The sequence below is a fragment of the Leucobacter insecticola genome, assembly GCF_011382965.1.
In the GTDB taxonomy this organism is placed as follows: Bacteria; Actinomycetota; Actinomycetes; order Actinomycetales; family Microbacteriaceae; genus Leucobacter; species Leucobacter insecticola.
Genome location: NZ_CP049934.1, coordinates 401,710 through 515,469, shown reverse-complemented (window position 1 = coordinate 515,469; position 113,760 = coordinate 401,710). Strand labels below are relative to the sequence as shown.

The following is a 113,760-nucleotide window of genomic DNA, read 5'->3' as shown; positions in this document are numbered from 1 at the left end:
CCTTGAAGACGAAGACGGTCGTCACGTGGAACCCGGAGCGACCACCAAGCACATCATCTTGTCTCTCAGCGGTGAATCCATCGACATTCCATATGTTAGGGAGGAAGGCTCGAGCCCGGTGAACTTGGCGTTCTCGAGCAAAGACTGGATCCCAGTGAAGATTCACGACTTCGCGAAATTACTGTACGACCTGTCGCGCAATGGCGAGCGTGAATGGTCCGAACGAGACACCCTTCTCATCCACTCCGCCGTTCACCGCGCGTATGAGTTCGACAGTAATACGGAAGCTCTCGACTCTTACCAGTGGCTCAGGGAGGCCGAGTAGTGCACCCAGCTCTCGTTGCTTGTCTTCGAGTGCTATGGGAACGCCCCTGAGTCCCGCAAGCCATTTCGACGACCCTTCAAAGTCGAGACGCAAGGCATGGTGCGAGGTTGGTGAGCACCAGGACGAAGCTTGTGGCTCTCGGTGGTAAGGATGTGCGCCGAGGAAAGCTTCAGGCGGAGGGCCTGGAAGGGTTCGGAGCTTAACCAGGAAAACTGCTTTGGGGGGTTCCGCGGATCTCTTAAGGGACAAGGGCTCTGGGATTCAAAAAAGCACTCCACGAAATGCGGTCTATGAAATTGAGCAGTTGAGGTTTGTGATTTGGCTCTTGAGTCCAGATCAGGGGGTTGTTCCGGACTCATTCTGCTGTCTGAGAATGTCGGGTGTTGGCGAGGCCTGACGATTCCTTGAACAGTCTTTGGGGAGTGCAGATGACGATTTCGAATGCTGGAAAACGGCGGTACTCTCTAGAGCATGGTCGACATACGTGAGTTCTCACTGCAAGACACTGAGAGCTATGCGCTCAGTCTTCTGCGCGCCGCTGAGCGGGTATCGGCAGGAGACTTAGAAGCCGCGAAGCTCGCCCTTTCCCCAGTTGCGATGGCAATCTGGGTGGGTCATCTCTCGAGTACCTCGATGGCGGTCACTAGAAGCGAAGAGACGATTTCTCGGACCACCAGGGAGAGTATCCGCGCACGAGTGTTCATGCGTGACAACCACATTTGTACCGCCTGCGGTGGAAGGTCTGTCCCTCGATGTGTATTGGTGGCAATGCATGACCTTTTCCCCGCCGAGATTCCCTATCACCCGAACTATAAGCGTGGTTTCACTCACCCCGTGTTCTGGTTCCTCGCCTCTGAAGCGGATCACGTTGTTCCGCATAGTCTGGGCGGGGCTTTCTCGGTTGATAACCTCACCACGTTGCACGCGGCGTGTAACACTCAGAAGTCGAATAGGGCGACGTCCGTTGCAGCGGTGAGGGGAAGTGCTGGTTGGGATGGTCTTTTGGCTCACTACCCAGCAATGGTTGCTGCTGGTGCTGGCGCAAAGCGTGTTGCCTACCACCGCGCGTGGATCAGACGATTTGGGTTGACTCAGCCGCTTCGGGACTGAGCTCATCTGGCAACCCGGATTGGATGCTCGAGCGTCGTCTCACGCGGAGATTGGGGGCGATAACGGCGAACGCGTCGCCGCGCATGACTACAGGTGAGGCCATGGAAAAATCTGGAGCTTAACCTGGAAAATCGAATTCAGAGGCTCCGGGAATCCCTGCGGCAGAAGGCACGTGGGATTTTCCGACACTCCCTTTCTGCCGATAGGCCGAGAGCGGGGCTCAGTCGCGAAAGCGCGATCCCACCAAAGCGCACTCTCGTGGCTGAACCGCCTGCTCGCTGTTGGGGAACCCGATTTGAGGTACCGGTCAAGCCGCCGCTCCACTCGACGCACCATCGATCCAAATGTCGCGTGCCGTCTTGGAATCGTTCACTGAGATTCCGTGCGCGCTCGGGGTCGCAGCGATACTGTTGAGGGGTGATGGTCGAGCGCACGGCGCGGTGAAGGTAGGACGTGATCGATGTTGAGCGCCTAAGCCTGACTCACGCCACCCGACCGCTGTACCGATGGAAGGACCGACCATGCTCCGACGCACTACTCTGCTGACGGCCACACTGCTTGCGGGCGCACTCGCATTCACGGGTTGCGCCGCGGAGGATCCGCTTGATGCGAATGGCGGCGACTCGAAGGCCGGCGACACGATTGTCATTGGTTCGCAGGATTATTATTCGAATGAAATCATCGCCGAAGTGTACGCGCAGGCGCTCGAAGCTGACGGCTTCTCAGTCGAACGTGAATTCCGGATCGGGCAGCGCGAGGTGTATTTGCCTGAGATTGAGGCTGGGGCGATTGACCTCTTCCCCGAGTACACCGGCAATCTGCTGCAGTACTGGGAGCCTGAAACGCAGGCCCGCACTTCAGGCGATGTCTACGACGCGTTGACGGCGGCAACGCCCAAGGGTCTGCGGGTGCTGAAGCAGTCGCCAGCGACCGATCAGGATAGCTATACAGTGACGCAGGCGTTCGCTGGTGAGTGGAATCTTTCGACGGTTGAGGATCTTGCTCGGGTCACGGTGCCGTTGACGCTTGGCGGGAACTCGGAGGCTGAGACCAGGCCGTATGGTCCGGCGGGCCTCGCAAAGGTCTACGGAATCGAGGGTGTCACCTTCACTCCGATCGAGGACAGCGGCGGGCCGCTCACCGTGAAGGCGCTGCAGGATGACGACATTCAGCTGGCGATCATTTACACCGCTGATCCGACGCTGAGCGAGAATAAGCTCGTCTCACTCGAGGATACGAAGGGCGTCTTTCTCGCCTCTCACGTTGTGCCTCTCGCGAGCGATCGTGTGGACGCTGGCGCGGCGGCCGTGATTGACAAGGTAAGCGCCGCGATGACGCCGGCGGACCTGCTCGAGATGAACGCGCGCAGCGTGAATGAGCAGCTGCCGGCCGCTGACATCGCGCGCGACTGGCTCGCGGCGAAGAAACTCGGTTGAGTTGGGGGTCGGAGCGGGTTCTGGCTGGACCCGACCCGGCGACCCGGGGATGAGGGGCACAACTCCCGGTGCATTGGATCCCGCAGCTACGGGGCGCCATCCTTGACAAGTTGAAGCTGACCTATTTCCTCGCCTGCCTTATTTACGACGTGGAGTGTTGTCCCGTCAACGGTGACGCTGCGCACGCCGCGCAACCAATCATCGACGCCCTGACAGGCTTTGCGTGTCGAGGCGAACTCCTGCAGCACAATCTCTTCATTGGTGACCACATAGTCCGTTGAGATGCCATTGCAGCCGTCGCTTCCGGAAACACGACCGTCCGCCGAGAAACTGAGAAACGGCGAGCCTTTCTCCGCAGATTCCCACGTTCCAATGATTTCTTGCTTCAGCATCGGTGTTTCCCCCTGGGCTGTCGGTGTTTGGGAATTCAGAGCGCACCCCGTAAACGTGATCACCGCTGTCACTGTCATCACGCAGGCAAACGTAATGGTCCGCCACCGCGCTGTCGTTCCGGGTGTCCCAGATAATTGCCGCATATCCAGAGCCTAAGGTGGCGAAGCCGATTCGCCAAGGAGCTGGGCAGCTAAGCAGCTAGGAAACTCGTTTGATTTTGATATGTGAAATATTGCCCATACTGTGAAATTGGCGTCTTTGCCAGTTTGGTCGTTCAGTAAGCATCTTCGCAACAGCTTCCGCAGGTTTCTGAACTCGGGAAACGCCACTCCATATGCTCAAACGACGCAGGGACTACATATAGTGCAAGAATTACGCCCACTGGCGCTGTGCGCAGCGCTCACTCTCGGATTCGGCAGCCTGGTGCTGGCGGGTCCCGCGAACGCTGAGGCTCCGCAGACACGGCCAGCACAGCAGACAGATTCATCGCAGGACGAGGTCCAGCAAGAGGTTCTTGACGCGATCTCGGGGTTCGCGGCCTCGACCGGCACCGAGCCAATGGCTGGTGGAGTCAGCTCGGGCGAGGGTGTCGTCATTCTTGTCGATAAGGCCGAAAAAACCGACGAGGTCATCAAGTATGCGGACGCCGTCGCGGATGGGCAGGTCGAAGGCGTACGCCAGGTCGCCTTCGCCGAGAAGGCTCAGGCGTTCGCTGCAACAGACGTTGTGGGTGGTGCCGGCTACATTGCGGAGGATGGCGGAATGATCTACTCCTGCTCCGTCGGTTTCTCCGCGTGGAGCAGCAGCGGCGCTCCGGCATTGATCAGTGCCGGCCACTGCACACATGATGGTGCCCTTACGACCACGGCGCTCAGCAAGCCGTCGACGGAGCCCGCGGTCGGTGGGCCCGGCTACGAGAGCAATGGCACCGGGGTACTCGGCGAATTCGCGTTTTCCCAGCACGGCGGACCGGGAAACTCCAACGGAGCCGAGAACGACCCGAGTTCCACCGACATATCGGTAATCAACGTCACGAACCCCGGTGTGTCAATCTACCCGGCGGTCACCGACTGGTCGGGTGCGCCGAGCGACAACCTCGCCGCCAGCACGCTCCCGGTGCGCAGCGTTGCCAATCCGGTTTCCGGGGCCGTTGCAATGTCCGGCCGGACCACAGGCTTTCGCCAGGGCAAGACACTGACCACGCTTCAGGATGTGCAGGGCAACCCCACTCAGGTCGAGGTCCTCGACGGTTACTGGAAGATTGACGGTCGCTGGGTACATGGCTTCTTGTCGAACGCAGAATCTAATCCGGGGGACTCCGGTGGTGCCGTGATTCAGGGTGATAAGGCGGTCGGCATCGTGAGTGGGGGTCCCGCGAGCGGAGAGTACACTTGGTCAACCCGCCTGAAGGATGCGCTCCCTTACACCGGCGGTTACGAGATTGCGCTGGACATCGCGAAGCCCGCAGTAACAGCTCCGGCGAATAACGGACACGTGCAGCCGGGCACCGCAATCACCGGCACCGCACCCGCGAACGCGGCATCAGTGACGTACACCGTCAACGGCGGCGCTGCGCAGACCGCCCCGGTGAGTGGTGGCACATTCTCGGTCGCAGCCCCGACCGATCGAGGCAACTACAGCTACACATTTGCCGCGACGAACGGGCATAGCCGGTCACAGACGGTCAGCCACGCTCTCGTTGTCGACATGGCAATGCCGACCATTGCTGCGGTTGATACCGACAAGTCACAGATCACCCTGAGCGGCACGGGCATCCCGACCGCGGAGGTCACCGTGACCGTTGATGGCGAGGTCGTTGGCACGGCCACCGTTGGCGCTGGCGGCGACTGGACCCTTGACGTGGAACTGGAGATCGGCGAGCACGCCGTGAGCGCAACTCAGGAGTTCCAGGGGGAGACCTCTCCCGCGGGCACCTCTGTCGCCACGGTGCGTCCGGTCTCCCCGGCCATTACGTCGCTCACCGACGGAGACAGCTTTGCAGCAGAGAAGGCGCCGAGCGCCATCTCGGGCACGGGTATTGACGGCGCGACGGTGAACGTTTCTGTGACGGGGATCACGCGTGCAGCAACGACGTATACGGCAGTTGTCACCAACGGCAAGTGGACCGTTGAACTCGGTGGTGCGCTCCAGGCTGCCAATTACGCGGTTTCCGCAACCCAGACCGTCAATGCGGTGGCTTCGAGGGAAGCAGCCGTGCGCTTTGTCGTCCTGGGTGCAGATTATCTCCCTGCACCGCTCCCCAATGGGGGCGCCACTGACCCCAACGCACTGGCCACCACTGGTAGCCAGCTGCCGCTTGGCGTAGCAACCATCGCGATGCTGCTCGTTGCAGGTGGAGCAGCGGCGCTCGTTGCTCGCCGCAGGGCTGCGAACCGGGCGTAGCGCTGCCGGGTCTTCCTGACCCGGGTTGTGCGAGATCGTACACCAATAGCAGGGCCTCGATCTCGTTTGGGATCGGGGCCCTGCTGCGTATATCGGCCGTGCGCGTTCCGTCTGGCCTTCGGCTTCCACCCGCGCAGTGATAGTTTTCTAGTGGCTGGGGACGCGTCACGCGTGTTGACCTGGCCGCTATTTCCCTATCTGGAGGAACGATATACATGTCCAAGTACCGGGTGCAGAATCCTGCCACGGGCGAGGTTCTCGAGACGTTCGAGGCCGCAACCGATGCGCAGATCGAAGAGGTGCTTGCGAGCGCCGATGCCGTGTACCGAGAGTGGCGGGAGCGGAGCGTGCAGGAGCGCGCCGCTGTCGTGAAGCGGGTCGCCGAGATCTTTTACGAGCGCAAAGAGGAGCTTGCGCGCCTGATCGCGGTGGAGATGGGCAAGTCCATCGCCGAGTCGATCGACGAGGTTGAGTTTGCGGCCTCGATCATTGAGTACTACGCGGTGCACGGGCCCAGCCTGATCACCGATTACGAGATCCCGTCGACGATCCCGGGCAAGGCGTACATCGAGCACCTGCCCGTGGGCGCGCTGCTCGGCGTGATGCCGTGGAATTTCCCCTATTATCAGGTGGCTCGCTTCGCGGCCCCGAACCTGGTGCTGGGGAACACGATCCTGCTCAAGCACGCAGACATCTGCGCGCGTTCGGCACTCACGATCCAGGAGATCATGGAGGAGGCCGGCGTTCCCGTTGGCGGCTACCAGAACGTGTTCGCCTCGCATGATCAGATCGCGACGATCATCGCGGATCCGCGGGTGCAGGGTGTCTCGCTGACCGGCTCTGAGCGGGCGGGCGCAATCATTGGTGCGCAGGCTGGCACACACCTGAAGAAGTGTGTGCTAGAGCTGGGCGGGATCGACCCCATGGTGGTGCTCGACTCCGACAACGTTGCCGATGTTGCGAAGGCGGCCTGGGATTTCCGCGTCTACAACGTCGGCCAGGTGTGCAACTCGAACAAGCGTCTCATCGTGATGGACGATATCTACGATGAGTTTGTGGCGGAGCTTGTGAAGCTGGCCGAGGGGCTCGTGCCCGGCGACCAGCTGAACCTTGCCGATGGTGAGTACGTGCCGCTGTCCTCTCGTGCCGCGGCAGAAACCGTGCACGCGCAGGTGCAGAAGGCTGTTTCCGAGGGGGCGACGATCCTCGCCGGCGGTGTGCTCTCTGAGGGTCCGAGTGCGTACTACGCGCCGACGGTGCTCACCAACGTGCCGCGCGATTCCGAGTCCTACGGCACCGAGATCTTCGGGCCCGTGGCGACCGTGTACCGGGTGTCGAGCGAGCAGGAAGCGCTCGAGCTTGCCAATGATTGTGCGTTTGGTTTGGGCGGTTCGGTGTTCTCGGCCGACGAAGCTCGTGCGACCCGTGTGGCTTCGCGGCTTGAGGTGGGCATGTCTCACGTCAACATCATCGCTGCGGAGGCCGCGGAGATTCCGTTTGGTGGCGTGAAGCAGTCGGGCTTTGGTCGCGAGATGGGTCCGGTCGGGATCGGGGAGTTCGCGAACAAGCGGCTCTTCTTCGTCGCGGCGTAGGTCTCGATTCAGGATCGGCCGGGCCCCGGATCACCAGGGGCTCGGCCGATAGTCCTTCAAGAAGCAGCGATAGCGGGCCTCACGAACCAACAAGCCGGTTGGATACGAGGCGGTTCAGGGAAACCGATTGTTCTGCTGCATCGATCGCGAGCTGTCGGTGAGCCTCCGGAGGGATACGCACCATGAACTTGCCCGAGTACTCGCGATCCGCGATTGCCGCAGGCAAAGCCTCGCCGGTCTTCTTCATATCTTCGAGAACCTCAGAGACCAGCGCTCTAATGCCCTTCAATGCCTCGAGCTGATTATCTGCGGCCCATGAGAGCGATCTAAACTCTGCCACGGTCCCGATGTATGATTCATCATCACCGGACCAGCGCACCCGGTAGGTGTAGTGATCGGCATTCATTTTTTCTCCCCTTTCAGCCTGTCGATTGCGGCGAGCACCTGGCCAACTTGATAGGGTTTCGCCTTCCCCTTGTCATCTTGAATATTCACGCGAGGATCTCCCGCCCACGGCATCCGATATACGCGATGCGAAGTCCCTCGTTGGCGTGGTTCGCCGAAATGCTCATCACACACTTTCGCGAGATCAGAGAAGCGCACGCCTTTTGGGTTCTTCCGCATCTGCTCGATGATTTGCTCAACTCTGACCACAACACAAGAGTATCACTATTGATACTAAAAAGGGATGGATATCACCAGGGGCTCGGCCGATAGTCCTTCAGGAAGCAACCGTACAGATCCTCGCCCGCTTCGCCGCGCACGATCGGGTCGTACACGCGGGCGGCACCATCGACGAGGTCGAGCGGTGCGTGAAAGCCCTCTTCGGCGAGCCGCACCTTTGTGAAGTGCGGACGCTCATCGGTGATCCAACCGGTATCGACCGCGGTCATCAGGATCCGGTCGGTCTCAAACATCTCTTCGGCGCTGGTCCGGGTGAGCATATTCAGCGCCGCCTTCGCCATGTTCGTGTGCGGGTGGCCGGGGCCCTTGTACCGGCGCCCAAACTGCCCCTCCATCGCCGAGACATTCACCACATACGTGCGCCCGGCCTCCGCGGCGGCCATCGAAGCGCGCAGGCGGCTGATGAGCAGGAACGGCGCGGTGGTGTTGCACAGCTGCACCTCGAGCATCTCCAGCGGATCGACCTCCTGCACGTGCTGCACCCAGCTGTTGACGTGAGCAACATCGGGAACCAATCCTCCCGCGTCGATCGCGGTGCCGTCCGCGTGCTTGTCGAGAGACGACGAACCCGCGGTCATCGCGAGAGTACTGAGTTCGCTCGCGTTCAGGCTCTGGGCCAGCCCCGCCGCGATGGTGCCCGCGAGGGTAGTCGGCGCGGATCCCGTGCCGCCAGTGCCGCCTGAAGCTTCGATCGACGCTTCGAGCGCGCGCGGATGCAGCAGTGCTGACTGTCCGAGGATCTCGATCTCCGGCAGCGGCCCGTTGGGGAGCGGCGCAGACTCGGCGTCTGCGAGCAGCGAGTACGAGCCGGGGGAGCGGCGCACGGTTTGCGCGGCGTTGTTGATGAGGATGTCGAGGGGGCCGCGGGCGGCGACGGAGTCTGCGAGCGCAATCACCTGGGCCGGATCACGCAGGTCAATCCCGACGATGCGGAGGCGGTGCAACCAGTCTGCTGCATCGGGCAGCGAGGCGAAGCGGCGGGCGGCATCGCGGGGAAAGCGGGTGGTGATGGTCGTGTGTGCCCCGTCGCGGAGGAGTCGGAGGGCGATGTGCATCCCGATCTTCGCTCGGCCACCGGTCAGAAGCGCGCGTTTCCCGGTGAGGTCCGTGCTCGCGTTGCGTTTGTGGTGGCTGAATTTCGCGCATGCGGGGCACAGCTGGTGGTAAAACGCATCCACCAGTGTGTAGGGCTGCTTGCAGATGTAGCAGTTGCGGGGCTTGATGAGCTCCCCGGCGATCGGGGCATCGGTGCTGGTGCTGAGCGGGATTCCCCGGGTTTCATCATCGATGCGATCCGGCGCGCCGGTTGCCGTTGCGGCGATGACGGCGCGATCGGCGGCAGCGACAGCGTTGCGATTATCCTGACGACGCTTGAGCTTCACCGCCTTGAACATCGCCGAGGTTGCTCTGCGTACCGCGAGAAAATCGGGGTGATCCGCGGGCAGTGCGTACACGGATTCGATGACGCGCAGGGCGAGGGCGAGATCCTCGGGATCGATGCTGGCGGATTCCTGCGGGGTGGGGTCGGTCACTGACTCAATGTTACGGCAGTGCTTGCTCGACCGGCTGCGCTACTGTCGTGCCGCAATAAACAGGCTCGTCGCGTGCGCCGCAGTTTCTGCCAGGAGCTCGAGACATTCCCGCTGGAGTTCAGCGAGAGACCGGGGGCCGGGCGCGATCGAAAATGCGGCTGTGATCCCCGCTTCCCGCGCTTCGTGGGCGGAGATCCCGAGGGATCCGGCAACCACGATCACGGGGGTGCCGGGTTCAGCGTCGGCGCGGATCCGCGAAACGACCTTTCCGTCGAACGACTGCGCATCGAGACGGCCCTCCCCGGTGATGATGAGGTCCGCTCCGGCGAGTGCATCACGGAGACCGATCGACTCGCTCACCAGCTCGGATCCGGGCACCAGTTCGGCGTTGAAGAGCGCAACGAGGCCGAGCGCGAGACCGCCCGCGGCACCGAGACCCGGGAGCGCCTGAAGCACAGTGGGATCCTGCTGGGCCGCGTGAGCGAGCACCTCCGCGAACCGTGCCAGGCCCGCATCTATCCGCTCCACCGCTGCCGCATCCGCCCCCTTTTGCGGCCCGAACACGGCGGCGGCACCCCGCGGCCCGGTCAGCGGGTTATCGACGTCGCAGGCGACGCGAATAGCGATGGCGCGCAGCCGCGAGTCGATCCCGGTCAGGTCGATCCGCGCGAGGCGTGTGAGGTCGCGAGCACCGGCGCGAATCTGCACGCCAGCATTATCGAGCAGTCTCGCGCCGAGCTCGCGGAGCATCCCAGCACCGCCGTCGCTGGTCGCTGAGCCGCCGAGGCACAGCAGTATCTCCGTTGCCCCGGTATCAAGAGCCGCGCGGATCAAGCGCCCTACCCCACCGGAGTCCGCGTCGAGGGGCTGCAATGGCTGGTCCGAAACGGCCGGCAACCCGTTCGCGTCGGCCGTCTCGATGATCGCGATTCGCGCGGCTGAGTCTGACGTCGACGCCTGCTGCCGTGCCAACCCGGAACCAATGCGCCCGCGGCGTGGCCGCCCAAGCGCGTCGGTGGTGGGCACCTCGATGACTTCGCCCTGCCATGCAGAGACGAGTGTGGCGAGCGTACCTTCGCCGCCGTCGGCCATGGGAATCTCGCGGATCGCTGCTCGTTCGCCGATTACTAGCCGCACGCCTTCTGCGAGCGCGCTCGCCGCCTCTGCGGAGGTGCAACTCCCTTTGAACGAGTCGGGTGCGACGGCGACGATGGTGACATCCTGGGTCATGCCGTAAGGCTACGTGATCCTGCGGCGTCGCGTTGCTCCACGTGAAACATTCTCGGGGAGAGCCTGACCAAGCCCGCTACACTCGCACCGTAGAGAAAGGCAGACATGAGCGTACTCGACACCCTCGGCATGGTCGGCGAGATCCTGTCGTGGATCGGCCTGGGGATCGGTGCGCCGCTGCTGCTTATTGCGTTGCTGGTGCGCGCGGGTGATGGTCGGTGGCTGCCGGTTGAGGCGGTCATTGTGACGCAGGGTGACGGTGTGCTGGTGCGCTGGGTCGCCGCGGGTGAGCTGCGCGAGCGGCCGCTCACGGAACCCGAGTATGCAGACCTCGCACACGCGGAAGGATCACTTCCCGCCTTCGTGAGCGAGAAGCGGCCGACCAAACTGCGGTTTGAAGCGCGGCGACCCGTCGTGCACGAGTTGTACGTGGTCGGTCTGACGCTCGCCATCATCGGTGCGGCCAGCCTGGGGTTGTCGTTTGTGCCGATGTTTGTCGGCTGAGGAACCCCTCACTGGCGGGCCGTTTCACCGAGCCTGCTTCCCACGTTCGAGCCTGCGGTTCCTGACGGCAAGTTCGACGGTGAAAGGCAGGGTCAGCGAATGGAAGCTAACTCTCAGGAAAGATCTGCCCGATCGGTTCACGCTTTTCCTGCTGGAAGCGATCTTCTGTGCGGCCTCTCGCCCAATACCCGGAGAGCGACAGCCGCTGCCGGGGGAGCTGCCACTCACCGTTCACGAGTCGGCGCAGAACCTTCATGGACTCGCGCTCGCCGTGCGCGAAGATCTGCACATCGTCGATGGGCTTGCCCCATTCCCGCACCCGGTTGGCGAGCGTCTCAGTGCGGTGTTCGGGATCGACGATCCACTCCACCCGCACTCCGAGTGGCGCAGGCATGGGCGGGATCGCCGCTTCCGATTCCACCTCGATGAACACCGAAACGTTCGCGCCCACGTTGAGTGACTCGAGAGCTGCTGAGATCGCGGGAACAGCGGAGAGATCACCGACGAACAGGTAGCGATCCGCCGCCGGGTCCGGGCGAAAGCCACCGCCGGGTCCGCGCATCACAATCGGCTCACCCGCGCGTGCTGATTCGGCCCAGGGGCCCGCGAGCCCCTCCGCGCCATGCACAACGAAGTCGACGTCGATCGTGCGTGCCGCGTGATCCACGGAACGAACGGTGTAGGTGCGGGTGACGGGGTGCGACTCGGGCGCGGGCGTCGTGAAACCGAGCTTGATGTACTTATCGGTCTCTGGACGATCCTCAAACAGGGCAAATCCTTCGCCGCCAAAAGTCACGCGCACGAGACTCGGTGAGAGCCACTGCTGCGCGATCACTTCCAGCGTGAAGGTGGGCTTTGGCTTTCTCACGGAGGGCTGGGGGGCGGAGGTCATCCCTCCACGGTAGCCGCTTTGTTGCGCCGCGGTAAGGGGCAAAGGGCAGGCGGGGCATCGGAGGTCGAATCTGCAATGAAGTGTCATCTTCGCATTGACGCGCGCAGAAATATCTACAGTGGTACGTATCGCGTCGATCCGGATGGTTCCGGTAACGGTTCATGACCGAAGAGTAGCGGGTTCGAATCCCGCCGTCGCGTCGGATAGGAGATCCCGTGCTGAAGCAGACTTCGGCGTGGGATCCCCGACCTCACCCCGCACGACAACACATCGGAGCCGCAACCATGCAACGAAACGCGCACACCGCAGTGCTGAGTGATCCCGCACGGGAGAGCACCCCAGAATCTCGTCTTGTTCGCCCGGCTCCCGTGCTGTTCGATGAGCGCGAGTACCGCGACGCGGTGGGCGCGTTCGCTTCCGGGGTAACCGTGATCACCACGCAGGGCCCGGCCGGCCCAGTGGGATTCACCTGCCAGTCGTTTTACAGTGTCTCCATTGATCCGCCGCTCGTGTCTTTTTCGATCGCGCGCACCTCGCAGAGTCTGCGGTCATTGCGGGCGCATCGCAACGTTGTCATCAATTTCCTCGGCTCTCAGCAGCGGGAGCTGAGCGGGCAGTTCGCGAGATCCGGAACCGACAAATGGCAAGGAGTCTCGTGGCACCCGTCCGAGTGCAACGGCGCACCCACGCTGGACGGCGTCATTGGATGGGTGGCGGGTGAGATTGAGCGCGAGATTGAGGCGGGGGATCACCTCATCTTCCTCGTGCGGGTGGACGGGCTGTCGACCAATCCCGCGCACGATCCGCTCGTGTTTTACCGTGGCAGGTATCGCGACATCGACTGCTAGTGTCGCGTGCGCTCCCGACCCCGAGTCGGTTCAGCTTGGCACAGTGCTGCCGCGCGAACACCCTGCGCAACCGACCCATCCGGGCACGCACCGGGCCACCATGCCGGTGAATACACTGGTGCAGTTACTCCTGAGGTGAAGCCGGAGGCGGATCCGGCAGCGGATCCCGCGTGCCGCCGCGTTGCGCGCAAGCCCCCGCGAGCACCACACACACGATGCCGACGATCTGGAACAGGTCGGGCACCTGCCGCAGCACGATGAGCCCAAGCACCACCCCAACGGCGGGCTCGACCGCCATCAGGGTGCCGAACGCGGTGTGGGTCATGCGCTTGAGCGCGAGCATTTCGAGCCCGAAAGGCAGCACGGGTGCGAGGAGCGCGAGGCCAGCCGCGATGAGCAGCAAGCGCCAGTCGAGCGTCCCGATGAGCTGCGGTACCCCCACAAATGCGTAGATGATGGCCGCGATCGGCAGGGTGAGCGAGAGCCCACTTACCCCAGAGAAGCGATCCCCCACCTTCTGCGTGAACAGCATATAGGCCCCCAGCCGACACCCGCGAGCAGCGCGAAGCCCACGCCCACGAGGTCAATCTCGCCGTGCCAGGGCTCCGTCATCAGCACTACTCCCACAAACGCGAGCGCGGGCCAGATCAGCATGCGCCGGGTGCCGCTGCGGATCGAGGCGACGGTGAGGGGGCCTAAGAACTCGATGGCGACGGCGGTGCCGAGCGGGATCCGCTCCAGCGCCGAGAGGAACGAAAGGGTCATGAGGCCGGTGGCGGCACCGAGGCCCAGAACCGCAGGAATGTCGCTGCGGCGCATGAGTCGAAGCGGCGGGCGCGCGATGACCAAGAACACGACGGCACCCAGGCTGATGCGCAGCCACGCAATACCGGTCGCTCCGAGCTCCGCGATAAGACCCACTGACAGCGCGCTGCTGAGTTGGATGAACAGCATCGCTGTCACCGCGAGCGACCATGGAGGGGCAGCGGAGATGCGGCGGCGGATCATGACCTACCCAGCGTCTGGCGCGGCGGTATCAGGCCCGCGCCTGCTTTGGTTTCCATGTCCATCAGAGGATCCTAGTGCAAAGTCTGCGCGGAAGAAACTCACCAGAGAGGGCGACTCCGCGCGGCCAGAGCGGGGGCTTAACCGGAACGTTACAAAAGCTTAAGAGGTGTCGTGTGCCGCTGGAACGTGGGAAAGCGCGGACCTGATCCAGCCCCTGTATTGAACGGGGTAGAGACTCTGTACAGGTTCGCCGAACATCGGGCACTACACTCAAACCAAGGTTTCCAACCAAGAAACACCGTCGTAATTTGGAGGATCGATGAAGATTCAATACGCGCTTCCCGCGCTTGCTGCTGCTGCCCTGCTCACCCTCACCGGGTGCGTCACCAACACGGAAGGTCCGGATCGCGAGTCGACCGACACCTCCGGCATCAAGGTTGACGAGGCCGCTGCCGCGCTGTTGCCCGCAGACATCAAGGAATCCGGCGTACTCATTATCGGTACCGACGCATCGTACCCGCCAAACGAATACAAGGATTCCTCCGGCAAAATCGTGGGCTGGGGCGTAGACCTAGCAAATGCGGTGAGCGCGCGCCTCGGCCTCGAACCGAAGTGGGAACAAGCGGGCTTCGACTCGATTATCCCCAGCATCCAGGGCGGCAAGATGAACATGGGATCCTCGTCGTTCACCGATAACGCCGAGCGTCAGAAGACCGTCGACTTCGTCAACTTCTACGAGGCGGGCGTGCTCTGGGCTGCCCCGATCGGCAAGCCCGTTGATCCGGACAATGCGTGTGGCTTCAAGGTGGCTGTGCAGGCCGGCACTTTCCAGCACACCGACGAACTGCCCGCGAAGTCGGAGGCCTGCGTCGCTGCCGGTAAAGCTGCCATCGAGATCTTGCCGTTTGATGGTCAGGCAGAAGCAACTAACGCGGTTGTGCTCGGTCAGGCCGATGCATTCTCGGCAGATTCGCCCGTCACGCTTGACGCGATTAACGCTCAGAAGGACAAGATTGAGGCGTCGGGTGAGTCCTTCGACACAGCGCCCTACGGTTACGCGCTGCCGAAGAATTCGGATCTCACAAAGGCCGTACAGGCTGCCCTGCAGTCGCTCATGGACGACGGCACGTACATGGAGATCCTGACCAAGGCCGGCGTTGAGGATGGGGCGGTCCAGAAAGCCACCATCAACGCGGGCAAGTAACCGCGGTCGCAAGGGATCACTCCAATGTCAGACCGATCAGACGGGTCCGCGGGGGAAGCTCCGCGGACCCAGCCGTTCTATGAGTCCGAGCCTATTGTCGCCGTCAAACTGAAGCATCCGGGGCGAATTGTCCTTGCCATTGTGCTGGTGCTGCTGGCAGCGGCCTTCATTTGGGACGCCGCCAATCGCGAAGCCTTCAACTGGCCCGAGGTCGGCAAGTATCTATTTGATACTCGCATCGTCGCCGCGGCCGGCTACACGCTGCTGCTGACCGTCTATTCGATGATCATCGCGATCATTCTTGGAGTCACGCTCGCGATCATGCGACTGTCACCGAATCCGATCGTGAAGGCAGTTGCCTGGGTCTACCTCTGGATATTCCGCGGCACTCCGGTCTACGTGCAGCTGACCTTCTGGGGCCTGTTCGCGGTGATCTATCCGACGCTCGGGATCGGTTTGCCATTCCTGCCTCCGATCCTTGAGTTTGAGACCAAGGCAATCATGACGGCGTTCACGCTCGCGATTATTGGGCTCGCGCTCAATGAGGCCGCCTACATGGCTGAGATCGTGCGCGCCGGGTTGCTGTCGGTCGATAGCGGTCAAGATGAGGCCGCTATCGCACTTGGCCTCGGCTGGTGGCACACCATGTCCCGAGTGGTGTTGCCGCAGGCAATGCGCGTGATCATTCCACCCACCGGCAACGAGGTTATCTCGATGCTGAAAACCACCTCGCTCGTGACCGCCGTGCCGTTCACGCTCGAGCTGTTCACGAAACAGCGCGACATTGCCGCCGTGACCTACAATCCGGTTCCCATGCTGCTGGTGGTGTCGATCTGGTATCTCGTCGTGACGTCGATCCTGATGGTCGGCCAGTTCTACCTTGAGCGTCACTTCGCTAAGGGGGTCGGGCAGCGGCCCGACGTCATGAAACCGACCGTGGAGACGGCGGCGATCACGTTGCCGGGCGAGGACAACGAGCCCCCACTGCCCCCGGTGGGACAGCACGGCGGAAGCGGAGGAGTGTAGACATGAACGTATCCAGTGCTCCTATGGTGCTCGCTGAGGGCGTCTCAAAGTCATTCGGCAACAATCTCGTGCTGAAGTCGATCTCGCTTGAGGTGAAGCGCGGTGAGGTGCTGTGCCTTGTTGGACCTTCTGGCTCAGGCAAGTCGACGTTCCTGCGCTGCATCAATCACCTTGAGGCTGTCACAGCCGGGCGACTCTCGGTTGACGGTGAGATCGTCGGATACCAGCAGAAGGGCGACAAGCTCTACGAGATGCGCCCGCGCGACGCTGCGAAACAGCGTCGCGATATCGGGATGGTGTTTCAGCGCTTCAACCTCTTCCCGCACATGACCGCGCTTGAAAACGTGATGCTTGCGCCGACGCTTTTGCGCAAGGGGACAAGGCGATCCTGAAGTCGCGCGCGCTTGATCTGCTCGCTCGGGTGGGGCTCGCCGATCGCTGGGACTACTACCCGGCACACCTCTCGGGAGGGCAGCAGCAGCGCGTGGCGATTGCGCGCGCGCTCGCGATGGAGCCGAAGCTGATGCTCTTTGACGAGCCAACCTCAGCACTTGATCCCGAACTGGTGGGCGAGGTGCTCGACGTGATGAAGGGGCTCGCCGAGAGCGGCATGACGATGATCGTCGTCACCCACGAGATGGGCTTCGCGCGCGAGGTCGCCGACAAGCTCGTGTTCATGGACGGCGGCGTCGTCGTGGAGGAGGGCGATCCTGCGGAGGTTCTCTCGAACCCGCAGCGCGAGCGCACCAAAGCGTTCCTCTCGAAGGTGCTGTAAGGCGTTCCGCGGGGCTTCTCGGTTGTCCCGCTCACCTCGAGTGCCCACCATCCCCGCGAGTGCCTACGTTAGCGACATGCGGAAATGGTGGGCACTCGCCGGAGAGGTGGGCGCTCACCGGATGGCCGGGGTTACGAATTGACCCCAAGATCCTTTTTGATCTTCGTGGTGGAGACGCCCTCGGTGCGGTCGAGGTAGATGACCTCGCAGTAGTCGCGGAGCACCTCGAAGCGCGGATCGCCCTCCCAGTCGCCACCCATCACGACGGCGTCGATTTCGTACTTTTGCACGTCCCGAATCTTCTGATCCCAGTCCTGCTCGGGGATTACCAGATCCACGTAGCGCACGGCTTCGAGCATATTCTTGCGAGTATCGAAGTCGTGATAGGTCTTCTTGCCTTTGCCCGCATTGAACTCCTCCGTGGAGGCGGCGACCACGAGGTAGTCTCCGAGATCCCGAGCGCGCTTGAGGAGGCGGATGTGCCCCCAGTGCAGCAAGTCAAAGGTGCCGTAGGTCAAGATACGCTTCATTCCTCCAGTGTACGGTCGACGGCAACCCTGTTGCTTTGCAGCAGAGGCGCGTAGGCTGGCCCGAAAGTCAGACAGGCGAGTCGAGGGGGATACGATGGATCAGCACACACACCGCACACACCTTCCAGATCACGATTCGGATCCGGCGCAGACACCCGGTGACGGTTGGGTGGCTGAGGGCGGAGCATCACACCTGGGTCCTGCTACGCATACGCAAGCGGGTAGGCCCGAAGAGGAAGGCTCCGACGAGGACGCGGAGATATCAGAGCCGCATGAGACGCGGCACTAGCCAAGCAGCAGCATGATGCCCGCGACCGCGGAAACTGCGGCGACGAGTAGGGCGAGGCTGATCAGGACCGCGTGGACGGTGAGAAACCTGGTCGCGCGGCCCTGCTCGTCGCGTGCGCGCGGATCGTTGGCCACTCGCGTCCAGAATCTTGGCCATACGACCACGTTGAAAAACGCATTGAGCAGCAGCATGATTCCAGCGAAAACGGCCATGCTCCCAAGCTTATGCGGTGATGGCGCGGCGGCGCAGTCACTAGGCTTGCGACCATGAGTGACTACCGACAGATCGTGCGCAAATGGGTGAAACCCGAAGACCTGAATCAACACGGGGCGCTGTTCGGCGGGCGCTTGCTGCAGTGGGTTGATGAAGACGCTGCGATCCTCGCCGTGGTGCAGCTCGGTACGACGAGCGTGGTGACCCGGTACATGTCTGAGATCAACTTCAAGGGAAGTGCGGAACGGGGTGACCTTCTCGAACTCGATTTTCGTGTGAGTAGCTTCGGACGCACCTCACTAACGCTCAGCTGCCGGGTCGACAATGCGGTGACGGGGCAGGAGATCCTGACCCTGGATCGTATTGTGTTTGTGGCGGTCGACGATGCGGGCGAGGCGGTGCCGCACGGCGAGACCGAGGCGACGCCTGGCACCGAGCGGTTGCGTCAATAGCGGCTCAGTGCGTTGTGAAAGTCACTCTGCCGCGGGCGCCATGTCGTAGGTGACCCAGGGTGTCTGCTGTGCGCGCCGGTCGTAGAGACTCCGCGCCGTCGTGTTGTCTTCGGCAGTGATCCAGCGCACCAGCGAAGCGCCCTCATCGCGCGCGATCTCAGCGAGCCGCTGCAGAATCGCAGAAGCCGCGCCTGTCCCGCGTGCCTCGGGCAAGGTGAACAGGTCGTCGAGGTAGAGGCCGCGTCCGCCGTCGATCGGCCGAGCGAAGCCGCGGAAGTGCCCGAGGCCCACGAGCTGCCCGTCGAGCGAGGCGACCAGTGCTCGGGTCCCGTGCGCCGGATCCATCAGCCAGCCCCAGACCGTGTCGTAGACCGAGGGGTCGTGCGGCCTTGCGTAGAAGTCGCGGTAGCCGCGGTAGAGCACCGCCCACGCCTCCCGATCCTCTGCGGCGACGGCGCGAACGGTGACAGCGCTCACGATAGCTTTTCCACCTCAACGAACACGATGGGGGAGGCAGAGGTGCGATTCTCAACCCGGTGCTCGGATCCGCCGGGTCGGGTATAGCTCTGCCCCGCAACCAGCTCGGCAACGATCTCGTCGCCTGCTCCCGTGGTGACGTGCATGGTGTCCGTGACCATCGGCACCACCACGTACTCGTGCTCGTGCAGGTGCATGGGGATCACCCCGCCCGGATCGATCGTCCACTCCGTAACGCGGAAGTGCTCGTTCTCCAACTGGACTCTGCTGCGGGAACCTGTGCTCATGATCCTCCTATGGTCGAGTGGTCTCAGCTTAGGTGATTTCGCCAGAGTTAGCGGTGGCGAAGTTCAGGGGCGCGTCCGATTATCTCGGGATGCAGGGCGAGGATGACGTTTGCGAGGGAGAACGGTGAGGTGAGAGATTCTCCGAAGGCCTCCTCGATACGGGTGAGGCGGTACCGGATTGTGTTCGGGTGCACAAACATGACTTCAGCGGTGCGGGTGACGTTCTGCTCTGCTGCCAAGTAGGTGATCAGCGTGTCGAGGAGCTGAGCTGATGCAAGCGGCTTGAGGGTGCGTACGATGCGCTCCCGCAGCTGGCGGGCGTCGACGTGTGAGAGTAGCCAGGTGGAGAGGTCGATTCGATCAATGAGCACGGCTCCGATGTTTTCAGGAGTTTCGGCTGCGCGGGCCCACTGCCGGGCAATGCCGAGCGCGGTTTCAGCCTCTCGGACGCTGTCAGGGACAGCGGAGAGCGCGGAAGAAGGGGCCGAAACACCTATAAGAAAGTCGTGTGCTGTAACCGCAAGCCACTGTGCGCTCGCTTCGGAGTCTGGAATCAAGGCTGCGATCGTTGCAGGGGAATCCATGTCGGCTCTTCGGAGCATTGTGAGGAAGGGCAGGCCCTCAGATCTGGCGCGCCCGATTAGCAGGGAGAGATGGGCTTCGGTCGCGGAACCGTCGCTTAGTGGTGCGATTTCGAGGGCACGAATCGGTGCGTACGCGGGAAAGCGGAACTGTGCCAACTGGTTCCAGAAGCGATGCTCACGCGCCGGCACCACACCGTCGTGGAGGGCCGCGATGAGCTGTTCGTTGTCTCGACGATCTCGCCGAGTCGCACCGTACTGGATGCCGTGGACAGCTCCGAGCAGGCGCTCTGAAGTATCGAGCAGTAGCTCGCCGATCTGGTCGAGGGTGTCGACAGTGCGACTGGCGATGGCGATGACGTGCACGCCATCGCGGAGCGCCACGCGTCGGGTTCGCACATGCCAGCGGCCAATCTCGGTATTGAGGTCGCGTCGATTTGTTGCCGCGACTTCGTTCCAGATGAGCTGTGTCGGTGCTTCGCCGGTGCTTGAGACAACTGAACCCTCGAAGTCATAAATCACCGCGGTCCCACGGCAGAGGGTACTTATGCGGGAGGCGAGAGCGCGGACTGGGTCAATTGCGGAGATGGCCGAGATGAGGGTGTTCGTGATATCGAGAGCGGTGTGCAGGCGGCCAATCTCGTCGAGGGGCTCTTCGGAGGTCAACGTATCCGCTCCCTAGCAATATTGTGTGAACAGGAGGTTTATTGGCCTAATTCTCTTAGCGTTTTAGAAATATTACAAACAGTCTCTCGGAAAGCTTGGTATTTTCTAGTGACCTTGGGCGCAGAGCAAACAAAGGTTAGAGGCATCCGGAACTCAACGAGGAAATCCAGGAGGAGCCCATGAGCAGTGTTCGTGTCGCGGTAGACGTAGGCGGGACATTCACCGACGTCTGTATTTTTGACGACGAGACCAAACAAATGCGCGTCACGAAGGTGCCGTCCACGCCGAGTGATCCGATGATCGCCGTGATGAACGGGGTAGAGCGCGGCAACATTGATCTCAATGAGGTGTCACTTTTCTCCCACGGCACAACAGTCGCGACAAACGCATTGATCACTCGGAACTTTCCGGTTGCGGCGCTGGTCACCACCCGCGGTTTTCGTGATGTGCTTGAAATCCGCGACGGCACCAAGGACGACTTGTGGGATGCGTATAATGATGTTTCGGCGCCCTACATCCGGCGTCGCGACCGTTTCGAGGTGACCGAGCGCATCGATTTCAGCGGTAACACGGTACAGCCACTCGATGAAGAGGAGGCCCGTTCTCTGGCAGAACTGCTGAAGCGCCGGGGAGTTATGACCATTGCGGTCTGCTTTATGAATTCATACGCAAATCCCTCGCACGAGACAAGAATGCGCGAGATTCTGGAGGAAGTCATTCCAGACGCGACTGTGTCGACGTCGGCTGAGATCCTGCCTGAGATTTTTGAGTACCCGCGCTTTAACACCGCAGTCGCGAACGCGGTGCTTGCGCCGCTGGTTTCCGGCTATGTAAACCGGCTGGCTGGGCGTTTGCGGGAGGGTGGTTACGAGGGGATTTGTTGCTGCTGCATTCGGGCGGCGGCTCCATGACGCCCCGCCTCGTCGAGAAATTTCCGGTGCGCCTGGCGGCCTCAGGGATCGCGGCTGGCGCAATCTCAGCGAAACACATCGCGCAACAGTGTGGCTACGAAAACGCCGTTAGCCTCGACATGGGTGGTACGTCCACTGACATTTCCCTTGTCGCTGGGGGAGAGCTTCGCGTTTCGCAGGAGTGGCAGGTCGAGTACGGACATCCGATCATTTTCCCCTCGATTGAGGTGCTCACGATCGGAGCAGGCGGCGGCTCCCTCGCTCACATTGACATTGCGGGATCGCTGCGAAATGGTCCTCAGTCGGCCGGGGCAGATCCGGGGCCAGCCTGTTATGAGACCGGAGGCGATCAGCCGACCAACACGGATGCGAACGTGGTGCTTGGGCGACTCGGAACCTCCCTAGCCGGCGGCGTGAAACAGCTGAACAGCGCACTGGCCGAGTCGGCGATACGGCGCGTAGTTGCGGAGCCGCTCGGTATGGGCCTGGAAGAGGCCGCGCATGCGGTGGTCGCGGTCGCAAACGCAAACATGGCTGATGCGGTGAGATTGGTTTCGATTCGCCGTGGCTACGACCCCCGCGATTTTGCCCTGCTCGCATTTGGTGGAGCGGGAGCCCTGCACGGTGCCGATGTTGCGCGCGAGCTCGGGATCCCAACAGTTGTCGTGCCCCCGAGCCCTGGCGTGACTTCGGCCATGGGATGTCTGCTCGTCGACATTCAGCACGACTTCGCACAGATGCACACCGGCTTGGCTTCTGCTGCGGATGAGGAAGGCATTGAGCAGGCCTTCGTTTCACTTGAGAGTGAGGCAGCGGCGCGACTTCGGCACGAGGGGGTTGCCGACGAGAACGCGGTTCTGCAGCGCAAGATTTCGATGCGTTATCAGGGTCAATGGCGGTCGCTTCAGGTGCCCATGGGATCGGGACCGGGCGCACTTGAGCAGGCCGTTCGTACCTTCCACGAGGAGTACGAGCGTGAGTTCGCATTCCGCCAGGATGATGCGCCCGTAGAGGTATACCAATTGCATCTCGCAGCGGTCGGGAAAATCCCCAAACCCTCGTTCCGGCCCGCTTCGGTCGTAGCTCAGGCACCCGGCACTCCAGCCGAGCGTCGTCCCGTGTTCTTCGGTGAGGACGGGTGGCTTGAGACCCCCGTGTATGACCGAAGCGAACTTGCTGCTGGCACCGCTTTCGTGGGGCCGGCGATTATCAACCAACTCGATTCCACTACTGTTGTGCCCCCGCACACCCGAGCTGAAATCGACGAATGGCTCAACATTCGCATTCACCTTGAGGAGATCAACCGATGAGTGATAAAGCCAAAGTAGCCACGGGAACTGCTCGCCAGACGGCGCTTGACCCAGTGACATTCGAGGTTTTGAAGAACGCATTCGCCACGAGCGTCGACCTAATGAGTGAGCAGATCCTGCGTACCTGCTACTCGTTTGTCATCTACTCTCGTGATTTCTCGTCAGCGCTCTGCGATGCAAATGGCAACACCGTTATGCAGGGCTCAGGCGACATCGCGGTTCACGTTGGAACACTTCATTTCCAGGCAAAAGCCGTGATCGAGGAGTTCCCCGACGATATACACCCCGGTGACGTTTTCGCGATCAATGATCCGTACCGTGGTGGTACACATTTCAACGATGTTTCATTTGTGCGGCCGATCTTCTCAGAGGGGCGTATCATCGCGTTTGCCCAGAATAAGGGGCACTGGGCGGATATCGGTGGCAAGGTTCCAGGTTCGTTTGACGTATCTGCAGCGGAGCATTTTGGTGAAGGCCTGCGGATCACCCCTATCCGAGTATGGTCAAAGGGAAAGTTCTTGCATGATGTCGCCCAGCTACTCGTCGCAAATACCCGTGCTCCTGAACAGGCGATGGGGGACTTGCATGCCCAGTCAGAGGCAACAGCTGTTTGTGAGCGCGAGGTACTGCGGCTGGTAGACCGTTACGGCACCAGCACGGTCGAGATGGCGATGCAGGAGACTCAGGACTATGTCGAGCGCACGGTTCGCAGACGACTTGCGGAGTTGCCTCAGGGCCGGTGGGAAACCGTCGACTACATGGATGTTGATCCTGGTAAGTCCGAGGGCCTCGTTCCCATCAAGATCGTGATGACGCTTGACGGGGAAGGAATCCATTACAACCTTGTGGGCAGCGCTGAGGTTGTCGACACCTTTTTGAACTCAGGTTACGGCACGACCTTTTCGGCGATCTACGCGGGCACCAAGACCTTTTTCCCAGATGTGCCGCTGAATTCAGGGTTCTACGCGGCAGTCACCGCTGATATTGGCCCCGAAGGTACAGTGGTGAATGCGGGTTGGCCCTTTGCGGTGACCGGATTCTGCTCTGGTCCCTACGAGAAGTTGATGAACGGAATTTTCGAAATCTGGTCGCAGATCATGCCGGAGCGCGCCATGGCGTGTGCCTTTAACCTCGAGTATCTGCTCGTTGGCGGACGTGATGCCCGCCGTGAAGAGAACCCATACTTCATGTGGTACGACTGGATGGCCGGTGGGTGGGGTGGCCGCTCCTCCAAAGACGGCTCGAACTCGACGGCGCCTGTGTTTGGCGTGGGACTCGCAGTGCAGGCGTGCGAAGGTCAAGAACGTCTCACTCCGGTGATCACTACCATGCACCAAATCGGCACCGATTCGGGGGGCCCGGGCCGATTCCGCGGAGGTTGCGGCGTGGAAAAGGGAGGCACTCTCACCGACGCCGAGGCATCTGTAATGAGCTATTGCTGCGATCGTGCTCGTTCGATCACCTGGGGTATCGAGGGTGGTCTGCCATCGATACCACACGGTGTCTGGCTAAATCGTGACACTGAAAATGAACGCTTCCTTGGGTCCATCTTCTCTTCAGTCCCCGTAGAACCCGGAGACACCTTCTACCGGCCATCTGCTGGAGGCGGTGGGTTCGGTGATCCACTAGATCGCACACCCGAGGAAGTGCTCGAAGACGTGATCGATGAGTATGTCTCAGTGGAACGGGCGGCAGAAGATTACGGCGTGGTGATCTTCGTGATCGATCGTGAGCTGGATCAGTATGAGATCGCGCGTGAAGCCACGGCCGAGAAACGCGCTTGGATACGAGAGAATCGCGCGTCATGGTTGGAGACTGACCCAGGTAGTGTCGCTGAGCGTTATCGCTCGGGGGAACTCGGCCTGCTTGATGTGATCCGTCGACACGGCGTCATTCTCGATTGGGGTACGGGCGAGCTCTTTGACGAGACGACTCGGCAGCATCGTGAACAAATGTCCCGCCGTTCTGCGGCGCACTGGGCAGCATAGGCAAAGAAGCAATCTGCTCGGACTGACTGGGGCGCGACCGCAATGCGCTCAGGCCCCCTTATTCCAATTGTGCATATGACCTAAATATTCCTTCTCATTCCGGCGTTCGCACAGCGCGGTAGCGACGCTCGGCTCACGACAATGAGATGGCGAGGCGAATTCCTTGGCGCGGAAGCCGAGGTTCGCCCGGGGTGGACACCGGGCGCCCTTTTGACATCAAAGCAGCTGGACACCAATGGAGGTAAGAACAGTGGGTCTCAATTTAACCGGGAGCAACACGGACGTCGAGGCAACTGACGCTCTGGCTCGCAAGGGTGATGATCAAGACCAGATGAGCCGTGGCAAGCTCACGATGGCCTGGTACGGTACCGCAAGCGCATTTTTCTTCGTCTACATTGGTGCCGCGATGGCCGTCGCTTACGGCACTGTAAACGCGATCATCGGTATCGTGTTGACGATCATTGTCTATGGCCTGATCAACACGGTGTTGTCGCGCTACGCGATCAACAACCGCACCACGGTAGCGCAGTTTTCCCGCACCATCCTTGGCAACGCGGGATCAGCAATCGCGATGATCATTTTCGCGCTGATCGCGATCTACTATGCGGTCTTCGAGGGATCGATCGTGGCCTACGCCTTCATGACCGCGTTTGGCGGTGAAATGTGGATGTGGAGTCTCATCGTGGTGGTCTACTCGACACCGTTGATCCTGGGCGGGGTGCGCCGTTTCCTGGACAAGATCAACGGCCTGCTCATGCCGGTGTACTTCTTCGGACTGGTTGCCGCGGTGATCTGGGCGGGTGTGCAGTACGGCTTCAGCGATACCTGGCTGACGCAGACACCGGATCTTCCCGTGCCGGTGGCGATGGGTGGGCCCGGCTGGCTTGCGACGTTCGCCGGCTACATGGGCGTGTGGATCATGATGATGTTCACGATGGATTTCGCTTCCCTCGGTAAGCGCAAGGACATCAAGTACCACCAGAGGGTTACCTTTGGGCCACTGTTCTACACGCTCGCCTACGGCTTCTCCGCATTCGTCGGCATCTTCCTCACCTTCACCATTCCGGGTATCGATGCCTCTGAAACCGGGCTTGCGGGCGGGCTCGTCAGCCTGATGGGGGTGTTCGGTCTGATCGTGGTCATCGCCACGCAGACCCGCATCAACACCGCGAACTACTACTTGGGTGCCGCGAATCTTCGTGCCTTCGGTGAGAAAGTCTTCCGCCTCAAGATGCCGAACGTCGTCTGGGTGATCCTCTCCTCTGTCATCATCTACCTCTTCATGCTGCTCCCGGTGGTGCAGTACATCCTTATTGCGCTCGCGTGGCAGGGGGTGCTGGTGACCGCGTGGGTGGCGATCGCGCTGACGCACATTCTGCTCGGTCGCTGGCGCAACGAGGAGCATGCGGCGATCGATGACCAGCACTACAAGGCCTTCAATGGCAACGGCCTCGCCGCGTGGATCGTGGCCACCGTTATCGGAATCGTCATGCTGCAGCTCGGATCAGTGAACCCGGATCTCGCCGGAGTCGGGGCGACCTGGGGGCCGATCCTGACCGCGATATCCGCCGCCCTCGTCTACGGTGTGCTCTGGAAAACGAATCCGGTGAGCCGCACGGGGCTCATCAAGGTGGTGGGGGTGTAGCGGGCAGCCGGATCCAGCGCCCCGAATGGCGAGCGCGCGGTTCAGTGTTGAGAGTGCGTCTCGGAACCGCACTCTCAACACTGAACCGCATCTTCGGCGCTGAACCTGGGGTCTGACGGCCTAGTACGGCTCAAGCTCCACCAGCCGCAACGCCATCAAGCAGGTGGCGCGACCGTCGAGGGTGTCGAGTGAGATACCGAGGAGCTCCTCGATACGGCGCAGCCGGTAGCTCAGCGAGTTGCGGTGGATGAAGAGTTCCTCGCAGGTGCGCGAGGGCTGGGCGTCGTTGCGCAGCCACGTGCGCAGCGTGGGGAGCAACTCGGTGGTGCGCTGCTCGTCGTGCTCGACGAGGGGGCAAGAAACCGTTCCGCGGATTCGCGGGCACCCCGACCAGCTGCCGCGGCAACCACCGCACTCAGGCCGAGCACCGGAGCGAGCACCGGGCGCTTCACGTGGTGCACAAGGTCGAGCGCGTGGACGAGCGCAATGCGGAGTTCGTCGATGGTGTGGGTGGGGCCACGCAGCACCAGGGGGAGTTCCGGGTGGACGGCGAGCAGTCCATCCATGGCCTCGGCGAAGGCCTCGCGCGGAAACTGCACCAGCGCAATGAGCTGGTTGTCGAGTTCGGCGATACGCACATCGTGAAATCTGTCGTGCAGTGCGACGCGTAGTTTCCACGCGGCGGCTGCGTGGTCGCCACTGATGTCAGCGACGAGCAGTGTGGTCTCGGCGCGGCGGCTGAGACCAAGCTCGTGGAAGGCGTTTGCGACGTCACTGCGGGTGGATTCTGACCACCCGACGCAGCGGTTCACGAAGCGCAGCATGTCTTGATGACTGCTGGCATCGACCGCGACCGAGCGGTTGAGCTGCAGCGCGAGAATCGACGTGACGGGTGCCAGCAACGCTTCATACTCGCTCGAAAGTCCGTACAAGCGCACGGCCAGTTGACACGGATTGCTGAGGCCCATGGGCAGTGGCACGGTCAAGACATCGAGCTGCTCGGCGTAGTTCGCGCCGGTGCGCCAGGTCACGGCCTCCGGGTACTGCGCGATCAGGGAGCCAAACGCGTCGTAGACCGCAATCGGAGACTTCAGCGCCGCGTAAATGGCCGCAAGCAGGGTGGAGACCTCGGCGCCCTGACTGGCGAGACGGGCGCACTCGTCGGCGAGCGACCAGCCGAGATCCAGCCTGGCGATGTGTTCGGCCTGCAGCATGTTTTCAACGTGCTGATCGATTTTTAGCAGCGGCACCGTCGTAGGAACCTCGAGGAGGGGAAGATCGTGGGAGGTGCACGCCGTGACCAGGCCCTTGGGGAGTGTGGTGTGCGCGGTGCCGACGGCAAAAGCGAGTGCCGCAACGGGCACCCGAGTGAGCCGTTCCACGTAGCCATCCCAGATGCTCTGTTCGGTGAAGTTCATGCCGATCCCCGATGTCAAGAGCAACACGTTGGCATCGAGAAACGGGGTCGGATCGAGGTGCTCCGTGGGTGCGCAACGAGCGATCTCCTGACCGAGTCGTTTCGGGCCGGAGGGGGTCTCCAGGCGTAGCTGGAGCGAGTGCTCCGTCAGGAGGTCCGCCACTCTCATCTCTCACTCCTCGGTCATCTGCACAAACCCAGATTCAAATTTCTTGCATCTGCATAATAACCTTGCTCGGTGACTCAGCGTACCTTAGACGACATGACTGCACAGCGTCGTGACAATATTTCAGTGAATTCAGATATGGGGGAAGCCTTCGGGCTCCACACCTTCGGCAACGATCCGGCGCTCATGCCCGTGATCGACGTGGCGAACGTTGCCTGTGGCTTCCACGCCGGCGATCCCGGAGTGATGGACACCACCGTTGCCCTCGCGAAAGCGCACGGCGTACGCGTCGGCGCACACCCGGGGCTCCCCGACCTTGTCGGATTTGGGCGGCGGGAGATGAAGCTCTCCCCGGACGAGGTGGAGCAGCTCATCCGCTACCAGGTGGGTGCGCTCACCGGGTTCCTGCGCAAGCACGATGTGCCGTTGAACCACATCAAGCCGCACGGCTCGCTCTACGGTATGCTCGCCCGCGACGAGGAATTGATGCTCGGCGCGGTCAAGGTCGCGCGTGACTACAACGTGCCCGTGTTTGGCCTCGCCGGCACCGCGCATCAGCGAGTTGCGGAACGCGAGGGCGTCGAGTTTGTCGGCGAACTCTATGTTGATCTTGACTACAACGCCGAGGGCGGACTGATTATCCTCCGTCAGCCCCACGAGACCGATCCCGCCGCCGCCGCAGAACGCGCTCGCCGAGCGATTGAGACCGGCACGATTCTCTCCATCGACGGTGGTGAACTCGCGATCGACTTTGGCAGCATTTGTGTGCACTCTGATACGCCCAACTCGGCCGCCGTCGCCACCGCAGTGCGCGCGGCGCTGAGCGCCTGAGCCGCACATTACCCACATCTATCTCTACACACATCCAACGAAGGAAGCATCAACTATGAGCACACAGATCATCGCACCGGTCCCGGGTATCTTTTACCGCCGTCCCGCGCCCGACAAAGCACCGTTTGTTGAGACTGGCGACGCGGTCGAGGCAGGGCAGACCATCGGGGTCATCGAGATCATGAAGCAGTTCACCGAGGTCCGCAGCGAATCTGCGGGTGTGCTCGAGTCATTTGCGGTGGAAGACATGGGGATGGTCGGCCCCGGCGACGCCATCGCAACGATCAACTAACGCCTCTGAATTAACCAAAGGACGCTGACGTGAAGAAACTACTGATCGCCAACCGTGGCGAGATTGCGGTGCGCATTATTCGCACGGCAAGGGAAATGGGGATCGCAACGGTCGCGGTGGTGAGTGAGGCCGACCGCGATTCCAATGCAGCGCGCTACGCCGACGAGTCCGTGGTCATCGGCCCCGCTCCGGCAGGTCTGAGCTATCTCAACCACGAGGCAGTTCTCGCCGCTGCGGCACAGACCGGTGCGGACGCGATCCACCCGGGCTACGGGTTTCTGTCGGAGAACGCCGACTTCGCGCGAAAGGTGCAGTTGGCCGGCCTCATTTGGGTGGGACCGGATCCCGATGCGATCGACCTCATGGGGGACAAATCGCGCGCACGCCAGGCCGCGATTGCGGCGGGAGTTCCGGTGCTTGCCGGTACCCGGGGGCACTCGACACCACCGGCGATATCGAGGCGGTTGCCGCCGAGATCGGGTATCCCCTGGTGGTCAAGGCCTCCGCAGGCGGCGGCGGCAGAGGGATTCGCCGCATCAACTCAGCCGATGAACTGCGCAGCACCGTTGAGGTTGCACAGGCCGAGGCGCTCGCCGCCTTCAACTCGAGTGACGTGTATTTCGAGCGCTTTGTGACGCGTGCCCGCCACGTCGAGGTGCAGGTGTTTGGCGATGGAGAGACGTGGGTGCACCTCGGTGACCGCGACTGCTCGCTGCAGCGGCGCCAGCAGAAGGTGATTGAGGAAGCTCCGGCGCCCGGGCTTCCGGATGCGCTCCGCGAGCAGATGCGGCAGACCTCCGTTGAGCTGGCGCGGCACTCCAAGTACATCGGTGCAGGCACGGTCGAGTTCCTCTACGATCCCGATCGCGAGGAGATCGCGTTCATCGAGATGAACACGCGCTTGCAGGTCGAGCACCCGATCAGCGAGGCCATCACCGGAATCGATCTTGTGCGCGAGCAACTGCGTATCGCGTCGGGAGAGAAGCTCGGGTACACCCAAGCCGACATTCGTTTTCACGGTCACGCGTTTGAGTTCCGGATCAACGCCGAAGATCCCGAGAACAACTTCATGCCGAGCCCGGGGCGCATCGACACTCTCGAACTCGCGGGCGGCCCAGGTGTGCGCGTTGACTTCGGGTTCAGCGTGGGTCAGACGGTGATGCCGTTCTACGATTCGCTGTTGGGCAAGCTCATCGTGTGGGATGTCGATCGTGAGCGGGCGCTTGCCCGCGCGGAGCGGGCGCTGGAAGAAACCGACATCGAGGGCATCAAGACGACGGTGCCGCTGATGCGTCGCCTCATTACACTCGACGATTTTGCCGCAGCGAAACACCACACGACCTATCTCGAATCCGTGCCCGAACTCTCTGGAGCGCTCGTATGACACTGACAGAACACGCGCGGTATAGCTGGGGTGGCGACGAGTTCCTGGTTGTCGAGATCGCCCCCGACATGTCACTCGAGGCGAACTTCGTAGCAAATTCGATCGCGGTCGGGCTTGAGGATCGCGCGCTTCCCGGCATCATCGATATCTGCCCCGCGAACGCCTCGCTCCTGGTGCGATTCAACCCGGATGAGCTCGCGCACGATGAGCTTGAGCGCACCGTGCGTGAGCTCGAAACCGAGGTGAAGAAAGCCGCGGTGCAAGAGCTTGACACGCGCATCATCGAGGTGCCGGTCTGGTACAACGATCCCTACACCAGCGAAACGGAGCAGCGCTTCCGTGAGGGGTACCATCAGCGGCCCGAGGGATCGGATCTTGACTACAGCGCCGAGGTGAATGGGCTTGCCAACGCGGAAGAATTCATCCGTCGTCACCACGAAACACCCTGGCTTGTTTCGATGGTCGGGTTCGTTGCGGGGTTGCCCTTCCTGTTCCAGTTGACACCTCGTGAGCGGCAGCTGGAGGTACCCAAATACCTCAGCCCACGGACCGATACTCCGCCGCTGACCGTCGGTATTGGGGGCTGCTTCACCGCCCACTACTCGGTTCGTGGCGCGGGCGGTTACCAGATGCTCGGCATTGCGCCCGCGCCGATCTTCGATCCTGGGCAGACCCTCGCCGACTTCAGCGATTTCATGGTGCTCTTCCGCACCGGCGACATCGTCAAGTACCGCCCGGTCGACGAAGCTGAATATCGCAAGATCCAGGCCGAAGTGGAGCAGGGGACCTACCGCTACAAGCAGGCACCCGTGCGCTTCAGCCTCGCGGAGGCGCTCGCCGATCCCGATTCCTACAACCGCTCACTCTTGGAGGCACTCAATGGCTGACTTGCTTCGCGCTCTCGAGGTGCTGAACCCGGGGCTCGCGACCACGGTGCAGGATCAGGGCCGCTTCGGGTACTACCGTTTCGGCATTCCGCAGGGCGGCGTGATGGATCAGTACGCCGCGGCACTCGGGAACCGACTTGTCGGGAACACCGCCGCCGAAGCCGTGCTCGAGTGCACGTACCTCGGGCCGCAGTTGCGGGCCTCCGCTGACACGGTCATCGCTGTCACCGGTGCCCCGGTTGAGGTGCGGGTGAACGGCACCGCCGTCGCGCAGAACGCACGGTTCAGTCTTGCTGCGGGCGACGAACTCTCGTTCGGTGTGATCCAGGGCGGTACGAAGTTCTTTATCGCCGTTGCCGGTGGCATCGACGTGCCGGAGGTCCTGGGGTCACGTTCGACCTACCCGATTGGCAAACTGGGCGGATTTGAGGGGCGCGCGGTGCAGGCTGGCGACGTGCTCCCGGTCGGCGAACCGCAGGCGTCGACGCTGCCGCAGCTCGACAGCGTCCCGGCGGAACTGCTGCCGAGTTACGATCGTGAGCTCGTTGTTCGGATCATGGTGGGCCTCTACGATCACAAGCTCACCGATGAGGGTCTGCGGAATCTGACCGAGGCCGAGTGGACGTTGACCCCCGTGGCGGACCGCATGGGGTTGCGCTTTGATGGGCCTGGCGCCGCCTGGAGACAGGAAGAACAGCCGTTTGGTGCCGGGCAGGATCCGTCCAACATCACCGATGCGGGCTATCCGGTCGGATCGATTCAGATTCCGGGCGGCACCCAACCCATCGTCCTGCACTGTGACGCCGTATCTGGTGGCGGATACGCCCAGGCCGCAACGGTGATCAGCGCGGACATGGACCTGTTTGCCCGCATGGCCCCGGGGCCAAAGTGCGCTTTGTGCCGGTGACGATGGACGAGGCGCTCGCGGCTCGTGCTGAGCGACGAGCGCGGTTCGCGCAGATCTGGTCCTAAAGGGTACTGACGCCTGATCTCCCCGGGGTGTGGTCTTCTCAGGATGGTCCAGAAGATCACATCTCGGGAACGGCGAGTTCAGGACTGTAGTACATCTCCCGCTGATCCGGGAGGATGGAGACAGGGCCGCGGCGTTAGGGCCGTGGCACGGTTCGAAGGAGCTCCAGATGTCATCTCCAGAAACTGTTTTCATGCAACGGGCGAGCGACGGGGTGCGCACCGCGATCGGTGTCGGTGGCCTGATCGCCGTGGTGCTCGGCCTCCTCATCATCTTTTTCCCCCTGAAATCGGGCGAAGTCATGATGCAGATCGTGGCCGCCGTCATGGCCGCGTACGCCCTGGTGATCGGCGCCGTTTACATCGGATCGTCGATATTTGGCCGCACCCTTGGCGGTTGGGTGCGCACGGGCCACGTCCTTCTCGGTCTGCTCTATGTCATCGGTGGCGTGATCATGATGGTCAACCTCGGCGCCACCGCCCTGGTGCTCGCCGGGTTCCTCTCGGTGATCGTCGGCCTGCTGTGGCTCTTCGAGGGAGCGCTTGCGTTCTCGATGCTGAAACAGAGCGCGAGCAAAGCCTGGACGGTGATCTACGCCGTCATCAGCATCATTGCCGGCGCGGTGCTCATCATGTCACCGTTTATGGGGGCGGTCACGCTGTGGCTGCTGCTCGGGATCTCAATGGTGGTGCTCGGTGCTGTGCAGGTGATCCGGGCGCTCCTCGTGAAGCCAGAGGTGTAGACGCTGTGGCGCGGCCCGATCATCCGGGCTGCGCCGTCAGCGCATTTGCTCGAGTGTCTCGGCGGTGATCGGATCCGTGCCTGCGGCGAGAGCAATGTACTTTCGCAGGATCACGAGCGCGGCCGAGGCCTTGTCGAACTCCGCGGCAACAAAGCGATCCGAGCCGATGAGCGCAAGTGCCTCGCTCGCGATCATCACCGCGCCCTTCAGCTTTTCCCGCTGGTTCGCTGGGACTGCTGCCCGTAGCTCATCCATCGAAGTGAAGAGGGGCAACACCAGCTGCCCCTTCGTGGAACGGATCGTGCGTACCCGCGGCCCGCGCTTCGGCGAGGTGCCAGTGACGTCGACGACGAGATACCCGTCACGCAGCGCGGTCAGAAATGCCGCGAGATGCTCGTAATCGGGGGTGTCCTGCAGGGCCTTCAGCGCAGCCTGCACGTTGTCGTTCGCGTAGTCCGCGTGTACACCCTCTGGAATCTGCGCCTCAGCCATACGTCTAGCCTATTGTGCGGCGGTGCCGGGGGCTTCCTGCTCGCGTTCGCCGAGTCCGCGCGCGGCAAGCGCTTCGCCGGTCAGCTGCGCGTGGGCAACGGTGCGAATGACCAGCGGCACGACGAGCGCCCGGGGATTTCGCTCCACGCCACGCGCCCGAGCGGCGTCGCGAGTCTGGCGTGCGATCCCCAGAATGCTCGGGATCGCGGTGATCACGATGGAGAAAGCCAGGGCAACACGCTCTGGATCCACACCCCACCGCGCATAGGGCCGCAGCAGCCACGTGATCGTATCGACCATGTCCTCGAGCGCGGTGCTCGCGGTGACGGCGCTCGCCGCCAGGATCAGCGCAAAGAGCCGGCCCACAATCTCTAAGCCGCGCGTGACCCCGGCGATTAAGGCCTCGGGCGGGAGGACCCAAAACTCTGCGCGATCGAGGTCGGCGGAGTGTGCTCCGGCAGCTGCGGTCAGCGCGAACAGCGGGATCGCGATGAGCAGGAATCCGCGCGTTGCCCGCCACAGTTCTCGCCCGCGCAGGCCCGCGAGTAGGGCGAGCGCGGCGGCGATCCCGAGCGATATGGCCGAGGTGAGTAGGCTGGAGAACCACACCACCGCGACCGCAAAGACAAACAGGCCGAGCAGCTTCGCGCCCGGGCGTAGCCGGTGGAGGGGCCGGGTCGCGAGATGCGGCTGCCGAGCGGGTTCGGGAGCGTCATGCGCGTGCCCGATAGTGTGCAATCGCTGTCGCGGGGTCACCGTCATACACCACACGCCCTCCCTCGACCAGCAGGGTGCGATCGGCGCGAGCAGCGAGATCCAGGTCGTGCGTGACGACGATCACCTGCTGCGGCAGCGACATCAGCAGCTCGCCGATCATGCGGGAGTTTCGCAGGTCGAGCAGGGTGGTGGGTTCGTCTGCGACGAGGATCGCGGGGTCGCTCGCGAGTACGGCGGCGATCGCGAGCAGTTGCTTTTGGCCGCCGGACAGGCTGTGCACGCTGTGCTCGGCGAGGCGAGCGATCCCGAAGCGCTCGAGGGCGCTGATGGCGGCCCGGTGCCGGTCGAATTTGTCGCGGTGCTGTCGGCGCAGTGACAGCGCGACGTCTTCGACAGCGGTCGGCATGATGAACTGGGCTGCGGGATCCGTGAACACGAAGCCGACGCTGCGGCGCACAGCGGCCCCGTCACGGACGGTGTCAAGGGGCGTGGTGTCATTCGCCAAGACCGTCACCCGTCCGCTGCTGGGTTCGATGAGTCCGTTGAGCAGGCGCGCCAGCGTCGATTTGCCCGAGCCGTTGCCGCCGATGACGGAGATGCGCGGCTCGCTCAGGCTGAGCGATGTGGGGTGCAGGATTGTGGCTTCACCGGCTTCTGCCGACACGGTCACCGCGGCGTCAAGCAGTGTGATCATGCGCCGACAACCTGTGCGTTTCGGCGGCGGGGGAGGAGTCCTGGAAAGGCGCGGTGCACGGCAGTGGCGACCGTGGCGACGAGCAGCGACTTGACGATGTCGCCGGGGTAGAAGGCGAGGTCTGTGGCGAAGGCGGCACCGAGCGGCAGCTCCGCGCGCCAGGCGATGCCGAGGGGGCCGAGCGTGTGAATGAACACCAGGTTTGCTGCGAACACCGCGGCAAAAATCAGCGGAATGCTGCGTGTGACGCGGCGGCGGGGCAGGCGCTCAACCAGGAATCCGGCGAGCCCCGCCGCGAGCGGGAAGGCGACGAGGTAGCCGACGGTCGGGCCCGCGAAGGGGGCGAGGCCCGCACTGCCGCCAGAAAAGACCGGGAGCCCGGCGGCACCCACCGCGAGGTAGAGCAGCGCGGCCAAGAAACCGCGGCGCGCACCGAGCAGCGCGCCGCCGAGACTCACCGCGAACGTCTGGAGTGTGATGGGCACGGGCCCGATGGGGATGCCGGGAATGACCGCGCACACGGCGATCAGCGCGGCAAACGTCGCGACCAGCGCGAGGTCGGTGGTGGCACTGCGGTCGCGGTGCGTGGTGGTCACAGTGTCTCTCCTAGGGTGATGCCGGATCCGCTGGTTGAGCAAATGGAGCGAGCGATGTGCTGAGCGAGGCGCCAGCCGAGTCGAAGTATCGAATCCCGCACCTGAACAGTGTTCTGGTGAACGGTGTTCAGGTTAGCGCTAAGCTGGGGCAATGCGCAACAGCCGGAACGATGTCGTCTCTGCGGCCCTGCGCGTACTCGAGGCACAGGGGCTGGAGAACTGCTCGATGCGGCGAGTGGCGGCCGAGCTTGATGTGCAGCCGAGCGCGCTGTACCATCACGTTCCGAACAAGCAGACGCTTCTGGCGCTGATGGCCGACGAGATTGTCGCGGAAGTCGCGCCGGTGGTTGCTGTGCGTGGTGTCCCCGACACGGCGGCGGTGATCCCGAATCCCGGTGCCGCCCGCGAGCTGTGTCACCGTTTGCGAAATGCGATGCTTGCCGTGCGTGACGGCGCCGACGTGGTGGCCACCGCTGCTGCTTTTCGGCTCGGGCGCTCTGCGGTCGAGGACCGTCTCGCGGAACTTGTCGGTGCTGATGGTGCCCGCACGCTCCTGCTGTACACCTTTGCGCAGGCGCAGGCCACCCAAATGCAGCGCCAGGCTGAGGCATTTGGGGCGCTGCTCGCCCAGCACGGCACCGCTCCCGGTGACCCCGCGGGGGTGGGGGATCCCGAGCCGGTTGACCTCGATGAATCGTTCGGTCGTGGTCTCGACATCGTGCTGGCCGGCCTGGGTCCTGTCAGTTTCACTTGACAAAAGGCTACTGTCAGTTCAAACTGACAGTGTGAACGAATTTGATATGGAGCGAGTACGCTCTGCTGATCCCGCAACCGGGTTGCGTGCCGTAGGGGCACTCCACCGCCTCGCAGAACGCGTGGAAGTTGAGCACGTCGCCAAGGCGCGCGCCGCCGGTTGGTCCTGGGAGGACATCGGTGACGCGCTTGGCGTCACCCGCCAGTCGGTACACGCCAAACACGGAAAGCGAGAACGAAATGTTTGAACGATTTGCTGGAGAAGCCAGAGCGGTTGTTGAAGACGCACTCACCGAGGCCGAGCGGCGCGGGGCAGTGAGGATCGCCTCCGACCACCTGCTGCTCGCGCTGCTGCGCAACGAGGAGATTGCGGCCGCTGCCGGCACTGACGCTGCTGCGGTGCAGATGGCTGCCGACCAGCTTGACAGAGATGCGCTCGCCGCAATCGGAGTCTCGGTCAGCGAGGTGCAGCTGCCGCCAAGCACCGTGAAGGGCAAGCGTGCGACCCGCATGACCTCGGGCGCCAAGGAGGTGCTGAAGGGCACGCTTGGCTACGCGGCCGCAGAGAAGTCGCCCACCATCGCCCCGCGCCACATGCTGCTCGCGCTGCTTGATCGTAAGGAGCCGGATCCCGCCGCCGTGCTTCTTGCGGCCCTGCCCGTTGACCGCGGCGAGCTGCGAGAACGCCTGGCTCGGGCCGCGTAGAATCTTGGCCATGCCTCAGTCCCAATCCGAACCGGTCGCACTCCGCCAGATTCGAGTTGCCGCGATCCTGCAACTGGTGCAGGGCGTGTTGATGGAGGGGCTGCCATTTCTGGGGCTGCCGATTCTGCTGCTCATGGGGGTTGAATCGTCACTGCTCGCCTAAGGGTTCTCGTTCATCGTTCCCTTTTTCAACGAGCATCTCTATTTGATGATGGTGATGAGCGGTGTCTTTGGTGCGCTTAGGACGGTCGGGGCGATTGGCCTCCTGAAGAATCGTCAGTGAGGGTACTGGCTTTCGATTACGAACTGCATCGTGACGCTGATCCTGATGATCTTCATGTTGCCCGCAGGTATCGCAGACGGGTTGCTTTCAGGAGTGGCCCTCGTGCTGCTGTTGATGGCGCGCTTTGGACGTGCGCCGATCATCACCGCCTAGAACAGCGTGTTCTTGTCTTCCATACCGCGCATCTCGTCGTAGTCCAGGAGTAGGCAGCGGATCCCGCGATCCTCGGCCAGCGTGCGCGCCTGGGGCTTGATTTCCTGCGCGGCAAACACTCCCTGCACGGGAGCAAGTACCGGATCCCGGTTCATCAGCTCGAGATAGCGGGTCAGTTGCTCAACACCGTCAATCTCGCCGCGACGCTTGATTTCAATCGCAACCGAGGCGCCCGTGGCGTCGCGCGCAAGAATGTCGACCGGGCCAATCGGCGTCATGTATTCGCGGCGCACGAGCGTGTGGCCTTCACCGACCCGGTCGATCTGCTCGGCAAGGAGCTCCTGCAGGTGGGCCTCGACGCCATCCTTGATGAGGCCGGGATCGACGCCGAGATCGTGCGAGCTGTCCTGAATAATCTCGAAGATCGAAACAATGAGCCTGTCGGCGGTCTTCTTGTGGGTGACCTCCCACGCCTCGACGATGCCGGCCGCGAGCTGATCCTCGTCGGGCTCGAGCGGTGCCAGCGTGCACGGCGGGCTCATCCAGTTCAGCGGCTTGTAGGAGCCGCCGTCCGAGTGCACCAGGATGCTGCCATCGTTCTTCAGCATGAGCACCCGCTTCGCCCGCGGAAGGTGCGCGGAGAGTCGCCCCGCATAGTCAACAGAACAATCAGCCACAACGATTCGCACCGCGTCAGTTTAGCCGGTTTGGCCGGGTGGTGCTGACTGTGCTGGCTGGCTGTGCTGGCTGGCTGTGCTGGCTGTGCCGACGACGCGGGTGGGTTGCGCCCCGCCCTCAGCGCCCGCCGTTAGTGATCAGCCGTGTGGATCTTCGGTTCCCGTGCCGCGCCCGCCGCGAGTGCGCTGAGCAGAGCGACCGCGACGAGTGCCCAGAACGCGGTGAGGAGCCCGACGTGTTCCCCAAGAAACCCGAACGCCATCGGGCCGAGCAGCATCGCGGTGTACGCAATCGCGGAGACCGCAGCGACGTCGCGCACGGCGGTCCGCGGGTTGTCGGCGGCAGCCGAGATCCCGACCGGAAAGCCGAGTGCGCACCCCACACCCCACATCAGTGCGCCGATGACAATCCCCCAGGTGAAGGGGACGAGGATCACCACGACCACACCGATCCCGCACAGGATCGCGCCGCCGCGGAGCACCGGTACCCGCCCCAAACGGCTGAGAATCGGCGAGCCAAACGTTCGAGTGATGGTCATCGCGACGAAGAAGATGCCCAGGATGAGCGCGGCAGTCGAATTCGGGATCCCCCGCCCATCGGCAAGCGCGAGGGGGAGCCAGTCGGAGGCCGTGCCCTCGGCGAGACTCATGCCGAGCGCCACGAGTCCAACGAGCAGGATCCGACGGTCGCGCCACGGGGTGTAGGGGCGGGAGAGATGTGTCGCGGACGACGCCTGGGCTGCAGGATCCTGCGCCGCTGCGGTTTCGGGCGGAAGCCGCAACTGCCCGGTGTGCGCCGCGAGCTGCGGGCCGTGGTCGACCCGCGCGGTTTCCGAGTCTGGTGGTACGAGCCGGAGCGCGAAGACTCCCACCACAAGGATGATCACGAACACCGCGCTGAGGTGCAGCGGCACGGGAACCATCCACGTCTCCGCGAGCGCACCGACACCCATCGCGCTGACCGCTCCCAAACTGTACCCGGCGTGCATCACGGGCAGCCGTGGCTTGCCGAGCGCGCGCTCAGCGGAGGCCCCACTGACGTTCATCGCCACGTCGGAGGTGGCGAAGGCGAAACCGTAGCAGAAGAGCAGCGCAAGCCCGGGGATGAGTAGTTCCTGCCAGATCAGGGTGATGGCGAGCGGCATGGCGAGCGCCTGGATCAGGATCCCCACCCCGAGCGCCCGCCGTGACCCGAGGAGCGCGACCGTGCGGCCCGCGAGCAGCAGCCCCGAGAGGGAGCCGATCGCCAGGCACAGCCCGTAGACGCTCATCTCCAGGGTCGATGCGCCGAGGTGGTCCCGCACCGCCGGAAGCCGCGCCAACCAGCTGCCGAAGCCGAAACCGAGCAGCGTGAAGATGATGAGGATGCCGGTGACCCAGCGGCCGACCGCGTTGCGCGCGGGCGAAGAATGGAAACTCACGATACCTCTCTCCCCGTCGCGGCGTCCGCCTAGCGTATCAATGATGATGCTCTCCTCCATCGCTGTGAGCACAGATTGCTCTTATGAGTGAGCTTAAGGTCAATTTGCGCACACACGGGGCCGGTCATACACCAAGCACCACCCACGTTCCCCGGAGGGTGCGGATACTGAGCGTGATCGCGCGCGCGAGCATATACACGATCGTGAATCCGGCGGTCAAGGCGACGAGCGCCGCGGTGCCGGAGGGTACGAGCACCGTGATCGCCCACAGCACCGGCAGATATGTGGCGAGGTTCACGAGGCTTGTCCACGCGAGATAGCGGGCGTCGCCGGCCCCCATCAGCACACCGTCGAGCACAAATACGAGCCCGCCGAGTGGAAGCGAGATCCCGAGCACCAGGATCGCCGGGGCAGGATCGCGAGCACGGCCTCGTCGCTCGTGAATACCCAGCCGATCACCGGGCTGGTCGTGGCGAGCAGCAGCCCCACTGCGGCACCGCAGAGCACTCCCCAGAACACGGTGCGGCGCACGATGAAGTGGGCACGGGCGGCATCGCGGGATCCGAGCGCATCACCGATGAGCGCCTGCGCGGCGATGGCCAGCGCGTCAAGCGCGAAGGCAGCGGTCGTGAACACGGTGAAGACCACCTGGTAGCCGGCGGTCGCGGTGGTGCCGTGGCTCGTCGCCGCAAACACGGTGGCGAGGAGCGCGGCGCGCAGACCCACGGTGCGCACGAAGAGCCAACCGCCGCTCCGCCCCGCATGTCCCAGGCCATCGCGGCGGGGGAGGAATCCGGCGCCCGCGCGGCGAGTGTGGCGCGTGATGACAGCGAGGTAGACCGCGACCATGCCCCACTGCGCGATCACCGTCCCCCAGGCGCTGCCCGCGATCCCAAAGCCCAGGCCGTAGATGAACCACCAGTTCAGCAGCGCGTTCACCGCGAAGCCGACCGTAGCCACCGTGAGCGGAGTGCGTGTGTCTTGCATTCCGCGCAGCAAGCCGCTCGCGGCGAACACGACGAGCATGGCAGGGATGCCGAAGCACGAGATCGCAAGGTAGATGATTGCCTGCGCTGCTGTTTCGGAGGCGACATCAAAAAGCTTCACGAGGGGAGCGCTCGCGGCGTAGAGGGCCGCGCCCACGAGGATTCCGATGCCGAGCGCGAGCCACAGGCCATCGATACCGGCCTGCACGGCGCCGCGGAGGTCTCCCGCGCCGCGGCGTCTCGCTACGAGTGGAGTTGTCGAGTAGGCAAGAAAAACCATGAGCCCGACGGCCGTTTGCAGGATCGCGGCCGCGATCGCGAGGCCCGCGAGCGGGACCGCACCGAGGTGCCCGACGAGAGCAGAATCGACCACGAGAAAGAGCGGCTCGGCGATCAGCGCGCCGAGCGCAGGAATAGCGAGGTGCGCGATGCTGCGGTCGATCCGCGTCCGCTCGCTCGTTTCTCGGGTGCCCATGGCCCTACGTTAGCGGCGAGCCCAAAGCTCTCCAAGACGGAGGTCGATCCCGCGCACAGAATCGAGAGGGGTGCGCGAGGATTTGCTCCTGCGCAAACTCCGGAGGTGGTCGCGGGCTCGATCGTGGTCGCGAGAACATCGCGCTGCTTGATCAATGCTTGTGTTTGGTGCCTACAGTGCACTTTGGGAGGCCCGCCAAACTCGAGGCTTGACCTAAATGTCGGGCGTCATCGCTAGGCTGTTTCCATGACCCATGATGCGCTCTCCTCAGGTATTGACCTCGCCGAACTCGACCCCGCGATCCGCCCGCAAGACGATTTGTTTAGGCATGTCAACGGCAAATGGATCGACCGCACCGAGATCCCGGCAGACAAGGCGCGCTACGGATCCTTCGCCGTGCTCGCGGAGAATGCTGAGGAGGCAGTTCGCGACATCATCACTGGCACCCAGGCTCCCGCGGCCGGTGCGCTCGCAGCAAGCGCAAGCGAGGCCGATAAGGTTGCGGCGCTCTACGCGAGCTTCATGGATGTCGCGCGCGTCGACGCCCTCGGCGCTGAGCCGATCGCTGCGGATCTCGCGCGGGCTCAGGGCGTCAGCTCGATCCCTGAGCTGATCACCCTTGTAGGGGAACTCGAGCGGCAGGGGCTCGGCGGCTTTGCTGGCATGTTCATCGACAACGATCCGGGGGATCCCGCCCGCTACATCGTGTTCGTCATGCAGGGCGGGATAGGGCTCCCCGACGAGTCCTACTATCGCGAAGAGCAGTTCGCCGAGGTGCGGGATCAGTACCGCGCGCACATCGAGCGCATGCTGGAACTCGCAGGGGTCGCAGACGCTGCACGCCTCGCGCAGCTCACCTTCGACCTGGAGACGCGCATCGCCGCCTCGCACTGGGACAAGGTTGCGAGCCGCGATATTCAGAAGCTCTACAATCTGCGCGACTTTGCTGGCCTGCAGGAAATTACGCCCGAGCTTGATTGGCGCGCGTACCTCGGCGCTATGGGTGCTCCCGAGACTGCGTTTGCTGAGGTCGTTGTGGGGCAGCCCGAAGCCATCGCGGGGCTTGCGAAGCTGCTCGTTGAAGACGAGCTCGAGGCCTGGAAAGCCTGGCTTGCCTGGTCGATCGTGCGCGGATCCGCGGCGCTGCTTTCGCAGGAACTTTCCCGTGCGAACTTCGATTTCTACGGCACGGCGCTTACCGGTGCGACCGAGCAGCGGGACCGTTGGCGCCGCGGTGTCTCTTTCGTCGAGGGATCAATGGGTGAGGCTGTTGGCCGGCTTTACGTTGAGCGCCACTTCGACGAAGACGCGAAGGCCGCAATGGATGTGCTGGTGGAACACCTTATCGAGGCATACCGTGATTCGATCCAGCAGCTCGACTGGATGAGCCCTGAGACCAAAGTGCGGGCGCTCGAAAAGCTCGACAAGTTCACCCCCAAGATTGGGTACCCGGTGAAGTGGCGTGACTACTCCGCGATCACCGTCGACTCGGGCGACCTTATCGGCAACTCGCGGCAGGTTGCTGAGTACGAGTTCAACCGCGAGCTTGGCAAGGTGGGCAAACCCATCGATCGTGACGAGTGGTTCATGACCCCTCAGACGGTGAACGCCTACTACAACCCGGGATTCAACGAGATCGTGTTCCCGGCGGCGATCCTGCAGCCTCCGTTCTTTGACAAGAACGTCGACGGTGCCGCGAACTTTGGCGCGATCGGCGCCGTGATCGGCCACGAGATTGGCCACGGCTTCGACGATCAAGGATCCCGCTACGACGGCGATGGCAAGCTCACCGACTGGTGGACCGAGGAGGATCGCGCGGCGTTTGAAAAGCTGACGGGTGCGCTTATTGGCCAGTACAACGCGCTGTCGCCGGAGGGCGCAGATGGCCAGACCGTCAATGGTGAGTTGACGATCGGCGAGAACATTGGTGACCTGGGCGGGCTCGCGATCGCATGGAAGGCGTACCTGCGTTCGCTCGAAGGCGCGGAGCCGCCCGTGATTGACGGGCTCAGCGGTGCCGAGCGTTTCTTCCTGTCGTGGGCGCAGGCCTGGCAGCAGAAATCACGTCCGGAAGAAACTGTGCGCCTCTTGACGATCGACCCACACTCGCCCAACGAGTTCCGCTGCAATCAGATCGTCGCAAACCTCGATGCGTTCCACGAGGCCTACGATACGAAGCCGGGTGACAAGTTGTGGCTGGATCCGGCCGAGCGCGTGAGTATTTGGTAGCTCGCGCGGGTAGCTTGCGCAGTCCAGTCCAGTCCAGTCCAGTCCAGTCCAGTCCAGTTCTGGCGCGGCCCGCAAACCGCGACTGGCTACTATCTCGACGAGAAAGCAGTATCTCGACGAGAAAGCATCGCACCGACGCACGGGAACTGGCTTCTCGTCGAGATACTGCATTCTCGACGGGGGAGTGGAGGTGCAGAAGCGCTATGCCACCATCAGATGCTCCGCGCACGGCCCATTCTCGTGCTCGGAGCAAGCGACGAACCGGACGCGGCATGTCTGGTCGGCGCAGTTGCTGAGGTTATTGGTGGGGGTGCCGCAGGCGGCGCAGGATCCAATCACCGCAGCACCGGGGGCGAAATCCATCGTCTCTCGACTGTCGAACACCGCGAGTGAGCCCTCCCATAGACCGTCGTTGCCAAAGGCTTCGCCGTAGCGCACGATGCCGCCGTCGATCTGATAGACCTCGCGAAAGCCACGGTTCTTCATGGCGACCGAGAGGATCTCGCAACGGATGCCGCCGGTGCAGTAAGTGACGACGGGGCGATCCTTGAGATCGTCGTAGGCGCCGCTTTCGATCTGCGCGATGAAATCGTGTGTGGTGGTGACGTCGGGAACAACCGCACCCTTGAACCTGCCGACCTCGGCCTCCCAGGCGTTGCGACCGTCGAAAAACACGACCTCATCGCCGCGCTCGGCCACGAGCTCGTTGACCGCCTGCGGGCTGAGGTGCTCGCCGCCGCCCACCACTCCGGCGGCGTCAACGATCGTCTCGTCGGGGATCCCGAACGCCACAAGTTCGTCGCGCACTTTCACGCTCAGCTTCGGGAAGTCAGCGATGCGTCGCCACCGTGCGCGACGGTCGACACCGTGCAGGGTCTCGGGCTGCTCGGGATCGAAGCCGGTTCCATCACTCCACTTGACGTCGAGGCCTGCGAAGGGTCCGAACTCGCGGGTCCGCTTGAGGTACTGCTTGCATGCGTCCAGCTCGCCACCAACAGTGCCGTTGATGCCGTGCTTCGAGATGATGATACGGCCGCGCAGGCCGAGCGACGCGCATAATTCCCTCTGCCAGAGCCGCACGGACTCCGGATCGGTGATGGGGGCAAATGCGTAATAGAGCAGGATCTTGGGTTCAGACACCCTTTCATCGTACGCGTGCTTCTTGCGAGAGCTTGACATTGACGTTGCGTCAACCTCTACGGTTGAAACAGAGCCGGGAAGTTCCCGGTCATCATGAGAGGTTGCTCCCTATGGAACGCTCGATCCAGGAGGTCGCGAAGGCTGCCGGAACCACCTCGCGCACCCTGCGACACTACGACCGCATCGGTCTTGTCGCGCCGAGTCGCATCGGCAGCAACGGCTACCGTTACTACGATGATCGCGCGCTGGTCCGGCTGCAGCGCGTCCTCCTGTTGCGCGGTCTCGGACTCGGGCTCGAAGTGATTGCGCAGGTGCTTGCCGCGCAGGATCGCAACGGGCCGAAGAGTGCGTCTCCCGAGAAGGCGGAGGTCAGCATTTTGACCGCACACCTGGAGCTGTTGCGGCAGGAGCGGAATCGCGTCGACGCTCAGATCGGCGCGGTTGAGCGCACGATCCTCGCGCTCCGCCATAACGCCAAGCAATCTGAGCATGACAATACAGAAAAGGAAGATCTCATGTCGCAACACATGTTTGAAGGATTCGACCACACCCAGTACCGTGAGGAGGTCGAGGCCCGATGGGGAGAGGACGCGTATGCAAGCAGCGACGGGTGGTGGCGCTCACTCGGGGCCGCGGGTCAGGCCGAATGGCAGGCGAAACTTGCGGTGCTGAATGCCGACTGGATCGCGGCCGCGGAGCGGGGCGAGGATCCCGAATCGACCGCGGCGCAGGATCTCGCTGAACGTCACATCGCATGGCTCAGGGCGACCCCGGGCACTCCGGCGGCCACACCCGGCGGTGACCTGGCAAGCTACGTGCTCGGCCTCGGAGACATGTACGTCTCCGACGAGCGGTTCGGCGCAAATTACGGCGGAATCACGGGCGCCAGCTTCGTGCGCGACGCACTTGCGGTCTACGTCAACCGCAATCTCCGGCGTTAGATCGCCGCGATCCGCTGGTCGTCGGCCCGCACAGCCATCTCGATGCGCTGCTGTTGCTCAGCGGTGCGCGCGAGCGGGGGAACCACCTCGTGCTGCTCGTTCACGATCACCACGTCGTTATCCACGTGGTTTACCATTGCGTGCACGGCGTCGATGAAGTCCTGGCGACGGATTGCGTCGAGCACGCGGGCATGGTCGCGCTCCATGTCCGCGCCGCTCGCGACATTGGCGAGGCGGCCGCGGTGTTCTGGAGTGCGCAGACGGTCATTCGTGCCCGCATAGAGAGCGGCGAGCAAACGGTTCTTCGCAGCGTCAAATACGAGCCGGTGAAACTTGCTATCAAACGCTGAGGAGTCATTGTCGCCCGCAAAACCCATGACCGGGCAGCGCGTGCAGCCAACCTCCTCGATGGCGGCCTGTTCGAGCGCGATCAGATCTTCGTCCGTGCGGTGGATCGCTGCCTGCTGAGCAGCCTCGATTTCAAGGGCGCGGCGGTAGCTCAAGATCTCCTCAAGCGTGAAGTCGCTCAAAAACTCGTTCAGCAGGGCACTCGTTGGTGCGGCGGAACGCACAAAAGTGCCTCGACCGGGAAGCGTCTCGAGCATGCCCATGCTCGCCAGGGAGCGCACCGCTTCACGCACGGTTGATCGTCCGACGCCTGTCTGCTCTGCGAGCTCGGGTTCAATCGGGATCCTGCTGCCGACCGCCCACTCTCCCGTGGTGATCTTGCGGCGCAGATACGCAAGGGTCGCGCGGGCCCGATCCGAGCCTGTCGTCGATGCCATGGTGACTCCGATTCCGATAGCGGCGCGGGTGTACGCCGTTGCTGATCCATAAGTATATCCCGCCCCCAAAAGGGGCCTATGGATTCATTGTTACGTGGCCCCTAAGCTGGTTGCGAGAGCGTGCGAGGATCGTGACAGCGTTGCATCCGGTTCGCACGGCGGTGTATCCGCAGTAGCTATCTATACCGACTTCGAAGGGGAATCATGACTCAGCATCAGACGAGCCACGGCGACATCAATCCGTACGCAGGCATGCGGCAGGTTCCAAGTTTCACGCTGACGAGCACCGATATTCAGAACGGTGAGCCCCTCCCCGCGGAGTTGTACGCGGAGTACGCGGGCGGTCGGAATCGCTCCCCGCAGCTGAGCTGGTCGGGCTTCCCCGAGGACACGCAGAGCTTTGCGGTGACGTGTTTTGATCCGGATGCACCGACAGGATCCGGATTCTGGCACTGGGCCGTGCTCAATATTCCCGGGAACGTGACTGAACTCCCCGCTGGCGGTCCGATGCCCCAGGGGGCGATCACGATGCCGAACGAGAAGCGGGACCCGGCGTTCACCGGCGCGGCACCACCCGAGGGCACCGGGGTGCACCACTACTGGTTTGTTGTGCATGCGCTCAATGTTCCGCACATTGAAATTGATCCGCAGGCGACCCCCGCGGTGATGGGGTTCATGATGCGCGATGCTGTGCTCGCGCGTGCGATTATTGTCGCCACCGGCGAGTTTGGTGGCGCGGCGTAGCCAAAACGCGCACCAGCGTTTTTGCAAGCCGCGGCGAGGGCGTCGCCCGAGGCCTACGGAGCGGAGCGAGAGGTGGCGGCGTAGCCAAAACGCGCACCAGCGTTCTTGCAAGCCGCGGCGAGGGCGTCGCTGTGGCGCAGTAGCGCCGCCACCTCATGCGTGAAAACACGCTGTGTTTTCACCTGAGCATTCGGTGCCTACGGAGCGGAGCGAGAGGTGGCGGCCTGAAGGAAAACACGTACCAGCGTAACTGTCGCGCGCCTCACACAAACTGCCAGCTGTCGGTCATACAGTGGGGCACATGGCTTGCGAATCCAGTGCCGCAGATTCGGTTTGGCGCGCGCTTGTCGTTCCGAGTGAGGCGCGTGCAAACGCCTGGGTTCGTGACGTCCGCGCGGGGGACGCGGCTGCAACTGACATGCTTGAGGGGATCCGCCGGGATCCTGAAAACTTCGAATTTACGCGTCGCTTGATCGAACTTGTCGCCGGCACCGAAGATGCTTTTGCGTCTGCGCTGGGCCTGCGCGAAATGGCACAGGATGTTCCCCCGCGATGCCCGTGCGGGATCGCCTGGCCGTCCGGGCGGGCGGCGTCGCTTCGCTCGGGCTGCCCTGGGCGGTGATGCCGGTTGCGAGGCGCTGGCTGCGTGAGCGCGTTTCCCATTTGGTGCTTGCCGTGAAACTGCCTTCTGGTGGCGATCCGGGGCGTCTGACCGCGCTCACCGAAGCGCTGCGGCGCGTGGGAGATGCCGGGATCGTTCCCGTTGTGGCTCCGCTCGGTGAGCGAGTGTATGGCCCAAGTGGCGCCGAGGCGGAGCTCGCGAGGCTCACGGCGCTCGCGGCGCACCCCGCCATCAAACACATCGTGGTGGATCCTGCCCGACTCGCTCCGGGCGGGACGGACTGGTCGGTGGATGTCGATCTTTTGCGGGCCGCCACGGCGCTTCGACCGATCCTTGCAGCCGCGCTCGAGCACGACACCACCGTTCATCTTGAGGCCAAGAGCGTGCGTTGGGCGAGACTCATCCCGAGCATTCTTGTGCACGCGCTCGCTGACACCCAATTTGATCGGGTGCGTGTCGGCGCCAGGCTGTTTGCCGAGCTGCCAGAATCGCGGGAAATCTACGACCGCTTGAGCCGCTGGGCGCAGCGTCGTGTGGCCGATGGCGGAGCGCCCGCAGAAGTCGTGATTGGTGTCGCGGGGGTCGCTGGGCAAGAGCGAATTGCGTCGATCGAGAGCGGCCTGGCGGTGCCGGTGCTTGAGGGTCGGACCGAGGTTACCGCGCAACTGCTGCGGTTGACCGAACTTGCGCTGCATCCGGGGCGCGCCGCCGTGCTGCGGCCGGTGATCGAGAGCGAGGACGCGCGCGTGCTTGCCGCCGCCACCGAGCTTGCCGCGAGCCGCGGGATCTCCGAGCTGATTTCGCTTCAGCTGCGTAGCGGTGTCGCGCCGGGGCTCGCCGAGCGCGTCGTGGCGGATGTGAACGAGACGCGGATCCTGCTCCCCATCATTGCGCCGCAGGAGTTTGCTGGCGCGGTGGATACGCTCGTTCGGATCGCCGCGGAGGCTGCCGATCCCGAGTCGGCGGTGTCGCGATTTGAGGCGATGCTGACAGAGGGTGTTGAGGGTGGGATTGGGCAGGATCCCGAAGCCGACGCCGCCACAGAGGACTCTGCCGCAGCCCAGGAACACGCCGTCTTTTCGGCTGCCGCTGAGGCCGCCGCCGAAGACGCCCCGACTTCGCGCCGCACGCAACGCCGCGCCCGTGAATGGGACCCGAGTGAGCGCGACAGTGCGCTGTTCTATCGCGCGCCAGACGAGCCCGCCCGCTTTGACACTGGCGGCTTGACGGCCGCGGTGCTGGGGTTGAGTCGCGGATCAACGGGTGAGCTGAAACTTGATGCCCTGGCACCGCCGCGTGTGATCCCCGCCGTGTCAGCCTCGGGTTTCGCGTCTGAACCGGACACCGACGCGAGTGTGTCGGAGAATCGCGACTGGGCGCGCGAGCACTTAGCGTTGGCTTCACAGCGGGCGCAGGAACGCGACGTCGCGAACGAGACGGTCGCCCTGTCTGCCGCCGACCTTGACGCCGGAGCAGTCGCACAGCTCGCCCGCCAGGCAGGTGAGGCCTGGGCTGGGCAGTCGCATCGGATCCGCGCCGTCCGATTGCGACGCGGCGCGCTTGCGGTGGTTGCCGCCCGTGACCGGCTGCTGCAGGCGCTCGCGGTTGACACCGGCCTGCCCATCGCAGAGCTTGATGCCGAGATCAACAACATCGTCGATGCGGGTAGATATGCGGGGCAGCTGGCTGAGGGGCTTGCGGCTGTGCGGGGGGCAACCTTCGTGCCCGACCGGCTGGTACTCGTGGTCGCGGACGACGGCACCTCGCTTTCGACGCAAGCCGAGTCGGTGCTTGCCGCGCTCGCGGCCGGCAGCGGCGTGCTGTGGACCGTACCGCAGCGGCTGTATCGTTCGGCCGCGGTGCTCCTCGAAGAGTGGGAAGTTGGCGGACTGACCCCTGATGTTGTGCGGCTCGAATCCGTGGTTGCTGGCCGTACACTCGGTGCGCTCGCCGCCTCTCACAGCACCGATCGGGCTGTGGTGCTCGGCGATCGCGGTGCCGCCAGAGAACTCGCCAGGCGGAGGCCGGATCTGCGTATCGAGGGGCATTTCCGGGCGTTCGGGTCGGTGCTTATTGCGCCGTCCGCGGACCTAGCGCTCGCGATCCCCGACATTGTGGCGTCCGCGTTTCGTGGGGCGGGATCCCACCCCCGGACAGCGCAAGCGGTGATCCTCGTGGGCAGTGTCGCGCGATCCAAACGACTGAAGGAAGGGCTCGCTGATGCCGTGCGGGCGATACGCGTGGGTGACACTTCGCGGCAGGGCGATGGCGATCCACTCGCGTTTGATCTTGGGCCGCTGCAGTGCCCCCCGAGTGAAGCGGGGCTGCGGGCGCTCACCGAGCTGAATCGCGGCGAAGAATGGCTGGTCCAGCCGCAGCAGCTTGACGAGAACGGCCTCCTGTGGAGCCCAGGTGTGCGCGTAGGCGTGGCACCGGGCTCAAGCTTCTGGGATGACGCACTGGGAGTGCCAGTTCTGGGAATCATGCACGCTCACACCCTTACGGAAGCAACCAAGCTGCAGAACGCGCCGGGGAGTGGCGCGACGGCGGGTCTGCAGAGCGGTGATGCTGATGAGATTCTTGCCTGGCTTGAACAGGTTGAGGCGGCGTCACTCTCGGTGAACCGGCCGACAACTCAGACACGCATCCTGCGGCAGCCGGGAGGCAGTTGGAATGATGCGGTGATGGGGCTCCCGGCGCTGGCTGGCGGACCCAACTGGCTGCTCATGCTCGGATCCTGGCGGCCGCGCGAGGGCACCCGCAGCGAGACACTGCACCTTCGCGGGCTGGATCCTGAAGTGCAACTGCTGATCGAAACCGCGCAGGCAAACCTCGACTACGAGGAGTTTGACGCTGTGAGACGTGCGGCGCTCGCCGATGCGCTTGCGTGGCGGACCTCGCTGGGTGTGGTGCGTGACGAGGTGGGGCTCGGGATCGAGCGCAATGTATTGCGCTATTGGCCCGTTACGACACAGCTGCGACTGTCGGAGTGCGGGCGAGTGGCGGAGTTGTTGCGGGTGTTGGCCGCGGCGCTACTGGTGCGGGCGCCCGTTTTCGTATCCACCGGCAAGGTGTTGCCGCCCGAAGTCCTGGCGTTTCTGGACTCGCAGGGTGTAGAGGTGTCGCTTGAACGCGACGACGACTGGATGGAGCGGATCGCGGTATCCGGTCCCGTCTCTGCTGACGGAGTTGTCGCCTCCCGTGTGCGTCTCATCGGCGGCGACCGGGTGAGAGCCGCCGAGTGGATGGGTGGCCTCGATCGTGCGGCGCTCTGGGCGGAGCCGGTGACTATGGCCGGTCCGGTCGAGTTGCTGACGCTGCTGCGTGAGCAGTCGGTGTCGGCGCGTGCTCATCGTCACGGCCTTGCCGTCCAGGTCCCCGGACTCGACGAGTTGCTGCAGGGGTAGCGGCGCCCGCCGGTTGAGCGAGCTTGCCCCTACCCGCCGGTTGAGCGAGCTTGCGAGTCGAAATCAAGCCCCGCCAGACAACCGCATCGGCGTGTGCGGAATGTCATCTTCGAGGAACTCCGGCCCGCTCGTCACAAAGCCAAAGCGCGCGTACCACTCGGTCAAATGCGATTGTGCGTGGATCAGGATCGGGTGCTCCGCGCAGGCTTCGATGGCCGATCGCAGCACGGCCGCCGCGATCCCGCGCCCGCGCCATGCGGGATCGGTGACGACGCGTCCGATGCTTCGCAACCCGGGTTCGAGCGCATCTTCGCTCAGGATCCGCAGCGAAGAGGCGATGGTGCCGTCTGGCGTCGCAGCCCAGATCTGGATGCTCCCAGGGTCCAGATCACGGCCGTCGAGGTCGAGGTAGACGCAGTTCTGTTCGACGACGAAGACTTCCTGGCGCAGCCGAGCGATGCGGTAGAGCGTGCGCGACGGGATCTCGTCGAGGCTCTCAGCGCGGTGCAGGGTGATGCCGGAGGGGAGGGGTGTCATGCTCCGATTTTTGCACGAGCTGAGCGCTAGAGATACTGCCCGGTCAGTGAATTTGGTGATTCGCGCAGGCCGGCGGGAGTTCCCTCGTACACGACCGTGCCGCCCTGATCACCCGCACCTGGACCGATGTCGATGACGTGGTCCGCATGCGCGATCACCCGCAGGTTGTGCTCGATGGCGACAATGGTTGCCCCGGCGTCAACGAGACGATCGAACAATCTCAGAATACGATCGGTGTCGGCGGCGTGGAGGCCAACGGTTGGCTCGTCGAGCACGATCCGCAATTGCGACGGGTCTTCGGTTGCTGCAAGGTGTTTGGCGAGCAGCAGCCGCCCGCGCTCTCCGCCAGACAGCGTCGACGTGCTTTGTCCCACCGATAGGTAGCCGAGCCCGACATCTACAAGCCAGCGGAGAGGCTGCACGATCCGCTTGTTACTGGCGAATATTCGGACAATGTCCTTGGCGCTCGTCGCGAGGATCTCGGCAATCGATCGCCCTGCGAAGGTGACGGCGAGTGCCGTCGGGTTGAATCGGGATCCCCCGCACGCCTCGCAGCTCGTCCGCACGTCCTCCAAGAACGCGAGGTCGGTGACCATGACTCCTTTGCCCTTGCAGGTCGTACATGCGCCGCGCCCGTTCGCGCTGAACCACGAGGGGTCGATGCCGCCCACTAGCGCAAAGGCGGCACGAATCGGCTCGGCGATTCCGAGCACGGTTGCGGCGTTCGAGCGTGTACCGCCGCGCAGGCGACCCTGCCCGAACACGACGAACTCGGGGTGTTGACGACCGAGTTCGCCTGCCATCAGCGTGGTCTTGCCTGATCCCGCGACGCCCGAGACGACGGTGAGTACCCTGAGCGGCACCCTCACGGAGACGTCTTGAAGGTTGTGTGCCGTCGCATGGTTGATCGCGACGCTCCGCGTGTGCGGACGTGGGTGCGCATTGATGGACATGGGCGCGCGGAGCATGTGACCGGTGACCGTGTCGGTTTTGGACAGGGCGGCTGGGGTGCCCTCGAATTGAATCGTGCCGCCAGCGGATCCGGCCCCGGGCCCGAGGTCAATGATGTGGTCGGCCGCCGAAACGACAGCCGGATGGTGCTCAACAACCAGCACGGTGTTGTGGGCATTACGCAGTTGCGCGAGCAGTTGCAGGAGGCGATGCACGTCATGGGGGTGAAGCCCAGCGCTGGGTTCGTCGAAGATGTAGCAGACGTCGCTCAGCGCGCTGCCGAGGTAGCGCACAATCTTCACCCGCTGCGCCTCGCCGCCAGACAGCGTGGGTGAGTGGCGGTCGAGGCTCAGGTAGCCGAGACCTACGGCATCCAAGCGCTCAAGCTGCGCACTGAGCGCTTGGAGGAGAGGGGAGACTGTTGTCTCCTGCACCGCCTGGAGCGTCTGGCGGAGCTTGCGAATGGGCATGGCTGACCAATCGGCGATCGAGCGCCCATCGATCAAGCTCGCCCTCGCAGCACTATTGAGCCGTGAACCGGCGCATTCAGGACAGACTTCGTGAGAGACGATGCGACTGAGTGCGGTGCGCTCATCATCCGTCAACCGCGACGGAGATTTCCTGAGGTAGCTGTCGCGCAGACGAGGAATCACCCCGTCAAATAGGCCTGACTTTGGGTACTGCGGATCTGGGTTTGTGAGGCGGAGCTGCCGCGCATGCAGCAGCATGTCGAGGGTTTCAGGTGGTGTGCATGAAAGAGGCAGATCGGGATCGATAAGCCCGGAATGCAGCATGCGCTTGAAGCGATACGTGCCCGGGGCGAAGGTCGGGAATCGGATCGCGCCCTCGTTGAGGCTGCGCGTGTCATCGATCAAACAGGCAAGATCGATGTCGTCGACCGTGCCCAAACCCTCGCAGCGGGGGCACATTCCGCTCGGGTCGTTGAACGAGTAGGCAGGGGAGTATCCGGCGGACGGGGTACCGATTCTCGAGAACAGCATGCGTAGCAGTGGCGCCGTATCGCTCGCGGTGCCGACGGTGGAGCGCGTGTTTCCACTGAAGGGCCGCTGATCCACGACGACCGTAAAAGTCAGCCCGTCTAGTCGGTCAGCGTCGACGGGCCCGTGCTGCGGAAGCCTGTTTCTGACGAAAAGCGGGTAGGAGTCGGCCACGAGCCGTTGGGCCTCCGCCGCGATCGTTCCGAACGCGAGCGATGACTTGCCAGAACCCGAAACCCCCGTGAACACCGTCATTCTGTGTTTTGGTACCCTCACCGAGATATTGCGCAGGTTATTGGTGCGGGCCCCGGCGACCGTGATCCACGATCCGCGGGTATTCGAGGTGGTGCTCGCCGTCTTCATTTGCTCATTGTACTCGGAGTCACTGTTGAACACGCGGCAACTCCCAGGTAGAGAAAGCTCAGTGCCGGTGCCCGATGCTCGATTTCCGTTCGGAGCCGGTGAGGCTGTAAAGTTGGTCCCTGGTTGCGTTTTTCGCAGCCAATGGCGGATTACCCGAGCGGCCAAAGGGGGCTGACTGTAAATCAGCTGGCAATGCCTACGGGGGTTCGAATCCCTCATCCGCCACCAAATGTAAGACCCCAACACCATTGAGAAATCAGCGGAGTTGGGGTCTTCATTATTTCGTCTCCTGGTCTGTTGAGGCCTATACGCCAGAGTTTCTCGCAGTGTGTGCGCAGATGGTCTTTATCGAGGTACATAAGCACCATCTGCGCACACGGTGAGGCGGTGGGATCGGCGCGGGCGTGGATCAGCAACTGCCACGCGATGCTGTCCTCCGCCCGGGGCGCGAGGCGTATCAGGACCCCACAGTGCCAAATTGGGAGTCGCGTTGTGTTCAGCTTTACAATCAGACGTAGAAGAACCTCGATTATTACGATCTGTCTACATTTTTGGTGTTTTGGGGATCAGTTGTGTTGAATATCTCGTAGGCTGCTGAGACGCGGTGGGGCCGTTGTCTTCACCCGATCTACGCAGCAACGACGCTAATAGATAACGAGGAACAATGGTGTATCAGCGAAGTGCCGTCGAGGCGCTGCCCGCATATGTGCAGGGGAAGTCGATCCCGGACGCGATCAAACTCTCGTCAAACGAGAACCCCTATCCGCCCCTCGAATCCGTCGCCGAGGTTGTGCGCGAGTGTGCGACATCGTTCCATCTGTACCCGGATATGTCGGCTGCAGGGCTCGTCGCGAGGCTCGCCGAACGTTGGAATGTCCGTCCCGAAGAGGTCGCGGTGGGATCCGGATCCGTCGAGGTCGCCTCGCAGCTCATTCACGCGAGTGCGGGCGAGGGCGACGAGGTCATGTTTGCGTGGCGCTCCTTCGAGGCGTACCCGATCCTGGTGCAGGTTGCCGGGGCAACCCCGGTGCCGGTGCCACTGACCGCCGATGATCGTCACGACCTTGATGCGATGGTCGCGGCGATCACGGATCGTACCCGCCTCATCTTCATCTGCACCCCCAATAACCCGACTGGTTCCGTCGTCACCCGCGCCGAGATGCAGAACTTCTTGGATCGTGTGCCGAAAGAGGTGCTGGTGGTCATTGACGAGGCCTACTCGCACTTCGACGACGATCCCGAATCGGTTGATGGGCTTGAGTTCTTCCGCAGCCACCCCAACGTCGCGGTCCTGCACACCTTTTCGAAAGCCTACGGCCTCGCGGGCCTGCGCGTCGGCTACGCGATTGCGCCGGAGCGGGTTGCGACCAACTTGAGGCGCGTGGCGGTGCCCTTCGGCGTCAGCACCCTCGCCCAGGCCGCCGCGATCGCCTCTCTCGACGCGGAATCAGAACTGCAGGAGCGGGTCGATGTGATTCTTGGGGAGAGGACCCGCGTCGTCGCCAAGCTCCGCGATTCTGGCTGGCAACTTCACGATTCCCTCGGCAATTTTGTGTGGCTGCGGACCGGATCGGCGACCGCGGAGGTTGACGCGATCCTTCGTGAACACGGCGTTGTTGCCCGGGCGTTCCTCGGAGACGGGATTCGCGTCACTATCGGCAGCCCCGAGATGAACGATCGGTTCCTCGCTGCGATCGGGAACACCGCCCCAGCCGCCTAAGCTCGGCGGCACTCAACTGTGCATCATCGAGAACACCCCATCAAGAAAAGGAAATCATTATGAAGAATCGGAAGCTTACAGCCGGGCTGGCACTCGCAGCCGCCGGTGCCCTGGCGCTGGCGGGTTGCAGCAGTGACTCCGGCGACAATGGCGACACCAAGGCCGAGTCCTACTCGATCGGTGTCATTCAGCTCGTGCAGCACCCCGCGCTCGATGCCGCGACCAAGGGATTCCAGGACGCCTTCAAAGATGCCGGCGTCGAGGTCAAGTGGGATGTCAAGAACGCGAATGGTGAGCAGGCGACTGCCGTGACGATGGCACAGGGCTTCGCCTCCAGCAATGTTGACCTGGTGCTTGCCGTTGCTACACCTGCAGCGCAGGCAGCAGCGCAGGCAATCACAGACAAGCCAGTTCTGTTCACTGCCGTCACCGACGCGGTCTCTGCGGAACTCGTCAAGTCTGATGAGAAGCCCGGTGGCAACGTCACCGGTACGAGCGACGCCGCACCGATCGACGAGCAGCTGAAACTCCTGAAAGAACTCGTGCCCGATGTCAAGACTGTCGGCATCGTGTACAGCTCGGGTGAGGTGAACTCAGAGGTGCAGGTGAAGGCCGCGAAGGAAGCGGCTTCGAAGCTTGACCTTGAGATCAAGGAAGCATCTGTCACAACGGCAAACGACATCGCGCAGGCGGTTGAGTCACTCGGCGACGTGGACTCGATCTACGTGCCCACCGACAACATGGTGGTGTCGGGTATCGCCGCGCTCATTCAGGTAGCTGAAGCGAAGAAGATCCCTGTTATCGGCGCCGAGTCCGGTACGGTCGAGGGCGGCGCAATTGCGACGCTCGGGATCGACTACACCAAGCTTGGGTACCAGACCGGCGAAATGGCGCTCAAGATCCTCAAGGACGGCGCGGATCCCGCAACCATGTCGGTGGAACTCTCGAAGGAGTACACCTACGTGGTGAACCCCGCCGCAGCCGAGCGCTTCGGCGTAACGATCCCGGCGTCGATCCTCGACAAGGCCGAGACCGTCGAGTAGTTACATCCGCATCATCGAGCGGGCTTGCGAGCCGGGATCCGGGATCCGGGATCCTCGGTTTCGACTCGCAAGCCCGCTCAAGCGGTGTTTTGTAGATCAACAAAAACAAAAGGACCAGTTCATGATTGGCGCACTCGAGCTTGGGCTCATTTACGGGGTGATGGCCCTCGGGGTCTACCTCACATTCAAAGTGTTGAACTTCCCCGACCTGACCGTCGACGGTAGCTTCACTATGGGCGCAGCGGTAGCTGCTGCACTAATCACGAACGGTCAGAACCCTATTCTTGCCACCCTCGCAGGGGGTGCCGCGGGCATGGTGGCCGGCATGGTCACCGGTCTGTTGCACACGAAGGGCAAGATTGATGGCCTGCTGGCCGGGATCTTGACCATGATTGCCCTGTGGTCTATTAACCTCCGCATTATGGGAACGGCGAAAGAGGGATCAACAGTTGCCGCGAATCTTCCGCTGCTGCGTGCCGAGACCGTCTTCACCTGGCTGCGCGATGAAAAAATCTTGGGAACCTGGCTGGGTGTGCTGCTCCTCTTCGTTGGAGTGATGGCGCTCAAGTTCATTATCGACTGGTTTCTCTCGACGAGTCTTGGCCTCTCGATCCAAGCCACGGGTGACAACCCGCCGATGATTCGCAGCTTTGGTGTCAGCACGGATCGCACCACGATCCTGACCCTCGCGCTGTCAAACGGCCTTGTCGCGCTCTGCGGCGCAATTGTGGCCCAATACACGGGATTCGCCGACATCAGCATGGGTATCGGTCTGATCCTGGTCGGCCTCGCCTCCGTCATTTTGGGCCAGGCCGTATTCGGTTCGAAGTACATCTGGATCGCGAGCTTCGCGGTCGTCTTTGGTGCCCTGCTCTATCGGATGATCATCTTCTTCGCCATGATGGTCGGGCTTGACCCGAACGACATGAAACTTGTTACCGCGGTGCTCGTGGTGCTGGCGTTGCTGTTGCCGCGCTGGGGTTTCTTGAAACGGGTACCATCGCTGAAAGGACGAGGCGGCAAGGTGGCGCCCAAATCTGGTGCTGATCCAGGGGTCGCGCTAACGGCTGGAGTGGGCGTGGTCGGCTTGAGGGCAAGCGAAACATCCCACGCCAAGGAACCCGCAGCAAAGAACGGTGAGGAGTAGTCAGCCATGTTGAGTATTGACAAGATTTCCAAGACATTCTTCCCCGGCACCGTCAACGAGCGTAAGGCACTCGTGAATCTCAATCTGACGCTTGACGAGGGCGACTTTGTCACCGTGATCGGTTCGAACGGTGCGGGCAAGTCGACGCTGCTGAACGCAGTCTCCGGCCGCTATACCGTCGATTCGGGCACGATTGATATCGACGGCAAACGGGTGAACCGGCTGCAGGAGTTTCAGCGCGCCAAGTACATCGGGCGTGTGTTTCAGGATCCGATGGCTGGCACCGCGCCGAATCTCACGATCGAACAAAACTTGGCACTCGCGCTGCGCCGAGGTCAGCCGCGGGGCCTTGGCCTTGCCCTCACCGCGAAGCAGCGCGCACGCTTCCGTGAAGAACTGGCCACCCTTGAGCTCGGCCTCGAGAACCGGTTGCCCGCAAAGGTGGGGCTGCTCTCCGGAGGCCAACGCCAGGCGCTCTCGCTGCTTATGGCGGGATTCACGAAACCTCGGATCCTGCTGCTTGATGAGCACACGGCGGCGCTGGATCCGCAGCGGGCAGCGCTCGTCACCGACCTCACGGAGCGCATCGTGTCGCAGGGAGGGCTCACCACACTCATGGTCACCCACAACATGGAGCAGGCGCTACGTCTCGGCAACCGTCTCATCATGATGCATGAGGGACAGATCGTTTTCCAAGCAACTGCAGAGGAGAAGAAGTCGCTCACAGTGCCGCTGTTGCTTGAGGAGTTCGCGAAAATCAAGGGCGCCATGCTGGATGACCGGGCTCTTCTGACGTAGTGATGTCGTGCGAGGGGTGTGCGATGTCGCGGGGCCGTCAGAACAGCCTTGCACCAGCCGGAGTAAAGAAAGGGGGTGAGCGCTGATGGAGTTAGACGAGATTGACCGCGGGATCCTTGAGGTGCTCGCCTCCGATGCTCGCGTCTCGATGACCACTCTCGCGGAGGTGCTTCATGTGTCGCGGGCGAGCGCACACGCGCGTTTCAAACGACTCGTCGACACGGGCATCATTCGCGGGTTCACGGTGCAAACAGATCCGGTGCTCGCCGGCAAACGGACCTCGGCGTACGTCACGATCTCGGCCAATCAACTGGAATGGCAAGAACTGCGGGAGCGGCTCACCAAGATCCCGGAGGTCCGTCATATCGCACTCATCGGGGGCGAATTCGATGTGATTGCTCTCGTGCGGGCGCGCGACAACCAGGATCTGCGGCGCGTGGTTCTGGAGGAGATTCAGGCGATCTCCGCGGTGCGAGGCACACGGACCCAGCTCATCTTCGAGGACTTTGAGACGAACGGGATGTGAGCCGGGTTGCTTGCCAGACCCGCGAGGCCAAGCGGCTACCTATTGAGCGTTTAGGCCTGACCGCTGGTGAGGGCCGTACGGAGTCGCTTCACCCGCAGGATGTCGCCCTTCAGTGCGCTCAGCATATCGGTGTCGAGTGGCTGAGTCTGCTCAATCACCTTGATGCTTGATTCCGCCGTATTGACCTCGTCATCGAGGCCGTTCAAAATGAGTTCTTGTACTTGCGAGGGAAGTCCCAAAAAGCCACGTGATTTCATGTTTCCCAGAATACATCTAGTTGTCGTTAAGGAATCCACATGCTGCAGCATCCTGGCACGCTCACCGGAAATCTTGTCGCGCTCGAGCCGCTTGCGTTCGATCATCTCGAGGGGCTGACTGCGGCGGTCTCTGACGGTCGCCTGTGGGAGCTGTGGTAGACGAAGATCCCGCGGCCAGAAGCAATGGGGGAGGAGATTGAGCGGCGTCTTGAGTTGCAGCGATCCGGATCGATGATCCCTTTTGCGGCCCGTCGCCTCGATACCGGCGCGCTGCTCGGCCTGGAGTATCGCTTGTCCCGTCGTTGACCCCTTTTCGTTGAGAAGCCAGTATTTCGACGAGAATGCATCACACGTGCGTCGGTAGAGGTGCTTCTCGTCGGATTACTAGGTTCTCGTCGTCAGCCAGATCGAAAGCAGCGCCCGGGCCCAGCTACGCTGTGAACTATGGATAACTCGGTCGATTGGGCAGCGCTTCGAGAGTCGGCGCTCGCCGCGGCATTGCACGCTTACGCGCCCTACTCAGGGCTGCGGGTGGGATGTGCCGCTCTTGTGGATGACGGACGGATCATCTCCGGCTGCAACGTTGAGAATGCGAGCTACGGGCTCACGCTCTGTGCCGAGTGCGTGATGATTGGGCAGTTGCATCTGGGAGGGGGAACCGCGGGCGTAGCTGCGGGCATGCTGGTGGCGTTTGACTGCGTCGACGACTCCGGTCGCACCCTCACTCCCTGCGGGCGCTGCAGGCAGTTGCTCTGTGAAGCTGCGGCTCCAGGGCTTGTGCTCAACACGCCCGCAGGCCCGAAGCCCATCGCCGAGATGCTTCCCGAAGCCTTCGGGCCGGGGGCGCTCGAATAGGCTGATGATCATTCCCTCGCATTTGAAAGGAAGCCCATGATTCTTGCATTCTCCGTAGCTCCGTCCGGAACTGGCCGGGCAGATGGCTCAGTGCACGACGCGGTGGCTGCCGCCGTTAAGGTGGTTCGCGATTCCGGCCTGCCGAATCGCACCTCATCAATGTTCACCGAGATTGAAGGTGAGTGGGACGAGGTGTTTGATGTGGTGAAGCGGGCGACAGATGCGGTTGCCCCGTTCGGATCGCGGATCTCGCTCGTGATCAAGGCCGATATTCGTCCCGGCTACGAGGGCGAGATTGATGGCAAACTCGAACGGCTCGAGCGCGCGATTGATGGAGCAGGAGGCTAGTGTGGTGTCTCGGAATCGACTTCCCGCAGCAATCAAGCCGGAAGCCGTTTCTGAGACACGTCGCTCATGCGCGAAGAGTCGTTCTCTCGAGCTGACGAGGAATTGATTTCCACTCAGCACCCCGGACTCTCCAACTGGTTGATCCAGCGTTTGCGTGCACGTTCAGGGCGGTAGATAGTTTGCACGTGTCTTCTTCGATGGCATTCATGAAATATAGTGTTCTTTGACATTAACTGTGGAGGCAGAATGTTGATCATTTGGCGCGGGTGGGGAATCATCCCGATTTTCTATGCGGCAGCGGCGGTAGTGCTGGCGGGAATGCTGGGCGCAGGCGGATCATCCTCCTCCGCGTTTCCGCTCTGGGCTGGCGTGTTTATCCTGCTCGCGGCAGTAGGAACCTGGTTCACGGGCGTAGCTATGAATCGCACGAATCCCGAGCGCAAGGTCGATCTCTGGGCGCGCGAACGGCGCGCACAGCTGGACGAACTGGCAAATACGGGGATGTTCTCGCTCGGGCCGGGGCAACCTCAGCCGACCTCAGTTGAAGAGGCTCAGCACATGTCTGATGCACTGCTGGCATCGGAAGTGTCGACTCTCACTCAAGCAGGACGCAACAGGCACACCCTCTTCTTTATCCCGATGCAGTTCTTTGCTTTCGTGTTTGTGGTCATTGGCTTGTTGGTGCTCGCGACGGGGCTGTTCGGCGCGAGCTAGGTGTGATCCGCCCCGGCGCTCATTTCTGAGCCGCTAGGATCGAAGCATCACAGCACCGGGCAGGGCGAAGCTTTGAACAGAGAGCAGCATGGTTTCGGTAGTAACGGGTGGCGAGACTCGGACATTGCATTGACCGGGTTCTTGCAGCGCGCGTTGACGTTGCTGCCCAGCCGCCGAGATTATGCTGGGCTGCGTCATACCTGGCGCGGGGATGTTATCGCGGGTATCACTGTTGGTATCGTTGCGCTCCCTCTTGCGCTCGCGTTCGGAGTGAGCTCAGGTGTAGGTGCGGAGTCTGGGCTGATCACGGCAATCGTGGCGGGGCTCGTTGCCGCCGTGTTTGGCGGTTCGAACGTGCAGGTCTCGGGGCCGACCGGGGCGATGGTGGTGGTCCTCGCGCCAATTGTGGTCAATTTCGGCGTCGGGGCCGTGGTCGTCGTGAGTATTCTCGCCGGGCTCATCGTTCTCGTCGCGGGGATCCTCCGCCTCGGGCGCGCGGTGAGCTTTCTGCCCTGGCCGGTGATCGAGGGCTTCACGGTCGGCATCGGCATCATTATCTTCCTGCAGCAGGTGCCGAGCGCGCTCGGGATCGCCGGATCCGGGCACAGCACCAATGCCGTGGTCGCGGCGATTCAATCCTGCCTACAGGCCGAGTTTCCCTTCGCTTTGGTTCCGCTGGGTGTCGTCGTCGCCGTTGCCGCCATCATGGTGATCCTGGGCAGGTTGAGCGCGAAGATCCCGGCCTCATTTGTCGCCATCGTTGTTGTCACGGTGGTCGCGGATCTGCTGCAGTTACCGCTGACGACGATTGGTGAGCTTCCGCGTTCGCTACCGTTGCCCACGTTCCCTGGCATCGATCCGGCGATGATCTCGGATCTGCTCGGCCCAGCCTGTGCGGTCGCGGCGCTCGCAGCGATCGAATCACTGCTCTCTGCCAGGGTGGCTGCGTCAATGTCGGATACCGGCCCGGTGAATGCTGACCGAGAGTTGGTCGGGCAGGGACTCGCATCCATCGCCGCGGGATTCTTTGGGGGCATGCCCGCAACCGGCGCCATCGCCCGGACCGCGGTGAATGTACGGGCTGGGGCACGGAGCCGCCTCTCTGCGATCGTGCACTCGGGGGCACTGCTTGCGGTCGTATACCTCGCGGCGAATATAGTCTCGGTGATCCCCCTCGCGGCCCTCGCCGGAGTGCTCATGGTGACCGCAGCACGAATGATCTCGCCCACCGTCGTGAAGCAGGTGCTGCGTTCCACGAGATCCGATGTGGTGGTGTTTGTGGTCACTGCGCTCGTCACCGTCAGCGTTGATCTTGTTTTTGCGGTCGGGATCGGCATCTTCGTCGCAGCTTTCTTTGTGCTGCGCGCGCTCAGCAAATCGAGTGATGTGCGGCGTGAGAAGCTGCCCGGAGAGGAAGCTGCGGGTGATGAGAGGATCGCGCTCTTCCGCATCGACGGTTCACTGTTTTTCGGCGCGGCGGAACAGATCCTGGATCGCATTAGCGCGCAGGAAGGGATCGAGGTCGTGATCTTGCGCCTGTCGCACCTGCAGATGGTCGACGGCACCGGCGCGCGCACGCTGACTGAGCTTGTGACGAACCTGGAGCAGCGCGGTGTCACGGTGCTCATCAAGGGGATCCGCGACGAACACCTGGTGCTGATGCGGCGGCTTGGTGTAATTGAATCGCTGCGTCATGCGAACCATCTGTTCACGGAGCTCGGGCTCGCTGTGGCACACGCGCGGTCGCACATTTCTCGGGGGCCAGGATCCCGCTCTTGAAGCATCCGCATACGCCCGCAGCGGACGCGCCGCCACACTGTCGGCGGCCACCGCTATCCTTCCGAGTATGAGCATGACCGGCGGGGCACGAGGGCGCGGCAGTCGTGTGTCTGCGGGCGACACGCAGTTGCAGCGCGAGATCAACGCCCAGGCCCCCGATATCCCGATGCTTGGGCGAAGGATCGCCGAGCTATTCACGCCCTATCGCGGGCAGCTGGTCGTGATCGTGTCGTTGGTGCTCGTTTCCGCCGCGCTCGGAATTCTGCCCCCGCTCTTGACGGAGCGGGTCTTCGATGACGGCCTGTTTCCGCCAGGCGGCGGGCCCAATATTCCTGTTTTGGCATGGCTCGTCGGCGGCATGATTCTCGCCTATGTCCTCTCGGCTGGGCTCGGGATCGCGCAGACCTTGTTTACCGCGCGCGTGGGTAACCGCGTCATGGGAGATCTGCGCGTCAAGCTGTTCGCGCACCTGCAGTCGATGGAGCTCGGCTTTTTCACCCGCACGAAGACCGGCGTGATTCAGTCGCGGCTGCAAAACGACGTCGGCGGTGTCGCGAATGTGCTCACCAATACGGTGTCGAACGTGATTGGGAACACCGTCACCGTGATGGCGGCGGGTGTGGCGATGCTGCTGCTGAGCTGGCAGCTCACGCTGATCGCCGTGGTGCTGATGCCGTTGATCGTCTGGGCGCAGCGTCGCGTGGGGCAGGTCCGCGCGAAGATCGCGGGGCGCACTCAAGAATCCTTGTCCGAGATGACCGCGATCACACAGGAGTCGCTCTCCGTCTCGGGTGTGCTTCTTGCCAAGACCTTTTCTCGCCAGCACGACGAGACCGAACGCTACGCCAGTGAGAACCGCACGCAGATCGAGTTGCAGGTGCGGCAAACGATGAGCGGGCAGGTGTTCTTTGCGCTGGTGAGTGTGTTCATGTCGGCGATCCCCGCGATCGTATATCTGGTGTCAGGCTGGCTTATCGCCCGCGGGCAGGGTGAGGGCTTTGATCCCGGGATCACCGCCGGCACCATCGTCGCCTTCACCACGGTGCAGTCCAGGCTGCTGTTTCCGCTGATGGCGCTGATGCGGGTGGCGCTCGACCTGCAGACCTCTAAGGCGCTGTTCGCCCGGATCTTCGAATACCTGGATCTGAAGCCCGCGATCACCGATCCGCCCGATGCGCGCGAACCCTCAAGTGCGCCCGGCGCCGACGGCCGCATTGAGTTTCACGAGGTGAGCTTCCGGTACCCCGATACCGCTCCCGAGGACCCGCCCACGATTAACGAGGTGTCCTTTGTGGTGGAGCCGGGCGAATTTGTTGCGTTTGTCGGTGCTTCAGGATCGGGCAAGACGACGATCGGCTCACTGATCCCGCGCCTGTACGATGCCACCTCCGGGAGCGTTCGTTACGGCGATGATGATGTACGCGAACTGCGGCAAACAGCTCTGATGGATCGAATCGGCGTGGTCACGCAGGAGTCCTACCTCTTTCACGCCTCTATTGCCGCGAATCTGCGCTACGCGAAGCCGGAGGCGAGCGACGCGGAGCTTGAAGCGGCCGCCCGCCTCGCGAACATCCACGACACGATTGCGTCCTTCCCCGATGGCTACGACACGATCGTGGGGGAGCGCGGGTACCGGCTGTCGGGCGGTGAGAAGCAGCGCATCGCGATCGCGCGCGTGCTGCTGAAGAATCCGCGGGTGCTGGTGCTTGATGAGGCCACGAGTGCGCTCGATACTGTGAACGAGCGCATCGTGCAGCGTGCGCTCGATGGTGCCCGCTCTGGCCGCACCACGATCGCGATCGCTCACCGCCTCTCGACCGTGATTGAGGCGGACCGCATCTACGTGGTCGGTGGGGGCCGGATCCTGGAACAGGGCACCCACGCCGAGCTACTGGCCCGCGAGGGCGCGTACGCGGAGCTCTACGCGCAGCAGCGGTGAGGTGCGGCGGGGGGTTCAGTGCGTAGCCTTCCAGTGGAGCGGGGAGTTGGCAGAAATGTGGCCTCAAATTACTATTTTTTGAGGCTACAATGGGGGTACTCGCGTATCACCGGAGGTTGGCATGAGCAGTGTAGGGATCAGGGAACTCAAGAACCATCTCAGCGCGCACCTCACGCTTGTGAAGCAGGGTGGAGAGCTCACGGTTACCGAGCATGGCAAGCCAGTTGCAATGCTCGTTCCTTTCCCTCGGAGTGAAGCGCAAAAGACCCTTGATGAACTCGTTGCGCTGGGCCTTGCCATTCCTCCAAGCAATCCGGTGAGGGTGACTCCCCGGCCGATCAACTTGGGTATCGGGGTCTCGGATCTGGTTGCCGAGCAGCGGAGATAGTCTCGGCGTGGTCACATATTTTGACACCTCGGCTCTGATCCCACTGGTAGTTGAGGAAGCTGGGACGGAGAAAGCGACTGTGGTCTGGGCGATGGCAACCCAGTGTGTGTCATCTGCGCTGATTGAAGTCGAGTCATTCGCGGCGTTGGCGGCTGCAGAACGTGGCGGCCGATTTTCGGGCGACAATCGCCAGGCTCTCGAGGATTCGGTGACCGAGCTATTTGCTGTGATGACCCGGGTGCTTCCGAGCAGAGAACTCATTCGCGAGGACTCTGTGCTTGCTCGGGAAGAATCATTGCGCGGATACGACGCGATGCACCTGGCAACGGCTCTCTCGATCGCACTTGGTGTTTCAGGCACCTCGGGTCGAGATGAGTCGATGGTCTTTGCGAGCGGTGATGCCGCACTTCTGGCAGCTGCGCACAGGCGAGGTTTGACAGTAGTGGACACTTCGGAGTCGATCGCGGGCCATCAGGACATGTGAGCCAAGCCTCACTCGCGTTGAAATTGGCAACGGGACACGGCTCGCCTCAGCGATCCGCGACACGATCGCGTCCTTCCCCGTTGGCTACGACACGATTGTGGGGGAGCGCGGGTACCGCCTGTCGACCGTGATTGAGGCGGACCGCATCTACGTGGTCGGTGGGGGCCGGATCCTGGAACAGGGCACCCACGCCGAACTACTGGCCCGCGAGGGTGCGCACGCGGAGCTCTACGCGCAGCAGCGGTGAGGTGCGGGCCTTGTCTGAGATCCCAGTGGTGGACATTGGGTCAGGGTCAAGCATCCAGCAGTCGCGCTGCGGCGATCTTGGCTTCAGTTGCCGCGCCAGAGTTACCCGATATCCCCGCGGTCACCATGCAGCCTTCGACGAGCAGGAAGATGGCATCGGCGACTGAGCGCGGAGCGTCGGTTTCGGCTACCAACTCGTTCACGTAGTTTCGAAGCCGGGTCTTGTGTCGACGCACCGCTTCGGTGACCTCCGGCGAGGTTCCGCCCAACTCGCCGAACGCGTTAATCCAGGCGCAACCGCGATGTCCTTCGCTAGCGAGCCAGACGGAGAGCCAGTCAAATATCGCCAGTACGCGCTTTTCCGGCAGCGTTTCTTGGTCGACGTCTGCCGCGAGAGCGCTGTGCCATCGCTGGTCGCGCCGATCCAGCATCGCGACCGAGATTGCTTCCTTGCCCGCAAACAGGGAGTAGATCCTTTTGAGTGGCAGGCCGGCTGCGGCGCGAAGGGCATCCATTCCGACGGACTGGTACCCGTTTTCATAGAAGAGTTCTTCGGCTGCGTCCAGTAGCTGGTCGGCTTCAGAGTGAGGAGTCATGCGGGTCACTCGCTTTCCTGGCTTGCGGAGAGAACGATCATTCTCTAAGGTATCAGAAGGGGGCGAGAACGATCGTTCTCGCCCGTGTGAAGGAGCGGACATGATGCAGATCCCGCGGTTGATACCGATCAGCAAGGCACCCGCACGCCCGGCTTTCTCAACGTTGTTGGCGGCAACACTCACGACTGTCGCCGCGCTCATGGCACTTGTTGGGCTGGGTCTTCTGTCGGGGCATCTCCTCCTCATCCCGCCGATGGCGGCCAGTATGGCGCTTATCGCGGGCGCGCCCTCATTGCCGCTGTCACAGCCCCGCCATGTTGTCGGAGGGCAGATCGTCTCTGCGATGATCGGCGTGCTGATCGGGTTGGTCGACACCTCGCTGTGGGCGGCGGCTGTCGCAGGGGGTCTCGCCCTCGGTGCGATGCTGTTCATGCGCATATCGCACTCTCCGGCCGCCGCGACTGCCGTCGTTGGAGTGGCGGTGACGGATGGGCGGTTCTCTTTCGTTGTCTGCGTTGCGCTCGCCGCCCTCGTGCTGGTCGCGTTTGGGCTCCTCCGTTCCGCCCTGAAGCGCACCGCATACCCGGCGTACTGGTGGTGAGGTGATGGGGCCAGGATCGGGCTTGCATGCGCGACGACGCGGCGAGAGTCGCAGCGGGGTGGCTCGGCCGTTGCCAGGTCTTGACGAGTGGACCGTAAGGCTACCGATCGCGTGCGCCTGGATATCCGAAGGTTTCTCATAGCGGGATAGGCTGCTTCTGATGAGAGACTTCCCCGACAACATCGCCGAGCGCCCGCAGAACCGGGGCTGGTTCCGGCGGGTACGGCAGGGCGCGGGAACCGCTCTCTCGAGACAATCTCAATTGTCTCAGCGCGCGAAGCGGGGCGAGTTTCGGCCTCTGCTGGGTGGTCTGCTCGCTTTTGCAGTGATCGGTGGGAGCTATGCCGCCGTCAATCTGAACGCGTGGTCGCACACGGAAGGGTTGCCCAGGGAAGAAGCGCGAGTGATAGCGCGGGAGGACACCGGGGAGACAGAGAGATGCGGGGGCGGCTGTCGTCGCGTCGAGAGCCCGTGTACATTGTCACATACCGGTCGTTCGATCCGCCGGGTGCGCTTCCTCCCGAATTCGCCCGTATTGAGTCGTGTTCTGCGCATCAGCGCGGTGATGATGTCGTCGTTGTGCGTGAGCGAAGGCCGGACGGCAGTGTGAAGGTGTGGCTCATTCACCCCGATACTCGTGCGGCCGCGCTGCGTGAGGCCGCACTCTGGGGCGGCGGCGCCGGTGTGCTCATGGGTGGCCTGATCTGGGGGGGCAGCGTTGGGAAGCCTCTCGTCGCCGTAGTAGCAGCGGCGGCGGGGCGGGTCGCCACGGGGCGTGAGGTTTGGTTTGGGCCGCTTGCCGTTGACGCCACTGAGTGCGGGGCTGCAATGATTCTGCGGCAGTCGCGTTTGGCGAACACCAACAATCAAGGTCTTGGGATTGCGCGCCGCCTCCGCATACCGGCGAGACTTAGAAGCGTCAATGGGTGCCTCGCCCAGAGGCCCTGGTCGAGCAATAGAATGAAACACGGCTGCGCTCTCCGGTTCGCGGGTCGCCTGCCCGTGTCGGTCTTCATGGTTGTCGTGAGCGCCATGTATCCTGATCTACTGCCCAAATGACGGAAGGAGACGGTGCGCGCATGACGGAAGACTACGCTGAGCGCTACACGCTCTCCTTTACCACGGGAGGGCTGCTGGCGCGCGAAGCAGATGTTCTTGTCCCCCTCTATCTGCGCTCGCGCGATTGGACTGCGGTCAGACGGCAAACAGTCGCCGAGAACCCGCTGCAGATTTCGACCACAAGCGCGCTCACACGTATCACCCGCGAACTCGTGCAACGCCTTAGCGTACTCACCCCGGGCGAGCTCGAATTCTTTGACCAGGCGAGCCCCACAGAACGGACGCACATCATGTGGCTCGCCGTTTGCCACCGATACACGTTCATCGCAGAATTCGCCGAAGAGGTGCTTCGCGAACGGTTCCTCACGATGAACCGCACGCTCGATCTCGAGGTGTTCGACCGCTTCATTATCGGAAAGGGGCTGTGGCACCCGGAGCTGGACGAGCTTGCGATGTCGACGCGAGTGAAACTGCGAGCCAACTTGTTTCGTATGATGAGGGAGGCAGGGTTCTTGACAGAGTCGGGAGACATGATGCCCGCGATCCTGTCGCCGAGTGTCACGAGGCTGCTCCAAGCGCACCATCCGAGTGCGGTCCGTTTCTTCCCAGCAGCCGTTTCGAGCGAGGTGTCCACGTAGTGCAAGACAAGCAGCGCACCCTTGAGTCTGACGAGCAGCACCTGTATCGGGTCTTGCGAAGCGACCGTTTTCTGCGCATGGAGGGCCTCTCGAACGAGATCCCGTTCTTCATCTACCACTATCCGCCAGAGAACGAGTTGCCGGTGCGTGAGATTCGGGATCGCGTCACCACCAAGCTACAAACTGAAGACGGCCTGCGTATCGCGAATATCAATATGTACGACCTCGCGGTTGACTTGCTGCGCAAGCGTGGGGTGTGGGACCGTCTTGCCGAGTTTGAGCTACAAGAGGACAAACGCGAGTTTCGCGAAGGGCTGCAGAACATGTTGGAGCCGAAAGCTCATTTGGCCCCGGCTATTCGTAGCATCCTCGCCGAAACACCTAGCGACATGGTGTTTCTTGCTGGCCTTGGCGAAGTCTGGCCATACATTCGCACGCACACGGTGCTAGAAAACCTGCAAAGCGTCGTGACTGAACAGCCACTGCTCTTGTGGTTTCCGGGGCGGTACGCATTCTCCCAGGCAACCGGCCATGAGCTCAGGCCGTTGAACCTTTCAGCGAGCGACAGCTATTACCGGGCCAAAGACATTATGGAACAGGAAGCGTAGACATGATCACGATCAACGAGATCTTCGCGAAAGATGTGCAGCGCCAGATCGAGGGTGTCATCAAGGCAGATGATTCGTCTCGTTTGGGCGTCGAGGTAGACGAATATGTGCTCACCAACGAGGCAGCGAAAGGTTTGGAGCACACCCTAGAGGCGTATACGGCGTCAGCCGGTGGTCCCGTTGCAAACGGTGTTTGGATATCGGGTTTCTTCGGCTCGGGCAAGTCGCACCTGCTGAAGATGCTGGCGCATTTACTCGGTGATGTTGACGGCCATGACTATACGCGCAGCGAAGCTTCGGCGTCGTTTCGCAACAAAGCCGAGGGTGCTTTTTTGCCCGCGCTTATCGCTAAGGCCGATGCGATCCCGGCGAAGAGTCTGCTGTTCAACATTGATCAGAAGGCGACGCTGATCACGAAGGATCAGACCGATGCCCTGCTGCGGGTGTTTGTGAAGGTCTTTGACGAGTCGCGCGGCTACTACGGTAACCAGGGGCACATCGCCCGCTTTGAGCGGGATCTCGATAGCCGCGGTCAGCTGGCGGCGTTTGTCGCGGCCTTCGAACGTCGAGCGAGCATGCCCTGGTCTCAGGGACGCGAACAGAGCGCGCTTGAGGCCGCGAATATTGACGAGGCATTCGCCGAGGTGAACGGAAGCTCGAGCCCGGGCATCATCCGTCAATACAACTCGAGCTATCACGTGTCAATTGAAGATTTTGCCGATGAGGTGGCGGCCTGGCTCGCACAGCAGCCCGAGGGGTTTCGGCTGAACTTCTTTGTCGACGAGGTCGGCCAGTTTATTGGCACGAACACGCAGCTCATGCTCAACCTGCAGACCATCGCTGAGTCGCTCGCTACGAAATGTGACGGCCGTGCGTGGATCTTCGTGACTTCACAAGAAGACATGGAGAAGGTCGGTGGCGACCGCACCAAGACGCAGGCGAACGACTTCTCAAAGATTCAGGCGCGTTTCAAGAACCGGCTGAAACTCACGAGCCAAGATGTCGAAGAGGTGATTCGCAAGCGATTGCTCACCAAGAGCGCTGCTGCGACGCCACAGATCGCAGAGCTCTATGCGGCGGAGCACGCAAACTTCAAGACGGTCTTTGATTTTGTCGACGGCACGAGCTACCCAAGCTACCGTGGCGAAGAGCACTTCATCGGCACGTATCCCTTCGTGAGCTACCAGTTTCCGCTCTTCCAGGCTGCGATTGAGGGGATCTCGGAACACAATCTCTTCGAGGGGCGGAATAGCTCTGTGGGTGAGCGCTCGATGCTTGGGGTGGTGCAAGAGGCTGCGAAGCACCTCGCAGATCAGCCACTCGGTGCGCTCGCCCCCTTCGATCAGATGTTTGAGGGTATTCGCAGTGCGCTGAAGGCGGCTACGCACCGTGCGATTCTCGACGCTGAGAACCTGGCGAAAGACGGCAGGTTGAGCGAATTGGCGCTGCGCCTGCTCAAGGCTCTCTTCTTGGTGAAATACGTCGAACGTTTCAAAGCGACACCCCGCAACCTCACGGTGCTCGTATATGACCGATTTGGCGCAGACCTCACTCAACTCGGTAAAGAGGTGCGAGAGGCCCTCACCGAGCTTGAAGCGCAGACCTTTGTTCAACGAATGGGCGACACCTTTCAATACCTGAGCAATGAAGAGCAACGTATCGAACAAGCGATCAAGAGTGTCGACATCGATTCCTCAGAAGTCTCGAAACGCCTGTTCTCCATGCTGAGCGATTCGGTCGTGAAGACTCCAAAAGTGACACACGCCAAGAACGGGCAGATCTTCCCGTTCGGGTACAAGCTTGACGGCGCAGCGATGAGTCGGCAGCAAGAGCTTGCTCTGCACTTCATGAGCCCCGACACCGATTTGAGCTTGGAACAGATCAAGGGCCACAGTGCGGGTTTGGCCGAACTACGAGTGGTGATCCCGAGCGATAGTCAGGGCATTCTGAATGACCTCGCGTTGTTCATCAAAACTGACAAGTACCTCAGGCAGGAGAGCCTGAGCAGCCAGGCTGAGAATGCCCAGCTCATTTTAGGTGTGAAGCGCACACAGAATAACGAGCGCGAAAAAGAGCTCATTGAGCGTCTGCGTGTGGCGGTTGGTCGCGCGACGCTGGTGCATAACGCGACGGTGTTGGACGTTGCGGCGACTGAACCGATGACGCGTATTGTCGAAGGCTTCCAGCGGGTGATTGCTGCGACCTACACAAACCTTGGCATGCTGGGCAACGCGAAACTGGGTGAGCAGAAGATCGCAACCCTCGCAATGCCGCCGGAAGACGGCCTGCTTGATGAAGATGTGAGCATGCTCGCGGTGCCCGCCGATGATGTGCTGGCACACCTGGTGATGCGCAGCAAACAGCACGAGCAGGTGACGCTGCGCCAGCTAATCGACAGGTACACCGCGAAGCCCTATGGCTGGGACCAGTGGGCCATCGTGTGTGTGGTGGCCTATCTTGCCGGGGTGTCAAAGGTGCAGATCGCGCAAGATTCGACAGTGCTGAAGCGCTCGGAACTTGCTCGTTCTCTGCGCGACACGAGCAAGTTTGATCGGTTGATCGTGGCCCCGCAGCGGGTATACGACCAGCGCGTGATCACGGCATTTCGTAAGTTTGTGGTCGAGTTCACTGACGATGGTGTGATCTCGAAAGATCCGTTGGAGCTTGCGCGCGAGGGCAAGCAGCGGCTTGAAGATCGGCTACGCGACTTACAGCGTTTGTGTGATTCGCGCAGGTACCCATTTCTCATGCAGCTCACTGAGCCTCTTGAGATGCTTGCCGGTCTGTGTGACCACCCGGCTGAGTGGTTTGTGACTGATTTTGCTGGCGACGTCGTGGCGAGTGCTGATGAACTCCTCGAAGCGAAAGACCACGTAATCGACCCGATCCGGGCGTTTGTGAATGGCCCGCAGCGCGAGATATTTGACAGCGCGAAGCAGTTCTTGCAACAGCACGATTCGAACCTGTCGTACCTGGCGGGCGGCGCGGCAGATCTGGCGATGAGCCTACTGGATGACCCACAGGTGTTTCGCGGTACCGGGGTCAATCGCCTGCAGGGCGCGATCTCGGAGCTGGCGGAGCAGCTTGATGTGGCGATTGAGGAGGCGCGTGACGTGGCGCTCGCTGATATCGAGTCTCGCTGGGACCGCATCGTTGAGACGCCATTGTATGCCGAGGCAACAGCGGCGACTCGCGAGGCGGTGGCCGATCGTGTGCATGCGGTGCAGGACCGCGTGCAGGCGGAGATTCGCATTTCTGACATTCAGGTGCTGGCAAGGCAGTTTTCGGAGAACATCTTCCCGGAACTGCATGACGAGTTGGTGCGCGCGGCCAAGGAACGGACACGGGCTGCGATCGCCGCCCAAACAGAGTCCGACTCGGCTGGGAACGATAGAACCGTTGATGCCGCAAATCGCACAGCACCCGAGACAATCAGCCCAGTGAAGCAGACCGTCTCGATCGCACGACTTGATCTGCCCGGCAGGGGCGAAGTGCTTGCCACGGTTGACGACGTTGAACGCTACCTGGGCCGTCTGCGCGAGACACTGCTTGCGGCGATCCAGAACGACCAGAACATTTCACTCTAGAGCGCGCAGGAGTCCTCATGGAAACAACCCCCCTGAAGAACTTTGCGACCTGGGCTCGGCGTGAGCTGCTGACCGCTGTTGATGCCCGGGTGGCCTCTGTGCTCGCTGAGGGTTCGGTGGCGCGCACTGAAAGGGCTGATGCGGTGCGCGCCCTGGAACGCGAGATTGGGCGGTACGGTCGTGCGCACGTCGTTGATGAGGTGGCCTACACGTGGTTCAACCGCATTATCGCGTTGCGCTTCATGGATGCGTGTGGGTACACCGAGGCCGGTGTCGTATCGCCACCGTTGGGGCAGCCGAATGGGCAGCCGGAGGTGCTGGCCGATGCGAAGCGAGGGCACATTGATACCGCCGTGGTCACACACATGCGCGTGCACGACGAGATAGTGGGGTTGCTTGACGGATCCCGCCGCAGCACGGACGCCGAGGGTGAGGCGTATGCGCTGCTGCTCACCGAGTACTGCCGCGCCTGGCACGGGGCGATGCCGTTCATGTTTGAGCGCGAGGGCGACTACACGGAGCTGTTGGTGCCCGCGAACCTGCTCGCTGACGGCGCGATCCTGTCGCGCGCCCGCAAGGTGCTGACGGAAGATGTGTGCCGCGACGATGTCGAGGTGATCGGCTGGCTTTACCAGTTCTACATCTCGGAACGTAAGGACGAGGTATTCGACGGCTTCAAGAAGAACAAGAAGGCGGGTGCCGAAGAGATTCCGGCGGCCACGCAGTTGTTCACGCCCGATTGGATCGTGCGCTACCTCGTGCAGAACTCGATCGGTCGGTTGTGGTTGCTGAACCGGCCAGACTCGAAATTGGCGGAGCAGATGGAGTACTACATCGCGCCGGTCGATGAAGAGACGGATTTTCTGCGGATCACCAAGCCTGAAGAACTCACGGTGATTGACCCCGCGTGTGGCTCGGGGCACATGTTGACGTATGCCTTTGACCTGCTCTACGCGATCTATGAAGAGGAGGGCTACGCCCCGGCCGATATTCCAACGCGTATTCTGACGCACAACCTCTTCGGCACAGAGATCGATCCGCGTGCGGGCGCGCTCGCCGCCTTTGCATTGACGATGAAGGCGCGCGCGAAGCAGCGCACCTTTTTACGCAGGGGCGTGATGCCCCAGATTCAGGTGATCGAGCCGATCGTGTTCGATCAGTTCGAGCTTGACTACCTGTGGTCGCTGACAGATGGCATTGACGTGACCCGCGGCAACGTCGATGAATTCTGGAATGCCTTCGAACACGCAGATACCTTAGGGTCGCTGATCCAACCGAATGCGCAGCTGGCTCAAGCTATTCGGGCACGTTTTGCGGCTCACCCCGTAGACAGCGATGAGCTTCTTACTGCGACTGCCATTGTCAAGGCGAAGTTGGTTCTGGATCAGGCGGATGCGTTGCAAGGTGGCCACGCGGTCGTGGTAGCGAACCCGCCCTACATGGGCAGCAAGAATATGAATGCGCGGCTCTCCGAGTTTGCGAAGAAACACTTCAAAGACTCGAAGTCGGACCTGTTCGCGATGTTCATTGAGCGTTCTCGTAATCTTGCCAAGCCTTCGGGTGGCCTCGTTGCCATGATTACGATGCAGTCGTGGATGTTCCTGTCATCCTACGAAAACCTGCGGCTGTCGCTGGTGAAATCTGCTCCGATTGTGTCGATGGCTCATCTTGGTGAACGAGCCTTCGACTCTATCGGCGGATCGGTCGTCTCCACCACAGCGTTTGTGCTTGAACGTGGCGGTCGGGCGCAGCAGCGCGGTGTATTCTCCCGGCTTGTTGATGGCAACTCTGAAGCGGATAAGTCAGCCGGGCTTGGGCGAATCGCAAGCGAGCAGTCTCAGCAAGAGGTTGCAGATCTCTACCGAGTGTCATCAACAGATTTCACAAAGATCCCGGGCTCCCCGATCGCCTATTGGCTTTCGCCAGCGATGCGGCAGTCTTTCACAAATGGACAGTTGCTTGGATCAATTTCAACCCCCGCCAGGGACTATCAACAGCTGACAATGGCCGTTTTCTGCGTTCTTGGTGGGAGGTAAGCCGGAAAAGCAGCCTGCTCAAGGCGGCAAGTGTGGACGAAGCTAGTTTGTCTTCTGCTCGCTGGTTTCTTCACAACAAAGGCGGTGAGTTTCGGAAATGGTGGGGCAATCAGGAGCATCTTGTGAACTGGAGCAATGATGGTCAGGAACTTCGCGCCTGCAAACCAAAGGCGGTGATACGCAGCCCAAATACCTACTTTCAGACATCTATTTCCTGGTCAAATGTCAGCACCGGTGATCCTGCGTTTCGGGAGTATCCAATCGGCTTTACGTATAATGGGACCGCTCCGTCCATTTTCTTTAGGAGCGCGAAGGAGCGCCATGCGTTTGTGGCGTTTGCAAACTCGAGCGTAGCTCGTCGATTCCTTCAAGTCCTTTCGCCAACGCTTCATTTCGAAAGTGGTCAAATTGCGCAGCTTCCGATCATCTCCCTCTCTCAGTCGGTGGCTGGGCAGGGTGCCGCTGCGGCGATCCAACTTGCAAAAGAAGACTGGGATGACTTCGAAACTTCTTGGGACTTCGAAAGGCCGTCTTGGCTAGGCCTCTCGGAAATTCGAGATACCCCTTTCGGTTCACAACTTGCGGTTTGGTCTGTGCAGAAGCAATTGGCCTCGCATGCGCAAAAGGAACGTGAGACGGAGAATAATGCGATCGTGGCCAAAGCCTACGGTCTTGAAAACGAAGTGCCCATCGAGGTTCCCCTCCATCGAGTGTCGCTCACGCGCAACGTTGAGTTTCGGTACGGGCCAGGCAAGAGTGCTGAAGAGTACGCGGCACTTGAACGAGCCGACGTCGTGGCCGAGCTCATCTCCTACGCGGTCGGATGCATGTTTGGGCGGTACAGTCTCGATGAACCAGGGCTGGTCCTCGCCGATGCGGGTTCGAAGCTGCAAGATTATCTTGCGAAGGTACCCGAGCCGAGCTTCATGCCAGATACTGACAACGTGATTCCGTTTGTTGATGGCGAGTGGTTCAGCGACGATATTGTGGCGCGGTTCCGCAAGTTTCTGCGTGTTGCTTTCGGTGAGGAGCACTTTGAAGAGAACCTCAATTTCGTCACCGAATCACTCGGCGTCAACGAGCTGCGCGACTACTTCATCACGAAGGCTGGCAAGTCTCGCTTCTATGACGACCACGTGCAGCGCTACAAAAAGCGACCCATCTATTGGATGTTCGCGAGCTCCAAAGGTTCGTTCAATGCCCTCATCTATATGCACCGCTACACGCCCTCCACCGTGTCGACGGTGCTCAACGAATACCTCCGCGACTACCGCAGCAAACTTGAGCTCGAACTTGAACGAGTGGAAGAGGCAGCGACCGCGGGCTCCGCGAAAGACCGCAAGGAGGCCGAGCGGCTGCGCAAGGTACTCGTGGAACTCGCCGAATACGAACGCGATGTGCTCTACCCCCTCGCAACGAGGCAGCTGCCTATCGACCTCGACGATGGTGTGCTCGTCAACTACCTCCGCTTCGGTAAGGCCCTCAAGAACATCGGCCTGGAACCGAAACGCAAAGAGGTTGAAACCTGGACCTGGCCGGTGAACGCCCTGGAGCCGCTCAATGAGTGACGGCGAGATGATCCTCTACACGAACGACGATGGCGCGCAGATTCAGTTGCGCGCCGTCGGTGGCAGCGTGTGGTTGACCCAGATGCAGATCGCGGAGCTGTACGGCACGTCGAAACAGAATGTGCAACAGGTTATCGCCCGAATTCTCGCTGACGAAGAGGTAAGCGAGGCAACTGTCAACTCAGAGTTGACCATTCGAACAGAGGGCAGCAGGCAGGTTCGACGCACGGTCAAGACGTACAACCTCGACATGATTCTCGCGGTGGGCTACCGGGTAACCTCACCACGCGCCGTGCAATTTCGGCAGTGGGCGACGAACGTACTGCGCGAGTACCTGGTTAAGGGCTTCGCCATGGACGATGCGAAGCTCAAAGCAGCTGACGGCCGGGACTACTTCGACGAGTGGCTTGAGCGGATCCGCTCGATCCGCGCCTCCGAGAAGCGTTTCTACCAGAAGATTCGCGACCTCTACTCCACCGCCGTTGACTACGACGCGAAAGCCGACACCGCGCGCCAATTCTTCGCGACTGTGCAGAACAAAATGCTCTGGGCCGTCACCGGGCACACCGCCGCGGAGATCGTGAAACTACGCAGTGACCCCGTTGCCCCTAACATGGGCCTCACCTCGTGGAGCGGCGACGTCGTGCGAAAAGGCGATGTGGTTACCGCAAAGAACTACCTTGCGAGCGAAGAAATCACCGAGCTCGACCGCATCGTCACCATGTATCTCGACTACGCCGAAGACCAGGCCAAACGCCGCCAGGCCATGACGATGGCAGACTGGGCCGATCGTCTCGACGCCTTTCTCCGCTTCAACGAACGCGAGCTGTTGACCCACGCGGGCACCGTGCGCGCTGCGGTTGCGAAGGCCCTCGCCGAGAGTCGATACGACGAATACGACAGCGCCCGTAACCTGCGCGAGGCGAGCGACTCAGACGCCGCCGATCTTGAAGCGCTGCGCGCCATCGAACGAACCCTTGAGGAGAACTCATGAGCAACACTCGCGTGCGCGAACACCTCGTCAGGCGCTTCGAAGAACACCGCATCGTCGTGTGGCACGACCCCGAGCAAGAGTTCAGTGACGAGCTCGACGTACTTGCCCCAGATGGCGTCGACGTCGTCCGAGTTCAGGGCGACGAGTTCGCCGTCAAACACCTTGTCACCCGCGAGCGGCCGCGAGATCGCTTTCTGGTCTATCGTTCGGGATCGATACCCGCGGGTGCCGACAACTGGTTGCTCGACCTCGAACTCGCCTACTGTGTATTCACGGCAGACCGCAACACGCTCTTGCGCACGGAGCTCGGTCTGACCGAGCTCTGGGCCGAAGGTCTCTTTTTGGGGCACCAAGGCTTCTTCAAGAATCGGACCCTGCTTGGCCGATTCAAGCGATTGCTCCAGCCGGGTGACGACCAGACCGATGTTCAGGCGAAAATGTGCGCCGCGGTGCTGAACCAGACCGAACACAGCTTTTCTGAGCTGGTGCGCAGCTTGCTCATCGCGCACGCCGGCGGCGATCACTCAGATTACGATGCGCTCGCAGCAGAGGGACTCACGGAATTCACCTGGGACGGTGCGCGCAAGATCTACGGATACGAGGCCGCAACCCCCAGCATGGCCGATTTTGTGCTGTGGATGTTCCGTCAGGCCGCAGATGGATTCGCCGGAGCCGACAGCCGCACCAAACGAAACCTTGAAATTGACTTCCGCAGTCTTCGCAACGATCGGCGCAGCGAAGACGCGCTCAAGACACTCGCGAAGCAGGCAGAAAAGGATCTCGCGTGGGGTGAGCACGCGCGCAGCCTTTCGCTGCCTGAACTCGTCATGACCGACACTTTCGAAGCCGCCGAACAGGCCATCATTGGCGCGCTCACCCGAGCGATTGAGACCGCAACGATGTCTGAGCGAGAGGCACACGAACTGATCCGTCAGCGCAAACAACGCAGCGTCTGGTTCGACGACTACAAGCGTATCTACGCTGCGCTTGAGGCAGCTGCTGCGATCCTGCCCCGCATCAAAACCTTAGAAATCGGCATCGCAAGCTTTGACGATGGCCTCGCGCAGTACCGCGACGAGCTCTACCGCATCGACCAGTTGTATCGTCAGTTTACCTACGCAAAGAATGCAGCCGAACGTAAACAGCCGCTAGAGACCCTCGCCGTGACCGTCGAAAACGCTTACGTCAATGACTTCTTGTACCCGCTGGGTGTCGCGTGGCAGGAACATCTGGATCGTGTTGAGTCGTGGAAGAGTTCGGCTCTACGGTCGCAGACGTCGTTCTACAGCCGTCACGTTGAACCAGTTTTGCAGGGCGGGCGCAAAAAGGTAGTCGTCATTATCTCTGATGCAATGCGCTACGAGATTGCCGAGGAACTCCACGAACGGGTACTTGGTGAGAACCGCTTTGCTGCGGACATTGACGCCATGCTCGGGGTGCTGCCCAGTTACACGCAACTTGGCATGGCCGCGCTGCTGCCGCACGCTAGCCTCGCGCATTCAGCCGGGGGAGACCCCGTGTTGGTCGACGGGCGACGCTCCGACGGTACCGAGAACCGCAGCAAGATTTTGGCCAGCGTTGATGGGGCTGCGATTCAAGCCGGAGACTTCTTGGCACTCAGCGGTGCCGAGCGTCGTGAACTCTATGCGAGCCATAAAGTGCTCTACGTCTACCACGACGTGATCGACGCCATTGGCGATAAGGCGGCTTCAGAACGCAAGGTGTTCACTGCGGTCAAAGATGCCATGAACGAACTGATGGATCTCGTGCGCGCGCTCGCGAGTGCGAACGCAACCAACATAGTCGTGACAGCCGACCACGGCTTCTTGTACCAAGACGGCAAACTGCCGAAGCAATTCACGCTGACCGCCGAGCCACACGGCGATGAGATCTTGCTGAAGAACCGGCGCTACGTGCTTGGACGCGGACTGAAGAAGGACCAGGCGTTTCGAAAGTTCACATCAGCTGAGGTGGGGCTTGAGAGTGACTTGGATGTGCTGACCCCGAACTCCATTCACCGCATCGCGAAGCAGGGTGCCGGCTCACGATTTGTGCACGGGGGTGCCATGCTGCAAGAGATCGTCGTGCCGGTCGTATCGATCAGGAAGGTGCGCGCCGATACCGTCTCACCTGTTGACGTCGACATACACCCCGAGAGCGACAAGATCACGACCGGACAGATGGTTGTGAAGTTGTACCAAACCGCGGCCGTGACCGCGCAGCGCCCCGAGCGGAAGCTGCGGGCGGGGCTCTACTTCGGCGACGAGCTGGTCTCGAACCGGGTCGAACTGGTCTTTGACCAGAGTAGCGAAGAACCCCGAGACCGCTTTCAAAGTGTGCGTTTGCTGCTTGCCCAAGAAGCAGACGCGGCGAACGAGAAGCGCGTCGAGCTGCGCCTTGAAGAACCGATCACGGGCACCGAGGTGTGGAAAACTTACAAGAGTGTGCACTACACCCTGAGGCGCGCGTTCGGCACGGACTTTGATTTCTAGACGAAGGAGTTAGAAATGGCCGACTCAACACCACCGGTGAACATACTCAAGGTACGGGATGACGCGAAACCATTTGTGTTCACATTGGAGGATGGAGGGTACGTTACTCCTGCCAACGGAACGGTAAATCCGGATTGGTGTGATGACAGTGACGCAAGGGTTCACAAGAGAGATTTGCGCGAACGTGTTGAGCCCTGGCTGACTGCGTTGTTGCAGTCAGATCATCTCAATCTTTTGGTTGGCTCGGGGCTCACTGTCGGGCTTAGTTACCTTGCCGAGGCAAATTCGAACTCGGGGATGGCCGGTGGTGACTTCCCTCAGTTCAATAATTTGATTGAGCCTCAAGCTCAAGTATCAGCCGAAGCTGCCGGTCGGGAGCAGCCAAACATTGAGGATCAGGTTCGGGTGGCCACTCAGCTTCTTCGCGGTCTCGAGATCCTCGAAGACGATCGTGCAGACGGACTGCGAACCGAGCTGGAGGGGGTGCTGCGCGAGTTCGCGCAGTCAGTTCTTGACGGCGAAAGGGCTCTAGCGACGGCGGAACACGACAAAAGGGCGGAGGCTTTCAATGCGCTTGTGTCGTTCCTGATGAGCTTTGCCAGCCGCACTGGTAGCCGCGACCGTTTGAGTATCTTCACTACCAATTATGATCGCGTGCTCGAAATTGGAGCGGAACTCGCGGGCTTGCATTTGCTCGACCGGTTTGTCGGTTCACTGGCTCCAATCTTTCGTTCGTCTCGCATGGATCTCGACCTCCACTACAACCCACCGGGTATTCGCGGTGAACCTCGTTTTGTGGAAGGAGTTGCGCGACTCACCAAATTGCACGGTTCACTTGACTGGGTAAACGTCGACGAGTCGATACGACGTATGGGGCTTCCTTTCGGCGCTCGCGACATCGCCCCGTATCTCGATGCTCCAGGTCTTGAAGGTGCCGATGCAAATAGTCTCATCATCTACCCAAATTCAACCAAGGACAGGGAGACTGCGGAGTACCCCTATGTCGAGCTGTTTCGGGACCTAGCAGCGGCGGTCGCTCGCCCGAATAGCACCCTCGTGACCTACGGGTACAGTTTTGGTGATGAACACATCAACCGCGTTATTCGTGATGCGCTCACGATTCCGTCAACGCACTTGGTGATCATTTCGCATGATGACAAACTTGGCCGGATTATGGACGCTTACGAGAATTGGGGCCGCCAGGCGCAGATCTCCCTGATGATTGGGCCAGAATTGGCGGGTATTGAACCTCTCACCTCTCACTACCTGCCGAAGGCGTCGATCGACACTGCTTCCAGGAGGATGGCTGATCTACTTAGGCAGCGAATCGGACCAAACCCTCGCACGGATGAAAACGGCAAGAGCACCAAAGGTGGTGCTTGATCATGACATACACCCCTATGGCGTTTGCGGACTCGTTGCGCATTGGATCAGTCGAATTTCTGGCGCCGGACAAGATTGAGGTCATGCTCGATATTGAGGCACCTGATTCGATCGCAATGAACACAGGAATGCCACGCACGTTTCCTCGTATTAATAGCTATCTGCTTCTTCCCTCAGATGTCGGTTTCGTTGTTGGGCAAGTCGAATGGGTAACTGTGGAGCGGTCGCGGTACCCCTGCGTAAGGGGATGCAAGACTTTGGTCTGCTCGATGTTCCATACCCGATGCGCAAACTTAGCCTGAGCCCGCTCGGCGAGTTGACGCGTGTTGGCACAGGGAAAAACGGGGATGAGTCGTATTCGTTCAAGCGCGGGGTGCTGACCTTTCCCACTGTCGGCGACCCTGCAGTCTTACCAACAGTGGCGCAGCTGCGTGCGATAGTCGAATCGGGCGACAATCGTCACGTGAAGATTGGCACGAGTCCGCTCGCCGCAGACGCCAATGTGATGATTGACCCGGATCGATTGTTTGGACGCCACTTGGCAGTTCTTGGCAACACGGGCAGCGGCAAATCATGTTCCGTGGCGGGGCTTATTCGGTGGTCACTTGAAGCGGCTAGGAAGAAGTCCGGTTCAGACCCGAATGCACGGTTTATCGTGCTCGACCCCAACGGCGAGTACTCGAAGACTTTCAATGACCTTGGCGCCCGAGTATTTTCTGTTGAGCCACGTGATGGCGCTCAGCAAATGGTTGTGCCAACGTGGTTGTGGAATAGTGACGAATGGGCCGCCATCGCTCAAGCGAGCGCGGCGACACAGCGCCCTTTGTTGAAGCGAGCGTTGCGAGATGTCAGGAGCGGCCTCTCGGGGGGAACTGAAACCGCAGAGTTACGTAGCCGCGAGGTTCGCCGCTATCTCACTTCCCAGATGGTACTGCTTGGGAGATATATTTCCGAGAATCTTTACAAAGACAAAGCGACGATGGTTGGCAAGTACATGCGAACAGTTGTCGAAGATCTCAATTACTACGCCGAAGAAGGGGACAATCTCTCTATACTGGCAGGCCGACTAGGGAAATATTTAGACGAGCAGGCGAACACCTTGGAAGGCGGTAAAGGAGAGTACTTCCGAGCGTTTAAGCTGAACGATCTGAAGTACACGATTACGTGCTTGGCCGAGATTGCCAATGAGTTCGGAGGTTCGATCGCTACGGACTGCGTTTCCGAAGACGCACCGCTTCCATTTCGAATTGAGACGCTCGCGGACCACTTTGAACAACTCGGTGTCGAGGAAAAGGTGTCACAATTTACCGACTTCTTGGTGACCAGGATCCGATCGCTCATATCAAATGTTCAGTTGCGGCAAATTGCCGGGGATGACATGGAGTTAACTCTTGCGAGCTGGCTCGAGAATCACTTCGGGAGTGAAACGCGGGAGGACAGTGCGGTAATCACCGTACTAGACCTTTCACTTCTCCCAGCAGAGTCGGTTCATGTCATCACCGCAGTCATCGCCCGTATGACCCTTGAAGCGCTCCAACGTTACCGCAAACTCAATGACGGCGCTGTCCTCCCGACCGTGCTTGTTATGGAAGAGGCCCACACATTTATCAAACGTCGATCTGCGGACGGTGATATACAAGGTGCGCAGGATGCATGCAGCGCCATTTTCGAAAAGATCGCGCGGGAGGGCAGGAAGTTCGGACTCGGGTTGGTTCTCTCCTCCCAGAGACCAAGCGAGCTCTCGCCGACAGTGTTGTCGCAGTGCAACAGCTTCTTGCTTCACAGGCTAAGTAACCACACGGACCAAGACCTGGTGCAGCGACTTGTTCCTGACAACCTTCGTGGGCTTCTGCGTGATCTACCAACGTTGCCCTCACGAAACGCGATATTGCTTGGCTGGGCTTCAGAACTGCCAGTGTCGGTGGAAATGCGTATGCTCAATCAAGAGCAACGCCCTCAATCAGATGACCCAGACTTCTGGAACGTCTGGTCAGGTAAAAATGACAACGACGAGCTCGTGGAGCGGACCGTGGATTGGAAGGCTATCGCTGACGATTGGCAAGGCTTCGCAAATGCCACCGCTCACGAACCCGATCAGGGACAACACGACAGCTTCGACGCTGAAGCTGTATGGACAGGCGGAGAAGATAATTCAGGCGAAGGCAGTTATGCAGATGAGTGACGCGGCAAGCATTACAGGCAGTACAGGTAGTAGGAGAAGATGTGGTGCTCGGTGACAGATATAGAGACCCGAACGACAGGCTGGTGCGCATGAGCGAATTTCTTTCTGAACATACGTGGGACATCGTCATAGGTGTTGTTTCGATGGTTGTTAGCATCGTCGTTACTTATTTGCTGAACAACGTTCCACGCGGGCGCGGTGACGACTGGTGAATCCACCGACACTGTTTTCTATCTGGCTTAGTGCTGCCCTTATCGTCCCCGGTGTCATTATGGGTTCCGCGTTCGCGGATGCCGCTGCGCCCAAGCGGACAGGGACTAACCGTTCCCTCAACGATGCTATCCTCATCGCGAGGCGGGCAACTCCGTGGCGGCTCAATGCGCGACTCCCGGTGTTGCGGATCGCCGACGAGAACGAAAAGTGGGTCATTGTTCTCTTGGTCATCGCCACCATTGTTGCGGTTGCAAGATACTCCGAGTACGTTGGCGAAATTACCGTGTGGCTGGTGGTCTTCTCCGCGCTTGTGTTCCTGGCCACTGTTGTCGCTTTTCTCGTCTTCTGGGTGAAGAAGTGCGTGGATGGCAGATCTGTCGTTTGGCGGATCTTGTTGAGCTCGGCTCTCTGGACCGCTGGCCTGTTCAATGCCTACTGGCTGCAGAACGCTCCAATCCACGGTGAGGCCGTGGAAGTAATGCGAGCTTATGTCGCAAAACACGGTGCAATAGGTTCATTTCTCCAGTCGAAACACGGGGAGTTTCAGCAGGTCGCGAATCAGATGATTGGTGCAGGTTTGTGCATGTTGATGCTGCTGGTCTTCATGGCGCTTTGCTTGGCGGCGATTTCGGCCGTCAATATCGCTTCCGGCGGCCGTCCGCGCTGGTTCTGGCTTGCGCTGTTCTGGCTGAACAAATGGGCCACTGGCTTGCGTGTCTGGATCGTCGCCGCCTTTGTGGGGCTCCTTGCGCTCGCATTTACGAGTGGTCTCGCATTCGATTTGGGGGAAGCATTCATTCACCAGGTATCCACCCTATTTCCGTCTTCGTCATTAACGCCCACTCCTTCGCCATAAGCTGCAGGCTAGAAAGTAGTCAGTGCGTCGAGTATCCCAGTAGCCTGGTTCGCGTCTCGCGCGCGCGTAGGCGAGCACGACAAGGCTTTCTTCAGCGACGCAGCCGACAACTCGAAACGGAAACTTGCTCACGCCCATTCTGCGCACCAGGGGTGCCTGATTCATCCCGGGAAGTATCTGCCCGATACAGGCTAGTCGGGTGTCATTGATTCGGTCGCCTCAGACTTGCCGCCCTCAACACTATCGATGCGGCTCCGCAACTCAGTGTCTCGGCCGCATCAACCTCGTCTTGGTTATGTGCTCAATGAGGGCGCCATCAAGGCTTTGTAAGGCCTCATGAATCACCGCGGCGCGCTCTTGATGATCGAGGGCGAACAATGCCTCTCTGATCTTCAGTGCGTTTATGCCCAGGTGTCGCCCGAGCTTCCGGCTACAGCTGAGGTGTCGTGCCACGATGTCGGAGGCCTGTGAAACGGTTGAGCTGTCATAATCGAGGGAGCAGCGAAAGGGTGAAGTGACGATGCACAGCGACGAAGCAACACAGGGGCAGACGGCACAAGAGGCAGTCGAAGCGCAGCAGCCAAACCAAACCCCACTCGACCGCAAAATCAACGAGCACTTCGCCGGGATGGTCGTGCGGAAGGATCTTGTCAAGGCAGTCAAGGGCAACGCCATCGTGCCCTCGTATGTACTCGAGTATCTGCTCGGGCAGTATGCGGCGTCAGATGAAGAGGCCACGATCCAGAGCGGCATCGACACCGTTCGCTTGATTCTTGCCGAGCACTACGTACACCGTAACCAGTCAGAGCTCGTCAAGTCGAAGATCAAAGAGAAGGGTCGCTACCGCATCATTGATCGCGTGAGCGTCACCCTCAACGAGAAGGACGATGTCTACCAAGCCGAGTTCGTGAACCTCGGTATCAAGGGTGTTGTCGTTGACTCCGGCACGGTGAATGCGCACCAAAAGCTGCTTGTCGGCGGGGTGTGGTGCCTGTGTGACATTGAGTACCTCCACACAGACGAGCCAAAGGCCGCGCCGTGGGTTCTCGCATCGCTCAAGCCCATTCAGATGTCGAGTTTCAATTTCGCCGGCTATCTCGCAGCGCGCTACGAGTTCACCACCGACGAATGGCTCGACCTGCTCATTCAGTCGATCGGCTTCAACCCCGAGATGTTTGGCAGGCGCGCCAAGCTGCTGCAGCTTGTGCGCCTGATTCCGTTCGTTGAACGCAACTACAACCTCGTCGAACTCGGCCCCAAGGGCACCGGCAAGTCACACATTTACTCCGAGTTCTCGCCGCACGGCATGCTCATCTCGGGCGGCGAAGTGACCGTACCGAAGCTGTTCGTCAACAACACCAACGGGCGCATCGGTCTCGTCGGGTACTGGGACGTCGTCGCCTTCGACGAGTTCGCGGGCAAGAAGAAGCGCACCGACAAGGCCCTCGTAGACATCATGAAAAACTACATGGCGAACAAGTCATTCTCGCGAGGTGTCGAAACGCTCGGGGCAGAAGCGTCGATGGTGTTCGTCGGCAACACCTCGCACACCGTGCCGTACATGCTGAAGCACTCAGACCTCTTCGATGAGCTGCCCGAAAGCTACCACGACCCCGCATACCTTGACCGCCTGCACTTCTACATTCCGGGGTGGGAGGTCGACACAATACGCGGCGAGATGTTTTCCGAGGGTTACGGCTTTGTCGTCGACTACATCGCCGAGGTGCTCAAGTCGATGCGCAATGTCGACTACTCCGACCGCTACCAGCAACACTTCACGCTCGGGAAGGATATTTCGACTCGGGATCGCGATGCGATTCACAAGACCTTCTCGGGGCTTATGAAGTTGCTCTACCCTCACGAGCAGGCGGCGCCCGAAGAAATTGAAGAGATTTTGCGGTTCGCGGTCGAGGGCCGCAAACGAGTTAAGGACCAGATCCTCCGCATTGACGACACCATGGCCCAGGTGAAGTTCGGCTACGAAACGAACACGGGTGAATGGTGCGCAGTCACTACGCTCGAAGAGGACGAATACCCGCAGCACTACTATCGTTCGACTGGTGTGGCAGCAGGGGATCAAGCTGATGAAGGCGGAGTGGATCGCGCGCCGTCTACTGGCGCACCACGCTTGGGGGCCGTAGCTTCCGTGGCCGAGGCAACTAGCACGACCAAAGCAGACGATTCCGAATCGCTTTTTGCTGGGCAACGTGACTACTCCGAAAACCAGCGCGGTGTTAGCTTCGAAACGTTGCTGATGCCATATCTCGCGGGTGCTACCGAGATTAGTCTCCGAGATCCTTACTTGCGACAGCCGCACCAAGGGCGGAACCTTGTTGAGCTGCTGGCGATGCTCGCCGGAGCCAAAGACCCCGCTGACAACATCACGTTTGTGCTTGTCACCAGCCAAGACCCCGACCCGGTGTTTAAGGGTAGGCAACTCGAGATGCTCAAAGATATCCACGACCGTTCTGTACAATACGGTATTGAATTGAAGGTGTCATTCGACCCCTCCGCGCATGATCGCTGGATCACGGCAGACACGGGATGGCGCATTAATTTGGGTCGTGGCCTCGACATATTTCAGAAATTCGAGGGGGGCTGGATGGATTTTGCCACGACTCGACAAGAATTTCGGCAAGTGCGCGCATTCGGCGTTACATATATTCGCGAAAACGATGCTGCGCGATTTTAGATCTGGAGCTACACGCCGTCCAGAAACTTGCGAGGGCACACCCAAAAGCTCTTGCCTCAATGGGGGCAGCTGTTGCTGCCTCCGCAGGTGCCGAGCGGAAGAGGGGGAATTGGTATTCGGCGCGGGAGAAAGCTTGGCAAGGCGTCGAGGCCCGTATTGACGGCGCGCTCGTCGAATTTGAAGTCAAGCGCGAATATGCCGAGCAGGCTGTTGGTGTGTGTGACGATGCGCACGCACAGACAAGAGGAAAATGTTGGAGGTCTGGCAACATGGCTCGAGAAAACGAACAACTCCTCAAACGCCCAGAGATTATTTTAGGTAGCCGCGAATTTTTGCTGGTGGTTCGAGATAAGGCCCTTGACGAACGGCGAGAGAGTTTCCGCAGATGCGGCGGATGATTGGGCGTTCGGTGACCGGGCCATTAGGCTCCGACTGTGTGGTTTGGCGCTAGGATTCTTATGGGTTCTCAATGCCCCAACGGATCGGCACTGATAGATGGGTATGGTCAATGGCGCTGAAGCACCGCGTGGTTCAAAGATTCGATGCAGGGGATCGGGTACCAGAAGCGACATTTGAACTGGCCCGGGCAGCCTTGCAAGGGTGGTTGGATACTCGCCGGGAGGCCCCGCGGTTGCCTACTGACCTTGGGGCAAGGCTCGTTGCTATTGGCGGGGACTTCAGGGCATCGTTTCAGCGGCTAGAGCTAGACGACTCACATGTCGCGCGATGGAGGGTGCTTGCCGGAAAAGCCCCTCACACATACCTTTCAACCATCACGGTTCTTGTCAGCAAAGGTGGGGGAGACAATTGGCTTTGGTATGACGTCGAATCTGGTCGCGATGATTCTCATTTTAGCCCGCCGAAGCTTACTTTGCGGCTTACCAAAGCCTTGAAGGCGGAACCGCGGGATCGGATAAGTGGGTTTACTGAGGGACTAAGAGTCGTTAGAATAGGCGATCTTGGGCAATTTTTGGACGAGGTGATTGAAGCCGAAGACCGCGTCGTCCCCGCACTCATTTCCGGCGGAACTTCCTGGACGGCCCAAGACGAAGATCACGTAGAAAAGTCGTTTGAACCCTTATATGGGCTTGCGACATTCTGGAAGCTCGATCCCGAGGCATTCACTGAATTCAATTCCTTGGTTAGGCCAGGGTATCGTGTGTATCCCGGCAGCGTACATTCCTACCATTTTGGACTCGACACTAATGACGACTTGGACGCTCGCAGACACTGGTGGTTTAGCGCTGCTGAAGTGAGGCAGTCGTCTTCAAAGGACCTCAGTCGGCGGTTACACCTCGAAGCAATGCGGAGTGGTGCCCAGATTGCTCTTCCGAAGGCTCTGCAAACCCTGAATGAGGAGTTTGAGCGTGCTGAATCTCGTCGCGCTCTCGAATTCTTCGACGTAGTGATGTCAAAGCGGAAGGCGGAAAAAGCCACACCTCCCCTTCCGCCTCTGACGACGACGCTATTGCGAGTTGATGAGGGTGAGTCGTCAGAGAGCGTCGAGGATTCGCCCTCCCGGTATTCGGTGCATCCGGAAGAAATCGAGCATATTGTCGAGCAGGCGGCTACGGACTTCGGAGTCAGGATTTCGCGGAATACTCCTCTTGGGGAGCGCCTAAAGAGCGTGTTCCAAGCCGCTCGGCGGCGCTTGAGTGAGGTGGTAAACAGCCAGCAGCAGAAGCAAGCCATTGAGAACGTGAGTCGCCAACTTGAAAGCCTTGTCGACGCAAAGACTGAATTGGAACGCGAGAACGACGAGCTGAATGAGCTCTTGGCTGTGCAGGATGAAGAAGCCCGTGAAGTTGGCGAGATCTTGCGGCAACAGCGCGATGCAGCTGCTCGCGAAGCTCAACGCGCAAGCCACTACGCAAATGAACTTGCGAAACTCTCGGCCCTTCAAACGTCTGAAGTCGACTGGGACTTGCCAAACGATAGCTATGCTGACGACCTATTGGCTATCGCGGTGCCCGAGACGGTTCATGATCTTTTTGAACAGATTGAGAGCCTTGAGCATGTTTCATTTACAGGCGACAGAAAGGCTGCTAGCACTATAACTGATGCCAAGCTTCGAGACCTGATTCTTCGGGATGCCTGGACGATTGCGTGCGAACTTGAGCGGTATGCTCGGCAATTTGGGAACGAAGATGGCGTCCAGGGGCTTGGAAAGTATATCCAGGAACGCAGCATTAGTGTGACACCCGCGCAGTTCGCCGCTGATGAATCAAGTAGTGTCAAATCTCGCAAGAAGTTCTCCGCTCCCAGATGCTTCCCTGTCCCCGAAGAAGTCCAAGAAGGGGGCCTTGTGTTTATGGGCACGCACTTTCGTCTCACTCAGGACAATGGCAAAGCCATGCGAATGCACATTCACGATGCCACTCCGCTCAACGGGCGACTTTATATTGGCTACATCGGTGTTCATCTCCCAAGTAGGCTAACCTCCTGAGCGAGCCCAGGTAAACGTGCGGTCTGATCTCGTGCCAACCGTCCGCAAATGACTGTGCCACGGAGGCTTTGCCAGAGGTCACAGAAATGGCGCGGGCACCCGGAGCGAACGCTGCTGGGAGGCTCCTCTGCACAGATGTTCTTCTTCGCCTTGTTGAGGGCCGTTAGTTCGAACTTGACCTTGGCGCTGCTCCGGTTCGTGCTGGTGCTTTTCGCGCGAGACCCTAATCGATGAGTTTAATGGCTAGGGCTATGTTGCTATCGATGGGGCTGTCCCTTGCTTCATTTGGCGATCCCTTCCGTGATTCCGCAATCAGATGAAAGGTCGACGCTACATTGAACTGCTGTTCAACTCACTGCTGATGTTTTGCCTAATTTTTCTATTGCTGAACGCACTCTTCCACGGTTCTCCCACACCTTATTCGTGCGCAAAATGCGATCGTCCTTCTCGCTCGACAAGGCGCTGAGTCCATTTGCCATGCGGGCGTTCGTTGAGAAGTGGGCGGATTCAGCCTCAACGTCATAGATTAGGCGAACGGTCTTTTCTGACCAGTAGTAGCTAAGAGCAGCAGCAGGAGCAGGCCTTCTCAGGGTTTCCCAAGGCCATTCGTCCAGAAGATGTTGAGTATTGGAAACCGTTTCCGCGTCACTGGAATGAATCCCGTGCCAAATGTCATCCATGGTCACCTCAAGCTGGTAGCACCAAAGCATAAGCTGCTCGTGAGCTTCCTCAATACGCTGTCTTTGATGACGTTCCCGTTCGATCTTCAGTTGGGATGCCCGATGCAGGGTCCCTTCCCTGGCTTGAGCAGACAGTTGTACTTCAAGTGCTTTTAGGTTCGCTTTTGATTGCAAGCGGAGGACTACGACGTTCAGGCCTCCGGCGGTAATCGCTCCAACGAAGCCTGTGATCAGTGGTGTCAATTCAAGGGCCAAAGGTTGCTCCAGGATACAAGAGGTGATGGTTGTTGAGAGTCTGGGGGTTCATAGTCTACGGCCGCGGACCGGACTATTCTGTGTGCCATGCTCAGTGATTCCACGCGAAGACGCTCAGTGTGCCTTTCGGCTCTATATCCCTTACATGTCAACTCCAAAGCAGTGGTTCGCCAGGAAGGTGGCCATCCGGTTCAGCCGTCGGTCACGGCGCACTCAAGGAGTACCCGCCCCGAGCGCCTCGATCGCCGCGCCGACGCGGAAGACCATGCCCTCGTCGAAAGGGTGACCGACGATCTGCACGCCGGTCGGCACCCCTACACCTGACATGCCGCTGGGGACCGCCAGTACCGGGCAGCGGTTGGCGATGTTGAACGGGCTGGTCATGTGACCCTCCCAGTAGTGGCCGAGATGCCACACGCCGCCTTCGGCGTCGGTCACGTCGATGCCGTCGAGATAGTTGCCGTCGGCCGCGAGCATCTCAACAGCCTGTGTCGGAGTGAGGAGCGCATCGATACCGGACATCGCGTGCGCGAGATCCTTTTGCACGGCCGCATCGAGGGCGAGGGACTCTGGCAGCGAGACATTCGCTGCTGCGGCGGCCGCATCCGCGATGAACTGCCGGGTGTATGGCGCAAGCTGCGCCTCGGTGCCCGCCGTCAGCGCGGCCATCGCCGGGCCAAGGATGTGGCCGAAGTGCGCAAATATCGTGCGGCTGATCTGCTCGGTGCTCCAGGGCAGAGAGACCGGCACGATCTCGGCGCCCGCCGCCTCGAGCAGTCGCGCAACCCGTTCGGTGTTCGCGCGGATGCTCGGCGCGACGGGATAGTCGCCAAGCGTCAGATCCAGACCGATCCGCAGGCCCGCGACCGCCTCAGGGCCTGTGGCCTGTGCCGCGTCGGGGCGGATCCCGTGCGGGCCCCACGAGCCGTGATCGAGGGGGTGGCGGCCGCTCATCACGCCGGCTAATAGGGCGGTGTCGGCCACGGTCCGGGCCATCGGTCCATCGCCCCGATACCAGTCAGCCGCGAGCGGGGGCATGCCCGGAATGCGGCCGAACGGCGCTTTGTAGCCCACGGTGCCGGTGAAGCCGGCGGGCACCCTGGTGCTGCCCGCAATATCTGACGCCGTTGCGAGGGTGGTCATGCCCGAGGCGAGTGCCGCACCGGCACCGCCGGAGGAGCCCCCGGGCGAGGCCGCCAGATTCCAAGGGTTCCGAGTGATGCCCCATGCGGCAGAGTGCGTGACCGTCGCGCACGAAAACTCAGGCGAGGTTGTCCGGGCGTGAATGATGCCGCCAGCGGCGAGTACACGATCCACAACGGGGTGGTTCGACTCCGCGATCTCGCCGCGACACGCAGCGAGTCCCTGTTCGAGAGTGTGCCCGGCAATCCCGTGCTTCTCTTTGGTGGCAACGGGGATCCCCAACAGCGCCGGCGTGTGAGAGCCGTCGCGTCGCGCCAGCACGTAGGCGTCATCGGCGGCAGCTGCGGCCGCGCTCGCCGTCTCAAACATCGTCTCGGTGAACGCGTTAATTCCGCTTACCCGATCACCGTTCACCGCCTCGATCCGCGCAACGGTCGCGCGCAGCAGATCGCTCGGCGCGAGCGTGCCCGCCCGAAATTCCGCGAGGGCCGCGGTCGCGCTGAGCGACAGGACCTCGTCGTGTGTGCCTGCCAGCGTCAGCGGAACCGACGCGGCGGTCGCGGTCACGATCCCGCCGCCTGCAGTGCAGGCTCGGAGTGCGCGTGATCCAGCGCCCCGTGCAGCATGTTCCAGGCGACCTCGGTGAGCATCGACACACCGGCGACCATGTCGTCATCGCGGCTGAACTCGCGCTCGCAGTGGCTCACACCGTCAATCGACGGAATGAACATCATCACGGTCGGCGCGATCCGGTTTATTGCGACGGAATCGTGCCCCGCCATCGTCCGGATGCGCCGCGCACCGAGACCGAGCTCCTGCGCGACACGCTCCGCAAGCGCGAGACCGGCCTCGGGGTAGTGCTGATTGTCGCGCACATCGAAGTCGCGTGCGTTGATGGTGAGCCCTGTCGCCGCCGCGATCTCCGCCATCTCGGCCCGCAGGCGGTCGCGCGCAGTGAGCACCACCGCCTTGTCCGCCGCGCGGAGGTCGGCCACAAGGTGCACTCGGCGCGCTACAACGATCGGGGAGTTGGGTTCGAGGGTGAGCTGGCCGACGGAGGACACGAGCGTCTCTGGCTCAAAGTGCTCGGTGACCTCGTGCACCTTCAGGATCACCTTCGCGGCACCCACCAGCGCGTCGTGACGGTCCGCCATCGCCGTCGCGCCGGTGTGTGACTGTTCGCCCAACACCTCAATGTCGAGTTTCTGCGTGTACCAGCTGTAGTCGACCGCGCCGATAGGTGTCGCTTCGCGCTCGAGAATGCGACCCTGCTCAATGTGGATCTCGGCGTAGCCGGAAATCTCGGGGCGGGCGTCTCGTCCGAGGTAACCAATCGCCGTGAGGGCGTCCTTGACGGTGACGCCGGCGAGATCCTGCACCGCAAGCATCTGCTTCTCGTCCATCAGGCCAGCGAACACTGAACTGCCCATGATTGACGGGGCGAAGCGGCCGCCCTCCTCGTTGAACCAGTTGACCACCGCAAGATTTACCGTCGGACGCGGCTCACCGGCGGCGACGCGGTTCGCGATCCTGTCGGCGGCGTGGAGGGCAGCAATGACACCGTAGGCGCCGTCGAAGCGGCCCCCGAGTGGCTGAGAGTCGAGGTGTGAGCCGAGCAGGATGTGGGGTGCCCCCGGAACAAACTCGAGCAGCGCAAACTGGTTGCCGATACCGTCGACACGCACCTCCCACCCGCGAGCCTCGGCAAACCCACGAAACCATTCACGGGTGAGACGGTCTTCTGCCGTGGCTGCTTGCCGATCGACGCCGCCGTTGGGGGTCGCGCCAATCTTGGCAACCTCGTGAAAATCGGCGAGAAACTTCGCCGCGTCGGCAGAGGATGGCAGCGTGGCGGTCATGCGTGTACTCCTTGCGTGGCCCGCCGTTTCAGCGGGTGAGTTTCGGGGACATTGGTGAAGACGAGAACGAGGAAGACGATCGCCGCAGCGATGGCCACGTAGATTCCCGGGCTGGCGTTGAGCTTCGTCGCATCAACGAGCCAGGTGCCGATGAACGGGGCGGTACCCCCAAAGAGCGCGTAGCCGACGTTGTAGCTCACGGCGGCGGAGGTGAATCGAGTGCGGGTGGTGAAGATCTCCACGAAGAAGGTGTAGCAGCCACCGCCATAGGTGCACAGGCACAGCACAAAGAGGAACTGACCGAGCAGAGCGAGCATGAGCGAGCCGGAGGTCACGAGCATGAACGCGGGCACCGCGAGCACCGCGATCACGAGCGACCCCGCGATGAGCATGGGCTTGCGGCCAACCCGGTCGCCCAGGATCCCGCCGACGGGTAGCACCAGCGCGTACAGCATCATGGCTGCGGCGTTGATCAGCAGCGATTGTTCGCGGCTGAGCTCGCCCGCGGTCTGGACGTAGGAGACGAAGTAGCCGGTGAGGAAGTAGAAGCCCATCGCGGTGAGCCCCATAACCATGATGACCTGCAGCATCTTCAGCCAGTTTTCGCGGAAGGCGTCGCGGATCGGGGTGTGGACCTCACCTGCGCGGCTAGCTTGCACCTGCTTGAACGCCTCGGATTCCTCGGTGCGGGATCGGATCCACAACCCGAACAGCGCTAGTGGCAGCGCGAGCAGGAACGGCACCCGCCAGCCCCAGCTTTGGAAGGCATCTGCGTCCATGTTTGAGGACAGCACCAGGATCAGCGTGCCGCCAACAACCGACGGCAGCGCGGTGGCCGCGAGGGTGATGTTGAGCCAGAATCCGCGCCGGTTCTTGGGTGCGTGCTCGAAGACGAATGCGGGGGCGCCGACGGATTCGCCACCCGCGGAGAAACCCTGGAGAAGTCGGCAGAGGACCAGCAGGATCGGTGCGAACACGCCGATTTGGGCGAAGGTGGGCAGCAGTCCGATAGCTGCCGTTGCTCCGCCGATGGTGAGGAGCGTCGCGTACAGCACGGGCCGCCGCCCGTAGCGATCTCCGAGCGCACCAAAGAACAGGCCGCCGAGGGGCCGAATGAGGAACGCGACTCCGAAGGTCGCGAATGTCGCAAGCAGCGCGGCGACGGGGCTTTCGCCCGGGAAGAAGAGTTGCGAGAGTGTGATGGCCGAGAGTCCGTAGAGACTGAAATCGTAGAACTCGATGAACTGGCCGACGCTGCCCGCAAGCAACACGCGGCGTTTTGTGCGGTCAAGCGCGTGGCGCTCGGCGACGGGCAGGGGGCCCGTGAGGATATTGACGGGGTCGGTGGCCGGTTTGGCCTCGCGCGGTGGATCGGATTGAAGCGTCATTGCGTCCTCCTCAGTGGCTGGCTGCTGTGTCGGGGAGGCAGCGACGGTGCTGCTCCCGGAACGTGCGACACATCCTCATCATCATGCGCAACGTCGCATCAGTCGAATGAAAAAACTCGTTGCTTGCGATCGACGGAATCGATGCAAAGTCAGGAGCTTGACGCTGCTGCAGTGTCGCCCACCATCCCCAGGCACACTGACTCGAACGCCAGCGACTTCTGCGTGGGACGGAGATTCTTCAAACGCACGAGCGAGGCTTCCGTTGGCGGCAGCGATTCAGATAAGCGGATCGGCACCACGTGTTCTCCCGCGTACGTCATGCCGTGATCCACCCAGTGGTTGAGCACCGAATACCCGTGCCCGAGGGCGACGAAGGAACGCACCGTCTCGTAGCCGAGTGACACGTGCCGCAGTCTTGGAGTGATGCCGAGCAGCTTGAACAGCCCCAGGTAGTACTCGCGGGTGTGGGGCAGGTTGAGGAGGATCAGGGGTTCGTCGGCAAACTCAGACAGGCTCACTTCGTGCCTCCCCGAGACCGCGATCGGGTGGCGCTCTGAGACGATGATGTGCGGCGGGATCGTCTCGATCACGCGCCGCGCAAACTGCTCGCCAACTCCCAGATCGTACATCAGCGCTACTTCACACCGGCCGTCGAGAAGAGCCTGCTGAAGGGTGCCCTGGTCGCCCTCGAGAAACACGAGGTTCACCCCTGGGTGCAGCCGCTCGAACTGCTGCAGCAGTGCGGGCGCTCGAAACGGTGCGAGAGGCGCGTAGATACCGACGACAAGATCGCCGGTGAGCACGGGGTCCGCTTCGTGCACGGAACGTGAGATGAGTTCGGCCTCCTCAAGGAGGGCATCGCTGCGGGCAAGCAGGGTGTGCCCGGCAGGCGTGAGACGCAGCCCGCGGCGCGGCAACCGCACGAACAGCGGCACCCCGAGCTCCGCTTCCAACTGTGCGATCGCACTTGACAGCGTGGACTGTGTCACATTGAGTTCAGCGGCCGCCGCGGTCATGTGCTCGAGCCGCGCCACGGTCACGAAGTAGCGGAGCTGCACCAGGGTAAACCGCACGCTCATACCGTCATTGTGGCAGAGGGCGGCTCGTTTTGCTGGCGCAATGATCCGGTACTGAGTCTGCATCCAGATCTCATGCTCCAAGAGAATGCTTGAAAACTTTCACTCTAGATGATACTTTTCAAGCATGAAACGATCCGTCGCACTCAGGCTCCTTGCCGAGGTTGCTGCGTCCCAGTGGGGTCTCGTGACTGCGGCGCAAGCGGGCGCGCGGGGAGTCAGCCACCTGATGCTCGCCCGCCTAGCGGACGCCGGTGACCTCGTGCGGCTGGCTCATGGCGTGTATCGCGACGCGGGCGCACCCACCAGCGAGCATGAGGAACTGCGGTCAGCTTGGCTGAGCATTGAGCCCGCTCGTTTCGCGTGGGAGCGTATTCAAGACCGTCCGGAGGGCGCGACAGTCTCCGGTGAATCCGCGGCAAGACTGCTCGGGATCGGCGATTTCCGTGCCATACGTCACGAGTTCACGGTCCCGCGCCGCAGGCAAACTCAGCGACCCGATGTGCGGTTTCGTACGAGAGCTCTTGCCGACCCCGATGTGACCGTGCGCGAGGGCCTGCCCGTGACGAGTATTGAACGCACGATTGCGGACTTGGTGGAATCACGTGCGCAACTTGAGCATGTTGCCCGCGCATTGCGTGACGCGATGCGGCGCGAGTCTGTCGATGTGGATCGCCTCACCGCACTCCTTGCCCCACTTGCAGCGCGGAACGGGCACCGCAAGGAAGACGGCCGGGATCTCCTGCAGCAGTTGCTCGCTACTGTTGGGCTTGACCAGCAAAGCCTGATCAAACAGCTGACACGCGCTACGCGCCGCCTCCTGCCAATGGAGGTCGTTTCACCCACGGAAGCGCAAGAGCTGAAGCGGCGAGCGGCGGCACAGTCGGAATCGGCGGACATCGCTGATCTGGTGAGGTTCGTCGAGCGTCTCAGCCAGCTCGCTCCGGCGAACACATCTGAAAGGTCAACGTGACAGCAGAACGCTATGCGAGCCCAAGCGCTGTTGAGGCAGCGATACGTTCTGCGGCGAAAAAGGCGGCAGCGGCGGATCCCTCGATGTCGACGGGCGATCGGATCCGGCAAGAGTACTTCCGGCGCTTCTTGAGCCGAGTGTTCTTTGATCCCACCGATACAGATTGGCTACTCAAGGGCGGAACTGGACTCCTCGCTCGCGTCGGATCAGCACGCGCCACGACTGATGTCGACCTTTTCAGAGACCAGCGTTCTGTCGCGGCAGCGCTCGAAGATCTGAAACGCGCCGCGTCCATCGACCTGGGTGACTTTTTCCGCTTTGAGTACGTCACGCACCACGATGGGGTAGGGGGTGCGAGCCAGCAGCACACAGACGGGTGTCAGGTCGAATTTGCCGTCTACATCGGTGCAAACGCCCGCGGCCGACTCAATGTTGACCTCGTCGTGAATGTGATCGTCACCGATGAGCCGACGGTTCTTCGCCCTGCGAACGGCCTTGAACTCTCGAAGCTCATGAGCAATGAATATCGCCTCTATCCCGTTGTCGATCAGATCGCGGATAAGGTCAGCGCAACGCTCGCGCTGTACAGCGGGCGGTCCTCAAGCCGTGAATGGGACCTGGTCGACCTCGTGCTCCTGGCTGCGACGCAGCCGGTCGACTCGGATCGGCTGCGTCATGCGATCGCGCGAGAGTGCAAAGCCCGGGGCATCGACATGCCGCAGACGTTTCAGGTTCCGGTGTCATGGGGACGACGCTACGCAAAGGAGGCCAAAACGGTGCCAGCTTGCGAGGATTTCCCAACGGTCGAGCAAGCGCGTGCTTTCATGTCGAGGTTTCTGGATCCCGTGCTTGGGGGCTCGGTGAAAGGCATGGCCTGGGATCCGGAGACGCGAACGTGGGGGAGGTGAACACGCAGCAAGAATTCCGGTGCGCCAGCAGATCTCGTGCATGATTGACATGTGACTTCAGATACCCCGCGCCCCGCTGCATGGCCTGCATGGGCCGCTTTGTTGTTGGCAACCGCAACCCTCGGCGTCGTGCTCTGGGCGTGTACGACAGCTTGGGGTGCTGTGGTCCACGGCCATCCCGCGTACGCAATCGTCCTGGGAGTGTCGGCGCTCGCCGCACTCCTGCTCGGCTGGCGGGCCCCGCGCCGCATTGGGCACCTCAGCAACGGCCTTCAGGCGCAAGCACATCGCTTCGGTGTGTGGGGGATCGTGTGGCGCGGCCTGCTGATCGTGCTGGGTGCGGGCTGGATCGCGGCCCTCGCCTGGCTGCGCCCGTACACCGCGATCGAACCCGCCCTCGCAGCGATGCAGTCGGATTCCACCGTCACCGTCACCGAGACAGCGACCAGTATTGAGCTTCGCCCGGTGACCACGAACGGTGATACTGGAGTGTTCTTTCAGCCGGGAGCCTTGGTCGACGCCCACGCGTATGCCGCGGTTCTGCGCCCCCTCGCGGAGGCCGGCCACACCGTGGTCATTGCAAAACAGCCGCTGGGGATCGCGTTTCTCGCGCTCCCCGCTTTTGACAGCGCGAAAGCCTCGCACCCCGACATCTCGGAGTGGGTGGTCGCCGGGCACTCGCTGGGAGGCACGGTCGCGGCCATAGAGGCCGCCGAGCAGAGCACTGCCGACGAAAACCCCAGTGTGGTCGGACTCCTGTTGTACGCCTCATACCCCGCAAATGACATCAGCGAGACCCTGTCGGTGCCAGTCGCATCAATTTCAGCCAGTCTCGATGGGCTTGCGACCCCGCAAAAGATCGCGGCATCCCGGAAGATGCTGCCCGCAGATGCGATCTTCACGGTGATCGAAGGCGCCTCTCACGCGCAGTTCGGCAGCTACGGCTCGCAGCGCGGCGACAACGAGCCCCTGCTGAGCGATGCCAACGCCCGCGAACAGATCTCTGAAGCATCCCTGAGTTTCGTCGAATCCTTGACGGACTCATTGCGGAAGTGAGTGTCTGCGAACGTCCAGGGGGCGCTGCCGATCCACACGAATACCTAAGCCGTGAAATAATCCCCTTGTGCGCCTCATCACCCAGTCCCAGAAGCTGAGCGGGGTGCGCTACGACGTGCGCGGCCCGATCCTGCAAGAAGCCGAGCGGCTTGAGCGCGAGGGGCATCAGATCCTCAAACTCAACATCGGCAACCCGGCACCGTTCGGCTTCGAAGCGCCGCCCGAAATCGTCGAGGCCATCAGCCGCGCCCTCACCAGCGCGCAGGGATACAGCGACTCGCGGGGGATCCTGCCCGCGCGCGAGGCAGTCTCGCGCTTCTACGCTGACGAGGGCGTGACCGGGATCCGCCCAGACGATGTGATTCTGGGCAACGGTGTCAGTGAACTCATCTCCCTCGTGCTGCAGGCGCTTGTTGACGACGGCGACGAGATCCTCGTTCCATCACCGGACTACCCACTCTGGACCGCGCAGGTCACCCTTGCCGGCGGCCGCGCCGTGCATTATCCCTGTGACGAATCCAGTGGCTGGATGCCCGACCTCGCGGCCATCGAGGCACTCATCACTCCGCGCACGAAGGGGATCGTGCTCATCAACCCCAATAACCCGACGGGGGCGGTGTACTCGAAAGAGTTGGTGAAAGGCTTTGCGGAGCTCGCCGAGCGGCACGGTCTTGTGCTGATGGCAGACGAGATCTACGAGAAGATCCTCTACGACGGTGCCGTCCACGAGCACGCCGCCCGCCACGTGCGCGACACACTCTGCCTCACCTTCAGCGGTCTGTCGAAGGCGCAGCGGGTGGCGGGCTATCGTGCAGGCTGGCTCGCGATCTCCGGCAATCGCGAGCGCGCCGCGGATTTTCTCGAGGGCTTGACGCTGCTCACCAACATGCGGATGTGTTCAAACGTGCCGGCACAGCACGCGATCCCGGTGGCGCTGGATCCAGCCTCCAAAGGCTTGGGGATCGGCGAACTGTGCGCGCCTGGCGGCCGGCTGCGCGAGCAACGAGACACCGCCCATCGCCTCCTCACCGAGATCCCGGGCATTAGCTGCGAACTGCCCGGCGGTGCGATGTATCTGTTCCCGCGGCTCGATCCCGAGCGGTATCGTATCGACGACGATCAGGCGTTTGTGATCGAGCTGCTGCGCGCCACCCGCGTGCTCGTCACCAACGGCCGCGGCTTCAATCTCGCGACGCCGGATCACCTGCGCTTCGTGACGTTGCCGGCGGTTCCCCAGCTCACCGAGGCAATTGGCCGCATCGCCGATTACCTTGACCGGGTGCGGGTCTCATGAGCGCGACGGCCATATTTTCGTCACTTACGCCGCCATATTTTCGCTGGTTTAGCCGCTTCTTTTTAGCTACTTGCGAGAGACTCAGTCGACTGGCGCTGGCACCATGACCGTGCGGATCCTCGCCATCGCTAAGAAGCATGCGCGCTGGAGCTTTGAGAAGAGGCCATTTCTGGTCTCTTCCGCGACGCCAGCGCCGAGGCCGTCTCGGCCTCGGGTAGGGGGTGGGAGTGTATGACCGTTCGGATCCTCGCCATCGGTAAGAAGCATGAGAACTGGGTCACCGACGGCATCGCGCGCTACGAGAAGCGCCTGCGCAAACCGTTTGACGTCTCCTGGCAACTGCTGCCGCATTCATCTCGTGAAGGGGATGCGGCTCGTGCCGAGGAGTCTGAGCGAATCCTCGCCAAGCTGGATCGCGGGGCGTTTGTAATCCTGCTTGACGAGCGCGGCCGCAACATCGATTCACCCGCGCTCGCCGCAACCATGCAGGGAGCGTTCGACGCGGGTCGCGCGGTTGTAGTGATCATCGGTGGGGCTTATGGGGTTGAGGATCGCGTGCGGGATCGCGCCGACTTTGTGTGGAGCCTGTCGAAGCTGGTGTTTCCGCACCAGTTGGTGCGGTTGATCCTCGCGGAGCAGCTCTATCGCGCGCAGGAGATCGCTGGGAACAGGCCGTACCACCACACATAGGGGCCTTCGAGCCGGTGTCTTCCGTGAATGTCCGAGGCCACCAGTACCCTGCCGCTATGAACCAGTTTCGACTCACGACGCGATTGCAAACATCGCCTCGTTTGGTGCGCCGAGGGTCGGCGCGCGTAGTCACGGCTGTGCCGAACCCGACGAAGGAGCCTGCTCCTGCTGGCGCGCCCGTGCCGGTGCCCTGGCGGATCGTCAAGCGATCGGACACCGGAGTCATTGAAGTGGAGAACTGCGGCGGCGCACCGCTGCACTCCGTGCGATTCGCGCTTGCCGGGGGTGGGCTCCTCGGCCTCTCGCTTCCGCGCTCCGTGTTGCCCGGTGAACGCTTGCGGGTGGTGGTGCGGGGTCGAGATGCAGAATGGAGCCGGAGTGCCCCCGATGCGATGCTGGTGATGCGTTGGTTTCAGTCCGACGGAACGGAATTGCTATGGCCAATTTCGCTTTAGTCTCCATTTGTGGCGACACGCCGGGCCGAGGGTGTGGAGGAAAATTCTTTGGCCCGGGTAAGGCTGTGGATAACCTCTGCGAAGGGACAGGATTCCGCCGAAAGTTGTCCCCAAGTTGGCCTGTACCTCGGTGGAAATCTGGTGGAAAACTACATTGGTGTAACTACTGCATGTTGTGGTTGCTCGCAGTATGGTTCACTATATGTAGTGCCTCGGGTGAGGTGCGGCAGTTTTTACAGAAGGGCGTGAAATGGCCATTACGGTGTACACCAAGCCGTCGTGCGTGCAGTGCAACATGACCTACCGAGAGCTCGACAAGAAGGGGATTGAGTACAACATCCTCGACCTTTCGGCTGATGAGGGTGCGCTCAAAACGGTCAAGGAGCTCGGCTACCTTCAGGCTCCGGTTGTTGTGACTGAAGATGAACACTGGTCCGGTTTTCGCCCCGACAAGATCTCCGAGCTCGCGAGTCGACTCGCCGATTAGTTCGGACACTGGGTTTCGCGGGGGCTTCTAGCGCCCACGAAATCGAGCGGCAGCAATATCAGCACACGGAGCGAAGCCCGGCCCGCAGCGGATGCTCAGGCCTCGCGCCTTTGAATCACTGCGGGCATTCTGCACACCAGTCAGGTGTGCAGGGAGGAGCGTACGTGATGTCTGATCTGGTCTACTTTTCCAGCGTCTCCGAGAACACCCGCAGGTTTGTGGAAAAGCTCGGTATACCCGCGTTGCGGATCCCGCTCTACGCCAAGGACGAGCCGCTCATTGTGACCGAACCGTACGTGCTGATTGTCCCCACGTACGGGGGCGGCCCGGTGAAACGGGCGGTGCCCAAGCAAGTGATCCGGTTCCTCAATGACGAGCGAAATCGGAAATTGATCCGAGGTGTAATCGCGACTGGCAACACGAACTTCGGCGCAGCATATGGTATCGCGGGCGACATTATCGCTTACAAGTGCCAGGTGCCGCACCTGTATCGACTTGAATTATTTGGAACCCCGGACGACGTTACCGCCGTCCAAGAAGGATTGGAACAGTTTTGGTCTCAACAGCAACAGCCGCTGACGCAACGGGCGTCGTGATGGAGCCGGGTCTCGACTCATCGAAGGTGAGTGAGATGGATTTCCACTCGCTGAACGCGATGCTCAATCTGTACGACGCCAACGGCAAGATCCAGTTCGACAAGGATCGCGAAGCCGCGCGCCAGTACTTCCTGCAGCACGTGAACCAAAATATGGTGTTCTTCCACAACTTCGAGGAGCGGATGCGCTACCTCATAGATAACGAGTACTACGAGAAGGAACTGCTCGAGCAGTATCCTCACGAGTTCGTTGAGAGCCTCACCGACGAGGCCTACAAGATGAAGTTCCGCTTCCCGACCTTCCTCGGGGCCTTCAAGTTCTTCACCTCGTACGCGCTGAAGACGTTTGACGGCAAGCGCTATCTTGAGCGCTTTGAGGATCGTGTGGTCATGGTTGCGCTCGGACTCGCGCAGGGTGATCAGGAGCTCGCGCGCGGCCTCATGCGTGAGATCATCTCGGGCCGGTTCCAACCGGCAACGCCCACGTTCTTGAACCTGGGCAAGGCGCAGCGCGGTGAGCTTGTTTCCTGCTTCCTTCTGCGTATCGAAGACAATATGGAGTCGATTTCGCGAGGGATCAACTCCTCGCTGCAGCTCTCCAAGCGCGGCGGTGGCGTGGCACTGTCCCTCTCTAATATTCGTGAGTCGGGTGCCCCGATCAAGAAGATTGAGAACCAGTCCTCCGGCATCATCCCCGTCATGAAGCTCCTCGAAGACAGCTTCAGCTACGCAAATCAGCTTGGTGCGCGTCAGGGTGCGGGCGCGGTCTATCTCTCCGCACACCACCCCGACATCATGCGCTTCCTTGACACGAAGCGCGAGAATGCCGACGAGAAGATCCGTATTAAGACACTTTCGCTCGGTGTTGTGGTGCCCGACATCACCTTTGAACTCGCGAAGAAGGGCGAGGACATGTACCTGTTCTCACCGTACGACGTCGAAAAGGTGTACGGTGTCCCCTTCGGCGACATTTCGGTCTCGGAGAAGTACCACGAGATGGTCGATGACGCGCGCATCAGCAAGACAAAGATCAATGCGCGCCACTTCTTCCAAACGATCGCAGAGCTACAGTTTGAATCGGGCTACCCCTACATCGTGTTCGAAGACACGGTGAACCGCGAGAATCCGATCAAGGGCCGCATCAACATGTCCAACCTGTGCTCCGAGATCCTGCAGGTCAACACTCCGACCACGTACAACGAGGATCTTAGCTACAAGGAGATCGGCAAAGACATCTCCTGCAACCTGGGCTCGATGAACATCGCGATGATGATGGACGGCGGCGACTTCGGTGGCAGCGTCGATCTTGCGATCCGCGCCCTCACTGCGGTGAGCGACATGAGTCACATCAGCTCGGTGCGTTCAATCGAAGACGGCAACGACCAGTCGCACGCCATCGGCCTTGGCCAGATGAACCTGCACGGCTACCTCGCCCGCGAGCGCGTGCACTACGGCAGCGAAGAGGGCATCGACTTCACGAACATCTACTTCTACACCGTGCTGTTCCACGCCCTGAAGGCTTCGAACAGGCTCGCCATCGAGCGTGGCAAGACCTTCGGTGGCTTCGAGGATTCGAAGTACGCTTCCGGTGAGTTTTTCAACAAGTACACGGATCAGCTGTGGGAGCCGGCAACACCCCGGGTGCGCGAGATGTTCGCGCAGGCGGGAGTCGAGATCCCGACGCAGGAAGACTGGCAGGCACTCAAGGCCAGTGTTATGGAGCACGGGATCTACAACCAGAACCTGCAGGCAGTGCCTCCGACAGGATCCATCTCCTACATCAACAACTCGACCTCTTCGATCCACCCGATCGCTTCGAAGATCGAGATTCGTAAGGAAGGCAAGCTGGGTCGTGTCTACTACCCGGCGCCGTTCCTCACGAACGACAACCTCGAATACTACGAGGATGCCTACGAGATCGGGCCCGAGAAGATCATTGACACCTACGCTGTTGCGACGCAGCACGTTGACCAGGGGTTGTCGCTGACGCTGTTCTTCAAGGACACGGCAACGACACGCGACATCAACCGCGCGCAGATTTATGCGTGGCGCAAGGGCATCAAGACGATCTACTACATCCGTCTGCGCCAGCTCGCCCTTGAGGGCACGGACATGGAAGAGTGCGTCAGCTGCATGCTGTAGCGCACCCCCACTCTGATTGACAAAAATCGAAGAAGGAAGCGATGAACTTCAAACTGGGTCACGCTGTACAGGCGATCAACTGGAACCGCATCGAAGATGAAAAAGACCTCGAGGTGTGGAACCGCCTGGTCAACAACTTCTGGGTGCCTGAGAAGGTGCCGCTGTCGAACGATGTGCAGTCGTGGGCGACGCTCACCCCCGAAGAGCAGCTGCTCACTATGAGGGTGTTCACCGGCCTCACCTTGCTCGACACGATCCAGGGAACGGTCGGCGCGGTTTCGCTGATCCCCGACGCGATCACCCCGCACGAGGAGGCCGTCTACACGAACATCGCGTTCATGGAATCGGTGCACGCGAAGAGTTACTCGTCGATCTTCTCGACGCTGTGTTCGACGACCGAGATCGACGACGCCTTCCGTTGGTCCATGGAGAACCCGAATCTGCAGAAGAAGGCGCAGATCATCGTCAAGTATTACGAGGGTGAGGATCCGTTGAAGCGAAAGGTCGCTTCAACCCTGCTTGAGTCGTTCCTCTTCTACTCGGGCTTCTACCTGCCGATGTACTGGTCCAGCCACGCCAAGCTGACGAACACGGCTGACCTGATCCGCCTCATCATCCGCGATGAGGCCGTGCACGGCTACTACATTGGCTACAAGTTCCAGAAGGGCCTTGAGAACGCCTCGGAAGAGCGCAAGCAGGAGCTGAAGGACTACACGTTCTCGTTGATCTACGAACTGTACGAGAACGAGGTGCTCTACACTCAGGATCTCTACGACAACGTCGGCCTGACCGAAGACGTCAAGAAATTCCTGCACTACAACGCCAACAAGGCGCTGATGAACCTCGGCTACGAGGCGATGTTCCCGAAGGAAATGACCGACGTCAACCCGGCGATCCTGTCGTCGCTGTCACCGAACGCCGATGAGAACCACGACTTCTTCTCCGGCTCGGGTTCCTCCTACGTCATCGGCAAGGCCGTCGCCACCGAAGACGAGGATTGGGACTTCTAGGGTTTCTTCTGTGAGCGTGACGCTTGGAAGAGTCTCTCCATTTTTTGTGCGGTCTCGGGGTCAGCAATGATCGATCCGGGGGTCTTAAGCGGTCGCTGGCGCTTGAGTAAGTCCCACGTGTGCAGATCGTCGATTGACCGGTCGGTGAGAAAGTGAAGCTTCGATTCTTTGGTGAAGATCTTGCTGTGCTGTGACCAAAGTGCTTCACCCACCCACTGGTAGTCGTCGTTGCCAAGTAACTGGTACTCAACAGCACGAGCAATGACGGCCGCAACCCAGTCAGCAAACTGAATCGACGCACTCAACTCGCTGTCGATGTGCATTGGAGGCTCAACAGCGCGTCGCATTTCGGGCTTATCAGCAGCGCGACCCAGGATATGGGCGTACATGTTTGGGAGCCGTTTCGAGCGCTGGTCCTCGTTGATTGCATCGATCATGAACATGACGTTCTCGCCACGTGCGTCGGCGGCTGTGCAGACTCGATTCAATACTTCTTCCATAGCGCGACGTTCGACGAGATCCTGGTCGAGGGACACCTGCTTGGGCGTTCCCTTTGGTTTCTCATCGACGTAATAGAACAATCGACCGTCGAGACGGATCAGCTGCCGACAGAGATTCTGGAATACGCGGATATTCTGAGGCGCGTAAGTCGGAGTCTTGGATCGGAATACGGATGCTCCTTTGATCTCCCAGGCACCCTGGTTCGCAGCTGAGACGAACTCCTTGGAGAAGAGGATGCGTTTCTCCTTCGTGAAGATCGCACCGAACTCGCGCGCGTTGGAGTCGGGGATGACAAACCCCGCATATCCGAAACCAGGGCTGGTATTGAAGTGCTTGTGCTTTCTTGAAATGAACGCACCTGACTCGCCGACTTCATCCAGATACGCGAGTAACATGGATACGACTTTACCGCGAACCGCAAAAACCCACGCTTTCGCGTGGGTTTTTGGACCGGCGCGTGGAGATCCTATTGGTTGCCCTCAACCTCCGCTACCGAGTTCAGACTACCGGATCGGAGCCAAAGCGGCAACGCGCCTTGATTCAAGGCGCGCGGGGCGTCTACAGTCCCAACCCGGCCCGGGCGACGACCACCGCAACCTGGACGCGATTCTCGGTTCCCCATTTCACGTTGATGGCGCGCAGGCTCGATTTCACGGTTGATTCCGCGACAAAGAGCCGCGCGCCAACGTCGCGGTCCGACGCACCCGAGGCGATCGCAACCGCCACATCGCGTTCGCGCTCGGTTAGCTGGGTGAGGAGATCCTCGGCGTGCCGCTGAGCCGCAAGAGATGGGGATCGCGCAACCCAGTCGCGCAGTTGGCGGGCGCTGCGGGGTGAAAAGCTTGCCTCGCCACGAGCGACGTGCCGGATCGCGCGCACGATTTCTTCCGGCCCCTCGTCTTTGAGCAAGAACCCGTCGGCCCCCGCAAGGATCGCTTCGAGTACGGTGCCGTCTTCGTCGAAGGCGGTCATCATCAGAAACGCCGGGGTGCCGTCGGCGAATCCTCGTGCTGCGCGCACTGCGTCGATGCCATTCATGCCGGGCATACGCACGTCTATCAGCACGACGTCTGGCCGTTGATCGCGAATGATGCGTGATACGTCGAGGCCGCTTTCCCCTTCGCCAACGACCTGCAGATCTTCCGAGGCCGTGAGGAGCGCGCGAAACCCGGCCCGCACGAGCGCGTCATCATCAATGATCGCGAGGCGAATCGTCGTCGCAGGCAAAGGGGCGTTCGCGGTCTCTCGAAGAACCGCTTCCATGGATTCCTGTGCGAGGGTCACCGTTTCAGTCTACGCCGCTGAGGGTCCTGACCGCGGCTCGCTGGAGATCCACGGCAGCCAGCCGTCGACGTGAAAACCGCCCTCCGGGGCCAGTTGAGCGTTGAGGGTTCCACCGAGTTGCTGGGCTCGCTCCCGCATGCCGATCAGTCCGTGGCCTGGGCTCGCAGCCGGCCTGGCTGAAGATCCCTGCGCGGGATCCTCGAATCGAGAGGGTCCACTGGGGGAAGCCGCTGCTCCGAACTCAAGTGCTTCCGTGTGTACCTTGATGAAGATCCCGTTTGCGGCACTGCCCTGCACCGTCACCGAGAGCGGTGCCCCGGCTGCGTGTTTGCGGGCGTTCGTGAGCGACTCCTGCACGATCCGGTAACTGGCGTGTGCGATTGCAGGGTCGCAGTGGCTGAAGTCGGAAAGACTGATGCGGGATCGCACCCGCTCGCCAGAACGATGGGCCTCCTCGATGAGTTCGTCAAGATCGTTCAGCGAGTAGCGGTGTTGCCGGGAGCTGGCCTCCGGATCGGGATCGCGCAACTGCGAGACGACGTAGCGCAGATCTTCGATGGAGTCCTGCACCGCCTCCCGCACCACCCGCGCCGAATCAAGGAGTTCGGGGTTCTGGGCCGCCTGCGCCTCAAGCGCTCCGGCGTGCAAGGATACGGTGCTGAGCTTGGCCGCGATCGTGTCGTGCAGTTCGCGGGCGACTTCCTGCCGTGCCGCTTGTGTCGAGGCTGCGTCACGCAGTTCCTGTGCGACGTGCTCGGCACGCCACTCGCCGCTGCGCGCCCGATCCCGGTCGGTGAGCGTGCGGGCGATGAGCCCCCAAGTGACAAACGGCCACATCCACACTATGACGCCGATGGGAAGGATCCACCCAAACTGGCTGAGGAGCTCTGCTGTTGTGGGCGGGGGCTCCGATTGTGAGAAAGTCGCCAGAATGGAGTGTGACCCAAGCGAAACATCCCAAAGCCCCGCGGTGATAGTCGCGGTGAGCACAAGTAGCGTCAGCCAGATCACCGTCCGCCAGGACCGCTGCTTGAAGACGGTGACGAGCGCGATGAGCGCGGGCAGCGGGATGCCCGGCAACACCATCGCCGCAATGCTCGCCGCGATGGTCAATGGTACCGCGATGGTGTTTCTCCAGATCAGCAATATCGAGAGTGATGCAAAGACGAAAATGCTGAGGATTGAGAGATAGTAAGCAACCCCAAACTCCTCGGCGAGCGTGTGGTAACTGATCGGGAGGAACGACAGGAAAATGCCCACGGTCACGATGACGACGTTGAGCCCGATAGCGAGTACGCGGGAGGCCCAACTCCGTTTCGGTGCGGGTGGAGGGGCGATGGTCATAGCCCAATCCTACGAAGAGTTGGAGGCTTGCGCGGCACCCAAACGAACTCGATATCTATCTAGGAGATGACCGTTCGATCCGAGTGAATGACCGAATGAGGGCTGCGCGGGGAATGCCAAACGGGATGGACTGAGGTGAGCGCGGAAGAACCGTGCTTTACTCCATCGACACCTTAAGAAATGAGCCAATTCATGACGCAGCAGATGCCCCCGGAGCAGCCTGGACAGATGACCTTTCCTGCACAGGGATCAGGTGCTCCCGAGAAAAAGAAATCTTGGTTCGCGCGGCACAAGGTGTTGACCGGCCTGGGCGGTGCGATAGTTCTGATCATCGTCATCTCGGTCGCCGCGGGTGGCGGTGACAAAGGATCGGACGAGGCGGGTGCGGGCGGTGCTTCCGAAACCACGACGACATCCGAAAATGCACCGAGCGAAGCCGAAAAGCCGGCAGCTTCGGGCGCACCGGGGATTGGCACTGCCGTGGAGAGCGGCGGCTTTGCGTTTACGGTGATCAGCGTTGAAGAGGCCGGCGCTGAGGTCGGAGGGGAGTATTTTCAGACCGCTGCGCAGGGCCGCTTTGTCCGCGTCACGGTGAACGTCGCCAACATTGGTGACTCGCCCAAGTATTTCTTCACGAATGCGCTCACCCTCGTTGATGAGAAGGGACGATCCTTTAACGCCGACACGACCGCGACGCTCTATGACCAGTCCAATTCCGACGTCTGGATCACTGAAATCAACCCGGGCAACGCGATCGAGGGTGGCATTATCTTCGACCTTCCCGCCGATGCCGTGGCCACGACGCTGAAGGTGAGCGGCGGCGGTTTCTCGGGATCCGAAGAGATCAACATCGCTGGGTAGCGGAATATTTCCTCTGCAACCGCTGCCGGGGCAAGCCCGCTTCCCGCAAGCTGAAAGGCCCCGGAGACATACGCGGGCGCCGCACGGCGATCTCATAGCAACAGGTCCCAGAATGATGGAGGCCGGATCAGCGATCAGAGATCGACGTGAAAGGGAGAGCGCACATGAACGATGTCAGCATCGTGGACGGGTGGCTGCCGATCTCCGTGTGTGCTGTGGCCGGGATGCTCGTCGTACTTGCGCTGATTGGCAAGATCTCGAGACGCTGGATCATCGTGACAGCCGCGGCGGCGCTCGCAGGGGCAGGTCTCGGCCTGGCCCTCGTGCCGGTTGCGGAGGGCCCGAACGGCTTTGACACGGTCCTCGATCCGATCGCTAGCGCCTGGATCTGCGCGGCGTTTGCCGCGATTGGCGCAATGATCGTGGCATTGTTCCGTGGCGGGGCGAAGCGCCGTGTGCTTGCGGGAATCGCGATCCCGTTCGTCCTGTTCTCTGCCGCATTCGGGATGAACGCGCAGTTTGGGCAGTACCCCACGATCGGGTCCCTGTCTGCCGCGCCCGTTGCGGAGAGGATGCCGGCATCGGTGGCGGCCATGCAGCGCAACCTGGCACCCAAGGCGAGCGCGACGACAAGCAGTGACCCCGGCGAAGAAACGGTACATCCAGCAAACCGTGGGCTCGTCTCCAAGGTGACGATCCCGGCCTCGGAGTCACAGTTTCCTGCACGAGACGCATACGTGTATTTGCCTCCCGCGGCCCTCGGCCCGCACCCCGAGCGAATGCCCGTGCTGATCATGCTCTCGGGGCAACCTGGTGGCCCCGAGAATGTGGTTCAGGCCGGAGCCCTGCGCGAGGTGATGGATGGCTGGGCGGAGCAGGATCACGGTCGCGCACCCATCGTCGTCGTGCCGGATCAGTTGGGGGATCCCGAATCTAATCCCATGTGTGTGGATTCGAAGCTCGGCAACTCTGCCACGTACCTCACTGTGGACGTGCCCAACTGGATCGAGGCGAACCTTGGCGTGCGTACCGGCCCCGAAAACTGGGGGATTGGCGGCTTTTCACAGGGCGGTACCTGTGCGATTCAGCTGGGGAGCGCACACCCCGAAATCTTCTCCGCGATCCTTGACGTCTCCGGCCAGCTTGAGCCCTCAAGTGGATCCCGCGCCAACACCGTCAAGCTCGGATTCGGCGGGAGCGAAGAATCCTACAGCGCGGCCCTGCCTCTCACACTGCTCGAAAAGAATGCCCCCTATAAAAACACTGTCGCCGTATTTGGCTCAGGATCGCTCGACGACCGCTACGGTCCAAGAATCGACACGGTCGCTGAGGCCGCACGGCAGGCAGGCATGCAGGTGACCCGAGTGGTGTCGCCGGATACCGCGCACAATTGGCAGACCGTGCAGTGGGTGATGCGGCACTCACTTGAGCCGATCCTCAATCACTTCGGCGTAGGACCTGGGCAATGATGCGCCGGAAGATGCGTGGGTGGCTCCGTGACCGCCCGGTGACGCTCAGTATCACGGCGATCATTCTCTTGGGCGGTGCGGTGCTTCTCGCGCTCGGCCCGCACGCCAGACTTCACCTGTTGACGGTCGATCCGAGCAGCATCACCGACCGGCAGTGGTGGACGTTCGTGACATCGCAGTTGTTTGTCGTCGGCTGGCTCAACCTGCTGGTGACCGTGGTGGCGATGCTCGCTGGTCTCGGATGGGCGGAAGGACGGATCGGGAGCCTCCGCACAATCGTCACGTTTCTTGTCACAGGAACGGCGGCGACCCTCATCGGGCTCGGGCTGCAACTGCTGTATGCGGACCTGGATGAGATTTGGGCGATCTCGGTACGCCACGTCGATACGCTTGATCCCCTGACCCCGCTCGCTGGAACGATTGCCTGGGCGAGCGCATCAGCCTCGCCGCTCTGGAGACGACGTGTGCGGGTGCTTATCGTGGGGATCGCGGCGACGTTGCTGCTCTACCGCAGCTCGCCCGCGTATCTGTACCTCGCGATCGCCGTGGGTATCGGTCTGCTGGGGGCAGGATCGGCGCTGGGCGTCCGGAACGCTCCACCTTCTCAAGCTCGCGACACGAAGTTCGGGGCCTACTTGCGGCCGTTACGGCGGTATTTGCAGTGGGTCCGCTCTTCCGTGTTTTGTCCTCACCGCATCATCAGGTCTTCGCGCTCGGGCAAGCCCTCTTTGGTGACTTTTCGGCTGCGCCGGGCGCGGTGAGCCCTTGCCAGCTCGGGGAAGCCTCCCTCCGCTGCGCGGATACCCTGCACTGGGATCACGGCCCTGCGCTCATTGGCGCACAGGTGCTCGTCTCCCTCTTCCTGCTGCTGTGCGCGTGGGGGCTGTTGCTCGGCAAGCGCGTGGCCCTGTGGGCTACGGTCGCCATCTCGGGAGCTGCCGGGATCGCCGTTGCGGTGCGGCTACTCACTTCGACGCCCGCCAAGACCTTCCCCGCTTCGCACGGGCCGGAAGCCCTCATGTGGCAAATCTCCGGTGCCCTGATCCCGCTCGCGCTCGCTGCCGTTCTCATCTGGCAGCGGCGGGCGTTTCCGCCGCGGCCACGGTCAGGCGATACCGCCCAGACGCGGAAGCGGGCAGAGCTGCTTCGCCTCAACGGCACGAGTCTCAGCTGGATGGCGGGGTGGTCCGGTAACCAGACCTTTGTCACTGCCGACCGCCGCAATGCTGTCGCCTTCCGGGCTGTGGGTGGGTTCGCGATCACGGTCTCTGACCCCTTTGGCGCCGGTGACATGTCGACGGGTTCGCGGGCGACGATCGAAGAATTTATCGCCTACTGTGACCGGGTCGCGCTGCAGCCGGTGTTCTACAGCATTCATGATGCCGCGGCGCAACACCTTCGCGAGGCGGGCTGGTCTACCCTCACGGTGGCCGAGGAGACAATCTTCGACCCGGCGAACTTCACCCTGAGCGGGAAGAGGGCGCAGGATCTGCGCACCGCGGTGAACCGGGCCAACCGCACGGGGCTGCGCACGCGGATCGCCTCATGGAGTGAGCTTCCGCTGCGGATCACCACACAGATCACGAACATCTCTGAGGAGTGGGTGGCGAATAAGGACCTCCCCGAGCTGTCGTTCACCCTGGGAGGCCTCGACGAGATGCAGGAGAAAGACGTGCTGCTCGCGATCGTGCTTGATGACGAAGACAGCGTGCTGGCGGTCACGAGCTGGCTGCCGTTCTTCAGCGACGGGACCATCGCCGGGCGCACCCTCGACGTGATGCGCAGACGCGGCACGGTGCCCAACGGCACGATGGAGTACTTGATCACTTCCGCGATCCAGCATTTTGCGGAGGAGGGGCTAGCTCGGGTCAGCCTGTCTGGATCCCCGCTCGCGCACACCACCGATGCGGCCGATTCAACGCTCGACCGCCTGATGCAGCTCCTCAGCCGCGGCCTAGAGCCCGCGTACGGGTTTCGGTCGCTGGCGCGCTTCAAGGCCAAGTTCTCCGCGAACTCTGAACCGATGTATCTTGCGTATCGTGACCCGCTCGCCCTGCCCGCCATTGGCCTGGCGCTCGGGCGTTGCTACCTTCCCACCGTGTCCGCGCGGCAACTTGCTGCGCTCCTGCGTTCGAAGTAGGGGTCAGGCAGTAGACTGTTCTCCCAGCGCCCGCCCGCTACGGTGGAAGTCATGTCACCGCGTCTTCTCTTTCGCACGTTCGCAACCGCCGAGGTGGTCACCTGGGCTGGACTCATCACCGCGCTGATTCTCCGGGCGACCGGCAGCGCCGATATCGTCAGTGTCGCTGGCGGAATCCACGGTTTCGTGTTTCTGTCCTACTGCGTGACGACCGTGTTCGTGTGGGTGAATCAGAAGTGGCGTACCGGCACGGGGGCGCTTGCGCTCGTGTTGTCAGTGGTGCCGT

Annotated in this window: 108 protein-coding genes, 1 tRNA gene and 4 pseudogenes (2 of these 113 cut by a window edge); 76 read left to right on the top strand and 37 right to left on the bottom strand. The window is 61.6% G+C overall.

Features of this window, described 5'->3' with window-relative positions:
• The 3 genes from G7067_RS02380 to G7067_RS02370 form a co-directional block, all read left to right on the top strand.
• Positions 1-325, top strand: the end of a protein-coding gene (locus G7067_RS02380) for a hypothetical protein (RefSeq protein ID WP_166321683.1). The gene continues 473 nt to the left of window position 1, outside the view; only the last 325 of its 798 coding nucleotides appear in the window; its start codon lies beyond the left edge, outside the window; it ends in the stop codon at positions 323-325.
• A gap of 471 nt (positions 326-796) precedes the next feature.
• Positions 797-1,435, top strand: coding sequence for an HNH endonuclease (locus G7067_RS15115; protein WP_166321681.1), 639 nt, complete (start codon positions 797-799; stop codon positions 1,433-1,435).
• A 521-nt stretch (positions 1,436-1,956) separates the two neighbouring features.
• Entirely contained in the window at positions 1,957-2,871 is a 915-nt protein-coding gene (locus G7067_RS02370; protein ID WP_244301205.1) for an ABC transporter substrate-binding protein, read from the top strand.
• Positions 2,872-2,957: 86 nt separating this feature from the next.
• Here G7067_RS02370 and G7067_RS02365 read toward each other — a convergent pair whose 3' ends face one another.
• Complete coding sequence (locus G7067_RS02365; protein WP_166321677.1) at positions 2,958-3,263, bottom strand: META domain-containing protein; 306 nt, start codon at positions 3,261-3,263, stop codon at positions 2,958-2,960.
• Between the two features lie 364 nt (positions 3,264-3,627).
• On the opposite strand from G7067_RS02365, the gene G7067_RS02360 reads away from it, so the two are divergent.
• Positions 3,628-5,667 carry a trypsin-like serine protease gene (locus G7067_RS02360; protein ID WP_166321675.1) on the top strand — a complete coding sequence of 680 codons (2,040 nt, stop codon included), beginning with the start codon at positions 3,628-3,630 and terminating at the stop codon, positions 5,665-5,667.
• Positions 5,668-5,882: 215 nt separating this feature from the next.
• Positions 5,883-7,259, top strand: coding sequence for an NAD-dependent succinate-semialdehyde dehydrogenase (locus tag G7067_RS02355; RefSeq protein WP_166321673.1), 1,377 nt, complete (start codon positions 5,883-5,885; stop codon positions 7,257-7,259).
• 79 nt (positions 7,260-7,338) lie between these two features.
• Here the strand turns inward: G7067_RS02355 and G7067_RS02350 are convergent, their stop codons facing one another.
• Genes G7067_RS02350 through G7067_RS02335 form a run of 4 tightly spaced genes read right to left on the bottom strand, consistent with a single transcriptional unit; the run spans position 7,339 to position 10,705 of the window.
• A complete protein-coding gene (locus tag G7067_RS02350; protein WP_166321671.1) occupies positions 7,339-7,665 on the bottom strand; it encodes a type II toxin-antitoxin system HicB family antitoxin in 327 nt (108 codons plus the stop codon).
• Positions 7,662-7,913 (bottom strand): toxin HicA, encoded by a 252-nt coding sequence (locus G7067_RS02345; RefSeq protein WP_166321669.1) that lies wholly within the window; start codon positions 7,911-7,913, stop codon positions 7,662-7,664. The genes G7067_RS02350 and G7067_RS02345 overlap by 4 nt, the downstream gene beginning before the upstream one ends.
• A 41-nt stretch (positions 7,914-7,954) precedes the next feature.
• On the bottom strand, positions 7,955-9,475 hold the full coding sequence (locus G7067_RS02340) for an SDR family NAD(P)-dependent oxidoreductase (protein WP_166321667.1): 1,521 nt from the start codon (positions 9,473-9,475) through the stop codon (positions 7,955-7,957).
• A 39-nt stretch (positions 9,476-9,514) separates the two neighbouring features.
• Positions 9,515-10,705, bottom strand: coding sequence for a glycerate kinase (locus G7067_RS02335; protein ID WP_166321665.1), 1,191 nt, complete (start codon positions 10,703-10,705; stop codon positions 9,515-9,517).
• Between the two features lie 105 nt (positions 10,706-10,810).
• Here G7067_RS02335 and G7067_RS02330 point away from each other — a divergent pair, with 105 nt between their 5' ends.
• The gene (locus G7067_RS02330; RefSeq protein ID WP_166321663.1) at positions 10,811-11,209 is read left to right on the top strand and encodes a hypothetical protein; all 399 of its coding nucleotides are present in this window, start codon (positions 10,811-10,813) and stop codon (positions 11,207-11,209) included.
• 106 nt (positions 11,210-11,315) lie between these two features.
• Here the strand turns inward: G7067_RS02330 and G7067_RS02325 are convergent, their stop codons facing one another.
• Positions 11,316-12,101 (bottom strand): siderophore-interacting protein, encoded by a 786-nt coding sequence (locus G7067_RS02325; RefSeq protein WP_166321661.1) that lies wholly within the window; start codon positions 12,099-12,101, stop codon positions 11,316-11,318.
• Positions 12,102-12,316: 215 nt separating this feature from the next.
• On the opposite strand from G7067_RS02325, the gene G7067_RS02320 reads away from it, so the two are divergent.
• Positions 12,317-12,949 carry a flavin reductase family protein gene (locus G7067_RS02320; RefSeq protein WP_244301204.1) on the top strand — a complete coding sequence of 211 codons (633 nt, stop codon included), beginning with the start codon at positions 12,317-12,319 and terminating at the stop codon, positions 12,947-12,949.
• A 124-nt stretch (positions 12,950-13,073) separates the two neighbouring features.
• On the opposite strand, the gene G7067_RS14800 is transcribed toward G7067_RS02320, so the two are convergent.
• The gene (locus G7067_RS14800) at positions 13,074-13,481 is read right to left on the bottom strand and encodes an EamA family transporter (RefSeq protein ID WP_341872860.1); all 408 of its coding nucleotides are present in this window, start codon (positions 13,479-13,481) and stop codon (positions 13,074-13,076) included.
• Complete coding sequence (locus G7067_RS14795) at positions 13,439-13,957, bottom strand: EamA family transporter (protein WP_341872859.1); 519 nt, start codon at positions 13,955-13,957, stop codon at positions 13,439-13,441. The genes G7067_RS14800 and G7067_RS14795 overlap by 43 nt, the downstream gene beginning before the upstream one ends.
• Before the next feature lie 319 nt (positions 13,958-14,276).
• Here G7067_RS14795 and G7067_RS02310 point away from each other — a divergent pair, with 319 nt between their 5' ends.
• The 3 genes and pseudogenes from G7067_RS02310 to G7067_RS02300 all read left to right on the top strand — a co-directional run bounded on the left by G7067_RS02310 (position 14,277) and on the right by G7067_RS02300 (position 16,962).
• Positions 14,277-15,161 carry an ABC transporter substrate-binding protein gene (locus tag G7067_RS02310; protein ID WP_166321659.1) on the top strand — a complete coding sequence of 295 codons (885 nt, stop codon included), beginning with the start codon at positions 14,277-14,279 and terminating at the stop codon, positions 15,159-15,161.
• A 24-nt stretch (positions 15,162-15,185) separates the two neighbouring features.
• A complete protein-coding gene (locus G7067_RS02305; protein ID WP_166321657.1) occupies positions 15,186-16,187 on the top strand; it encodes an amino acid ABC transporter permease in 1,002 nt (333 codons plus the stop codon).
• 23 nt (positions 16,188-16,210) lie between these two features.
• A pseudogene (locus G7067_RS02300) lies at positions 16,211-16,962 on the top strand (amino acid ABC transporter ATP-binding protein).
• A 131-nt stretch (positions 16,963-17,093) separates the two neighbouring features.
• On the opposite strand, the gene tagD reads toward G7067_RS02300, so the two are convergent.
• The gene (gene tagD, locus G7067_RS02295; protein ID WP_166321655.1) at positions 17,094-17,492 is read right to left on the bottom strand and encodes a glycerol-3-phosphate cytidylyltransferase; all 399 of its coding nucleotides are present in this window, start codon (positions 17,490-17,492) and stop codon (positions 17,094-17,096) included.
• Between the two features lie 285 nt (positions 17,493-17,777).
• On the bottom strand, positions 17,778-17,993 hold the full coding sequence (locus G7067_RS02290) for an SCO4848 family membrane protein (protein WP_166321653.1): 216 nt from the start codon (positions 17,991-17,993) through the stop codon (positions 17,778-17,780).
• A gap of 54 nt (positions 17,994-18,047) precedes the next feature.
• On the opposite strand from G7067_RS02290, the gene G7067_RS02285 reads away from it, so the two are divergent.
• Entirely contained in the window at positions 18,048-18,446 is a 399-nt protein-coding gene (locus G7067_RS02285) for an acyl-CoA thioesterase (protein ID WP_166321651.1), read from the top strand.
• A gap of 21 nt (positions 18,447-18,467) precedes the next feature.
• Here G7067_RS02285 and G7067_RS02280 read toward each other — a convergent pair whose 3' ends face one another.
• From G7067_RS02280 to G7067_RS02270, 3 genes are read right to left on the bottom strand one after another with little or no spacing between them, the layout of a single operon-like run.
• The gene (locus G7067_RS02280; protein ID WP_166321649.1) at positions 18,468-18,923 is read right to left on the bottom strand and encodes a GNAT family N-acetyltransferase; all 456 of its coding nucleotides are present in this window, start codon (positions 18,921-18,923) and stop codon (positions 18,468-18,470) included.
• Positions 18,920-19,210: a cupin domain-containing protein gene (locus tag G7067_RS02275; protein WP_166321647.1), complete on the bottom strand. Its 291-nt coding sequence runs from the start codon at positions 19,208-19,210 to the stop codon at positions 18,920-18,922. The genes G7067_RS02280 and G7067_RS02275 overlap by 4 nt, the downstream gene beginning before the upstream one ends.
• A 47-nt stretch (positions 19,211-19,257) precedes the next feature.
• Positions 19,258-20,457, bottom strand: a complete 1,200-nt coding sequence (locus G7067_RS02270; RefSeq protein WP_244301203.1) for a PucR family transcriptional regulator — start codon at positions 20,455-20,457, stop codon at positions 19,258-19,260.
• Positions 20,458-20,636: 179 nt separating this feature from the next.
• Here G7067_RS02270 and G7067_RS14790 point away from each other — a divergent pair, with 179 nt between their 5' ends.
• The 4 genes from G7067_RS14790 to G7067_RS02255 all read left to right on the top strand — a co-directional run bounded on the left by G7067_RS14790 (position 20,637) and on the right by G7067_RS02255 (position 26,311).
• Positions 20,637-21,368 carry a hydantoinase/oxoprolinase N-terminal domain-containing protein gene (locus tag G7067_RS14790; RefSeq protein ID WP_341872858.1) on the top strand — a complete coding sequence of 244 codons (732 nt, stop codon included), beginning with the start codon at positions 20,637-20,639 and terminating at the stop codon, positions 21,366-21,368.
• On the top strand, positions 21,338-22,678 hold the full coding sequence (locus G7067_RS02265) for a hydantoinase/oxoprolinase family protein (protein ID WP_341872857.1): 1,341 nt from the start codon (positions 21,338-21,340) through the stop codon (positions 22,676-22,678). The genes G7067_RS14790 and G7067_RS02265 overlap by 31 nt, the downstream gene beginning before the upstream one ends.
• The gene (locus tag G7067_RS02260) at positions 22,675-24,666 is read left to right on the top strand and encodes a hydantoinase B/oxoprolinase family protein (protein ID WP_166321645.1); all 1,992 of its coding nucleotides are present in this window, start codon (positions 22,675-22,677) and stop codon (positions 24,664-24,666) included. Before G7067_RS02265 ends, G7067_RS02260 begins: the two co-directional genes overlap by 4 nt.
• A 250-nt stretch (positions 24,667-24,916) precedes the next feature.
• Positions 24,917-26,311, top strand: coding sequence for a purine-cytosine permease family protein (locus G7067_RS02255; RefSeq protein ID WP_166321643.1), 1,395 nt, complete (start codon positions 24,917-24,919; stop codon positions 26,309-26,311).
• A gap of 120 nt (positions 26,312-26,431) precedes the next feature.
• Here the strand turns inward: G7067_RS02255 and G7067_RS15110 are convergent, their stop codons facing one another.
• Both G7067_RS15110 and G7067_RS02245 read right to left on the bottom strand, forming a co-directional pair.
• Entirely contained in the window at positions 26,432-26,629 is a 198-nt protein-coding gene (locus G7067_RS15110) for a helix-turn-helix domain-containing protein (RefSeq protein WP_166321641.1), read from the bottom strand.
• Positions 26,542-27,897, bottom strand: a complete 1,356-nt coding sequence (locus G7067_RS02245) for a PucR family transcriptional regulator ligand-binding domain-containing protein (protein ID WP_166321639.1) — start codon at positions 27,895-27,897, stop codon at positions 26,542-26,544. The genes G7067_RS15110 and G7067_RS02245 overlap by 88 nt, the downstream gene beginning before the upstream one ends.
• Before the next feature lie 69 nt (positions 27,898-27,966).
• Here G7067_RS02245 and pxpA point away from each other — a divergent pair, with 69 nt between their 5' ends.
• The 7 genes and pseudogenes from pxpA (at position 27,967) to G7067_RS02215 (ending at position 33,000) form a co-directional block, all read left to right on the top strand.
• Positions 27,967-28,725, top strand: a complete 759-nt coding sequence (pxpA, locus tag G7067_RS02240) for a 5-oxoprolinase subunit PxpA (protein ID WP_341872856.1) — start codon at positions 27,967-27,969, stop codon at positions 28,723-28,725.
• A gap of 55 nt (positions 28,726-28,780) precedes the next feature.
• On the top strand, positions 28,781-29,017 hold the full coding sequence (locus G7067_RS02235) for an acetyl-CoA carboxylase (protein WP_166321637.1): 237 nt from the start codon (positions 28,781-28,783) through the stop codon (positions 29,015-29,017).
• 29 nt (positions 29,018-29,046) lie between these two features.
• A pseudogene (locus tag G7067_RS14600) lies at positions 29,047-29,313 on the top strand (biotin carboxylase N-terminal domain-containing protein); the annotation flags it as partial.
• A 194-nt stretch (positions 29,314-29,507) separates the two neighbouring features.
• A complete protein-coding gene (locus G7067_RS02230; RefSeq protein WP_280115745.1) occupies positions 29,508-30,401 on the top strand; it encodes an ATP-binding protein in 894 nt (297 codons plus the stop codon).
• A complete protein-coding gene (locus G7067_RS02225) occupies positions 30,398-31,288 on the top strand; it encodes a 5-oxoprolinase subunit B family protein (RefSeq protein WP_166321635.1) in 891 nt (296 codons plus the stop codon). Before G7067_RS02230 ends, G7067_RS02225 begins: the two co-directional genes overlap by 4 nt.
• Positions 31,281-32,195, top strand: coding sequence for a 5-oxoprolinase subunit C family protein (locus G7067_RS02220; RefSeq protein ID WP_244301202.1), 915 nt, complete (start codon positions 31,281-31,283; stop codon positions 32,193-32,195). The genes G7067_RS02225 and G7067_RS02220 overlap by 8 nt, the downstream gene beginning before the upstream one ends.
• Before the next feature lie 256 nt (positions 32,196-32,451).
• Positions 32,452-33,000 carry an HdeD family acid-resistance protein gene (locus G7067_RS02215; RefSeq protein WP_244301201.1) on the top strand — a complete coding sequence of 183 codons (549 nt, stop codon included), beginning with the start codon at positions 32,452-32,454 and terminating at the stop codon, positions 32,998-33,000.
• Positions 33,001-33,036: 36 nt separating this feature from the next.
• On the opposite strand, the gene G7067_RS02210 is transcribed toward G7067_RS02215, so the two are convergent.
• From G7067_RS02210 to G7067_RS02195, 4 genes are read right to left on the bottom strand one after another with little or no spacing between them, the layout of a single operon-like run.
• Positions 33,037-33,492 carry an SseB family protein gene (locus tag G7067_RS02210; protein WP_166321631.1) on the bottom strand — a complete coding sequence of 152 codons (456 nt, stop codon included), beginning with the start codon at positions 33,490-33,492 and terminating at the stop codon, positions 33,037-33,039.
• Positions 33,493-33,501: 9 nt separating this feature from the next.
• Positions 33,502-34,254, bottom strand: coding sequence for an energy-coupling factor transporter transmembrane component T family protein (locus G7067_RS02205; protein ID WP_244301200.1), 753 nt, complete (start codon positions 34,252-34,254; stop codon positions 33,502-33,504).
• Entirely contained in the window at positions 34,205-34,903 is a 699-nt protein-coding gene (locus tag G7067_RS02200; protein ID WP_166321629.1) for an energy-coupling factor ABC transporter ATP-binding protein, read from the bottom strand. Before G7067_RS02200 ends, G7067_RS02205 begins: the two co-directional genes overlap by 50 nt.
• Positions 34,900-35,499, bottom strand: a complete 600-nt coding sequence (locus tag G7067_RS02195; RefSeq protein ID WP_166321627.1) for a biotin transporter BioY — start codon at positions 35,497-35,499, stop codon at positions 34,900-34,902. Before G7067_RS02195 ends, G7067_RS02200 begins: the two co-directional genes overlap by 4 nt.
• A gap of 151 nt (positions 35,500-35,650) precedes the next feature.
• Between G7067_RS02195 and G7067_RS02190 the strand changes: the two genes are divergently transcribed.
• The 4 genes from G7067_RS02190 to G7067_RS02175 are packed head-to-tail and all read left to right on the top strand — an operon-like array spanning position 35,651 to position 37,120.
• Complete coding sequence (locus tag G7067_RS02190) at positions 35,651-36,253, top strand: TetR/AcrR family transcriptional regulator (RefSeq protein ID WP_166321625.1); 603 nt, start codon at positions 35,651-35,653, stop codon at positions 36,251-36,253.
• A gap of 31 nt (positions 36,254-36,284) precedes the next feature.
• Entirely contained in the window at positions 36,285-36,500 is a 216-nt protein-coding gene (locus G7067_RS02185) for a helix-turn-helix domain-containing protein (RefSeq protein WP_244301199.1), read from the top strand.
• The gene (locus tag G7067_RS02180) at positions 36,493-36,957 is read left to right on the top strand and encodes a Clp protease N-terminal domain-containing protein (protein WP_166321623.1); all 465 of its coding nucleotides are present in this window, start codon (positions 36,493-36,495) and stop codon (positions 36,955-36,957) included. Before G7067_RS02185 ends, G7067_RS02180 begins: the two co-directional genes overlap by 8 nt.
• A gap of 10 nt (positions 36,958-36,967) precedes the next feature.
• Positions 36,968-37,120 carry a hypothetical protein gene (locus G7067_RS02175; protein ID WP_166321621.1) on the top strand — a complete coding sequence of 51 codons (153 nt, stop codon included), beginning with the start codon at positions 36,968-36,970 and terminating at the stop codon, positions 37,118-37,120.
• A gap of 269 nt (positions 37,121-37,389) precedes the next feature.
• On the opposite strand, the gene nucS is transcribed toward G7067_RS02175, so the two are convergent.
• The 3 genes and pseudogenes from nucS to G7067_RS02160 form a co-directional block, all read right to left on the bottom strand.
• A complete protein-coding gene (gene nucS, locus G7067_RS02170; RefSeq protein ID WP_166321619.1) occupies positions 37,390-38,082 on the bottom strand; it encodes an endonuclease NucS in 693 nt (230 codons plus the stop codon).
• 119 nt (positions 38,083-38,201) lie between these two features.
• Positions 38,202-39,563: an MFS transporter gene (locus G7067_RS02165; RefSeq protein WP_244301198.1), complete on the bottom strand. Its 1,362-nt coding sequence runs from the start codon at positions 39,561-39,563 to the stop codon at positions 38,202-38,204.
• Between the two features lie 52 nt (positions 39,564-39,615).
• Positions 39,616-40,952 (bottom strand): annotated as a pseudogene (locus G7067_RS02160) (MATE family efflux transporter).
• Between the two features lie 246 nt (positions 40,953-41,198).
• Between G7067_RS02160 and G7067_RS02155 the strand changes: the two are divergent.
• Positions 41,199-43,181 carry a M13 family metallopeptidase gene (locus G7067_RS02155; RefSeq protein ID WP_166321617.1) on the top strand — a complete coding sequence of 661 codons (1,983 nt, stop codon included), beginning with the start codon at positions 41,199-41,201 and terminating at the stop codon, positions 43,179-43,181.
• A 201-nt stretch (positions 43,182-43,382) separates the two neighbouring features.
• Here the strand turns inward: G7067_RS02155 and G7067_RS02150 are convergent, their stop codons facing one another.
• Positions 43,383-44,321 carry a tRNA uridine(34) hydroxylase gene (locus G7067_RS02150; protein ID WP_166321615.1) on the bottom strand — a complete coding sequence of 313 codons (939 nt, stop codon included), beginning with the start codon at positions 44,319-44,321 and terminating at the stop codon, positions 43,383-43,385.
• 110 nt (positions 44,322-44,431) lie between these two features.
• Between G7067_RS02150 and G7067_RS02145 the strand changes: the two genes are divergently transcribed.
• Positions 44,432-45,262 (top strand): MerR family transcriptional regulator, encoded by an 831-nt coding sequence (locus G7067_RS02145; protein ID WP_166321613.1) that lies wholly within the window; start codon positions 44,432-44,434, stop codon positions 45,260-45,262.
• Here G7067_RS02145 and G7067_RS02140 read toward each other — a convergent pair.
• Positions 45,259-46,047: a FadR/GntR family transcriptional regulator gene (locus G7067_RS02140; protein WP_166321611.1), complete on the bottom strand. Its 789-nt coding sequence runs from the start codon at positions 46,045-46,047 to the stop codon at positions 45,259-45,261. The two genes, G7067_RS02145 and G7067_RS02140, sit on opposite strands and share 4 nt — an antisense overlap.
• A 204-nt stretch (positions 46,048-46,251) precedes the next feature.
• Between G7067_RS02140 and G7067_RS02135 the strand changes: the two genes are divergently transcribed.
• Positions 46,252-46,791, top strand: a complete 540-nt coding sequence (locus tag G7067_RS02135) for a YbhB/YbcL family Raf kinase inhibitor-like protein (protein WP_166321609.1) — start codon at positions 46,252-46,254, stop codon at positions 46,789-46,791.
• Positions 46,792-46,844: 53 nt separating this feature from the next.
• On the opposite strand, the gene G7067_RS14595 is transcribed toward G7067_RS02135, so the two are convergent.
• Entirely contained in the window at positions 46,845-46,973 is a 129-nt protein-coding gene (locus G7067_RS14595) for a hypothetical protein (RefSeq protein ID WP_280115743.1), read from the bottom strand.
• A gap of 119 nt (positions 46,974-47,092) precedes the next feature.
• Here G7067_RS14595 and G7067_RS02130 point away from each other — a divergent pair, with 119 nt between their 5' ends.
• Positions 47,093-47,413, top strand: a complete 321-nt coding sequence (locus tag G7067_RS02130) for a hypothetical protein (protein ID WP_166321607.1) — start codon at positions 47,093-47,095, stop codon at positions 47,411-47,413.
• On the top strand, positions 47,344-50,820 hold the full coding sequence (locus G7067_RS02125; protein ID WP_166321605.1) for an aldehyde dehydrogenase family protein: 3,477 nt from the start codon (positions 47,344-47,346) through the stop codon (positions 50,818-50,820). Before G7067_RS02130 ends, G7067_RS02125 begins: the two co-directional genes overlap by 70 nt.
• A gap of 63 nt (positions 50,821-50,883) precedes the next feature.
• Here G7067_RS02125 and G7067_RS02120 read toward each other — a convergent pair whose 3' ends face one another.
• Both G7067_RS02120 and G7067_RS02115 read right to left on the bottom strand, forming a co-directional pair.
• Positions 50,884-51,357, bottom strand: coding sequence for a GNAT family N-acetyltransferase (locus G7067_RS02120; RefSeq protein WP_166321603.1), 474 nt, complete (start codon positions 51,355-51,357; stop codon positions 50,884-50,886).
• Between the two features lie 26 nt (positions 51,358-51,383).
• Positions 51,384-53,669: an excinuclease ABC subunit UvrA gene (locus G7067_RS02115; RefSeq protein WP_166321601.1), complete on the bottom strand. Its 2,286-nt coding sequence runs from the start codon at positions 53,667-53,669 to the stop codon at positions 51,384-51,386.
• 143 nt (positions 53,670-53,812) lie between these two features.
• Here G7067_RS02115 and G7067_RS02110 point away from each other — a divergent pair.
• From G7067_RS02110 to G7067_RS02085, 6 genes are all read left to right on the top strand, one after another.
• A tRNA-Tyr gene (locus G7067_RS02110) sits at positions 53,813-53,897 on the top strand.
• A 436-nt stretch (positions 53,898-54,333) separates the two neighbouring features.
• Positions 54,334-55,389, top strand: coding sequence for a histidinol-phosphate transaminase (hisC, locus tag G7067_RS02105; protein ID WP_166321599.1), 1,056 nt, complete (start codon positions 54,334-54,336; stop codon positions 55,387-55,389).
• A gap of 59 nt (positions 55,390-55,448) precedes the next feature.
• A complete protein-coding gene (locus tag G7067_RS02100) occupies positions 55,449-56,432 on the top strand; it encodes an ABC transporter substrate-binding protein (protein WP_166321597.1) in 984 nt (327 codons plus the stop codon).
• Positions 56,433-56,553: 121 nt separating this feature from the next.
• Positions 56,554-57,579 (top strand): ABC transporter permease, encoded by a 1,026-nt coding sequence (locus G7067_RS02095; protein ID WP_166321595.1) that lies wholly within the window; start codon positions 56,554-56,556, stop codon positions 57,577-57,579.
• Positions 57,580-57,585: 6 nt separating this feature from the next.
• A complete protein-coding gene (locus G7067_RS02090; RefSeq protein ID WP_166321593.1) occupies positions 57,586-58,377 on the top strand; it encodes an ABC transporter ATP-binding protein in 792 nt (263 codons plus the stop codon).
• Between the two features lie 85 nt (positions 58,378-58,462).
• Positions 58,463-58,903, top strand: coding sequence for an Lrp/AsnC family transcriptional regulator (locus tag G7067_RS02085; protein ID WP_166321591.1), 441 nt, complete (start codon positions 58,463-58,465; stop codon positions 58,901-58,903).
• Between the two features lie 50 nt (positions 58,904-58,953).
• Here the strand turns inward: G7067_RS02085 and G7067_RS02080 are convergent, their stop codons facing one another.
• Positions 58,954-59,160 (bottom strand): hypothetical protein, encoded by a 207-nt coding sequence (locus tag G7067_RS02080; protein WP_166321589.1) that lies wholly within the window; start codon positions 59,158-59,160, stop codon positions 58,954-58,956.
• A 183-nt stretch (positions 59,161-59,343) separates the two neighbouring features.
• Here G7067_RS02080 and G7067_RS14590 point away from each other — a divergent pair, with 183 nt between their 5' ends.
• The 9 genes from G7067_RS14590 (at position 59,344) to G7067_RS02040 (ending at position 65,914) form a co-directional block, all read left to right on the top strand.
• Complete coding sequence (locus G7067_RS14590; RefSeq protein WP_280115742.1) at positions 59,344-59,466, top strand: hypothetical protein; 123 nt, start codon at positions 59,344-59,346, stop codon at positions 59,464-59,466.
• Positions 59,467-59,604: 138 nt separating this feature from the next.
• Complete coding sequence (locus G7067_RS02075) at positions 59,605-60,015, top strand: cytidine deaminase (RefSeq protein ID WP_166321587.1); 411 nt, start codon at positions 59,605-59,607, stop codon at positions 60,013-60,015.
• A 36-nt stretch (positions 60,016-60,051) separates the two neighbouring features.
• A complete protein-coding gene (locus tag G7067_RS02070; protein ID WP_166321585.1) occupies positions 60,052-60,363 on the top strand; it encodes a thiamine-binding protein in 312 nt (103 codons plus the stop codon).
• Positions 60,364-60,609: 246 nt separating this feature from the next.
• A complete protein-coding gene (locus tag G7067_RS02065; RefSeq protein WP_166321583.1) occupies positions 60,610-61,077 on the top strand; it encodes a hypothetical protein in 468 nt (155 codons plus the stop codon).
• 129 nt (positions 61,078-61,206) lie between these two features.
• Entirely contained in the window at positions 61,207-62,856 is a 1,650-nt protein-coding gene (locus G7067_RS02060) for a SulP family inorganic anion transporter (RefSeq protein ID WP_244301197.1), read from the top strand.
• 73 nt (positions 62,857-62,929) lie between these two features.
• On the top strand, positions 62,930-64,795 hold the full coding sequence (locus G7067_RS02055) for an ABC transporter ATP-binding protein (RefSeq protein ID WP_244301196.1): 1,866 nt from the start codon (positions 62,930-62,932) through the stop codon (positions 64,793-64,795).
• A gap of 121 nt (positions 64,796-64,916) precedes the next feature.
• Positions 64,917-65,183 carry a type II toxin-antitoxin system Phd/YefM family antitoxin gene (locus G7067_RS02050; RefSeq protein ID WP_166321579.1) on the top strand — a complete coding sequence of 89 codons (267 nt, stop codon included), beginning with the start codon at positions 64,917-64,919 and terminating at the stop codon, positions 65,181-65,183.
• A gap of 7 nt (positions 65,184-65,190) precedes the next feature.
• Positions 65,191-65,667 (top strand): type II toxin-antitoxin system VapC family toxin, encoded by a 477-nt coding sequence (locus G7067_RS02045; RefSeq protein ID WP_166321577.1) that lies wholly within the window; start codon positions 65,191-65,193, stop codon positions 65,665-65,667.
• A 97-nt stretch (positions 65,668-65,764) separates the two neighbouring features.
• Positions 65,765-65,914 (top strand): hypothetical protein, encoded by a 150-nt coding sequence (locus G7067_RS02040; protein WP_425280690.1) that lies wholly within the window; start codon positions 65,765-65,767, stop codon positions 65,912-65,914.
• Positions 65,915-65,960: 46 nt separating this feature from the next.
• On the opposite strand, the gene G7067_RS02035 is transcribed toward G7067_RS02040, so the two are convergent.
• On the bottom strand, positions 65,961-66,509 hold the full coding sequence (locus tag G7067_RS02035; RefSeq protein ID WP_166321575.1) for a TetR/AcrR family transcriptional regulator: 549 nt from the start codon (positions 66,507-66,509) through the stop codon (positions 65,961-65,963).
• Positions 66,510-66,609: 100 nt separating this feature from the next.
• Between G7067_RS02035 and G7067_RS02030 the strand changes: the two genes are divergently transcribed.
• The 15 genes and pseudogenes from G7067_RS02030 (at position 66,610) to G7067_RS01960 (ending at position 89,864) form a co-directional block, all read left to right on the top strand.
• The gene (locus G7067_RS02030; protein WP_166321573.1) at positions 66,610-67,110 is read left to right on the top strand and encodes an HPP family protein; all 501 of its coding nucleotides are present in this window, start codon (positions 66,610-66,612) and stop codon (positions 67,108-67,110) included.
• Between the two features lie 471 nt (positions 67,111-67,581).
• The gene (locus tag G7067_RS02025; RefSeq protein ID WP_166321571.1) at positions 67,582-68,169 is read left to right on the top strand and encodes a hypothetical protein; all 588 of its coding nucleotides are present in this window, start codon (positions 67,582-67,584) and stop codon (positions 68,167-68,169) included.
• 20 nt (positions 68,170-68,189) lie between these two features.
• The gene (locus tag G7067_RS02020) at positions 68,190-68,807 is read left to right on the top strand and encodes a DUF1819 family protein (protein WP_166321569.1); all 618 of its coding nucleotides are present in this window, start codon (positions 68,190-68,192) and stop codon (positions 68,805-68,807) included.
• The gene (locus tag G7067_RS02015) at positions 68,807-69,415 is read left to right on the top strand and encodes a DUF1788 domain-containing protein (protein WP_244301195.1); all 609 of its coding nucleotides are present in this window, start codon (positions 68,807-68,809) and stop codon (positions 69,413-69,415) included. The genes G7067_RS02020 and G7067_RS02015 overlap by 1 nt, the downstream gene beginning before the upstream one ends.
• Positions 69,416-69,417: 2 nt before the next feature.
• Positions 69,418-73,002, top strand: a complete 3,585-nt coding sequence (brxC, locus tag G7067_RS02010; protein WP_244301194.1) for a BREX system P-loop protein BrxC — start codon at positions 69,418-69,420, stop codon at positions 73,000-73,002.
• A 17-nt stretch (positions 73,003-73,019) separates the two neighbouring features.
• Positions 73,020-76,606: pseudogene (gene pglX / locus G7067_RS15105) on the top strand (BREX-1 system adenine-specific DNA-methyltransferase PglX).
• Positions 76,599-77,600 (top strand): virulence RhuM family protein, encoded by a 1,002-nt coding sequence (locus G7067_RS02000; RefSeq protein WP_166321567.1) that lies wholly within the window; start codon positions 76,599-76,601, stop codon positions 77,598-77,600. Before pglX ends, G7067_RS02000 begins: the two are co-directional and overlap by 8 nt.
• Positions 77,597-80,092: a BREX-1 system phosphatase PglZ type A gene (gene pglZ, locus G7067_RS01995; protein ID WP_166321565.1), complete on the top strand. Its 2,496-nt coding sequence runs from the start codon at positions 77,597-77,599 to the stop codon at positions 80,090-80,092. Before G7067_RS02000 ends, pglZ begins: the two co-directional genes overlap by 4 nt.
• Positions 80,093-80,107: 15 nt before the next feature.
• Positions 80,108-81,475 (top strand): SIR2 family protein, encoded by a 1,368-nt coding sequence (locus tag G7067_RS01990; protein ID WP_166321563.1) that lies wholly within the window; start codon positions 80,108-80,110, stop codon positions 81,473-81,475.
• Positions 81,476-81,722: 247 nt separating this feature from the next.
• On the top strand, positions 81,723-83,657 hold the full coding sequence (locus G7067_RS01985) for an ATP-binding protein (protein WP_205881179.1): 1,935 nt from the start codon (positions 81,723-81,725) through the stop codon (positions 83,655-83,657).
• A gap of 41 nt (positions 83,658-83,698) precedes the next feature.
• Entirely contained in the window at positions 83,699-83,869 is a 171-nt protein-coding gene (locus tag G7067_RS01980; RefSeq protein ID WP_166321561.1) for a hypothetical protein, read from the top strand.
• A 182-nt stretch (positions 83,870-84,051) separates the two neighbouring features.
• A complete protein-coding gene (locus G7067_RS01975; protein WP_166321559.1) occupies positions 84,052-84,726 on the top strand; it encodes a hypothetical protein in 675 nt (224 codons plus the stop codon).
• 520 nt (positions 84,727-85,246) lie between these two features.
• Positions 85,247-87,418 carry a BREX system Lon protease-like protein BrxL gene (brxL, locus tag G7067_RS01970; protein WP_166321557.1) on the top strand — a complete coding sequence of 724 codons (2,172 nt, stop codon included), beginning with the start codon at positions 85,247-85,249 and terminating at the stop codon, positions 87,416-87,418.
• A gap of 59 nt (positions 87,419-87,477) precedes the next feature.
• Positions 87,478-87,816 (top strand): hypothetical protein, encoded by a 339-nt coding sequence (locus G7067_RS01965; protein ID WP_166321555.1) that lies wholly within the window; start codon positions 87,478-87,480, stop codon positions 87,814-87,816.
• Between the two features lie 110 nt (positions 87,817-87,926).
• Positions 87,927-89,864, top strand: a complete 1,938-nt coding sequence (locus G7067_RS01960) for a hypothetical protein (protein ID WP_166321553.1) — start codon at positions 87,927-87,929, stop codon at positions 89,862-89,864.
• Positions 89,865-90,211: 347 nt separating this feature from the next.
• Here G7067_RS01960 and G7067_RS01955 read toward each other — a convergent pair whose 3' ends face one another.
• The 5 genes from G7067_RS01955 to G7067_RS01935 all read right to left on the bottom strand — a co-directional run bounded on the left by G7067_RS01955 (position 90,212) and on the right by G7067_RS01935 (position 96,268).
• On the bottom strand, positions 90,212-90,799 hold the full coding sequence (locus tag G7067_RS01955) for a hypothetical protein (protein ID WP_166321551.1): 588 nt from the start codon (positions 90,797-90,799) through the stop codon (positions 90,212-90,214).
• Between the two features lie 213 nt (positions 90,800-91,012).
• Positions 91,013-92,509 carry an amidase gene (locus tag G7067_RS01950; RefSeq protein ID WP_244301192.1) on the bottom strand — a complete coding sequence of 499 codons (1,497 nt, stop codon included), beginning with the start codon at positions 92,507-92,509 and terminating at the stop codon, positions 91,013-91,015.
• Positions 92,506-93,801 carry a M20 family metallo-hydrolase gene (locus G7067_RS01945; protein WP_166321549.1) on the bottom strand — a complete coding sequence of 432 codons (1,296 nt, stop codon included), beginning with the start codon at positions 93,799-93,801 and terminating at the stop codon, positions 92,506-92,508. Before G7067_RS01945 ends, G7067_RS01950 begins: the two co-directional genes overlap by 4 nt.
• Positions 93,798-95,189, bottom strand: a complete 1,392-nt coding sequence (locus G7067_RS01940) for an MFS transporter (protein ID WP_166321547.1) — start codon at positions 95,187-95,189, stop codon at positions 93,798-93,800. The genes G7067_RS01945 and G7067_RS01940 overlap by 4 nt, the downstream gene beginning before the upstream one ends.
• Positions 95,190-95,338: 149 nt before the next feature.
• On the bottom strand, positions 95,339-96,268 hold the full coding sequence (locus G7067_RS01935; protein ID WP_166321545.1) for a LysR family transcriptional regulator: 930 nt from the start codon (positions 96,266-96,268) through the stop codon (positions 95,339-95,341).
• Between the two features lie 124 nt (positions 96,269-96,392).
• Between G7067_RS01935 and G7067_RS01930 the strand changes: the two genes are divergently transcribed.
• The 10 genes from G7067_RS01930 to nrdF all read left to right on the top strand — a co-directional run bounded on the left by G7067_RS01930 (position 96,393) and on the right by nrdF (position 105,875).
• Complete coding sequence (locus G7067_RS01930; protein ID WP_166321543.1) at positions 96,393-97,238, top strand: type IV toxin-antitoxin system AbiEi family antitoxin domain-containing protein; 846 nt, start codon at positions 96,393-96,395, stop codon at positions 97,236-97,238.
• Positions 97,235-98,146, top strand: coding sequence for a nucleotidyl transferase AbiEii/AbiGii toxin family protein (locus G7067_RS01925; RefSeq protein WP_166321541.1), 912 nt, complete (start codon positions 97,235-97,237; stop codon positions 98,144-98,146). Before G7067_RS01930 ends, G7067_RS01925 begins: the two co-directional genes overlap by 4 nt.
• 51 nt (positions 98,147-98,197) lie before the next feature.
• A complete protein-coding gene (locus G7067_RS01920; protein WP_166321539.1) occupies positions 98,198-99,202 on the top strand; it encodes an alpha/beta hydrolase in 1,005 nt (334 codons plus the stop codon).
• A 67-nt stretch (positions 99,203-99,269) separates the two neighbouring features.
• Positions 99,270-100,496, top strand: a complete 1,227-nt coding sequence (locus G7067_RS01915; protein WP_166321537.1) for a pyridoxal phosphate-dependent aminotransferase — start codon at positions 99,270-99,272, stop codon at positions 100,494-100,496.
• A gap of 231 nt (positions 100,497-100,727) precedes the next feature.
• Positions 100,728-101,186, top strand: a complete 459-nt coding sequence (gene rlmH / locus G7067_RS01910) for a 23S rRNA (pseudouridine(1915)-N(3))-methyltransferase RlmH (RefSeq protein ID WP_205881178.1) — start codon at positions 100,728-100,730, stop codon at positions 101,184-101,186.
• A 56-nt stretch (positions 101,187-101,242) separates the two neighbouring features.
• On the top strand, positions 101,243-101,641 hold the full coding sequence (locus G7067_RS01905) for a hypothetical protein (protein ID WP_166321535.1): 399 nt from the start codon (positions 101,243-101,245) through the stop codon (positions 101,639-101,641).
• A 250-nt stretch (positions 101,642-101,891) separates the two neighbouring features.
• Positions 101,892-102,128, top strand: a complete 237-nt coding sequence (gene nrdH / locus G7067_RS01900) for a glutaredoxin-like protein NrdH (RefSeq protein ID WP_166321533.1) — start codon at positions 101,892-101,894, stop codon at positions 102,126-102,128.
• Between the two features lie 167 nt (positions 102,129-102,295).
• Complete coding sequence (gene nrdI / locus G7067_RS01895) at positions 102,296-102,724, top strand: class Ib ribonucleoside-diphosphate reductase assembly flavoprotein NrdI (RefSeq protein ID WP_166321532.1); 429 nt, start codon at positions 102,296-102,298, stop codon at positions 102,722-102,724.
• The gene (nrdE, locus tag G7067_RS01890; RefSeq protein WP_166325615.1) at positions 102,724-104,865 is read left to right on the top strand and encodes a class 1b ribonucleoside-diphosphate reductase subunit alpha; all 2,142 of its coding nucleotides are present in this window, start codon (positions 102,724-102,726) and stop codon (positions 104,863-104,865) included. Before nrdI ends, nrdE begins: the two co-directional genes overlap by 1 nt.
• Before the next feature lie 41 nt (positions 104,866-104,906).
• The gene (gene nrdF / locus G7067_RS01885) at positions 104,907-105,875 is read left to right on the top strand and encodes a class 1b ribonucleoside-diphosphate reductase subunit beta (RefSeq protein ID WP_166321531.1); all 969 of its coding nucleotides are present in this window, start codon (positions 104,907-104,909) and stop codon (positions 105,873-105,875) included.
• Here the strand turns inward: nrdF and G7067_RS01880 are convergent.
• The 3 genes from G7067_RS01880 to G7067_RS01870 form a co-directional block, all read right to left on the bottom strand.
• Positions 105,872-106,771, bottom strand: coding sequence for a DUF3800 domain-containing protein (locus G7067_RS01880; RefSeq protein ID WP_166321530.1), 900 nt, complete (start codon positions 106,769-106,771; stop codon positions 105,872-105,874). The genes nrdF and G7067_RS01880 overlap by 4 nt on opposite strands.
• Positions 106,772-106,934: 163 nt before the next feature.
• On the bottom strand, positions 106,935-107,660 hold the full coding sequence (locus tag G7067_RS01875) for a response regulator transcription factor (protein WP_166321529.1): 726 nt from the start codon (positions 107,658-107,660) through the stop codon (positions 106,935-106,937).
• Positions 107,661-107,669: 9 nt separating this feature from the next.
• Positions 107,670-109,004: a sensor histidine kinase gene (locus tag G7067_RS01870; protein ID WP_166321528.1), complete on the bottom strand. Its 1,335-nt coding sequence runs from the start codon at positions 109,002-109,004 to the stop codon at positions 107,670-107,672.
• Between the two features lie 192 nt (positions 109,005-109,196).
• Here G7067_RS01870 and G7067_RS01865 point away from each other — a divergent pair, with 192 nt between their 5' ends.
• From G7067_RS01865 to G7067_RS01845, 5 genes are all read left to right on the top strand, one after another.
• Positions 109,197-109,865 (top strand): DUF4352 domain-containing protein, encoded by a 669-nt coding sequence (locus G7067_RS01865; protein WP_166321527.1) that lies wholly within the window; start codon positions 109,197-109,199, stop codon positions 109,863-109,865.
• 164 nt (positions 109,866-110,029) lie between these two features.
• Entirely contained in the window at positions 110,030-111,334 is a 1,305-nt protein-coding gene (locus G7067_RS01860; RefSeq protein WP_166321526.1) for an alpha/beta hydrolase, read from the top strand.
• Positions 111,331-112,095: a hypothetical protein gene (locus tag G7067_RS01855; RefSeq protein WP_166321525.1), complete on the top strand. Its 765-nt coding sequence runs from the start codon at positions 111,331-111,333 to the stop codon at positions 112,093-112,095. Before G7067_RS01860 ends, G7067_RS01855 begins: the two co-directional genes overlap by 4 nt.
• The gene (locus G7067_RS01850) at positions 112,092-113,474 is read left to right on the top strand and encodes a bifunctional lysylphosphatidylglycerol flippase/synthetase MprF (protein WP_166321524.1); all 1,383 of its coding nucleotides are present in this window, start codon (positions 112,092-112,094) and stop codon (positions 113,472-113,474) included. The genes G7067_RS01855 and G7067_RS01850 overlap by 4 nt, the downstream gene beginning before the upstream one ends.
• 51 nt (positions 113,475-113,525) lie before the next feature.
• On the top strand, positions 113,526-113,760 hold the 5' portion of the coding sequence (locus G7067_RS01845; RefSeq protein ID WP_166321523.1) for a DUF3817 domain-containing protein. It continues 221 nt past the right edge of the window; only the first 235 of its 456 coding nucleotides appear in the window; it begins with the start codon at positions 113,526-113,528; its stop codon lies off the right edge, out of view.

Excerpts from the sequence above, each read along its gene's own strand:
- G7067_RS01985 (WP_205881179.1), top strand. The coding sequence starts at position 81,723 with ATGCAAGACTTTGGTCTGCTCGATGTTCCATACCCGATGCGCAAACTT.
- G7067_RS02000 (WP_166321567.1), top strand. The coding sequence starts at position 76,599 with ATGAGTGACGGCGAGATGATCCTCTACACGAACGACGATGGCGCGCAG.
- G7067_RS02310 (WP_166321659.1), top strand. The coding sequence starts at position 14,277 with ATGAAGATTCAATACGCGCTTCCCGCGCTTGCTGCTGCTGCCCTGCTC.
- hisC (WP_166321599.1), top strand. The coding sequence starts at position 54,334 with ATGGTGTATCAGCGAAGTGCCGTCGAGGCGCTGCCCGCATATGTGCAG.
- G7067_RS02030 (WP_166321573.1), top strand. The coding sequence starts at position 66,610 with ATGATGCAGATCCCGCGGTTGATACCGATCAGCAAGGCACCCGCACGC.
- G7067_RS01965 (WP_166321555.1), top strand. The coding sequence starts at position 87,478 with ATGGGGGCAGCTGTTGCTGCCTCCGCAGGTGCCGAGCGGAAGAGGGGG.
- nrdH (WP_166321533.1), top strand. The coding sequence starts at position 101,892 with ATGGCCATTACGGTGTACACCAAGCCGTCGTGCGTGCAGTGCAACATG.
- G7067_RS02115 (WP_166321601.1), bottom strand. The coding sequence starts at position 53,669 with ATGAAGACGGCGAGCACCACCTCGAATACCCGCGGATCGTGGATCACG.
- G7067_RS02075 (WP_166321587.1), top strand. The coding sequence starts at position 59,605 with ATGGATAACTCGGTCGATTGGGCAGCGCTTCGAGAGTCGGCGCTCGCC.
- G7067_RS02285 (WP_166321651.1), top strand. The coding sequence starts at position 18,048 with ATGAGTGACTACCGACAGATCGTGCGCAAATGGGTGAAACCCGAAGAC.
- G7067_RS01855 (WP_166321525.1), top strand. The coding sequence starts at position 111,331 with ATGATGCGCCGGAAGATGCGTGGGTGGCTCCGTGACCGCCCGGTGACG.
- G7067_RS01930 (WP_166321543.1), top strand. The coding sequence starts at position 96,393 with ATGAAACGATCCGTCGCACTCAGGCTCCTTGCCGAGGTTGCTGCGTCC.
- G7067_RS02210 (WP_166321631.1), bottom strand. The coding sequence starts at position 33,492 with ATGGCTGAGGCGCAGATTCCAGAGGGTGTACACGCGGACTACGCGAAC.
- G7067_RS02155 (WP_166321617.1), top strand. The coding sequence starts at position 41,199 with ATGACCCATGATGCGCTCTCCTCAGGTATTGACCTCGCCGAACTCGAC.
- G7067_RS02055 (WP_244301196.1), top strand. The coding sequence starts at position 62,930 with ATGACCGGCGGGGCACGAGGGCGCGGCAGTCGTGTGTCTGCGGGCGAC.
- G7067_RS02080 (WP_166321589.1), bottom strand. The coding sequence starts at position 59,160 with ATGAAATCACGTGGCTTTTTGGGACTTCCCTCGCAAGTACAAGAACTC.
- G7067_RS02050 (WP_166321579.1), top strand. The coding sequence starts at position 64,917 with ATGAGCAGTGTAGGGATCAGGGAACTCAAGAACCATCTCAGCGCGCAC.
- G7067_RS14795 (WP_341872859.1), bottom strand. The coding sequence starts at position 13,957 with ATGATCCGCCGCCGCATCTCCGCTGCCCCTCCATGGTCGCTCGCGGTG.
- G7067_RS02120 (WP_166321603.1), bottom strand. The coding sequence starts at position 51,357 with ATGACACCCCTCCCCTCCGGCATCACCCTGCACCGCGCTGAGAGCCTC.
- G7067_RS02260 (WP_166321645.1), top strand. The coding sequence starts at position 22,675 with ATGAGTGATAAAGCCAAAGTAGCCACGGGAACTGCTCGCCAGACGGCG.
- G7067_RS02145 (WP_166321613.1), top strand. The coding sequence starts at position 44,432 with ATGGAACGCTCGATCCAGGAGGTCGCGAAGGCTGCCGGAACCACCTCG.
- G7067_RS02090 (WP_166321593.1), top strand. The coding sequence starts at position 57,586 with ATGTTGAGTATTGACAAGATTTCCAAGACATTCTTCCCCGGCACCGTC.
- G7067_RS02335 (WP_166321665.1), bottom strand. The coding sequence starts at position 10,705 with ATGACCCAGGATGTCACCATCGTCGCCGTCGCACCCGACTCGTTCAAA.
- G7067_RS02070 (WP_166321585.1), top strand. The coding sequence starts at position 60,052 with ATGATTCTTGCATTCTCCGTAGCTCCGTCCGGAACTGGCCGGGCAGAT.
- G7067_RS02095 (WP_166321595.1), top strand. The coding sequence starts at position 56,554 with ATGATTGGCGCACTCGAGCTTGGGCTCATTTACGGGGTGATGGCCCTC.
- G7067_RS01860 (WP_166321526.1), top strand. The coding sequence starts at position 110,030 with ATGAACGATGTCAGCATCGTGGACGGGTGGCTGCCGATCTCCGTGTGT.
- G7067_RS02020 (WP_166321569.1), top strand. The coding sequence starts at position 68,190 with ATGACGGAAGACTACGCTGAGCGCTACACGCTCTCCTTTACCACGGGA.
- nrdI (WP_166321532.1), top strand. The coding sequence starts at position 102,296 with ATGTCTGATCTGGTCTACTTTTCCAGCGTCTCCGAGAACACCCGCAGG.
- G7067_RS01870 (WP_166321528.1), bottom strand. The coding sequence starts at position 109,004 with ATGACCATCGCCCCTCCACCCGCACCGAAACGGAGTTGGGCCTCCCGC.
- tagD (WP_166321655.1), bottom strand. The coding sequence starts at position 17,492 with ATGAAGCGTATCTTGACCTACGGCACCTTTGACTTGCTGCACTGGGGG.
- G7067_RS02140 (WP_166321611.1), bottom strand. The coding sequence starts at position 46,047 with ATGGCATCGACGACAGGCTCGGATCGGGCCCGCGCGACCCTTGCGTAT.
- G7067_RS02275 (WP_166321647.1), bottom strand. The coding sequence starts at position 19,210 with ATGAGCACAGGTTCCCGCAGCAGAGTCCAGTTGGAGAACGAGCACTTC.
- G7067_RS02370 (WP_244301205.1), top strand. The coding sequence starts at position 1,957 with ATGCTCCGACGCACTACTCTGCTGACGGCCACACTGCTTGCGGGCGCA.
- G7067_RS14800 (WP_341872860.1), bottom strand. The coding sequence starts at position 13,481 with ATGCTGTTCACGCAGAAGGTGGGGGATCGCTTCTCTGGGGTAAGTGGG.
- G7067_RS02100 (WP_166321597.1), top strand. The coding sequence starts at position 55,449 with ATGAAGAATCGGAAGCTTACAGCCGGGCTGGCACTCGCAGCCGCCGGT.
- G7067_RS02215 (WP_244301201.1), top strand. The coding sequence starts at position 32,452 with ATGCAACGGGCGAGCGACGGGGTGCGCACCGCGATCGGTGTCGGTGGC.
- G7067_RS02330 (WP_166321663.1), top strand. The coding sequence starts at position 10,811 with ATGAGCGTACTCGACACCCTCGGCATGGTCGGCGAGATCCTGTCGTGG.
- G7067_RS02175 (WP_166321621.1), top strand. The coding sequence starts at position 36,968 with ATGCCTCAGTCCCAATCCGAACCGGTCGCACTCCGCCAGATTCGAGTT.
- G7067_RS01935 (WP_166321545.1), bottom strand. The coding sequence starts at position 96,268 with ATGAGCGTGCGGTTTACCCTGGTGCAGCTCCGCTACTTCGTGACCGTG.
- G7067_RS02290 (WP_166321653.1), bottom strand. The coding sequence starts at position 17,993 with ATGGCCGTTTTCGCTGGAATCATGCTGCTGCTCAATGCGTTTTTCAAC.
- G7067_RS01960 (WP_166321553.1), top strand. The coding sequence starts at position 87,927 with ATGGCGCTGAAGCACCGCGTGGTTCAAAGATTCGATGCAGGGGATCGG.
- G7067_RS01865 (WP_166321527.1), top strand. The coding sequence starts at position 109,197 with ATGACGCAGCAGATGCCCCCGGAGCAGCCTGGACAGATGACCTTTCCT.
- G7067_RS02130 (WP_166321607.1), top strand. The coding sequence starts at position 47,093 with ATGGCTTGCGAATCCAGTGCCGCAGATTCGGTTTGGCGCGCGCTTGTC.
- G7067_RS01880 (WP_166321530.1), bottom strand. The coding sequence starts at position 106,771 with ATGTTACTCGCGTATCTGGATGAAGTCGGCGAGTCAGGTGCGTTCATT.
- G7067_RS02135 (WP_166321609.1), top strand. The coding sequence starts at position 46,252 with ATGACTCAGCATCAGACGAGCCACGGCGACATCAATCCGTACGCAGGC.
- G7067_RS02125 (WP_166321605.1), top strand. The coding sequence starts at position 47,344 with ATGCCCGTGCGGGATCGCCTGGCCGTCCGGGCGGGCGGCGTCGCTTCG.
- G7067_RS01940 (WP_166321547.1), bottom strand. The coding sequence starts at position 95,189 with ATGACGCTTCAATCCGATCCACCGCGCGAGGCCAAACCGGCCACCGAC.
- G7067_RS15115 (WP_166321681.1), top strand. The coding sequence starts at position 797 with ATGGTCGACATACGTGAGTTCTCACTGCAAGACACTGAGAGCTATGCG.
- nrdF (WP_166321531.1), top strand. The coding sequence starts at position 104,907 with ATGAACTTCAAACTGGGTCACGCTGTACAGGCGATCAACTGGAACCGC.
- G7067_RS02305 (WP_166321657.1), top strand. The coding sequence starts at position 15,186 with ATGTCAGACCGATCAGACGGGTCCGCGGGGGAAGCTCCGCGGACCCAG.
- G7067_RS02190 (WP_166321625.1), top strand. The coding sequence starts at position 35,651 with ATGCGCAACAGCCGGAACGATGTCGTCTCTGCGGCCCTGCGCGTACTC.
- G7067_RS14790 (WP_341872858.1), top strand. The coding sequence starts at position 20,637 with ATGAGCAGTGTTCGTGTCGCGGTAGACGTAGGCGGGACATTCACCGAC.
- brxC (WP_244301194.1), top strand. The coding sequence starts at position 69,418 with ATGATCACGATCAACGAGATCTTCGCGAAAGATGTGCAGCGCCAGATC.
- G7067_RS02220 (WP_244301202.1), top strand. The coding sequence starts at position 31,281 with ATGGCTGACTTGCTTCGCGCTCTCGAGGTGCTGAACCCGGGGCTCGCG.
- G7067_RS02085 (WP_166321591.1), top strand. The coding sequence starts at position 58,463 with ATGGAGTTAGACGAGATTGACCGCGGGATCCTTGAGGTGCTCGCCTCC.
- G7067_RS01945 (WP_166321549.1), bottom strand. The coding sequence starts at position 93,801 with ATGACCGCCACGCTGCCATCCTCTGCCGACGCGGCGAAGTTTCTCGCC.
- G7067_RS01990 (WP_166321563.1), top strand. The coding sequence starts at position 80,108 with ATGGCCGACTCAACACCACCGGTGAACATACTCAAGGTACGGGATGAC.
- rlmH (WP_205881178.1), top strand. The coding sequence starts at position 100,728 with ATGACCGTTCGGATCCTCGCCATCGGTAAGAAGCATGAGAACTGGGTC.
- G7067_RS01905 (WP_166321535.1), top strand. The coding sequence starts at position 101,243 with ATGAACCAGTTTCGACTCACGACGCGATTGCAAACATCGCCTCGTTTG.
- brxL (WP_166321557.1), top strand. The coding sequence starts at position 85,247 with ATGCACAGCGACGAAGCAACACAGGGGCAGACGGCACAAGAGGCAGTC.
- G7067_RS14590 (WP_280115742.1), top strand. The coding sequence starts at position 59,344 with ATGGGGGAGGAGATTGAGCGGCGTCTTGAGTTGCAGCGATCCGGATCG.
- G7067_RS02325 (WP_166321661.1), bottom strand. The coding sequence starts at position 12,101 with ATGACCTCCGCCCCCCAGCCCTCCGTGAGAAAGCCAAAGCCCACCTTC.
- G7067_RS02355 (WP_166321673.1), top strand. The coding sequence starts at position 5,883 with ATGTCCAAGTACCGGGTGCAGAATCCTGCCACGGGCGAGGTTCTCGAG.
- G7067_RS02350 (WP_166321671.1), bottom strand. The coding sequence starts at position 7,665 with ATGAATGCCGATCACTACACCTACCGGGTGCGCTGGTCCGGTGATGAT.
- G7067_RS02180 (WP_166321623.1), top strand. The coding sequence starts at position 36,493 with ATGTTTGAACGATTTGCTGGAGAAGCCAGAGCGGTTGTTGAAGACGCA.
- G7067_RS02035 (WP_166321575.1), bottom strand. The coding sequence starts at position 66,509 with ATGACTCCTCACTCTGAAGCCGACCAGCTACTGGACGCAGCCGAAGAA.
- G7067_RS02225 (WP_166321635.1), top strand. The coding sequence starts at position 30,398 with ATGACACTGACAGAACACGCGCGGTATAGCTGGGGTGGCGACGAGTTC.
- nrdE (WP_166325615.1), top strand. The coding sequence starts at position 102,724 with ATGGAGCCGGGTCTCGACTCATCGAAGGTGAGTGAGATGGATTTCCAC.
- pglZ (WP_166321565.1), top strand. The coding sequence starts at position 77,597 with ATGAGCAACACTCGCGTGCGCGAACACCTCGTCAGGCGCTTCGAAGAA.
- G7067_RS02205 (WP_244301200.1), bottom strand. The coding sequence starts at position 34,254 with ATGACGGTGACCCCGCGACAGCGATTGCACACTATCGGGCACGCGCAT.
- G7067_RS02365 (WP_166321677.1), bottom strand. The coding sequence starts at position 3,263 with ATGCTGAAGCAAGAAATCATTGGAACGTGGGAATCTGCGGAGAAAGGC.
- G7067_RS02235 (WP_166321637.1), top strand. The coding sequence starts at position 28,781 with ATGAGCACACAGATCATCGCACCGGTCCCGGGTATCTTTTACCGCCGT.
- G7067_RS02200 (WP_166321629.1), bottom strand. The coding sequence starts at position 34,903 with ATGATCACACTGCTTGACGCCGCGGTGACCGTGTCGGCAGAAGCCGGT.
- G7067_RS02245 (WP_166321639.1), bottom strand. The coding sequence starts at position 27,897 with ATGAGAGTGGCGGACCTCCTGACGGAGCACTCGCTCCAGCTACGCCTG.
- G7067_RS02065 (WP_166321583.1), top strand. The coding sequence starts at position 60,610 with ATGTTGATCATTTGGCGCGGGTGGGGAATCATCCCGATTTTCTATGCG.